This is a genomic window from Mesorhizobium sp. CAU 1732, assembly GCF_039888675.1.
Lineage (GTDB): Bacteria > Pseudomonadota > Alphaproteobacteria > Rhizobiales > Rhizobiaceae > Aerobium.
Map to the genome: position 1 here is coordinate 546,125 of NZ_JBDQQR010000002.1, position 113,183 is coordinate 659,307.

Here is a 113,183-nt window from a genome sequence, read left to right on the forward strand (position 1 = left end):
ATCATCGCGCAGGCCATCGCCATCTCGGGCATCGGCCTCGTCTACGCCCAGTTGTTCGGGATGACGCTGGCCGACTACCTGCCCTATCTGGCAACCGGACTCATCACCTGGGGCTTCATGATCGCGCTGATCAATGAAGCGCCGGACGTATTCGTCGCCTCGAAAGGCTATCTCACACAGACGCGCTTCCCCCTGAGCGTCTGCGTATTTCGGTACGTGACCCGGAACGTGTTCATGTTCCTGTACAAGGCGTTGATCATCCTCGTTGTCCTCGTCATCTTTCAGGTGCCGCTCGGCTGGAGCACGTTGATCGCGATTCCGGGTGTCGCTTTGATCGCGCTCGCCGGCTTCTTCACGGCCGTGATCCTTGGACTTCTCAACGCCCGATACCGCGACATCGGGCAATTGGTCTCGTCGCTGACGGTGTTCCTGTTCTTCATGACCCCCGTCTTCTGGCGTGCCGATCGGCTCGGGGAATACGGTTGGGTCGTGCAGTACAATCCGCTCTACAACTTCCTGACTCTGGTCCGCTCGCCGCTGATCGGGGAACCGATCACCTACTGGCCGTTCCTCATGACGGGCGGTTCGATCGCCGTACTCGCCGTGCTGGCCACGATCGTCTACCGAATACACGGCCGCGAGGTCATCTATTGGCTATGAACGATCAGCTTTCGCAGGGATCCGAGATTTCGCTCTCCGATGTTTCGGTGTCGTTTCCGCTCGTCCGCTACCAGGCGCGTCAGTCCTGGGTGAAGAACGAGAAGGGCAAGACCGGCGGCGAGATCATGCGGCCGGAGCGCGGCATCGCCCGCATCCGTGCGCTGGAACACATCGATCTGACCGTAAAGCCGGGCGACAGGCTGGGCATCCTTGGTCACAACGGCGCGGGAAAATCGACGCTGCTGCGTGTGGTCATCGGAGTCTATCCGCCGACCGAAGGGTCGGTGCGCGTGCGTGGCCGCATCGCCTCGATGATCGACATCCATACCGGCTTCGACAATGTGGCGTCGGGCCTCGACAACATCCGCATGCGCGCGATGTTCATGAAGATACCGCCCGCCGTGGTCGAACAACGCCTGCCCGACGTGGCGGATTTCACCGAACTCGGCGATTATCTCAATTTGCCGCTCGCGACCTATTCGTCCGGCATGCGTGCGCGCCTCGCTTTCGCGATCGCGACCGGCTTCGACCCTGAGATCATCATCATGGACGAATGGCTCTCGGCCGGCGACCGGTCCTTCCGGGAGAAGGCGGAATCGCGCATGAGTGCATTCGTGGATCAGGCCGATATTCTGGTGATGGCGTCGCATTCGGATCCGCTGCTGAAAAAGGTCTGCAACCGTGCCATCATTCTCGATGCCGGTCATATCGTCTTCGACGGGCCTGTGGACGAAGCGATCGAGCTGCGGCAGGGCCGCGCGAAAGCCGCACAAAAGCCCGCGTGACCAGAGATATCCCTGCCTGTCGATCGCTGGCGAACGCCACTCAAGTCATGATATCTTGTTTGCAACCCGTCGGATCGATAAGCGTTTACCTGCCTCCGCTACGAAATGGTCCCACCATATGAGTTTGAAGCTTCGCGCTGAGCCGGAACGAGGAGCCGGAAGCCTGATCGAGGGAGCGGCTGGCGTGAACCTCGCGCTGACGGGTCGCCTGCTCTATCCGAGCGACGACCGCGTCCTCCGTTTCCTCCGGGAAGGATGGTTCGAATATCGCGAACTGGCCATGATGAGCCGGCTCGTCAGGCCGGGCGACTGCTTTGTCGACATCGGCGCGCATTGCGGCCTCTATTCCCGCCTCGTTTCCCGCCGCCTCGGGGGTAACGGCACGATCATCGCCGTCGAGCCCAACCCGGCCCTTCATCCGTTCCTGCAAGCCAATCTGGGCGTCCAGGATGTGCTCTCGACGCAAGGCCTGACAGCCGGTTCGGTCCATCTGGTGGGCGCGGCGGTCGCAGCCGAAAGCGGCGAGGCGCTGCTCCACACCGGCGAAGCGGGCTGGACGGCCTATTCGTCGCTGCAACCGACCGCCGGCATGCAATTCACCCATGCCGTGTCGGTGGCGACCCGGCCGCTCGAAAGCCTTGTCGTCGCCACGCAGCCGGGCGGGCAGATTATCGTCAAGCTCGATACCGAGGGCCTCGAATACGAAATCCTTCGCCAGGCCGTCCCCTTCCTGGAAAGCCGCAACGACATCCATCTGATGATCGAGTTCGATGAGAACAACCAGGCGCTGGGCGGACACACGACAGCCGATCTGCGCGAACTGCTGCTCGATGCCGGCTTCGACTTGGCAATGTTCGACCCGGAATCGGGAATGCTGGTCGAACACCATTCCGAAAACGCGCTGTGGGGAGCGAACCTCGTTGCGACGAAGGCGATAGACCTCCTGAACGAGCGGCTTGGCAGCGTCCCCGGGGATGTCGCGCAGGAGACCGACGATTTCCTGCAGTGCGGCGCCGTCGCGCGAGCGATCTACAAGCGCAGCGAACAGCTCTACCCCGCTTTGCGGGCGATCGCGGATGCGACGGGCACGATGGCCGGCATCGCCGCGGCGCTTGAGGGCCGAAACACGCCGCAGGCGCTGCCGGACGAAAGCGACGTATCGGCAGAGATGCAGGCAAGCCTCGTTGCGAATATGCAGGACCAACTGGCCCGTCTCGACGGCTCCGTGGATTCGGTGACGCAGCAGCTCGACGCAGCCCGCGAGACGACGGCTACCTTGAACTATGGATTGGCGCAAATCGCCGACCGGCTGGCCGACCATGCCCATGTCACGGCGGCGGCTCGGGCCGAGTTGAACGGGGAGGACGGGCAGGCGCTGCCGGCAGTCGGTAGCGGCAGTGACACCGCCGACGTGAAAGCCGTGCTCGGAATCTCCGATCGTCTGGGCTCTGAAATCGGCAAGCTGGCCAGCACAGCCCGATGGCTCGCGCGAGACAGCAGTGCCTCCCATCGGGATCATGACGAAATCGATGCCGCCATCGCGCGCGCAGTAGCACTTCTTTCTGAAGATGCTGTGGCAATGGCTCACACGGTCGCAAGCCTCACCGGAAACACGGACCGCGTTGCGGATGTCGAGAAGGCTGTGACGACAGTCAAGGCACTGCCCTCTGCGGAACAACTGAAGGCAGTCGCCGATCTTGCAGTCGACCAGGGCGGCGTTCTAACCGGCGTCGCACAGTGGCTTTCCACGCATGAAAAGACATCGGACGTCATGAACCCCGAGATAGAGGCCGCCATCGCTCGCAGTACGGCGCTTCTCTCCGAACTCACATTGGCGGTCGCGAGGGTTGCTTCCAACCTGTCTGCCTCCCCGGAACTGCTCGGAAAGACTGAACAGGCCATCGCCGACGCCAGGGCGCTGCCACATGTCGATCAGTTGACGACTCTCGTCGATCTGGCCTCCGATGAAACCGGAAAGCTCACAACTGCAGCCGTCTGGCTGCACGAGCACGCGACAAACCTGCGCACGGACATAGATCGACATCAGAGCGCAATCGATGCGTTCGGACAATTACACGCGGAGACGATCAAGGCCGAAAAGGCTCTGCGAACCGCTCGTCTCGATCTAGCGGCGCTGATTGCCAGGGAAGCCGACCGGACTGCCGCGCAACGGAAGCTCACCGCACCGGACCCTTTTGCGCTCGAACATAGCATCAAGACCGCGCTCACCAGCGCCGCCGCCCATCTGTCGTATGGACGCAGATTGCTTGGCACGACCGCTCCTGTCGCGATACCGGGCGGCAGCGACGACCTTTCGTCCGAACTGGGCAGGCTCGGCACCGTCAACCGCGAGCTTCTCGCCGAAATCCACAGGATCGGGCTCATCGCGGACAAGGCGAAACGCTCGCAATGGCTCAGGCTGGGCAACCGCCTGGGTGCCGACGTCACGCGCCAGGTCGACGCGATCGTGACGCTGATCGCGGACATCGAAAGGCGTGCTGCTTCGTCCAGCGAGCAACCCGAGGCGCAGGCATGACGGATGCGCAGCGCGCCGTCGGCTCGTTCCAGGCGCAATGGCGGCGCTGACCTCCTCTGTCGACGCAGTCACGCTGAGCGTGGTGATCGCCGCGCATGCGCCGGACCCCGACAGGTTTCGCCGCGTGCTGTCCGCCCTACGCGTTGCCGTCACGAACGCGGGCGACGTCGAAACGATCGTCGTTCGCAACGGCGGCCCCGCGATCCCCGACGACGTGCTGGCGGCCGGGCGGGGGATCAGGCTGGTCGATGAAGATCGCTTGGGCATCGCCTGGGCTCGGGCGACAGGCATCGGCGCAGCACGCGGCGCGTACATCGTGTTCGTGGACGACGACACCGTGCTGGACGAGGATTATCTGGTTGAAGCGCGCCGCTTTGCGGTCGCAAACCCGTCCATGGGCGTCTTCGGCGGCAGGATCGTCGGCGAATTCGCCACGCCGCCCGCTCCGGCGATCAGCGCCGCCCTGCCGTTCCTTGCCCTGAGGGATTTTGGGCCGCAGGAAAAACGCGTGGCGGCGCAGGCGGAGCCCGGTTTCGACGTGCCGGGCGCGGGCATGGTGCTGCGGCGCGACATCGCCCTCGCCTTCGCCAGAATGGTCGAAGACGGCACGCTGGCGGGCATCGGGCGCACGGGCAACAGCCTCGCCTCGGGCGACGACACGGCCTGCTGCCTCATTGCGCGACGCATGGGTCTTCCACTGGCCTATGTGCCGGCGCTGCGGCTCACCCACATCATTCCGAAGGGGCGGTTGGAAGCCGACTATCTGCGCAGGCTGGTGCACGGCATAGGAGGTTCCGCGGCCAGGCTGGACGCCCTGTTCGGCGGCATCGAAGCCCTGCGCATCCTGTCCCGGCCACAATTGCTGGCGCGCCGCGCCGTCCACATCGCCCGCCACGGCATGACCGGCGGCCTGATCACGTCAGCCTGGCATGCCGGCTATCGCGAACAGGCTTTGCGGGAGATGGCTGAGCGGAATAAAGCAAAGTAAATGGTTCAATTTCGAAACTTGGCTGATATAGAAAAAGACGTTTTCATTCGCTTGCATTACAACGCTCCGGCATGAGTTCCTCTTCTTGAGGAGGTTGCGCGAGCAGCATCGGTGTGGTTCTTGGAGTGCTTTCTACGGGGAATAATGCCGATGCAAAACGAATGGCCACCACGTGGTTCGACTGGCTTCGACAAATACAGTTTCTTCGACTGCGGTGCCTTTGGCTTGTTCACATTGTCGGATGAACGCTTTCAGCCAAAAGCCTATGGAAAGCGCGCCTATTCACCGTCGACATTCTTCATCGAACGAGAAAAACGCGCCATTGACCCGAATAAAGTCCATCTATGGAATGAGCTCGGGCCGGCACTAAGGACGCTGGGAGACGCTACGACCGTCCTTGATGTCGGGGGATACATCGGGACGTTCTGCATACCACTTGCGCTATCAGCCCAGGCATCGGGCCTTGACCTCACATTCCACTCGTTCGAGCCTGGACCGACCCGCGAACTGCTCGCCATAAACGTTCAGGCCAATGGCTTGGCCAGCCGCGTAACGGTCCATGACGCTGCCATGTCCAGCTTTGACGGGCACACCATCTATCGCTTCAAGACCGGCGGCTCGATTGGTGGAGCAGTATTCGGTAACGGTTCATCTGACGATATCGAGCGCGTCGCTCCCTGCTTCACCATCGACCGATTCTGCAAAGACGTTGTGGGGAGAATGTTTATCAAGCTGGACACGCAGGGTCACGAACCAGACATAATGAATTCTGCGCGGCTCACCATTTCCCAAAAGCGCGCGATCTGGCAGATCGAATTCATAGCGTGGGCGGCACGTAAGGATATCGGAGGACAGTCATTTGCCGATTTCCTGCTGCAGGAGTTCTATCTGTTCGAAGGACATCGGGAAATAAACGCCCTGACGATGCCCGATTTTCTGAACGAGATCGACGCACGTGCCTCCCGCATGGCTGACATGACTCTCATTCCGCGCGGCGCACCATTTGTCGAGAACCTGTTGGCCCAAGTCAGGCAGGGATAGACACAATTTCCGGCCGCTTTCGCTGACGGAAGAATAACATCATCGCTAACGGAACTCACGAACCAGATGAAGGGCCGTATATCTGGTGGTCACGTTCGCAGGTTTTAAGTGTGGTCCAGATTGCTCGTAGGAGGGCTGAAAAGTTGAACAAGCCATTGGACGAAAACGCACGGCTCCGTGCAGGCAACGAACGTTGGAAGAACGAGGCTGAGCCCGCATTTATCCATCGCTTAGAGAGCAATCTCATGAGCGTCGGCAACATGAACGGCCAGTTCTACCCCGAGCCCCGCATCGCGGGCGGATACGTCGTCTACCAAGCCAGCCAGGACGAACTATCGAAACCACTTGCGGAGCGCGTACCGCCGACGGCTCTACGCCACTACTACGGATTCAAAGATGGCAAATGGCACGACGACCTCTACCTGAGCACTGGCCTCAACGATACGAAGCAGATGCGGAAAATCCTGGCTGACGATGGCTTTTCGCTGGAAGGCCAGAGGATCATGGAGTTCGGGTGCTCTTCGGGCCGACTACTCAGGCATTTTGAAGCAGAGGCTCACAGCAGCGAGGCTTGGGGCATTGATCTCCATTCGCCTGGCATCCATTGGGCGCAGTCGCATCTATCGCCACCATTCCATTTCATGACCAACAACACCAACCCGCATCTGCCGTTTGAAGACCGTCATTTTGGACTCATCTTCGCCGGCTCCGTCTGGACGCATATTGGAGAGTTGGACGATGCGTGGCTTTTGGAGATGCGCCGCATCATGAACCCGGGCGGTCGCATTTACATAACAATATCCGATGAGAACACTTTGGCGGAGGTGAAGCGAATCAACCCCGGGCACGAGAGCAACAAACACGTCGCAGAGCTGGACGAGGTCACCGGAATGCTGTCAAAGGACTACGTGCAGTTCGTCACCCGCTCCACCCCCTGGCTACAACGTTCGGTCTACAATCGCGAAGCATGGCTCAAGAAGATTGGCCGCTGGTTCGATGTGAAGATGGCAAAGGCCAACGCGTACGGCTGGCAAACCGGCGTACTTTTGGAGAAACGATAGAGATTGCGTGGACGTTGAGATACTTGGTCTTGCCAGTATCCCATATTTCATCGGGATTATCAGTGCCTTTGCTTGAAATTATGGCTTGCAATCCGGCCCGCTGATCGGCAATGAATCATTGCTGACGGTGGGCCAACCGTTTGCATCGCAACGAGTTTCGGTGGCGTCATGCGCACGTGATGACGCAGTTTGCCGGGGTAATGACGCATGATTGGCGTCGGCAGCGTCGTTTGGTGCATAACGTATTCGAAACGCGATCTGATTTGCGCGATGGGCAGCATGCTGCCCGCGGAGAGGCCAGGCAGTGAAAAAGCAGAAGCTCAGCGTAATCCTGTGCACCTACAGCCCGAAAGAGCACATGCTGCGCCGATGCCTGGGCTCGCTGGCAGTGCAGGAGATCGCAACCTCCGACTATGAACTCATCGTCGTCGACAATTGCTCGAAACCGCCGCTGGAGAAGGCTTCGCTCGAAGCGATGGCGGGGCGTGAGGTCCAGCTCGTCCGCGAAATGCGGCCCGGCCTTGTTCATGCCCGCGTGGCGGGGTTCCAGGCCGCGAAGCATTCGGTATTGGTGTTCATCGACGACGACAACGAATTCGCGCCCGATTATCTGTCGCAGACGCAGCGCATCGCACAGGCGGAGCCGAAGCTCGGCGTCTTTGGCGGCCGGTGCATCGGCGCCTATGAACGCCCGCCCGCGCGCATCAAGGAGTTTTTCCTGCCATTCCTGGGCGTGCGTGACCAGGGCGACGAAGCCTTGACCGATGAGGGCAAGGAGTGGGGGCCGCACGAGCCCATCGGCGCCGGCATCGTCGTGCGCAGGCCGATCGGTGAACTCTACGCGAATTTCGTCGATGGCGGTACGGCGGGAGGCGGTCTGGGCCGCACCGGCAACCAGCTTCTCGCGGGCGAGGACTCGCTTTTGTCACGCTTCGCGCATGAGGCGGGTTATCTCTGCGGCTACCGGCCGGAACTGAGCCTCAACCACCATATCGAGCCGCGCCGTCTCGAATGGGGCTACCTCACGCGGCTGATGAAGGGCCACGGCATGAGCTATGTGCGCCTCGCGCGCATCAACGGGCAGCAGTTCGAGCCCGTGGAGACGTGGACCGCGCGGAAGATGATGCTGAAGAACCTGATCTATCGGCTGCCCCGCGAAGGCGTCATGGCCGCCTTCGCCCACATCTTCTGGGATCTCGGCTTCTACGAGGCGGTCAATGAAGGCCCGCCCTCGCAAGCGCAGGTTGCCGCCTCTCCGGCACGTTCGGCCTCGGTCAACTGAGCCGCGATCAGCCGTCCAGCATCCACGCGTGGGGCGTGCCGTCCAGAACGTCTGCGACCGCATCGAAGTTCATGATGATTTGGGAGAGCGGCCGGGCGTTGATCCGCGCGTAACGGGGCGTGACGCCGGCAGCCTGGACGCCGAGATACGCGCAGGCTTTTCGATACCCGATCGAAGGATTTGTCTCGATGTCGTCTTCATAGACAAGGTCCAGCCACGCGATGCCGGATTCCCGGAACGCGCCCTCGAGCCGTCCGAACTCCTGCTCCACGAGGGAGATCGCATCGAGGAGCGTGTAGAAACCGGGGCCGAATGCAATCCGGTCCACGTCCAGATCGACCCGAGGCAGATGCGGCACCTCCCCAGGCTTCCAGTGATATCTGCCGCTTTCCGTTGCAAGCCTGTTCGATACGAACCGCCGCAACAGGTTCTTTCGCCGAAGCATGATGGCATGCTGCATTCCGAGAGACCGGAGGTAGCCAACATATCCTTCGATGCCGAAGGGAAAGAGTCGCATGTCGACTGAATTTGGGAACTTGCACTCGAAGAGATAGGTGCCACCACCGCGCAGGAGGCGGCGGCGCGAGACGATCTTCGTCTCCGTGTATTCGCTGGCATTTGCAAATCTCTGCCTGAGTGCATCCCTGTCCCGATAGTCGGTATAGATTTCGCTATCCGAAATGACGTCCGGCAATTGATCCAGCATGTCGGCAAGAACAGTGCTGCCCGAACGGCCCACATGAAACATGACACAGACATTCGAGCGATCCGGCGCGCGACCGACGATCGGCGTGGCGAAGGTCCGTGCAACCGAGGACAGTTCCAGACGCAGGCGCCTACCAAGCCGGCGGTAAATCTGGCTCTCACGCATCGTCGTCCTGAAATCGTCCAGCTTGATCACGAACGGCCGTAGCGATCCTCGAAGCGCACGATGTCGTCCTCGCCCAGATAGGAGCCTGACTGCACCTCGATCAGTTCGAGCGGGATCTTGCCGGGATTTTCCAGCGCGTGGATTTCGCCGAGCGGGATGTAGGTCGACTGGTTCTCGGTCAGCAGGATCACCTCGTCGCCCTTGTAGACCTTCGCCGTGCCGCGCACGACGATCCAGTGCTCGGCTCTATGATGGTGCATCTGCACCGACAGCTTCGCCCCCGGTTTCACGGTGATGCGCTTGACCTGGTCGCGCTCGCCGAAATCGATGGAGTCGTAGTGCCCCCAGGGGCGGTAGACCTCGCGGTGGTTCATGTGCTCGTGGCGGCCATGCTTCCTGATCAGGTCGACGATACCCTTGACGTTCTGGACCTTGTCCTTGTGCGCGATCAGCACGGCATCCTTGGTTTCCACCACAACGAGGTCCTCGACGCCCACCAGCGCGACGAGGCGCGCTTCGCCGCGCACGAGATTGTTGCGGCTGTCGAGCGCAAGCACGTCGCCATGCAGCGCGTTGCCGTCGCTGTCGCGCTCTTGCACCTCCCACAGCGCCGACCACGACCCGATGTCGTTCCAACGCGCGTCGAGCGGCACAACGGCCGCGTCGGACGTCTTTTCCATTACCGCGTAGTCGATCGATTCCGACGGGCAGGCGGTGAACGCCTTCGCATCGACGCGAACGAACTGCATGTCGGGCTCGGTCGTGCCGATTGCGCTCACGCAGGCGTCGAGGATGTCGGGACGGTAGCGCTTCAACTCGTCGAGATAGCGGCTTGCCTTGAACAGGAAGATGCCGCCATTCCAGTAATATCCGCCGTCCGCGATGTAGCGCTCGGCCGTATCGGCATCGGGCTTTTCGGCAAAGCTGGCGACCGCGTAGCCATGATCGCCAAGCGTCTCGCCGCGCCTGATGTAGCCATAACCGGTTTCCGCGCGCACCGGCACGATGCCGAAGGTGACGAGCTTGCCCCGCTCGGCGAGCGGAACGGCAGCCTCGATCGCCGCGTGGAACTTCGGGACGTCACGGATGAAATGGTCGGCCGCCAGCACGAGAAGCAGCGGGTCCTCGCCGTTTCGTGTCGCGTAGAGTGCGGCAAGCGCGATGGCCGGCGCGGTGTTTTTGGCGACGGGCTCGAGCAGGATCGTCGTCTCTTCGCGGCCGATCTGCCGAAGCTGCTCGGCGACGAGAAAACGATGCTCCTCGTTACAGATCAGAAGCGGGCTCTCGGCGGAGATGCCGTCGAGGCGGGTGATCGTTTCCTGCAGCAGCGTCTGCTCGCCCGTGAGGGCGTGGAATTGCTTCGGGTAGAGCTGGCGCGACAGCGGCCAGAGCCTCGTGCCGGAGCCCCCGGCCATGATCACGGGCAAGAACATGATGCCAATTCTCCTCGCCGCGTCCGGCCTGCCGGCTGCGGGATGCTTCGCGTTCCGGCTGGGTGCACGATCGCGATCCCTGAGCTGTCGCCTGGCATCGATCTCAGCTCCCAACCTCTCCGGTCACCTATATTCAAGCCACCCGCCATGGCCAATCGAATTTTGTGACAGCGTATAGCACGGCACTACCGCGCAAGGCGTATCACCAGCCCGAACCGAGGCTGCGGAAGGCCCGGTGCAGTGCAAGCGCGCGCCGCCAGTGACCGGGGTCCGGTCGCGCGATGAGGGCTGCAGCGCAAACGCGCGCGGCCTCCAGCACGTCGCCCTTCAGAAGGCCGGCCCGCGCGGAGGCGAGCCGCGAAACGCTCGAAAACGCGTCGAGCAGTGCGTCATCGACCCCTGCGGCCGGGTCGGCGGCGATCGCCTCGGCCATCGCGAGATGCGCGGCGTGGACACTGCGATAGCTCGTCCACGACCCGCCCATGGTGCGCGACCCCGCATGCGACCGGTAGCGATAGACGGGTTCGGAGACCATTTCGCGTTTCGGATCGAGGCGCAGCAGCCGCAACAGCATGTGCCTGTCCGCCCCGAGCCCGATATCGGTCCGAAAGGGACCCGCACGGACGAGAAGCGCGCGCGAAAAGACGCGGGCGTTGATCGTTGGCACGGCAAAGAGAAGCGATTCGGGGCTCATCCGCCGCGCATGATGATCGCTGCGCCAGGTCACTGTCTCACCCGTTGCGATCTCTGCTTCCCCGGTGACGATATCCCCGCCTTCGCCTTTGGCCCGATCCACAAGGCCCTGCACCGCCGGCAGGACGACATCGTCGGCGTTGAGCCACACGATGTGTGATCCGTTCGCGTTCGCGATCGCCCTGTTGAGGCCGTGATAAAGCGATCCGTCCGGCCCTTCGAGCAGGGTCACGCCGGCTCCGCGCAGATATTCGATCGATCCGTCGGTCGATCCACCATCGGCGACGACGATTTCGAACGACGCAGCCGGCAGCGACGCGTGCACGGATGCGATCGCATCGGGCAGATGCGGCATGCCATCGAGACACGGCATGACGATGCTGAGAACCGGATGGGGCATGAAACGTCCGGGCTGGATGTGCGTCTGATTGTGCCGTCTTACGCTGCCGATCGCATCGGGCGCAACACGAAGCCCGTCGCTCGAACAATGCAGGTTGCGCCGTAGCGACATCCTTTCTAACACAGGCGCCAGTGCCGCATGCTGGTTTCGCGGCGAAAAACGAGGACAGCGATGGCATCTCCGTTCAAGGCCTATGACGTGCGCGGCGAGATCCCCGGCCAGATCAACGTGCCTTTCGCCTACCGCATGGGCCAGGCCGTGGCCGCCCTCAACAAACCGGAAAGCGTCGTCGTCGGCCACGACATGCGCCAGGACAGCCCCGCCCTTGCGGACGCGCTCGCCCAGGGCCTGCTCGACAGCGGCGTGACCGTGCTTCCCGTCGGGCAATGCGGAACGGAAGAAGTGTATTTCCACACCGCTCATTCCGGCGCGGGTGCAGGGTTGATGGTTACGGCAAGCCACAATCCGGAAAGCTACAACGGCTTCAAGATGGTGCTGAAGGGCGCGACCGCGGCCACACGCGAAAACGCCTTCGACGCGATCGAGGCGTTGGTGATGTCCGACAAGGTCATCGGACGCGTTGGCGACTACAAGGCGCGCGGACACCTGGCGCCGATCCTCGACCGGGATCCCTATATCGAGCGTATCCTGCAGCAGGTCGCGGGCCAGGATTTGAAGCCGATGAAGATCGTCTGCCACGCAGGCAATGGCTGCGCCGGCCCGATCATCGACCTGCTCGAAGCCCATCTTCCGTTCGAGTTCATCAAGATCGACCACGAGCCCGATCCATCGCTGCCCAACGGCATTCCCAACCCGCTTCTGCCGGAGAAACGCTCGCGCGCTAGCGAGGCGGTCGTCGCGCACGGCGCCGATCTCGGCATCGCCTGGGACGGCGATTTCGACCGCTGCTTTCTCTACGACCACAATGGCCGCTTCATCGAAGGCTACTATCTCGTCGGGCTCATCGCGCAGACGATGCTCCGCACCGCGCCGGGCGCGACGGTGCTCTACGATCCGCGCCTGACCTGGAACACGCAGGATCTGGTCGCGCGCGCCGGCGGTGTCGCGAAGCTGTGCCCTACCGGGCACGCCTTCTTCAAGCACCGCATGCGCGAGGAAAATGCCGTCTATGGCGGCGAGATGAGCGCCCACCACTATTTCCGCGATTTCAGCTACTGCGATTCGGGCATGCTCGCCTGGTTGGCGGTGGTGGCCGAGCTGTCCGCAAGCGGCACATCGCTCGCGGAGCGCGTGGAAGAACGCATCGCGGCGTTTCCATGCTCGGGCGAGATCAATTTTACGGTCAAGGATGCCCGCGCCGCGCAGGAGAAGGTCGCCGACAGATATGCCGACGAGAACCCGGAAATCGAGACTTTGGACGGGCTCGGCATGGATTTTGCGGACTGGCGCTTCAATCTGCGGGCGTCCAACACCGAACCGCTTCTGCGCCTCAATGTGGAGACACGCGCAGACCCGGCGCTGCTCGAGAAGCGCGTGAAAGAGATTTCGGAGCTTATCCGCAGCGCGTGAACACGAACGGCTCAGGCGACGTTGAGGCGCGCCTGACCCGTCTCGACGTGTTCGCGGAACCACGCATAGGCGTCTTCCAGGCCGCTGCGAAGATCGTGCTTCGGACGCCAGCCTGTCTCGAACAGGCGCGTCACGTCCATCAGCTTGCGCGGCGTGCCGTCCGGCTTGGTCTCGTCGCGGAGGATTTCGCCGTCGAAGCCAACCACCGACGCCACCATATGCGCCAGATCGAGGATCGAGATGTCCTCGCCGGAGCCGACATTGACGTGGCCGTCGCCCGAATAGGACTTCAACAGATAGACCATCGCGTCGGCAGCATCGTCGACATGCAGGAATTCGCGCTTCGGCGTGCCTGATCCCCAGATCGTCATCTCGCGCTCACCGGCGAACTTCGCCTCATGCGCCTTGCGCAGCATCGCGGGAATGACATGGCTCTTTTCGAGATCGTAATTGTCGCCCGGACCATAGAGGTTTGTGGGCATGGCGGAGATGTAGTCGACGCCGTGCTGGCGGCGATAGGCCTGGCAAAGCTTGAGCCCGGCGATCTTGGCGATCGCGTACCACTCGTTGGTCGGCTCGAGCGGGCCGGTGAGGAGCGCGTCCTCGGGAATCGGCTGCGGCGCGAACTTCGGATAGATGCAGGACGAGCCGAGGAAGATCAGCTTCTCGACCTCGTTGCGAAACGACGATTCGATCACGTTCGTCTCGATAACGAGGTTTTCGTAGAGAAAATCGGCCGGATAGGTGTCGTTAGCGAGAATGCCACCCACCTTCGCCGCCGCCAGAACGACGGCATCAGGCTTGCGGTCTGCGATCCACCGCCGCACGGCGGACTGGTCGCGCAGGTCGAGTTCCTTGCGCGATGCGGTCAGCACCTCGCAATTCTCGCCTTCCAGCCGGCGGACGATCGCCGAGCCGACCATGCCGCGATGGCCGGCTACGAAGACCCGACGGTCCTTCAGCGAATAGATGCTCTTCATGCTCGAACTCCGGTCAGGCGGAACGGTCGTTGCGCCAGGCTTCCCGCTCTGCAAGATCGATATCGGCCTTCACCATCTCGGATACAAGTTCGCGGAAGCTTGTCGTGTGCTGCCATCCGAGCTTTGCCTTTGCCTTCGAGGGATCGCCGATCAGCAAATCGACCTCGGTGGGGCGGAAATAGCGCGGATCGATCCGTATCAAGGCCTGACCCGTCGACGAATCGCGCCCGACCTCGTCCACGTCCTTGCCTTCCCAGACGATGGTACGACCCACCTCGGCAAAAGCAAGCTCCACGAACTCACGAACGGCATGCGTTTCGCCGGTGGCGAGCACGAAATCATCCGGCTCGTCGTGCTGCAGGATGCGCCACATGCCCTCGACATAGTCGCGCGCATGGCCCCAGTCGCGCTTGGCGTCCAGATTGCCGAGATAGAGCGTGTCCTGAAGGCCGCGCTGGATGCCGGCGACGGCGCGGGTGATCTTGCGCGTCACGAAGGTCTCGCCGCGCGTCGGCCCCTCATGATTGAAGAGAATGCCGTTGGAGGCGTAGATGCCATAGGCCTCGCGATAGTTGACCGCGATCCAGTAGGCATAGAGCTTGGCGGCAGCATAGGGCGAGCGCGGATAGAACGGCGTCGTCTCCGACTGCGGAACTTCCTGCACCTTGCCGTAGAGTTCGGACGTCGAGGCCTGATAGAACCGGACCGTCTTCTCCATGCCGAGGATGCGGATCGCCTCGAGGAGGCGCAGCGTGCCGATGCCGTCCGCATTGCCGGTATATTCCGGCGTCTCGAAGCTCACCGCGACATGGCTCTGGGCCGCGAGATTGTAGATTTCGTCAGGCTGCGTTTCCTGCACGAGGCGAATCAGGTTGGTCGAATCCGTCAGGTCGCCATAGTGGAGAAAGAAGCGCGTGTTCTTCTCGTGAGGATCGACATAGATCCCGTCGATGCGTTCTGTGTTGAACGAAGAGGAACGCCGCTTGAGGCCGTGAACCACGTAGCCTTTTTCCAGCAGCAGTCGCGCCAGATAGGCTCCGTCTTGTCCTGTTACGCCGGTGATAAGCGCCGTCTTCTCTGTCATCTGCGAAACCCGGTTGCTGTTTTCCAACGTGCAGGACTTAGCCGAATGCCGGCCAAATGCAACCATGGCGTCCCCGGAACGGCGGCGTTTGCGGGCGCTCACCGGTCAAGAATATTGACCCGCCGAACTTTATCGTGCACTTGGCTGCCGCTCGCACACCCTCTCGTCTTGGGAAAAAACGGCAAATCCTTCATGACAAACGATCAAAAGACCGCGTTTCTGGGAACGCCCGGTTTTGTGCAGGATCCCGGCAGGTTCGGCAATGCAGACCTCCTGAAGGCTGTCGGCGCGAATTCGGGCAACCTCCTTTTTCAGTATGCCGCGACCAGGCTGATCGGCGGCACGCTCGAGCATGTCGGCTTCTCGGGCAAGGGTTACGGCGACGCGACCGTCTTCAGGGGGCTCGATTTCTTCGTCTTCCCCGCCGCCAACCATCTGAAGGCCGATGGCGAATGGGATCTGCTGACCAAATTCCTGAAGTCGATCAGGGTGCCGCTGATCATTCTGGGTCTCGGTGCGCAAGCCGATCGTGGTGCCGATCCGAAGGCGACTGCGGCATCGATCCGGGAGAACCAGTCCGTCATGGACTTCGTCCAGATGCTCAAGGACAAGGCGCAGTTGATCACGGTACGCGGCCCCTTCACGGAAGCCGTGTGTCATGAACTCGGCCTGTCGGCCGTGCTGCGGCTCGGCTGCCAGTCGCAATTCCTCAATGCGGACCGCGATCTGGGCGCGGCGACGGCAACCCGGCTGTCCGAACTTGCCAACAGCGACGCTCCCGCCCGGCTGGCCCGGCTGGCATTGACCGCCTCCGCTCCGAACGAACTGCATGGCTGGCGCGCCGAACTCGAGGAGAAGCTCTTCGGCTGGACCGCAGAGAGTGACGGGATCTACCTGCAGCAATCCTGCGAGGAGTGGTTCTTCGACGGCGCGGAGGGGCATCTTGCGGACCTCTCGTCGTCCAATCTCGCCTATGCGCACCGCCACATCGCGCCTCACATGGAGCGCAAGGCGTTCGCCGAGAAGCTCAAGGCCACCTTCCGCATCTATTTCGACGCCCGCCGCTGGATCGATGATCTGGCGCCCGTCGATCTTGCGATCGGAACGCGCATCCATGGCAACATGGCAGCGCTTGCCGCGTCCAGGCCGGGTGTCCTCGTGGTGCACGACGCACGCGTGACGGAACTGGCAGAAGAGATGCATGTGCCGCGTGTCGACGGCCAGTCGGTGATCGACGCAACGGACCATCGGCAGGTGCTGAAGAGCGTCGAGTTCGACGGCGCGGCCTTCGACGCGACCCGCAGGCGCAAGGCTGGCATGCTCGCCGATGCCTTTTCGAAGCTCGGTGTTCCCCCGTCCGACCATTTGCGCCATCTGGCTGCCTGAGCCGCGCGGCTTGAAGCGGCCCCCCGCGTCGGACTATGAGGACTGTGTTGCGCGTCGAAAGACGGCGCGCAGACCACCGATGCCATGCAAATCCTTGATGCCGCGACAGCGGCGCAAGATGACGGAGATGCACCGATGACAATTGCAGACGCGGCCTATCCGCGAATTTCCCTCATCATTCCATGTTTCAAGGCGGCCGGAACGATCGCGCGCACCTTCGATTCGATCCTTGCCCAGAATTACCCGGATTTGCAGGTAATCGTCATGGATGGCGGATCGACCGACGGGACCGTCGAGATCATCAAGGCCTATGAGGAACATCTCGACCATTGGGTCAGCGAAAAGGACAAGGGTCAGGTCGACGCGCTCACCAAGGGTTTCCTGAAAGCGGACGGCGAGCTCTTCGGCTGGATCTGCGCCGATGACGAGTTCCTTCCGGGCGCCTTGCGCAGGCTTGCCGAGGAGTTTCTGGCGCATCCGGAGGCGGATGTCGTCACCGGCGGCTGCCGCCGCAACTTCAACGACGAATACACCGTCGACACATCGCCCGACCCGTCGTTCCTCGACGATCTCGATTTCAAGAACACGATCGAGCAGCCTTCGACGCTGTGGCGCCAGCACACCCATCATGCCGCCGGCCCTCTCGACGGCACCTACAAGTTCGCCTTCGACTGGGAATATTGGTGCCGCATGAAGCGGACGGGCGCGGTGTTCCGGGCGATTCCCGAGCCGCTGTCGCTCTACCATTTCTCCAGCGAGAACCTGACCTCGACCGGCGGCCGCAAGATCGCCGACGAGATGTACCGTATCGTCAAGGAATACGGCCCCTACAACGGCCGCATCGCCGACGTGTACCGCATGCTGTACCGGGTATTCGATCTGCGCGGCTACTATGACAAGGAAACAGCCGAAGCGATGCCGAAATGGAAACGCGCGGCCTTCTTCTTCGCGCTGCGCCTTCTCTATCGCCGCTACGACGCGCACGTGATCAATTCCTACAACTGGAATTTCGTCTCGCGGCAGGAGCGCGGGCTGGGGTGGTAGGAGCCATGATCAACGAGGTCGAAGCCGATATCGGCACCTACGTCGTATCCTATGGCGGATCGGGCTCGAAGCTGGTGACCCGACTTCTTCATGAGGGGAAGAACCCGGAATTTCTGGAGCGCGCGCATGTCCACTGGCGCTATCCGCCCTCGGCACCGGCAAGCGGAACCAGATTCATCTACGTCTTCGGAGATCCGAGAAACACCGTCATCTCGTTCTTTCAGCGACGCGAAAGCCGGCATGCCAATCACGGCTTTGCGGCACCTGCGAATGCTGCTGTTCCCATGCCGCGCTTCGTGCAGTGGGCGTTGAAGAATCTGCAGTGCTCCACCACGGATGTGCCGGAGCACCTCGATCTCCAATCCTATCTGGCCAGTGCTACGCATGACGTCTTCGAACTGGAAGATCATGTCCGTCGGTGGCTTGATCGCAGCGGCGATCTCGACATCGCGTTCGTCAGATATGATGCGCTGTGGGAGAACCCGGACGCCGTCGAAAAACTGATCGGCCTCAAGGCCGCCGATATCCCGCCGCGTGTTTCGCGCAGAGCGGATTGGACGGCACTTCCAGCCGACCAGCGGACCCAGATGAATGGGATCTACGGGGAGGCGGTCACGTTCATCGACAGCCTCCCGGATGTCTTCATGGGCAGGGACTTGCTGTCGAAGACAGCTTAGCGCGCCGAGTTGCGCCGCGACAGCGACTTCTCCCAGGCCAGCGCATCGCCCACGATCCGGTCGAGGTCGTCGTGCTGCGGCACCCAGCCGAGTTCCGCGCGCGCCACGCTCGAATCCGCCACAACGGCGGCTGCATCGCCCGGCCTGCGCGGCCCCATCTGGACGTTGATGTCTCCCCCGAAGACGCGTTTCACGGCGTCAATCACCTCAAGCACCGAATAACCGTGATTGTAGCCGCAATTGGCCACGAGGTTTCCGCCACCCGCCCGCAGGCGCTTCAGCGCCAGCAGATGCGCCGCCGCGAGATCGGAGACGTGGATGTAGTCGCGAACGCAGGTCCCGTCCGGCGTCGGATAGTCCTCGCCGAAGACCGTCAGCGACTGACGCTTGCCCAGCGCGGTTTCGCTGGCGACCTTGATCAGGTGGGTGGCGCCCGGCGTCGACTGACCGGTGCGTCCCTTCGGATCGGCGCCCGCGACATTGAAGTAGCGCAGGGCGGTGTAGGTGAAGCCGTGCGCGGCGGCGGCATCGCGCAGCATCAATTCCGTCATCAGCTTGGACGTGCCGTAGGGCGATTCCGGCGCGAGCGAGGCGGTTTCCTTCACCGGCTCCAGGCCGGCGGCACCGTAGACGGCAGCGGTCGACGAGAAGATGACGTGCTTGACGCCGCCCTTCACCGCCGCCGCCAGAAGCGCGCGTGTCTTGCAGGTGTTGTTCTCGTAATAGCCGAGCGGATCCGACACCGATTCCGGCACCACGATCGAACCGGCGAAGTGGATGATCGAATCGACCGAATGCTCCTCGATCAGCGAACCGACGAGGTCGGCATCCGCTATGTCGCCGACCACCAGTTTTGCTTCGGGGGCAACGGCCCATTCGAAGCCGGTGGACAGCCGATCGAGGACCACGACGTCCTCGCCTGCGTCCAGCAGGGCCCAGACCATGTGGCTGCCGATGTATCCCGCGCCACCCGTTACCAGTACCGCCATCGTATGTTCCTTGATGCTGAGAGCCCTTATTCACCCGCATGAGCCATAGCAATATGGCCATGATTGGCAACTGGCGGATTAACGGCCGCCAATATCCACAAGCGCGTTCGCCGCGACCCTCTCGATGGTCCATCCGGGCGATAGCTGGAGCGACAGGCGGGGCACCCTCGCCAACGAGCGCGCGAGAAAGAAGGCGGCGCGGATACGGTTGCCTGCAAAGTGGTGAGCCGCCGCGCATTCGACGTCGAGATAGGCCGACAGCCGTCGGAGCATCGCGCGATCCGCGATAAGCGCTCGCCATTTGCGCCGGATCGTCCCGGCCACGGCTTCGACCTTGGCGGGCGTTTGCGTGCGCGCCCGCTCGATCGCCACGGCGACGATATCCTGGATCGCCAGCCGAAAGCCCTTGAGCCCGAGGGCAAGAAACCAGTCGAAATCCTCGAAACGGCGCAACGCCTCGTCCTGAAGCACATCCGCCTCGCGGATGGCCTTGGCGTTCATGATCACGCACGAACCGGGTGAGAACCAGCACCCGGATGCGAAGTCGCGGCTGTTGGTGCCTTGGCGCGGCATGCGCGAGACAAGCGGCCGTCCGTCCTGGTCGACGTCGATCCAGCCGCACGCATAGACGGCGAGCGGGTCGGGCCTGCTTGCCTGATCCTCGGTCACCATGCGCCAGCGGGTACCCAGCGTGTCGGCCAGCAGCCAGTCGTCACTGTCGAGAAACGATATCCATTCCGTTTGCGCGGCCATGATCCCCGCATTGCGCGCGGCGGCTGGCCCGCGATTCTCCGGCTGGCGAATGATGCGGACGGTGAGCCTGCCGATCGTCTCGGGGTCGATCGATACGGGCGGTGCGGAGCAATCGTCGACGACGATGACCTCGACCGGCGGGTCCGGCTGGGCCGCGATGCTCGAAAGCGCCCGCGCAAGCCGCTCCGGCCTGCCGAACACCGGCATGATGATCGTCAGCGGAAGCAATGGCACATTCGTCATGACGGGTCGATCGCGCTGCGGCCTTGTAGCATCACCTGCCTCTGTCCTATGCAGATGCGCGGACGGACTGTCCTGCGTCCAGTCTCGAGAGCGGAACCGACATTGACGTGAACCACAGCCGAACCACCTTCATCTGCAATGACGGCGAATATTTCCTTCGCCATCGCAGGCAGATCGCGGACACCCTCGCCGCAAACGGGCACGACGTCACCGTCCTGATGGGTGGCCCGCAGCTTGCGCCCAGTCGTATCGGCCGGTGGCGATATGTCAATGTGCCGATCGAGCGCTTCCGCTTCCATCTCCTCTCCGACATCGTCCTCTTTCTCGCAAGCCTGCGCGAACTCGTCGTCAACCGGCCGCGCCAGGTGCAATTGATCACGCTCAAGCCGGCCATCTTCGCGGGCCTCGCAGCAATCGCCGCGCGCATGATCGGGCGCGGGCCGGAGCGGATCGTCATCACGATTCCGGGCCTCGGGCGCCTGATGGCGCCGGCCTCCGCGATCGACGGGCGTTCCGCACGGCTGATGCGGGGCCTCGTGGGTTTCGTGATCCGCTTCCTGTCGCGGAGGCGAAATGTCTGGTTCACCTTCGAGACGCCGGACGACCGCCAGCACTGGCTGTCTCTCAGATACATCAGGGAGGACACCTCGCTCGTCGTCAGCGGCGCCGGCGTCGATCCCGCAAAATTCCACCCCGGCGACGATCGAACCAGCGCGCCGGTCATGCGCGTTCTGTTTGCCTCGCGCCTCCTGCGCGCCAAGGGCCTCGACGCCTTCGTGGAGGCGGCGAGGCGGCTGACGACGCGGAACGATATCGAGTTCGTGGTGGCCGGCATGGTCGAACCGCACGACCCCGACGGCTACCCGCCAGAGGATCTCGCGGCAGAGCGGTCGATCACCTTCCTCGGCGAATCCGCCGCCATGCCCGACCTGCTGCGCGAGGTCGATGTCGTCTGCCTTCCGACACGTTACGGCGAGGGCATACCGCGCATTCTCATCGAGGCGGCCGCAACCGGCCTGCCCTGCATCGCCAGCGATGCCGACGGCTGCACCTATATCGTCAAGCATGGTGTCAGCGGCACGATCATCCCGGTCGGGCCCGTGCCCGAGATGGTGGAACAGCTCATTGCGGCGGTCGAGCGCTACAGGGCCGAGCCGGACCTGCGCCGCCGCGAAGGTGAAGCCTCGCTGGCGATCTTCACCGGCGGTGACTTCGCCGAAAGCGCGGTTACCGGCCGCATCGTCGCCTTGTTGACCGGCGATGAGGCTGCAACGGACGACAAGCACACCGAGGCTGCCGCCCAGCCGACGCATCCGAACATCTGACCGCCACAAGCGTGGTGCATTTCCACGGGATTCGTGGCATGTGACGCGCGGTTCGAGCGCGCGCGGTGCGGCGATTGCTCAGTCGGATTTGGAGAAACGATGTCATTTCTGGACGCCCTGCAGCGGCACAACGAACTTTTCCGGCAGGTGGATGCGCTCGAAACCGTCGCGAACGCGATGGCGGACGACATCGAGACCGCCATCCGCAAAGGCGGCAAGGTGGTGTTTTTCGGCAATGGCGGCAGCGCCGCCGACAGCCAGCATCTCGCGGCCGAATTCGTCGTGCGCTACCGCATGCCGCGCCAACCGCTGCCTGCGCTGGCATTGACCGTCGACACCTCGATCCTGACCGCACAGGCGAACGACTACGAATTCGCATCCGTCTTCTCGCGTCAGGTGCTCGCCTTGTGCAGCGAGCGCGACGTGATCATCGGCATCTCGACATCCGGCAACAGCGCCAACGTGATCGAGGGCATCGCCGCCGGCTGCGAGATCGGCGCGGCGTGCTGGGGCTGGACCGGCGAAAAGTCCGGCAAGATCGGCGAACTGACGCCCAAGCTGCTGCAGGTTCCCGCAACGGAAACAGCCCGCATCCAGGAAGTTCATCTCTTCGTCGGCCACTGGATCTGCGAGGAGATGGACCGGCGCTTCGCCACCTCATGAAGCTGGTGATCCTCGACCGCGACGGCGTGATCAATCGGGACTCCGACGCGTTCATCAAGAGCGTCGCCGAGTTCGAGCCACTGCCGGGCAGCATCGAGGCGATCGCGGATCTGACCCGCGCGGGCTTCACCATCGCGGTCGCGACGAACCAGTCGGGCATCGCGCGCGGGCTTTTCGATCAAGCCGAACTCGAACGCATCCACGGCAAGCTTAAGGCGGACGTGGCTGCCGCTGGCGGGCGCATCGCGCACATCGCATTTTGCCCGCACGGCCCCGACGATGCCTGCGCCTGCCGCAAGCCCCTGCCCGGCATGATCGACGAGATCATCGAGACGTTGAACGTGCCGGCCGACGCTGAGCGATGGATGGTCGGGGACAGCCTTCGCGACCTTCAGGCCGGTATCGCGCGTGCGTATCGGCCAGTTCTTGTAAGGACGGGCAAGGGCGAGAAGACGCTGCGGGACGGCGGGCTTCCGCCAGAAACGATCGTGGTCGATAATCTCGCGCAGTTCGCCTCGTTCGTCATGAAGAGGGTCAATAGTGGCAACTGAGCCTTCCCTCGGCCTGCGCGATGTTCCGCTCGATCTCGTCATCGTCGGCGGGGGCATAGCGGGCCTGTGGACGCTGCACCGGGCGCGCGCGGCGGGCTACAGCGCGATCCTGCTCGAAAAGGCGGAACTCGGTTCCGGCCAGAGCATGCGTGCGCAAGGCATCATCCACGGCGGCACCAAATACACGCTCGGCGGCACGCTGACTGACGCGGCCAACGCGATTGCGGCCATGCCGGGGCGTTGGCGCGCCTGCCTCGACGGCAGCGGCGAGATCGATCTGACCGCCGCAAAGCGTCTTTCGGACGCGACCTATCTCTGGTCGCAAGGCTCCTTCGGCGCGAAAATGACGACGCTGTTTGCGTCCCGCGCCATGCGCTCGCGTGTCGACAAGGTCGCTAGCGAAAGACCCGGCGCATTTGCCGACCCACGTTTCTCGGGCGCGCTCTACCGCCTGGACGAGTTCGTGCTGCATCTCCCGTCCGTCTTCACGGCGTTGGCCGCCCAGGCCGGGGATGCGATCTTTCGCGTCGATGCATCGACGCTGGCCTTCGAGCAGGGTGGAGACGGCATCCGCATTCCGCTTGGCGAGCATGGCATCGCCCTGCGGCCATCGCGCATCGTGCTGACGTCGGGCGAGGGTTTCGACCAGCTCGCAGTGCCGCTCGGGCTCACCCGGCCGAAACTGCAGCGCCGGCCGCTGCACATGGTCACGCTCAAGCATGAGCGCGACCTGCCGGTCTTCGGCCATTGCATCGGCACGCAATCGACGCCGCTCGTCACCATCACGACGCATCCGTCGGGCGACGGCAGGCAGGTGTGGTATCTCGGCGGCGGCATTGCCGAAACCGGCGTCGAACGCGGCGAGGCCGCGCAGATCGACGCCGCACGCAAACTCCTGGCTGATGTCCTGCCATGGCTGGCGCCGATCGACGGCGAATGGTCCACCTTCCGCATCGACCGCGCCGAGCCGTTGCAGACCGGCCTCGTGCGCCCCGATCACGCCTTTGCCGAACAGGTCGGTGCCTGCATTGTCGCCTGGCCGACCAAGCTGGCGCTCTCGCCCGACCTTGCAGACCGGGTTCTGGCCTTGCTGCCGCCGCCCGGCACTACGCCGTTCGACCCCAGCGCTCTCGATTTCTGGCCGAAACCGGCAATCGCAAAACTGCCATGGGACACCGCCGCATGAAGACGCGCCCGTTCGGCACCACCGGCATGACTGTCAGCGCGCTCGGGCTCGGCACCGTCAAATTCGGCCGCAATCAGGGGCTCAAGCATCCGACCCCGTTCTCACTGCCCGATGATCGGGAGGCAGCGGAATTGCTGGCGCTGGCGGCGGATCTCGGCATCAATCTCATCGACACGGCCCCGGCCTATGGCACCAGCGAGGAACGCCTGGGCTCTTTGCTTGCCGGCCAGCAGAATCGTTGGATCGTCTGCACCAAGGTCGGCGAGGAGTTCGATGCGGCAACAGTAACCAGCAGCTTCGACTTTTCGCCCGAGCATGTGCGTTTGAGCATCGAGCGCAGCCTGCGCCGGTTGAGACGCGACGTGCTCGACATCGTGCTCGTCCATTCCGACGGCAACGATCTCGATATCATCGAACGCCACGGCACGATGCAGGCGCTGCGCGATCTGAGGACCGAGGGGAAGCTGCGCGCATTCGGGCTGTCGTCGAAAACGGTCGAGGGCGGCATCGCCTCGCTCGACCACGGCGACTGCGCGATGGTGACCTACAATCCGGATCACTTGGGCGAAGTTCCGGTCCTCGACCATGCAGCCGCGACGGGCAAGGCAATCCTGGTCAAGAAGCCGCTGGCGTCGGGGCATATCGACAAAGCCGACGGCGTCGATCCGGTCGAGGCGAGTTTCCGCTTCATCTTCGCCCATCCGGGCGTGACGAGCGCCGTGATGGGCACGATCAACCCGGCGCACCTGCGCGGCAATGTCAGCGCATGTGAACGGGCGCTGGACGCGCTCAGTCGGAGCCGGCCTGCTCCTTGATGCGATCGACGATCGCCGTCGTGGAGACGTTGTCCAGATGTGACAGCACCTTCACCTCGCCGCCATAGGCCTTGACGATATCGCCGCCCACGACCTGATCGAGCGTGTAGTCGCCGCCCTTCACCAGCACCTCCGGCCTGATCTTCTCGATCAGCGGGATCGGCGTATCGTCGTCGAAGGAAACGACCCAGTCGACGGCCTCAAGCGCCGCCATCACCGTCATGCGGCGCTCGACCGGATTGATCGGCCGGCCCTCGCCCTTCAGACGCCGCACTGATGCGTCGCCATTGAGCGCCAGAACGAGGCGGTCGCCCTGCTGGCGTGCCTGCTCCAGATAGCCGACATGGCCGGCATGGAGGATGTCGAAACAGCCATTGGTGAAGACGATCTTCTCGCCCGCCGCACGCGCATCGGCAAGTGCGGCCAGCAATTGCTCTTCGGTCACGACCCCGCGCTCATAGCCCTTTTCGCGATCGACCGCGCGGCGCAGCTCCGGCCCGCTGATCGCAGCCGTGCCGAGCTTCGCCACGGCAAGCCCCGCCGCGAGGTTGGCCAGCGCCACGGCATCGACGAGCCTTTCGCCGGCGGCGAGCGCGGCCGCGATCGTCGAGATGACCGTGTCGCCCGCCCCGGTGACGTCGTAGACCTCCTTGGCGCGCGCCGGGAGATGCGTCGCATGTCCGGACTTTTCGATCAGCGTCATGCCGTGCCGGCCGCGCGTGACGAGCAGCGCGTCAAGACCCAGCGTCTCGATCAGTTCGGCACCCTTGCGCGTGAGGATCTCGTCGGTGGCGCAGGCACCGACGATGGTTTCGAACTCGGACAGGTTCGGGGTCAGAAGCGTCGCGCCGCGATAGCGCGCGAAGTCGCTACCCTTGGGATCGACCAGCACGGGCTTGCCATGCTTGCGAGCGGTCTCGATGAGCCCTTGAGTGTCGGACAATGTGCCCTTGCCGTAGTCGGAAAGCACCACCACCGAAGCACGGGAAAACAGCGCCTCGGCCTCTTCCGCCACACGCGGCGAATAGGCGTCGGCGAAGCGCTCCTCGCGGTCGAGGCGAATAAGTTGCTGGTTGCGGCTCATGACGCGCAGCTTGACGATGGTCGGTTCGCGCCCAGCCTGCACCATCGCGCAGTGAATCCCCGCGCTTGTAAGCTGGGCGTGCAGGACGTCGGCAGCCTCGTCGGTCCCCACGAGCCCCACAAGCGACGCACCAGCGCCGAGTGCCGCGATGTTGAGCGCGACGTTGGCGGCTCCGCCGGGCCGGTCCTCGTGCTGCTCGACGCGCACGACCGGCACCGGCGCTTCGGGCGAAATGCGCGACGTATCGCCATGCCAATAGCGATCGAGCATGACGTCGCCGATGACGAGGATATGGGCCGTGTCGAAGCGTGGCGCCTTGAATTGCATGTATGGCCTCGAATGAATCTGACTTTGGGGGAAGCGATTACGAGCCTTTGGGCCGCTCCACAATGGCCCGCAAATGGCTCCATACGATGTCCGGCGTCAATGGTGCGAACACCGCAGGGTCGGTTCCCCGCTCGACAGAAGGGAAATGCGCGGCCTTGAGGCAAATCTGGCGCTCGCCATACCCCCCGACGAGGCCGGGTTCGGTCGGGCCGAACAGAACGACATTGGGCCGGCCAAGCGCCGCCGCCAGATGCGACAGGCCGGTATCGACCGACACGACGCCCGCCGCATCCGCGAGCACCTGCGCGACCTCCCCGAGCCGAAGTCTGGGCAGGACCTCCACCGATGGAGAGGACATCGCCAGCCGCTCGGCGCGCGCGCGCTCGGCCTCGTTGCCCCATGGCATTTTGATCTGCCAGCCTTCAGAGATCGCAGTCACAATCAACTCCTGCCAGTAATCCTCCGGCCAATGTTTCTCGTGGCGTGTCGTGCCGTGCAGGAAGACGAGGCTGGGCGTGACCTCGGGCTTGGCGGCGAAGTGTCCGGCGATGCCATAGCTCCCCATACCCTCCGGCACATCGTAGCCCAGCGCCTGGGCGAAGAGTTGCCGCACGCGCTCGACGGCGTGCTGGCCCTTGGCGACGGCAAGCGGGCGATCGTAGAAGCGCGCCGCGAGCGGCTCACGCGCCGAAGCGCGATCGAGCCCGAATTTGGGACCCCGCGCAGTGCGCGTGACGAGCACGGCGCTCTTCAGCAAGCCCTGCGCGTCGATAACCGCGTCATACTCTGTCGCCCGCAGCACATCGCGGAACCGCTTCCATTCGCCGCTGCGGATCGTCTGCAAGGGTGACTTTCGCCAACGCCTCAGCGCGACGGAGATCACCCGGTCCACCGCCGGATGCCACGCCGGCACCTCGGCAAACCCTTCCTCCACCACCCAATCGCACCGGATGCCCGGAACCGCCCGTGTCGCGTCGGTCAGCGCGGGCAGCGTGTGGATCACGTCACCCATCGACGACGTCTTGACGACAAGCACCTTCATCGCGCGGGCACCATCTCGTCCAGTGCTTCGTGGACCATGCTCGCGGGAAGCGCCCGCATGCAGTTGTGATGCCCCAGCGGACACTCGCGCTTGAAGCACGGGCTGCAGTCGAGGCCGAGGCGGACGATGCGGCTGGCATCGCTCAAGGGCGGCGTGAAATCGGGCGAGGTCGAGCCGTAGACCGCCACAAGCGGGCGTCCGAGCGCGGCGGCGACATGCATGAGGCCGGAATCGTTGGTGACCACCCCATCCGCCATGGAAAGCAGATCGACCGCTTCGGCGAGCGACGTCTTGCCTGCAAGGTTGTGACAGCGCCGCCGGACTTCCGGCTCGAGATGCGCAAGGATTTCATCGCAGGTCGCGGTGTCGTTTGCGGAGCCGAAGAGCCAGATCTGCTTTCCCGTACCGGCCATGTCGACGATCTCGGCGTACTTCTCGGGCGGCCAGCGCTTCGACACACCGAACTCGGCCCCGGGACACAGCGCCAGCACCGGCACATCCGCTACCAAGCCGAATTTCGCGATCGCCGCGTCGCGATTGCCCTTGTCGGCGACGAGCGACGGATTTGGGTGCGGCTGGGGAAAATCATCCGCGCTGCGCATCGTATCTGCATCGAAGGCGAGCGCGTTGAACCGGTCGACCATCATGGGGAAACGCTGCTTGTCGAGCCGGCGCAGATCGTCGAGCAGGCCGTAGCGCATCTCGCCGCGCCAGCCCGTGCGGCGTGGAATGCCGGCGAACCACGGCACCAGCGCCGATTTGAGCGAGTTTGGCAGCACGATTGCCTGGGAATATCCCTCCCCGCGAAGCGAACGCCCGAAGGCGCGGCGCTGGCCGAGCGCGAGTTCACCACGGTCGAACGGTGTCGCCGTCGCCTTGCGCACCTGCGGCATGCGGGCGAGAAGCGGCAGGCTCCATCCGGGAGCCACGACGTCGATCGTCACGCCCGGGCGCTCGCGCTTCAGCGTCATGAACAGGCTCTGCGCCATCATCATGTCGCCGATCCAGGTCGGTCCGATTATGAGGATCGTGTCGGTCACGAGATCAGGTCCAGCGGGCGTCCGCCTGGGCGCCATTGAAGTCTTTACCCCGGGCAAACGGGTCGGGCGATCGCCACGACGCCCATCTGGCCCTTCTGCGACAGGTTTTCAACCGGTTCCACAATCTCCCGCAGGCCACCGCCATTTCTTTACGAGATTGCGGCGAGGAAACGATCATGTCAGAAGCGTAATAGTTCCGCCGATATTCGAGAGACGATGAGCGAGGATAGTCGATACGCGCTGCCCGCTCGCAGCGGTGAGAAACATCCGTCACCTCTGCGGATAGCGTTTGGCATTTATAGTCTTGCCGTGCGGGGCGGTCTTGAAGACCAGTGCATTCGACTTGCGCGAGAACTGGGTGAACGCGGCCACCAAGTTACCCTGTTTTGCGTCCGGGCTACTGACCCCTTGCCGTCCACGGTGGTCCAGTTGTCGCCGCGCTGGAGACCTCTTTCGAACCATGCCCGAATGCAGCGTTTTGCATATGATTTCGTCAATGCCACAGCCAAAGGCTTCGACAGGACCGTAACCTTCCAGCCCGTACCCCACGCAGACATCCTTTTCTGTGCCGATATGCCCCGAACCAGGGCGACCATACCGGTCTACAAGCGGCTGTCGCGGCGCCACCGGATCATGGCATCGCTGGAGGCGGGCGTATTCGGCATTCAAGCGAAGACACGCATCATTTGCCTGGCTCGCCCGCAAGCGGAAGCCTACATCGCCGCTCACGCGACACCACCGGCCCGCGTCCCGTTGATGCCGCCATCCGTAGACGTAGGCAGACGCCAGCCGGAACGCCGCTCCGCCGGAAATCGTGCCGACCGCCGCGCTGCGCTTGGCCTGTCGAGCACCGATACGGCATGGCTGTGGCTAGGGCTCCAGCCGGAGATAAAGGGGCTTGATCGCGCCGTCGCCGCGCTTGCGCACCATCCTCATGCGCGCCTGCTCGTCGGCGGGTTGTCATCCGGCGATCGTAAAGCGCAGCCCATCCTGCGTCTCGCCGCCGCCGCGGGAGTCAAGCAGCGCATTCAGTGGCTCGGCTACCTCTCCGGCGACCTCTGGCTCGATACGATGGCGGCTGCCGACATGCTTGTTCACCCCGCGCGCGTCGATGTGACGGGGGCCGTCATCCTCGAAGCCCTGATCAACGGACTGCCGGTTGTGACGACGTCCAATTGCGGCTTTGCCGAACATGTCACGCGCAGCGGTGCTGGCCTCGTCGTCGATCAGCCATTTTCGAGCGATGCCCTTGCCGCAGCCATCGGGACCGTCGCGATGAAGGCGGCATCCCTGTCCGAACTGGGTATCGCCTACGGCAGGGAAAACGATCTTTACACCGGCCTGAAGATCGCCGCCGACCTCATCGAAGCCCCGATCTGGCAAACGGCAATGCCAGGCAGCGAAGACACTATTTCGCGCTGAAACGCTCCGCGCGACTTTGTCTCACGCGACAGGGTCCAATTGCGCGCGACCCCTTGGCCAGAAGTCTTGCTTAAAAGCCAGTGGGACGCGTTGACGGCGCATCGCGCGCCCGGTAGTTTCCCGACTGGAACAGGTTCCGCCGCAAGGTGGATGAAAATGGGAACGCGGTACGAACTCCCCAGGGAGATCAAAGCCGCGGCTGCCCCCGCAACTGTAACCGTTGAGCCATCTTCCAGACGCCACTGACCGCAATGGTCGGGAAGGCGGAAGAAAAAGGCGATGACACGGGAGCCAGGAGACCTGCCAGTTCCGGTCACCCATGCTTGGATACGGGGTGTGTCCAGGCGCGGTCGTCCGTCGCGGTGACATTCGAAAAGTGTTGCCGCAGTCCGGAGACGACCGGGGTTCAAGCGCGTCCGCGCGAAACAACCCGCATCGGTTTCAGCCTGTGGTCCCTGACAAATCGGGGGCGGCCGGGGGCTGTCCTCAAGGAACATATGAGGCAGCAATGAAACGGCTTACATTGACGGTGAGCGCACTGGCCATCGGGCTTGGCGGAAGCGCATTCGCGCAGGAAGCGGAGCAGAGCCCGAGCGAGGCGATCGAACTCGAGCGTCTGGTGGTCACGACACCCCTGCGCCGGGAATCGTCGCTGGAGCGCAGCACCTCATCGGTCACGGTCATTCCGGCGGAGCAGATCGAACGGTCGCCTGCTGCCGATCTCCCATCGCTCCTGCGGACCTTTGCCGGTATTACGGTGACATCCAATGGCGGCCTCGGATCGTCCGGTGGCATTTCGCTGCGTGGCGCGAAGCCCGCACAAACCCTGATCCTCATCAATGGCGTCAATACGCGCTCGGCGACATCGGGATCGACGACGCTCTTCACCGTGCCACTTCAGTCGATCGAGCGGATCGAGATCGCCCGCGGTGCCCATTCATCGCAATACGGCTCCGACGCCATAGGCGGCGTCATCAACATCATCACCAAGAGCGGCTCTCCCTGCGTGAACGGCAACAATGTCTGCACGACGGTGACGGCCGGCGTTTCACATCCGTGGGGCGGACATGTCGGAGCCGACGTTCAGGGGCAGACCGAAGACGGATTGAACTTCGTATTCGGCGGTCTCGTGCGGGGCACGAGGGGCTACGACTTTACCACCTGGCCGGTCGAGCTCGACGATGACGGCTTCCTGCAAGGCAGCGGTCATTTCTCGCTCTCGAAGGCCTTCGATTGGGGCGACCTTTACGCGAACGGCGTCTTCTCCCGCGCCCGCACCCAATATGACAGCAGGAACTTTCTCGGCGTCCCATCAGGGGCCAACGAGTCCGATTCCACGGTCTTCGCCGGCAAGGTCGGCACGCGTCTGATCCATACCGACGATTGGGAATCGACCATCGAATTTATTTCGGGCATCGACCATTCGAAGGCGTTCGGCCGGGGCGAGGAATCCCGTTTCGACACCAATCGCTACGGTTTCTTCGCTGCCACCGAAAAATCCTTCGCGACCGGAAATCTGCAGCATGTCCTCAACGGCGGCGTCGAGGTTTATCGCGAGAATGTCGGTCCGAAGGACAGCTACGAGGTCAACGGACGCACGCTGGCCGCAGTCTTCGCGCAGCACCAGCTTGCCTTCGATGCGCTGACCGTGGATCTCGGCATAAGGCATGATCACAACGACCAGTTCGGTGGGGCGACCACTTATAATGTCGGCGCCAGCTACGAGTTCGTACCGGGGCTCGTCGGCCGCGCTTCCTACGCAACCGGCTTTCGCGCACCGACCTTCAACGACCTCTACTGGCCGTTCGATGGGAACCCCGACCTGAAGCCAGAGACATCACGCTCCTACGAAGTCGGTTTGCGGTGGCAGGCTACCGAAGCAACTGTCTTCGATGTCGCCTTCTATCAGCGCTGGGTCCGCGACCAGATCGCCTGGGCGCCGATCGATCCGACCGATCCATTCAGCTTCTGGCAGCCGGCCAATTTCGAGCGCGTCAAGGTCACCGGTTTCGAAGCGTCGATCGACCATCGCTTCAACGAGCGTTGGTTTGCCCGGGGAACGATCGACATTCGCGATCCGCGTGATTCGATAAGCGGCAATTACCTGCCCGGACAGGATCGCTTCAAGGCGTCGGCCGAGGTGACGTTCAGCGCGACCGACAAGTTGGACCTCGGTGCGCGGGTTTCGTTCGCCGCGTCACGCTTCAGCGATGCCGCGAACCTCGTGAAACTGCCCGACTACACGATACTCGATCTGTCGGCGAACTACGCATTCGATGAAGCGTCAGCGCTGAAGGTGTCGATCGAAAACGTCTTTGACGAGGACTACGCCACCGTCAACAACTACCGGGCGCCGGGCCGTACCGTGAACGTCAGCTTCTCGCGGACGTTCTGACCTCATGACGACGCGGCGTCACTCTTTCATGGCTGTTCTCGCCGCCGCCCTGCTCGCCTCGGCGCAGCAGGGCGGCGCGCAGGAACCGCCGCGCCGCGTCGTCTCCATCAACGTCTGCACGGACCAGCTCGCTATGCTGATCGCGGGAGAGGGCCAGATCCACTCGGTGTCCCGTCTCGCGGCCAATCCCGACACATCGACGATGGTCGAGGAAGCCAAAGCCTATCCGGCCAATCACGGGCTGGCCGAGGAGGTCTTCCTGATGAAGCCCGACCTCGTTCTCGCCGGAACCTTTACCGCCCGCACGACCGTCGAGCTTCTTCGGCGGCTCGGCTTCCGCGTCGAGCAATTCGCGCCGGCGAACAATTTCGAGGACATTCGCACCGCGATCACCCGCGTCGGCGACCTGCTCGGCAGGCAGGACCGCGCGGCTGAACTTCTGCGCGCGTTCGACGACGGCGTTGCCGAACTGGCAGCATTGCCACGGTCGGACACGGTCGCGGTGGCCTACTCCTCCAACAGCTACACGACAGGCGCCGGCACGCTGACCAACGCCGTCATGAACGCCGCGGGCCTGACGAACATGGCAGCCGAACAGGGCGTCATGGGCGGGACGCGCATGCCGCTCGAAGCGTTGCTTGCGGGTCACCCCGACCTCGTCGTGACGGGCACCACCAGCTACGACCGGCCAGCTCTGGCGCAGGAGAATTTCGTCCATCCAGCCTTTCGCGCATTCTACGATGCCGGCAAGGTGGTGACGGTGCCGGACAGCCTCTGGATTTGCGGCGCGCCATTCACGTTGGATGCCGTGCGCTTGCTTCGTGATGCAGCGCAGGGCACCAAGGCGCAATGAGAAACCCACCCCGTTTCACTTTGCTGATGGCGCTGCTGGGCGCGCTCACTGCCGGCCTGTTCATGCTGTCGCTGACGGTCGGGCCGGCGGCGATCGGCTTCGGCGACAGCATGCGCGCCCTGTTTTCAGGCGATGCTGGCGAAATCACGCTGATCATGCGGGAAATCCGCCTGCCGCGCGCGATACTGGGGCTGATGATCGGCGCGACGCTCGGCCTGTCGGGCGCGGTTCTGCAGGGCTTCCTGCGCAATCCGCTGGCCGAACCCGGACTTTTGGGTATCAGCGCATCCGCATCGCTTGGCGCGGTGCTCGCGATCTACACCGGCTTCTCTGCGGCCTTCCCGCTTGGCCTCCCGATCGCAGCGCTCGGCGGGGCGGTGGTCGCCGTGCTTCTGGTCCGCGCCATGGCGGGTATCGGCGGCGGAACGCTGACGATCATCCTCGCGGGCGTCGCGATCTCGGCCTTCGCGGGCGCGATGACATCGCTGGCGCTCAATCTCTCGCCCAACCCGTTCGCCGCATTGGAGATCGTCTTCTGGATGCTGGGATCGCTGACTGACCGTTCGATGACCCATGTCTGGCTGGCGGCCCCGTTCATTCTGATCGGCTGGGCGATGCTGGGGGCGCTTGCCCGTCCGCTCGACGCGCTGACGCTTGGCCCCGACGCGGCGTCGAGCATGGGCATCGACATGCGCCGCGTGCAGTTCCTCGCGATCTTCGGTACGGCGGCGTCGGTTGGCGCGGCGACTGCGGTGGCGGGCGCGATCGGCTTCGTCGGCCTCGTCGTGCCGCACATTCTGCGCCCGCTCGTCGGATCGATCCCGTCGCGCCTCCTGCCCGCCAGCGCGCTCGGTGGCGCGTCGGTGCTGCTGGCGGCAGACGTTCTCGTGCGCGTCATCGCTCCTGACCGCGACCTCAAGCTGGGCGTTCTGACGGCGATCGTCGGCGCGCCGTTCTTCCTGTGGCTCGTCTGGCGCACGCGGAGGACCATGCTGTGACCTTGCTGGCGATCTCGGACCTGCGGGCAAGACTCGGCAACACCGATGTACTCGACGGCGTGTCGCTCGAAATCCAGTCGGGCGAGTTCGTCGGGCTGATCGGGCCGAACGGCGCGGGCAAGTCGACGCTCCTGCGGGCCATTCTCGGCCTCACCCCGTCACAGGGCGGCATCGAACTCGCCGGTCGATCGGCGAGCGGGATAGCATCGCGGGACCGCGCGCGGCTCGTCTCCTATCTGCCGCAGGAGCGCGAGATCGCATGGCCGGTGACGGTGCACCGCCTGGTGTCGCTCGGCCGCGCACCCCATCTGCGGGCTTTCGCTTCACAGAGCGTCCACGACCAGCAGGCAATCGTCGAGGCGATGCGCCGGATGGATGTGGCGGCCTTCGCGGAACGGCCCGCAACCGACCTCTCAGGCGGCGAGAAGGCGCGGGTGCTGATCGCGCGCGCACTTGTGCAGGAAGCCCCGCTGATGCTGGCAGACGAGCCGACGGCGGGTCTGGACGCCTCGCATCAGATTGCGCTGATGCGGCTGTTTGCGGAACTCGCCGGTGAAGGCAAGGGCGTGCTGGTGTCGCTGCACGACCTGGGGCTCGCGGCGCGGTGGTGCACGCGGCTGATCCTGATCGACGGCGGCAAGATAGTCGCGCAGGGCACACCTGCCGACGTGCTGTCGCCCGACCGGCTTCGCGATGTCTACGGAATACGCGCCTATGTCGCCGACAGCGACGGGCGCCTCATCGTCCATCCGCTCGATCTCGCCGAGCCCCGGTAGGACGAACGCCTGTCAGGCCCTGACCAGCTTGAGCGGCTTGTCGAACACCGACAGAACGCGGGGAAGCTCGTGGCCCCGCTTCAGGATAAGGCCGTTGGCGGCCACCACCGAAAACGCGCCCTGTTTTCGCGCCAGGGCCGGGGTCTTCACGATCTGGTAGAGCGGCACCTCGCTGGTGCGGCGGAATGCCGAGAACACGGCGCGGTCCCGAAGGTGGTCGATCGCGTAGTCGCGCCATTCTCCGGCGGCGACCATCTCGCCATATATCCTGAGGATCATGTCCAGCTCGCGCCGGTGAAACGTGACCGGCAATGCGTCGCGTTCTCGACGGGCCTCATGGAGGGGGATCAATATCGCGGAATCGTCCCTACCCTCCGCGCCCGTGCCGTGATCGGTCATGCAGCAGCCTTTCGTGACAGTTCGACGACACATGAAAGGTCGCGCGTCACCGGGCCAATTGCAAGCCACTTGTGGCATCCACCGCTCTCGCTGTTCGCGCCCTTGTAACGCTTCGTTACAGCCAGATCACGAACACGCACCACCTGTCTCCATTGGTGATGTTCTGCCACATTCTCGCCTTCTTTTATCCCAGCTACCGCCTCAAAGTCTGGCGAACATCCCCTCGTTGCCTGAGACGGTTCGGTCCGGCATGGCCCTGTAACCCCAAGCCCCCCGCCCACGGGGTCAAGGTCGGATCGAACCAACTCCGGGTCTCAAGACCCCAGATATCGGCAGCAGAACGATCCCAAAGCAAGACAAGAGCCGGCGCCCGGAGAAATTCGGCGTCGGTTTTGTTTTGTCTGCTGCCGCGTCAGCTTTGCGGAACGGTGATGATCGCCGCGCCGAGGATGGGCCCGGGAAGGCCGCCTTTTTTCATCTCCTGGACGAGCACGGCGCAGCCGCCGGATGCCTTCTTGACGATCTCGCTCATCGGCAGTTCGAAGCGCGTCTTCCTGCCGTGCCACATTCCGGCGGTGTGGAAACTTGATACCGAGTTCAGATAGACGAAGGAGCGGCCCTTGTTATCGCCGCGTTTGATCTCGACTTCCGTGGCGGGATCGAAATAGACCAGCACGATCTGCGCCTCGCTGATCTTCCGATCCGAGGCGCCCGTCTCGATAATCACGCTGTCGCCGGAATAGGTCACGTCGACATCGACGGTCATGCCCTCGACGGTGCCCTCCATGCGTTCGATCGCGGCATCGAGCTTCCTGCGCTTGGCGCCGTTCAACTGATGGCGGCCGTTGACGACGGCCTGGGGCGTGTAGACGGATCGATTGCCGAAGGTGCGGCTGTATTCCTGCTGGCGAGCCGTGTTGTCGGGCGTCGCAAGCGTATCGCGCCAGCCGAGATAGTCCCAGTAATCGACATGGTAGGACAGGGCGACGACGTCACCGGACCGGGCGAGTGCGCTGAGGTGTTCGTCCGCGGGCGGGCACGAATTGCACCCCTGGCTTGTAAACAGCTCGACCACGGCACGCGGGCGCTTGACATGATCCCCTGCAGCCGCGCCATAGGGCAGTGCAAAGAGGAAAACGGCCGTCACCAGCCTGAGGTTTCTAAAGCCCACGGAATTTCCCGGTAGTCGTTTCGGATTCAGGCTGGAAGCCCGTCGAAGTCTGCGTACAGATTAGGCAGCACAGGCTTCAACGGAAAGTCACGTTGCGGTGAAACGCTTATACCAAGCCGGCACTATCACGAGAACCGATCATGTTCGATGAACTTCACACCCATCTCGATCTTTATTGCGAGCGGACAGGTCCCGAATTCTGGTCGGAACCGGTCAACGCGCTTACAAACCTGGCCTTCGTCCTCGCCGGGCTCTGGGGCGTCTATGAGGTTCGCAGGCGCGGTACCGGCGCCTTCGCCGAGGCGCTGGCGTGGTGGGCGGTGGCGATCGGCATAGGCTCGTTCCTGTTCCATACCTTCGCCAACCGGCTGACGATGTGGGCCGATATCCTGCCGATTGCGGGCTTTACGCTTGCCTATACATGGTTGAACCTGCGCCGCTTCGTCGGCATGGCATGGCCCAGAGCGCTCGCCGTCTTCATCGGCTTCTACATCACCGCCGCGATCATCACGCTGATGGTCCCCGACTGGCTGCGGGAGGCGACGAATGGCTCGACAGGCTATCTTCCGCCGTTCCTGGCGCTGATCTTCTTCGGCATGGTGGTGATCCGCGCGGGCAACCCGGCCGGCTGGTACAACATCGTCGCGGCGTTGATGTTCTGCGCGTCCGTCACATTCCGGGCTATCGATCCGGTTGTCTGCGAAGCGATGCCGCTGGGCACGCACTTCCTGTGGCACACGATCAACGGATTGATGCTGGGCGTTCTGCTGGCGGCAACGGCGCGATATGGGGCGCCGCGGCGGTAAGCAAATGAGAGGCAGAGAGCCAACCTTCGAAGGATCGCTCTGCCCCTCATCCGGCCTTTCAGGCCACCTTCTCCCCGTAGACGGGGAGAAGGAAAAGCCGCTGCTTACGCTGCGAGGTCGCGCAGAACGTATTGCAGGATGCCGCCGTTCTTGAAGTAGTCGAGCTCGTCCAGCGTATCGATGCGGCAGAGAAGCGGGACTTCCTTCACCGTGCCGTCCGAATACTCGACCTTGGCCACCATCTTCTGGCGCGGCTTGATCGTGTCGATGCCGTCGATCGTCACGACCTCGTCGCCCTTCAGGTTGAGCGAAGCCCAGCTCGTTCCGTCTTCGAAGGTATAGGGCACGATGCCCATGCCGACGAGGTTGGAGCGGTGGATGCGCTCGAAGGACTGCGCGATGACCGCGCGCACGCCGAGAAGATTGGTGCCCTTCGCGGCCCAGTCGCGGGACGAGCCGTTGCCGTATTCGACGCCGGCGAAAACGACCAGCGGCACCTTTTCCTCGCGGTAGCGCATGGCGGCGTCGTAGATCGACATCTCTTCCTTCGACGGATAGTGGATCGTGTATCCACCTTCCTTGCCGTTCTCGCCCAGCATGTGGTTGCGGATGCGGATGTTGGCGAAGGTGCCGCGCATCATCACCTCATGGTTGCCGCGACGCGTGCCGTACTGGTTGAAGTCGGCGACGCCCACGCCATTGTCCATCAGGTACTTGCCCGCCGGCGAAGCGGCCTTGATCGAGCCGGCCGGAGAGATGTGGTCGGTGGTGATCTTGTCGCCGAAGAGGCCGAGCACGCGCGCGCCCTTGATCGGCGCGGTCGTTTCCGCCTTGCTGCCCATGCCCACGAAGTAGGGCGGGTTCTGGACGTAGGTCGACGCATCGTCCCAGGTGTAGGTCTGGCCGGTCGGTGCCTGCACCTTCTGCCAGTTCTCGTCGCCCTTGAAGACGTCGGCGTACTTGTTGGCGAAGATTTCGCGGGTGACGTACTTCTCGATGAACTCCTGGATTTCGAGCGTCGTCGGCCAGATGTCCTTGAGATAGACCGGCTTGCCGTCGGCGCCCTCGCCCAGGGGCTCGGTCGTCAGGTCGATAGTGACGCTGCCGGCAAGCGCGTAAGCGACGACCAGCGGCGGCGATGCGAGGTAGTTCGCCTGCACGTCCGGCGAGACGCGGCCCTCGAAGTTGCGGTTGCCCGAAAGCACCGCCGCACCGATGAGGCCCTTGTCGTTGATGGTCTTGGAGATCGGAGCCGGCAGCGGGCCGGAGTTTCCGATGCAGGTCGTGCAGCCAAAGCCGACCAGGTTGAAGCCGATCTGGTCGAGCTCGGTCTGCAGACCGGACTTCGCCAGATACTCCGCGACCACCTGCGATCCCGGCGCGAGCGACGTCTTGACCCAGGGCTTCTGCTTGAGACCCAGCTTGTTGGCGTTGCGGGCGAGAAGCCCCGCGCCGATCAGCACCGAGGGGTTCGACGTGTTGGTGCACGACGTGATCGCGGCGATCACCACGTCGCCATGGCCGAGGTCGAAATCCTCGCCCTCGACGGCATAGCGCTTGGCCGTGTCGACGGTCTTCTTGTACTCGGCACCCAATGCCTCTGCGAACTTCGCGGCGATGTCCGGCAGCGGCACGCGGCCCTCGGGACGCTTCGGACCGGCCATCGACGGGACGACCGTATCCATGTCGAGTTCCAGCGTATCCGTGAAGACGGGGTCCGTGACGCCCTCGTCGTGCCACATGCCCTGAGCCTTGGAATAGGCTTCGACCAGCGCGATGCGGTCATCGGCACGGCTCGACGTGGTGAGGTAGCGGATCGTCTCCTTGTCGACCGGGAAGAAGCCGCAGGTCGCGCCGTATTCCGGTGCCATGTTGCCGATCGTGGCGCGGTCGGCGAGCGACATCGACGCGAGGCCCGAGCCGAAGAACTCGACGAACTTGCCGACGACGCCCTTCTTGCGCAGCATCTGCGTGACGGTCAGCACGAGGTCGGTTGCGGTGACGCCTTCCTTGAGCTTGCCGGTGAGGCGGAAGCCGATGACCTCGGGCAGCAGCATGGAGACGGGCTGGCCGAGCATGGCGGCTTCAGCCTCGATGCCGCCGACGCCCCAGCCCAGAACGCCGAGGCCGTTGATCATCGTGGTGTGGCTGTCGGTGCCGACGCAGGTGTCGGGGTAGGCGACGGTTTCGCCGTCCTCGTCCTTCGTCCAGACGACCTGGCCGAGATATTCCAGGTTCACCTGATGGCAGATGCCGGTGCCGGGCGGCACGACGCGGAAATTGTTGAACGCCTGCTGGCCCCATTTCAGGAACTTGTAGCGCTCTTCATTGCGCTCGTATTCGAGCTCGACATTGCGGCCGAACGCGCGTGGCGTGCCGAACTCATCGACGATGACCGAATGGTCGATGACGAGATCGACCGGCACGAGCGGGTTGATCTTCTGCGGATCGCCACCGAGTGCGGCGATGCCGTCACGCATGGCGGCCAGGTCGACGACGGCTGGAACGCCGGTGAAATCCTGCATCAGCACGCGGGCCGGACGGTAGGCGATCTCGACGCCTGCGCTGCCCTTGTCGGCGAGCCAGCCGGCGACAGCGGTGATGCTCTCCTTGGTGACCGAACGGCCATCTTCGTTGCGCAGCAGGTTCTCGAGCAGAACCTTCATCGAGAAGGGCAGCTTGCCCACGCCCGCAAGACCGTTTTTCTCGGCCTCCACGAGGTTGAAATAGACGTAATCGTTCCCGCCCACGGAAAGTGTTCTGCGGCAATTGAAACTGTCGAGTGAATTGGTCACGTGCGATCCCTAACGTTCGGTTGCCGATTGGGTAACGGACGCCAGTGGCATGCTAACACGCGCAAAGGTGCGGGTACGGTCATTTCCGCTGTCCGTTCCCATGCGACCCGGCCGTTCAAGGCGGCGCGCGCGCTGGTCGGCGCAATATGGTTTCCGTGCCGACCGCTGGCACGGTTGCCCCGCATATAGTGAATTTCCTAAAATAGTTCTAGACGGGGTTGGGCGAAATCGCTGCATTGCACGGGGTAATCCGGCGGCAGCCGGAGAACGGGACCGAGATGCGGCTGATTGCCGACGATCTGAGCGGAGAACGCGGCGGAGAGCCTGTCTTTGACGGCGTGGGCTTTGCGCTCGGTGACGGCGAAGCGCTCGTCGTCACCGGACCCAACGGCTCGGGCAAATCGACGCTGTTGCGGATCGTCGCCGGACTGCTTGCCCCAGCCGGCGGCGTGATTCGGCTGGAGGACGCGCCACCCGAGTTCGAGACCGTCGCCTCGGCCGCGCACTATCTCGGCCACGCGAACGCGATGAAGACGGCGCTGAGCGTCGAGGAGAACCTCTCCTTCTGGCAGGATTTCTGCGGCGAGCCGCATCTGTCGGTGCCCGAAGCACTCGACATGATCGGGCTGCCCACCGTCGCGTCCCTGCCCTATGGCTATCTCTCGACCGGCCAGAAACGGCGCGTGTCGATCGCCAAGCTCCTCGTCAGCTACCGGCCGATCTGGCTGCTCGACGAACCGACCGCCGGCCTCGACAAGGCGTCGGAGCGACAGTTCGCGGACCTGATGCGGGCGCATCTGGACGATGGCGGCATCATCCTCGCCGCCACGCATCTGCCGCTGGGGCTGGCGGGGGTGGGGGAGTTGGCGATGGGCGGCAGCCGGATATGAAGGCGCTTCGTCACGCCCCCCTCTGGCCTTCCGGCCATCTCCCCCACATGGGGGGAGATCAGCAGCTTCGCTGTTTCCGCGCGTTCTGCAACGATGACGATTGGCGAACGTCGCGGCGCAAGCTGATCTCCCCCCTCGTGGGGGAGATGTCCGGCAGGACAGAGGGGGGCAACGTAGGGCGCGAAATTTCCGTTGAAGGCATGACCGCATGCTAGCCCTCTTCCGCCGCGACCTGCGTTTGGGCCTGCGTGCCGGCGGCGGGGCGCTGGTGGGCGTTTTGTTCTTTCTGGCCGTGGTGGCCGTGATTCCCTTCGGCGTCGGGCCCGACCTGAACCTGCTGGCCCGCATCGGCCCGGCCATCCTCTGGATCGGGGCGCTTCTCGCCAGCCTGCTCGGCCTCGACCGCCTGTTTCAGGCCGACCGCGAGGACGGTTCGCTCGATCTCCTGATCATGGCCGACGACCGCCACATGCTGGCACTGACGGTGCTGGTGAAATGCCTCGCGCACTGGACCGCGAGCGTTTTGCCCCTGGTGATCGCCTCGCCGCTGCTCGGCATCTTCATGAACATGGAGCCGATCGCGATCGCGGCGACGAGCGCGACGCTTTTGATCGGCACGCCCGCGATCGCCTTTATCGGCGCGGTCGGGGCGGCCGTCGCGGTGTCGCTGCCGCGCGGCGGGCTTCTGGTCTCGGTGCTGATCCTGCCACTGGCGATCCCGATCCTGATCTTCGGCGTCTCCGCCTCCTACGGCGCCGTCAACGAGCCGGAACCCTTCACGCCGCCCTTCCTGATCCTGTGCGCGCTGACGCTGCTCTTCGCCGTCATCGGCCCCTTCGCCGCCGCGCTGGCCCTGAAGGGCGCTTCGGACTGACGCGCGCGTCCTCGTTACCACGCCCCGTTTCCGGTCTGGTCCTTGTGAAAGGGCGGGAAGCGGGGCGCGAGGCCGTGTCTTCCGAATGATAATTACGTGGTGCGAACCTCGCGCCCCGCCGGTGCTGTCACCAACGGCGAAGCTGGGCCGGACTTGGCATTTGCGCCTCCGACTCCGACCTCCACCGAAGCCCGGATTCAAGGCCAGACGTCTCACTCGTCAGACCACGCTACCCGGACACCGTCACCCTCCCCTGATCCCCGGTGCGCACCAGAGTTCCCGTGAGGGCGATGGGGCGAATATGGCGGCGGCGGTGGGGGCGTGGATGAAAGAGGGCGGATATTTTTGAGAAGTGGTTGATCGGGTTGGGGGAAAGTTTTGGGAGTGGGGAATCTTCTCCACCTGCGGTTTGTGACCGGGGCGCAGGGTTCTGGACCATCCAGTGGTGGGACCGGCGAGGCATGGATCCCCGGGTCTGCGCATCGAGCTTCGCTCGACGCTCCGCCCGAGGATGACGAAGTGGATGGGGATGCCTTGAGGTGGCGAGGGTAGGTGAAGCTCATCGAAAACCGTCACCGCCTCCGAACCCGACTCAGCCGAAAACCACCCCACCTTCGTCATTCTCGGGCGACCGAGCGAAGTGGAGGAAGACCCGGGAATCCATGCCTCGTCAGTTGGTGACAAGCGGGGTGGTCCCGATGTTCGTCAATTTCGGATGTGCGGTGAGTGCCCGGTTCTGCGCCACCCTGCGGCGGGGCCGGCGAGGCATGGATCCCCGGGTCTGCGCATCGAGCTTCGCTCGACGCTCCGCCCGAGGATGACGAAGTGGATGGGGTAGGCTCACCGGAAACCGTCACCGCCTCCGAACCTGACTCAGCCGGAAACCACCCCACATTCGTCATTCTCGGGCGAGCGGAGCGAAGCGGAGGGAGACCCGGGAATCCATGCCTCGTGGGTCGATCGCGGGCTCGACGGGGGACAGTTCGCGAACCCAATAGACCGCACGATTGCGGCTCACATCCGGGCCGCCGCCCATCCTCGTCACGCCGGGCGCGACGACTTCACTCACGCGGGTTTGATCGGCGTCGATTGCGCGCCGCAATCGTGCGGTCTATTTGGATGCCATGAGCGACACCGCAGCACCGGCCGGACGCTGGATCGACATCGCAAATCCGACGCGCTTCATCGCGCTGGCGGATCGCATCGTGCCGTGGCTGGGCGGACTTGCCGCGATCGCGCTTGGCGCCGGGCTGTGGATGGCCTTCGCCGCACCGGAAGACTACCAGCAGGGCATCACCGTCCGCATCATGTACATCCACGTGCCGTTCGCGTGGCTCGCCATGATGTGCTACTCGGTCATGGCGATTTCGGCGCTCGGCACACTGGTCTGGCGTCATCCGCTGGCCGACGTCGCGCTCAAGGCCGCGGCCCCGATCGGCGCCGCCTTCACGCTGCTCGCACTCGCCACCGGCTCCATCTGGGGCAAGCCTATGTGGGGCACGTGGTGGGTCTGGGATGCCCGCCTCACCTCCGTTTTCGTGCTGTTCCTGATGTATCTCGGCATCATCGCGCTGACCCGCGCGCTCGACGATCCGTCGCGAAGCGCGCGCGCCGCCGCGATCGTGACGCTGGTCGGCTTCATCAACATCCCGATCATCAAGTTCTCCGTCGACTGGTGGAACACGCTGCACCAGCCGGCCTCCGTCATCCGACTGGACGGCCCGACGATCCACCCGTCGCTGCTCTGGCCGCTGCTGGTGTGCGCGCTGGGGTTCACGCTCCTGTTCTTCACGCTTCATTTGATGGCGATGCGGACGGAAATCTGGAGCCGCCGCGTCTCGGCGATGCGCCGCATGGCTGCGCGCGGCGCGGATGCGGCAGGGCAGCGCCCATGAGTGCGCATGCGCTTTATGTGGCGGCGGCCTACGGCATTTCGGCGCTGGTGATCGCCGGGCTCGTCGGCTGGATCCTGCTCGACCAGAAGGCCCGCAAGCGCGAGCTGGCGGCACTCGAGGCTGCCGGCATCCGGCGACGCTCCGACCAGAAGCCGGTCGCCCAATGAGCACGCAGCCACAGACCGAGACGCCCGCACCGCCGCGCCGCCGCTGGCTGGCTCTGCTTCCGCTGGCCCTGTTCATGGCGCTCGCGGGCGTGTTCCTCGTGCAGCTTTTGTCGGGACGCGATATCTCGGTCGTGCCCTCGGCGCTGATCGGCGCGGAGGCGCCGAAGACGACGCTGCCGCCGCTGGACGGCACCGGCCTGCCGGGCTTCGACACCGCAACGTTCGACGGCAAGGTGACGCTGGTGAATGTCTGGGCGTCGTGGTGCGCGCCGTGCCGGGTCGAGCACCCGCTCCTGATGCAGCTTGCGCAGGACGACCGGTTCCAGATCGCCGGCCTCAACTACAAGGACAGGCCTGAAAACGCCCGCCGCTTCCTCGGCGAACTGGGCAATCCCTACGCGGTGATCGGGCAGGACGACACAGGACGCTCGGCGATCGACTGGGGCGTCTACGGCGTTCCCGAAACCTTCCTCGTCGGCACGGATGGCCGCATCCTCTACAAGCATGTCGGCCCGTTCTCTCCCGAAAGCATCGTCGGAGACCTGCTGCCGCAGATCGAGAAGGCGCTGGCAGCGAAATAGGTAACGCGGCCTCTCACGAAGGCTTGTTTTTCGGCTGATTTGAAACAATCGGGCGCGGTGCTACGTATCTTCGGCAACCCCGGAGGAATAGCCATGATCGGCAAGCTTTCTGCAGCTCTCGTCTTCGGCCTGGCGCTCGGCGGTGCCACGGCGCAGGCAGCCGAGCCCGAAGTGGCGATCTTCGCCGGCGGCTGCTTCTGGTGCGTGGAGTCCGACTTCGACCACGTCAATGGCGTGATCTCGACCGTCTCGGGCTATATCGGCGGCACGAACGACAACCCGACCTATCAGGACCACACCGCCGCCAATCATCGCGAGGCGGTGCGCATCGAGTACGATCCCGCAAAGGTGAGCTACGAGCAGCTCCTGACGGCGTTTTTCCGCTCGGTCGATCCGACCGACGATGGCGGCCAGTTCTGCGATCGCGGGCACAGCTACACGACGGCGGTCTACGCGGTGGGTGATACGCAGCTCGCCGAGGCGAAGAAGGCCAAGGCCGAGGCCCAGGCAGCACTCGGCACGACCGTGGTGACCGAGGTGGTCGCCGCGCCGACCTTCTGGCCGGCGGAGGACTACCACCAGGATTATTACGAGAAGAACCCGCTGCGCTACAAATACTACCGCAGCGCCTGTGGTCGTGACGACCGCATCAGGGACGTCTGGGGCGCTGCCGCGATGCAGGGCATCAAGGGTAGCTGAACCGACGCGGTTTCACGCAAAGCCCTCTCATACCGCCCGGGCGCGGGCGATCCGCTCTTCGGCGATTGCCTGCGCGATGTCGTTCGTCGGCCGCGCCTCGTCCTGCGCGCGCCTGAAGATGCCGGCCAGCGTCTGCGGGATATGCGCCACCTTGTCCATCACGGCGGCGCGGTCGTAGCCGTCCGGGTCGAGTTCGGCCGCGACGTTGACCAGCCCGCCCGCATTGATCACGTAATCCGGCGCGTAAAGCACGCCACGGCGCATCAGATGCGCGGCGTCTTCGTGGCGCGCGAGCTGGTTGTTTGCCGCACCCGCGACGATCTTCGCCTTGAGATGCGGAATGGTGTCGGCGGACAGGACGCCGCCCAGCGCGCACGGCGCGAAGACGTCGACCGAGGCGGCGACGATCGTCTTGGTCTCGACCACATCGGCGTCGAAGACGGTGTGCGCGCGCGTCGTCCGCGCCTCATCGAGATCGGCGACGACCAGAAGCGCGCCCTCGGCATGCAACTGCTCGCACAACGACCAGCCGACCGAGCCGAGCCCCTGGACCGCAACCCGCACGCCATCGAGCGTATCGCTGCCGCGGACGTGGGCAAGTGCTGCTTTCAGGCCGAGGAACACGCCTTTGGCCGTGACCGGCGACGGGTTTCCGCTGCCGCCGATGGTCGTTCCGGAAACGTTCGGCGTGCGCGAGCGCAGGAAATCAGCATCGGCCAGCGTCAGGCCGACATCCTCGCCGGTGTAGTACTGGCCGTTGAGGGCGGCGAGCATATCGGCATAGGCCTCGAGCATCGCCGGCGTCTTTTCCGTCCTGGGATCGGCCTTGATGACAGCCTTGCCGCCGCCGAAGGGGACGTCGGCGATCGCCGCCTTGAACGTCATGCCGCGCGACAGGCGCAACGCGTCGGTGAGCGCCGCCTCGAAGGTCGGATGCGGCCAGACGCGCGTTCCGCCCAGCGCAGGCCCGAGCGCGGTGTTGTGGATCGCAACGATGGCCGTGAGCCCCCGCGCATCGTCCTCGCCGAGCCAGATATGCTCATGGCCCTCGAAGGCGTCGAGGCGCGACGCCCTGGCGGTGATATCGGTGAGCTTGAGGGTCGTGGTGGTTCGCGGCGTGCGCAGCACGCGCGCTTCCTGGTCCTGCAGCATGCATTCCTCCCGAATGGTCAACTGCTTGGCGAGACTAAGCCTTATTCGCGGTTTTTGGTTTCGAAGTGAAACGGCCGCGCGACGTTCCGTTGCGCGGCCGACCTCGTCTTGATTGCGAAAATGTCGCCGGGCGGAATCAGCCGAGCTTAGCGTCGAGCGTCACGTTGATCGCGCCGAGCGCCTTGGAGACGGGGCAGCCTTCCTTGGCCTTGTTGGCGAGTTCCTTGAACTTCGCCTCGTCGATGCCCGGAACGGTGCCGACGAGCGTCAGCGCGCTTCCGGTGATGCCGGTGCCCGGCGTCAGGCTGACGACCGCCTTGGCGTCGAGCTTTTCTGCCGGCGTGCCGTTCTCGGCCAGGAAATGCGATAGCTGCATCGCGAAGCAGCCGGCATGGGCGGCGGCGATCAGTTCCTCGGGATTGGTGCCCGACTTGCCGCTCTCGTCCTCGAAGCGCGTCTTGAACGAATAGGGCTGCGCGGAAAATGCGCCGCTCTGCAGGTCGATCGTTCCCGTCCCCTCTTTCAGGTTGCCCTTCCAGACTGCTGTTGCGTGGCGATCCATGGTCGTCTCCCTTTCGATTGAAACCGGCGCGGGCCGCATCACGCGACCCGACAAGCCCTAGATAGGGTCGCATCCCGCAACCTTCGAGGGGTGCGAGGGACCTATTGGCAGACGTCGACCCATTGCGCGCCGGTGATCTGCGCCAGACGGTCGGGCGAAATCCGCACCGCCGAATTGGTGGAGCCTGCCGCTGGCACCACCTCGTCGAACGCTTTCAGCGACACGTCGCAATAGATCGGAAGCGGCGAGGGAAGCCCGAACGGGCAGACGCCGCCGACCGGGTGGCTGGTCAGCTCCACGACCTCGTCCCCGCCGAGCATGCGCGGCTTGCCGCGAAACGCGTCCTTGAATTTCCGGTTGTCGAGCCGGGCCGTGCCCTTGGCGACGACGAGCATCACCGTTTCGCCGACGCGAAGGCAGATCGTCTTGGCGATCTGCGCCGGTTCCACGCCATGCGCCTGCGCGGCGAGTTCGACCGTCGCCGAACTCTCGGCGGTTTCGATGATCGCGACGTCGGGGGCGTGTTCGGCGAGGAAGGCGCGTACGGATTCGAGGCTCATGGCGATGTCCTAGCGAAACCCGCGCGACGAGACAATGCACGCCGATGCGCGAAAGACAGCCGCGCACAAAAAGTGTCCAGACCGCGACAAGCGCCGCCATGATTGGTGATGACGCTCGCAAAAGTTGCGTGTATTCCTCGCCGAATAGAGCAATCCGGAACGACAACAATGCATATCGTGGTGATGGTGCTGGGCGTGGTGGCAGGCCTCGGCTTCTGGTGGTACCGCATGCGTGCGGCAGGCGATGCGGCGAGCGAGATCATCGATGCGGCAGGCCGGATGCGCGGGTCGATGCGGAGGAAACGCATCCGCAGTCAGGCCGAGCTTTCGCCGCTGACGGCGATCAACGACCCCATCGTCGCGGCCGCCACCTTGCTTGCCAGCATCGCATCCGACGATGTCGCTCTTTCGCCTCAACGCGAAGCCGCGATCCGCGAGGAACTGTCAGGGCTGACGGAAGCCGACCGGGCTGACGAAGCGCTGGTCTACGGCCAGTGGGCGTCCGGCCAGATCGATGAAGCAGGCACCGTCATCGACAAGCTGGGACCGTTTCTTGCGACCCGCCTCAATGAGGCGGAAAAGCACGGCCTCGTCGACATCGCGCGAACCGTGGTCGCCGCCGACGGCCCGCCGCTTCTCACCGCCAGCCACCGACTTCGTCGCCTGACGCAGAAGATCGGGCTGGAAGTGCACTAGATCGCCCTGCATCCTTACGGACGGGCGACCTCAAATCGGCTCGCCCTGAAGCAGCTTCGGTGCCTGCGGCGACAGGCCCGACGCCTGGCGGATGAAGAACTCCTTCATGCGCGGCATGCGCTGAACGAGCCCAAGGCCGAGATCGCGCACCGCGCGCAGCGGCCCGAAATCGTTCGAGAACAAGCGGTTCAGCACGTCGGTGGTGACGCCCATCTGCACCGTGTCGAAGCGGCGCCACTGCTGGTAGCGCTCCAGTACGTCGATCGCGCCGATGTCCTGCCCGAGACGGTCTGCCTCGACGATGACTTCCGCAAGGGCTGCCGCATCCTTGAAGCCCAGATTGAGCCCTTGGCCCGCGATCGGATGAATGCCGTGCGCGGCATCGCCCGCAAGGGCGAAGCGCGGCTTGACGAAATCCCGCGCCAGCGTCAGCCCGAGCGGCCATGCGCGCGGCTTGTCCACCACGCGGATCTCCCCGAGCTTGAGCCCGAAACGCTGCTCCAGTTCCGCCTCGAAGACCAGCGTTTCCTCCGCGACCAGCCGCTCGGCATCCTCGGTGCGCTCGGTCCAGACGATCGAGGAGCGGTTGCCGCCCTCGTCGCTTGATTTGAGCGGCAGGGTGGCGAACGGCCCGGCGGGAAGGAAATGCTCCTCCGCCCGGCCCATATGCGGCCGCTCGTGCTCGACCGTGCAGACGATGCCGGACTGGCCGTAATCCCAGTGCACGGTCTTGATGCCGGCCATGTCGCGTAGACGCGACTTCACGCCGTCCGCGGCGACCAGAAGGCGCGTTCGCAAGGTCACACCGTCAGCGAGGTGAACCAGCGTCTCCTGCGAGCCCGTATCGAAGCCGGTCACGCCGACGCCCTCGATCAGGTCGATGCCGAGTTCGCCCGCCCGCCGGCGCAGCGCGGCGTTCAGATCCCGGTTGGCGACCATATGGGCGAAGGCCTCGCCGGGGCCGACCTCGCCGTCGAACGTCAGGAACACCGGGCGTACGGGATCGGACGTGCGCGAATCCGTGACGATCATCTCGGTCATCGCCTGCGCCTTCGGCGCGATCTCGTCCCAGCAGCCGAGTTGGCCGAGCATGCGCGTCGCGGCGGCCGCGATCGCCGAGGCGCGTCCATCCTTGCGCCAGACGCCTTCAGGCGCAGCATCGACGATGGCGACCGACAGGTTCGGCCGTGCCGCGACGATCGACACCGCCGTCGCCAGGCCGACATACCCCGCGCCAGCCACGATCACGTCGAAACGGGTTCGTTCGGCTCCCGCCTGACCATTTGCCATGATGTCATCCATCCTGTGTTTCGTACGCCTCGGGATCGCACGGTCAATTCGCGCAGTCTTGACTTGTTCCGTCTATCCTGTTGCAAACCCGGCGTCAGATCGACCGCCTGAGGGGAAAAGCGGATGTCGCAGGCCATGCAGGAACTTCTCGCCATACTCGACCTCGAGCGGCTCGAACACAACCTGTATCGTGGTCGCAGCCCCCAGGTGGGCTGGCAGCGCGTCTTCGGCGGACAGGTCATCAGCCAGGCGCTCGTGGCGGCCCAGCGCACCGTCGATGGAGAGCGCTTCGTTCACTCGCTGCACTGCTATTTCATGCGGCCCGGCGACCCATCCACCCCGATCATCTACGAGGTCGACAGGCTGCGCGACGGCGGCTCCTTCACCACGCGGCGCGTCACCGCCATCCAGCATGGGCACGCGATCTTCTCGCTCGAAAGCTCATTCCAGGTCGAGGAGACCGGAATGGAGCATCAAATGCCTATGCCGCTCGACGTGCCGGCGCCCGAAACGCTGCGCACACAGTTCGAGCTGCTGGAAGAGACCGGACACGTCGTGCCGGACTCGGTGCGCAAATTCTGGGCGCGCGAACGACCGCTGGAAATCAAGCCGGTGAACGTCGAGCACTACACGAGCCGCGACAAGCTGCCGCCGCGCCAGAACGTCTGGGTTCGCATGATGGGCGCCGCGCCCGACGACCGCAATCTGCAATCGGCGTTGCTCGCTTATCTCTCCGACATGACATTGCTCGACACGTCCACCTTCGCGCATGGCCGGATCGGTTTCGATCCGGAAATCCAGATGGCGAGCCTCGACCATGCGATGTGGTTCCATCGCCCGCACAGCCTGGACGACTGGCTGCTCTATACGCAGGACAGCCCCAACGCGATCGGTTCGCGTGGCTTCTCGCGCGGCATGCTCTACTCCCGCGACGGCACCCTGATCGCCTCGACGGCCCAGGAAGGCCTCGTCCGGCTTCGGGACCGCAGGTAGAGCTGCCACGGGCTGCCGTCTCTGCGCCGTCCTGCGACGGAGCCGGCGAGGCATGGGTTCTCGGGTCAGTGCCCGAGAACGACGAAGCGGAGGTGGGGAACTCCCGCATAACCGTCAACGTCTCAGAACTTGGCTCAGGCGAAACCACCCCCTTCGTCATTCTCGGGCGACCGGGGCGAAGCGCAGGGAGACCCTGGAATCCATGCCTCGCCCGTCTGTGAGAGGTGGGATGCCGAAAGCGCCGCCTTCCGCCCGGCTGACGGGCGGAATCAAGGCATTTGCCCAAACTTTAGTCACATGCATTGCTGCACCTGCGAAGTTCGCTTGGGCCATAAGCGATATTCCGAAGTCTTTACAGCCAGTTACCATCATGCCCAACCAACTGGCACGCGATTTGAATCACCTCTTGCACTCCCGGCTGTCATCCAGTCCGGCGGTGTGACTGCAACGCGGGGGACCGCAAAGCAAAGGGTGAAACCTTATGAAAATCGTGATGGCAATCATCAAGCCGTTCAAGCTCGACGAGGTGCGTGAAGCGCTCACCGCCGTCGGGATACAGGGGCTGACCGTCACCGAAGTCAAAGGCTACGGGCGGCAGAAGGGGCACACGGAAATCTATCGCGGCGCGGAATACGCCGTGAGCTTTCTCCCCAAGATCAAGATCGAAGTCGCAGTCGGAACCGACCTCGTCGAGAAGGCCGTCGAGGCGATCTCGGCCGCGGCCAAGACCGGCCAGATCGGCGACGGCAAGATCTTCGTCTACGGCATCGACCAGGCGGTGCGCATCCGCACCGGCGAGACCGACACCGACGCGCTCTAGGCGCCTCGACCAAGGAGAATGGGGTTAATGACAGTTTCAAATCTTTCCAGATTCGCGCGCCCGGCACTCGGTGCGCTCACCTTCACCGCGCTGATGGCGCTGCCGGCTTTCGGCCAGGACGCGCCGGCTCCCGACGCGGCAGAGACCGCCGTCGCCGGTGCCGTCTCCCAGGAGACGCAGTACATCCTCAACAGCTTCCTGATGCTCGTCGGCGGCTTCCTCGTCTTCTGGATGGCGGCTGGCTTCACGATGCTCGAAGCGGGCTTCGTCCGCTCCAAGAACGTCTCCATGCAGCTTCTGAAGAACATCACGATGTATTCGGTCGCCTGCATCGCCTACTACCTCATCGGCTATCTGATCATGTATCCGGGCGACGCCTGGATGGTGAACGGCATCCTCGGCGCCGTCGGCATCGCGGTGCTCGAGCCTGTCGGTCTCACGGCCGATGCGGCTGACCTGACCTATGCCACGGTCAGCTCCGACTTCTTCTTCCAGGTGATGTTCTGCGCCACCGCTGCCTCGATCGTCTCCGGCACGGTAGCCGAGCGCATCAAGCTGTGGCCGTTCCTGCTCTTCGTGCTGGTTCTCACCGCGCTGATCTACCCGATCCAGGCTTCCTGGAAGTGGGGCGGCGGCTTCCTCGACCAGATGGGCTTCCTCGACTTCGCAGGCTCGACCGTCGTTCACTCGGTGGGCGGCTGGGCGGCACTGGCAGGCGCCATCGTCATCGGCGCACGCAAGGGCAAGTACAACGCGGATGGCTCGGTCAACGCGCTGCCGGGTTCCAACATGGCACTCGCGACGCTCGGCATGTTCATCCTCTGGTTCGGCTGGTACGGCTTCAACGGCGCGTCGCAGCTTGCCATGGGCACGGTGGGCGACATCGCCGATGTGGGCCGCGTGATGGCCAACACCAATGCCGGCGCGGTCGGTGGTGCACTCGCGGCAGCCGCCCTGACGCACTTCATCTACAAGAAGGTCGACCTGACCTTCGTGATCAACGGTGCGCTGGCGGGTCTCGTCTCGGTCACGGCCGAGCCGCTGACGCCGGGCCTCGGCACGGCAAGCCTGATCGGTGCAGTCGGCGGCGTCATCGTCGTCCTGACCGTGCCGCTCCTCGACAAGTTCAAGATCGACGACGTGGTCGGCGCAATCCCGGTTCACCTATTCGCAGGCATCTGGGGAACGATCGCCGTGGTCATCACGAACCCGGACGCAAGCCTCTCGGTGCAGCTTATCTCGATCGTCACCGTCGGCGTGTTCACCTTCGTCGCGAGCTTCCTGGTCTGGATCGTCGTCAAGGCGGTCATGGGCCTGCGCCCGACCGAGGAAGACGAATTGCTCGGTCTCGACAAGGCAGAGGTGGGCGTCGAAGCCTACCCGGAATTTGCCGGTGCAAGCGTCCGCTAAAACGCGCACCACCCGGAACCGCGCGACGGCCGCAAGGCCGTCGCGCAAACGCGGCCCGGTTTTCGCCGGGCCGTCCCGTGTCCGCCAACCCGTCGCGGACAGGGACATGACATTCAAGCCCGACACGGGTGCCGTGACGATCAGCGGACACGGTGAGCACATTTCTGCAGGGGAACAACCAAAGTGCCCGACATGGGGGAGAACGACGTCACGGCTGGACGAGCCGCGTTTTAGACCTTCGCCTGAAGCATGAATGATGCCGGCAGCGCCGGATACGCACACACCAACGCGCCCGAAGCGACGCGATCGTTTCACGGAGATTGCAATGAGAGTTCCTTCTTTTCTCGCGCCCATGGCGCGGGCAAGCCTGCTGGCCCCATTTGCTCTGGGGTCGCTCGGCACCGCCGCGGCTTACGCACAGGAGGCCGCCACAGAGGCCGCAACCACGATGGACAAGGGCGACACCGCCTGGATGATGGTTTCGACCATCCTCGTCCTGTTCATGATCCTGCCCGGCCTCGCGCTGTTCTATGGCGGCCTCGTGCGCGCCAAGAACATGCTCTCGGTCCTGATGCAGTGCACGATGATCACCGCCGTCGTGATCGTCATCTGGGTCGTCTACGGCTATTCCTTCGCCTTCGGCGGCGGCACCGGCCCGTTCTGGGGCGGCCTCGGCAAGCTCTTCCTCGCCGGCGTCACGCCTGACAGCGAGGCGGCGACGTTCACGGATGGTGTCGTCATCCCCGAATTCGTCTTCATCTGCTTCCAGATGACATTTGCCTGCATCACGCCGGCCCTCATCGTCGGCGCCTTTGCCGAACGCGTGAAGTTCCGCGCCGTGATCCTGTTCGTCGCACTCTGGGTCACCTTCGTCTACTTCCCGATCGCCCACATGGTCTGGGACGCCAACGGCCTGCTCTACGGCTGGGGCGCGCTCGACTTCGCGGGCGGCACGGTCGTGCACATCAATGCCGGCATCGCGGCGCTCGTCGGCGCGATCATGGTCGGCAAGCGCACCGGTTACGGCAAGGACAACATGGCGCCGCATTCGATGACGCTGACGCTGGTCGGCGCGGCGATCCTCTGGGTGGGCTGGTTCGGCTTCAACGCCGGCTCCAACCTCGAAGCCAATGGCGGCGCGGCGCTCGCGATGATCAACACCTTCACCGCAACCGCGGGCGCGATCATCGCCTGGGTGGTCATCGAAGGCCTGGCGCGCCGCAAGGCATCGATGCTGGGCGCGGCGTCGGGCGTCATCGCGGGCCTCGTCGCGGTGACTCCGGCTGCGGGCCTCGTCGGCCCGATGGGTGCGATCGCCCTCGGCGCGATCGCCAGCGCGGTCTGCTACTGGTTCGTCGCCGTGGTCAAGATCAAGGCCGGCTATGACGATTCGCTCGACGTGTTCGGCATCCACGGCATCGGCGGCATCGTCGGCGCCATCGGCACCGGCATCTTCGCCTCATCGTCGCTGGGTGGCGTCGGCTATGCGGACGGCGTGACGATGGGCGGCCAGGTCTGGACGCAGATCCTCGCGGTTCTCGTGACGATCGTATGGTGCGGCATCGGCTCGGCGATCCTCTACAAGATCGTCGATGTGCTGATCGGCCTGCGCCCGACCGTGGAAGCCGAGCAGCAGGGCCTCGACCTCACCTCGCACGGCGAAGTGGCCTACCACTCCTGACAGCAAAGGCGGGCAACCGCCCGCCTCTCCAAAATCCCGTCGTGACGTCCACCCGGCCGTCACACCTTCGAGGCCCGGCTGACGCCGGGCCTCTTTTTTTGGGGAAACCGGCCGGTATCAGCGGGCGATGACGATGGTGGCCGCGACCGACATCAACACGGCGACCGCGACGAGAATTCCGTAGAGATACCCTCGATCGAACAACAGCGCATGGCCGGCAACCCACGCCGCCGTAGCGGCCCCGAGGGCGAAAAGGAAACCATTGCGCTCACCAAAGCTGATCGAAACAGCCATCAGGCCGCCGATGATGAGTGCTCCGAAGACGATGATGATGGCGACGGAATATCTCTCGAAATCATTGTCCATTCTCATTCCTCATGCCGGGACAGGAGCCGCGTTGCGTCCGGCTCATTCTCCCTGTTCGACGTGACAAATGAAACACCATGCGGACGTGACGAGGTCAAGACTGGTGTTGGAGGAGCGCCGCACGGAGGCGGCGGGGCGCGCCCGCAGCGAGCCCTCCCCTGCACGGCCCCCTATCCTTGCCAGCGATGCGGACAGGCTCGTGCTATTCGGACGGCTGTACGTTTGGCTGGGCCTGCGGCTCCGTTGCCGCCGGTGGTTGAGCCGGCGCGTCGTCCGACACGGGCGGTTGAGACGGCGCTTCTCCGGATGCCGGTGGCTGAGCGGTCGTATCGTTTGTGGCGGGAGGTTGACCGGCTTCGTCATCCTCGTTCAAGATTTGATCCGTCTGCGTCTTGATTTCATCGCCGGTTTCCTGGCTGATGAACCCATAGGACACAGCAATCCCGATGATGGCGGCAATGGCGGCGGCAACGAGGCCGGCTTTCAACTTCTTCGTCATGCTCTGACAACTCTGTTTGGCCCGGCCCAATCCGATCTTAGACCAACAGATCTTGCAATGTCACCAAAGGGATCGATGTGGGCGGCCTTGAAACCGCCGCGGAAATCGCTCGCATCATCCTGACGGGGCCATGCAGTTGCCAGAAGCGTTATCTAACGCACTGATTCGCCCGTCTTCGGATCGATCTTGATCTCGGCCTTGGCGCCATTCGTCATGAAATACTCGATCTCATAGTAACCGCGATCGTTCCAATCGACCTCGTCGATATACTCGACATCCGGATTTTGCTCCAGTTCGGCGATGATCGCGGACAATTTTGCACCTTCGGGAGGAGCGGCGTGCGCACCGAACGGAGCCAGAATCAGGGCTATTGAGACGATCATGAAACGCATGCTGGAAATCCTCGCATTGGAATGGAGCGACGGCGGACGGACCCTCTGAGTTCACTGCCCGCAGAAAATCACACATCGCCCGGACCGACAACCACAGCGCGAAAAACCGGCGTTGGGGGCAGCGTTCGAGCCGCATCACAGAGGGGGCCCACAAAATCTCCATGGTTAATGCAGCCTTAACCTCGCTTGCCTAGTCTCATCGTCGAATTCGCACGTGATACGGCGTGCGGCAGCGATGTTTGACGGGGACGGCTCATGCGTTCGAGTGCCACCGCACAGATGGCGATCAGCGATTCTGGATATGGCTTGCGGGGTTTCCTGCAGCGACAGGTGACCCGGGCAATCGGCCTCGGCGCCCTGGCGGCGGTGGCGTTCTGCCTTGCCAGCCTGGGGACGTGGAACGTCGCGGACCCGAGCTTCAGCCACGCGACCGACAATCCCGTCACCAATGCGATGGGTTATCCGGGCGCGGTCGTCTCCGATCTGCTGATGCAGTTCTACGGGCTTTCGGCCATCGTCGTGCTCGTACCCGGTCTTGCCTGGGCGCTGTGGCTGATCGGCGCGCGCAATGTCGACCGCATCCCGCGTCGCATCGCTGCCTGGCTGGGTGGCTCGGCACTGGCCGCGGGCATCGTCGGCTGCATCACGGCGCCTCCGACATGGCCGCTGCCGACCGGTCTCGGCGGCGTCGTCGGCGATCTCGCCTTGACGATCCCGTCCTGGCTGTCCGGCGGATATCCGACCGGGCTCGCCGCGATCATCACCGGTGCGATCTTCATCGCGCCGGCTTTGTGGTTGCTGGCCTTTGCCTGCGCGGCGTTCGGTCGCCTGCCGGACGAGGAACCCGTCGCCAGGATGACGCGCCGCAACCGCAATGCCGAACCGGAAGACGACGACATCGAAGACGAGGATGATTCGGAAAGCACCGGCATCCTGGCGCTGGGCGCGATCACCCATTGGTGGTTCACCGTGAAATCCTTCGCACGCCGTCATACCGGTGGCATGGATCGCTTCCGCTCGACACCAGACGAGGACGACGACGACATGGTCTATGCCCGCACGGCGCCGGCGCGCGGCGGACGTGTCGAGCCCGATTTCTCGCCGGTGCCGAGCATCGACTCCGACGAGCCGCCCTTCGATATGGATGACGGCCCGATCGCCGGTTACGACGACGATTTCGACGATGACGTCATCATTCGTCCGACGCCCGAGCGCGGTCCGGCGGCTCAGGTCCACGTGGCCCAGTCGCCCCAGCCTGCCCGCGTCGAGGCACCGGCACCGCGCCCGCAGCAGGGCGCCCGCGTCCAGCGCGAGGCGCAGACCTCGCTTTTGGGCAGCGGCACGTTCGAAATGCCGTCGCTGCACTTCCTCTCGGAGCCCAAGGCGCTCGGCCGCGATCCGTCGCTTTCCAAGGATGCGCTCGAGCAGAACGCGCGTCTTCTGGAAGGCGTGCTGGAAGATTTCGGCGTCAAGGGCGAGATCATCCATGTCCGGCCCGGCCCCGTCGTCACGCTCTACGAACTGGAACCGGCCCCCGGCATCAAGTCGTCGCGCGTCATCGGGCTTGCCGACGACATCGCCCGCTCAATGAGTGCGATCGCCTGCCGCGTCGCGGTCGTTCCGGGCCGCAACGCCATCGGCATCGAACTGCCGAACGCACGGCGCGAGACGGTCTATCTGCGCGAGTTGCTGGCCTCGAAGGACTTCGAGCAGTCGAAGGCCAAGCTCTCGCTGGCGCTCGGCAAGACGATCAATGGCGAGCCCGTGATCGCTGACATCGCCAAGTTCCCGCACGTTCTGGTGGCCGGCACGACCGGTTCGGGCAAGTCGGTGGCGATCAACACCTTCATCCTGTCGATCCTCTACCGCATGACGCCGCAGGATTGCCGGCTCATCATGATCGACCCGAAGATGCTGGAACTGTCCGTCTATGACGGCATCCCGCATTTGCTTACGCCTGTGGTCACCGATCCGAAGAAGGCCGTCGTCGCGCTCAAATGGACCGTGCGCGAGATGGAGGACCGCTACCGCAAGATGTCGAAGGTCGGCGTCCGCAACATCGACGGTTTCAACGCACGTGTCGCGCAGGCGGAAAAGAAGGGCGAACAGATCAGCCGCACCGTCCAGACCGGCTTCGACCGCCAGACCGGCGAGGCGATCTACGAGACCGAGCATCTCGATCTCCAGGCGATGCCCTACATCGTCGTCATCATCGACGAGATGGCCGACCTGATGATGGTCGCCGGCAAGGATATCGAAGGTGCGGTGCAGCGTCTGGCGCAGATGGCGCGCGCGGCCGGCATCCACGTCATCATGGCTACGCAGCGCCCGTCGGTGGACGTCATCACCGGCACGATCAAGGCGAACTTCCCGACGCGTATCTCCTTCCAGGTGACATCGAAGATCGACAGCCGCACCATCCTCGGCGAGATGGGCGCCGAACAGCTCCTCGGCATGGGCGACATGCTCTACATGGCCGGCGGCGGCCGCATCCAGCGCGTCCACGGGCCATTCGTCTCGGACGACGAGGTCGAGAAGGTCGTCGCGCATCTCAAGCTTCAGGGCGTGCCGGAATATCTCGACGCGATCACCGAGGATGACGGCGAGGACGACGACGATGGCGGCTCCAAGGGCGGCGGATCGTCCGGCGGCGGCAATTTCGACGATTCCGACGATCCGTACGATCAGGCGGTCGCCGTGGTCTTGCGCGACGGCAAGGCATCCACCAGCTATATCCAGCGCCGTCTCGGCATCGGCTACAACCGCGCCGCCTCGATCATCGAGAAGATGGAGCAGGAAGGCATCGTCGGACCGGCCAACCATGCCGGCAAGCGAGAGATTCTCGTGCCGACCGAAGACGACAAGTTCTAGGACGAACTGTCGGGAGGGCCTGACAACGCGGCGGCACGCGGCAACCAAATGACGCCGCAGCCGTTTTCTGCTCCGGAACCCGACAAAATTCAGCCCTTATGGGCGGATATCACGGGAAGACCAGACTGAGGACCACGACCATGACGACAGACGCCAAGACCACTTTCCCCGCGAGCGGCAACGCCATGTCGCGCCGTGCGTTCCTGGGAACCGCTGCCGCCGGCGTAGGGCTCGTGGTTCTGGGCCAGATCGTCGGTCCGTTCGGCTCTGTGGCGCATGCGCAGGGTGGGGCTGCCGCACAGCGCATCGCCGACCATTTCGCCAGCGTTCGCACCATGATGGGCGAGTTCGTTCAGTTCGGGCCGCGCGGCGAGCAGACGGGCGGCAAATTCTACATCGAACGTCCGGGCAAGGTACGCTTCAACTACGAGCCGCCGGCGAATTTCAAGGTCACCTCGGACGGCACGACGGTCGTTCTCGAAAACACCAAGCTGCAGACGGCGGACATCTATCCGCTGTCGCGCACGCCGCTCAAGCTGCTTTTGGACAACCGCATCGACCTGTCCGGCAACAAGGTTCGCAGCGTCAAGGAAGAGAACGACCTGACAACGATCCAGCTTGCCGACAAATCCGCGTTCGGCAATTCCGTGATCACCATGATGTTCGATCCGACCTCCTTCGACCTGCGCCAGTGGACGATCACCGACGCACAGGGCAAGGACACGACCGTCATGATCTTCAACGTCCAGCAGGGCGTGACCTTCGATCCGTCGGTCTTCGCGATCGACAACCGCAAGGTCCAGGAAATGCAGAAGCGCAATCACAACAGGAACTGATCGACGCCGCTTTCTGTGGACTAACCGTTTCGAAGGCGCGTGCTCCGGCACGCGCCTTGTCTTTATCCGGCATGGCTGGCAGGTTCCGGCGCTTCTCCCTGCCATTTCGGAAATGCCTGCCCATGCCATTCTCGATCGCCACCTGGAACATCAACTCCGTGCGCCTCCGCATGCCCCTAGTCGAGCGGTTCCTGGCCGAACACCAGCCGGATGTCCTGTGCCTGCAGGAGACGAAGTGCCCGGACGATCTGTTCCCGCTCAAGGCGTTCCGGAACGCCGGCTACGAGCATATCGAGATCAGCGGCCAGAAGGGGTATCACGGCGTCGCCACCGTCGCGCGCCGGCCGATCGCATCGTTCGAGCGTCGCCGCTTCTGCGACAATGGCGACTGCCGGCATCTGTCGGTGCATGTCGAGGCCGGCAATCGCCGCATCCTGGTGCACAATTTCTACGTGCCGGCCGGCGGCGATGAGCCCAACCCGGACATCAACCCGAAATTCCGCCACAAGCTCGACTTCGTCGCCGAAATGCACGGCATCCCCGCGATGCAGGACGACGCCCTGTCATCGGTGCTCGTCGGCGACCTGAACATCGCGCCGCTCGAAGCCGACGTCTGGTCGCACAAGCAGTTGCTCAACGTCGTCAGCCACACGCCGGTGGAGACGGAGAGCTTCGAGGCGATGCGGCGGGCCGGCAACTGGGTCGACCTGATGCGCCAGGTAATTCCGCCGGAAGAAAAGCTCTACACCTGGTGGAGCTATCGCGCGGCGGACTGGGAAGCGTCGAATCGCGGCCGGCGCCTCGACCACATCTGGTCGTCGCCGAATCTCTCGCCGCATCTGACCGGCATCGAGGTGCTGCGCGACGCGCGTGGCTGGGAACGGCCATCCGACCACGTGCCGGTGATCGCGCGTTTCGATCTGGATTAGATCGCCTCATCTTTGGTGGAGACCCCTCCATTCATGGCGAGGTGACGGGGCGGCAAACAATGCGGAACTGGATGATCGCCCGTTCTGGACCACCCTGCGACGGAACCGGCGAGGCATGGATTCTCGGGTCTGCGCAGTCACTTCATTCCTGCTCCGCCCGAGAATGACGAATCGGGGCGAGTGACTTCGCTCTTAGTAACTTCGATGCGCTGGGAGTGCTCGGGCGATCCAAGTCCCCCACTTCGTCATTCTCGGGCGACCGGAGGGAGACCCGGGAATCCATGCCTCATCGGTCGATCAGAGACTGGATGGTCGCGATGTTCCGTCATCTCGCATCCCTCATCATCTCCCCCTCGAGAACAATCCTCAGCCCATCCGGCCACCCTATGTGTCGAATCAGTCCTTGTCGCTGAAGCGGGTCGAGATGCTTTCGATGCTGCGCAGGAAGGATTGGAGGTCGTTCATCATTTTCCGATGAAGATCGGCAGCCGCTTCGGGGTATTCTTCGAGAATCCGCCGGAACAGCGTCCGGTTGAGCCGGATCAGTTCGACGTCCGTCTCGGCAGCCGCATAGGTAAGACGCTTCGTTTCGGCGATCAGCGCCAGTTCGCCGATGATCGCGCCCTCGCCCAATCGAGTGACGGCCACCGCGACGCCTTCATTGTCGCGATAGAGGACGACGCGACCGCCCACGATCACGTAAGCGCAGTCGGCGGGGGCATTTTCGCGATAGATTTCGCGCCCTGCGGGAAAGCGCACGGATTCCGCGCCGAAGGCGAGCAGACGGAGCTGCTCGGCAGTCAGTTCAGAAAACAGGCCGACTCCGGACAGAATTCGGATGTCGTCGTCAAGCGCCAAGTCGCGATCCCCGGTTGCGCCCCCATCCGGTTCTTCGTCCGGGCGGGGTAAACAGTCAAGGGACCAGCTTGTAGCCGCCGCTTTCCGTCACAAGAATCTCGGCATTCGACGGATCCCGCTCGATTTTCTGCCGAAGTCGGTAGACATGGGTCTCGAGCGTATGCGTCGTCACGCCCGAATTGTAGCCCCAGACCTCCTCGAGCAGGACATCGCGAGTCACGACCTTCTGGTCGGCGCGATAGAGATACTTGATGATCGAGGCCTCCTTCTCCGTCAGCCGGACCTTTCCGCCCTTCGCATCGGTCAGGAGCTTCTGGCTCGGCTTGAAGACGTAGGGCCCGACGGAGAACGTCGCGTCCTCGCTCTGCTCATGCTGGCGAAGCTGGGCGCGGATGCGCGCCAGAAGCACCGCGAAGCGAAACGGCTTCGTGACATAGTCGTTGGCGCCGGCTTCGAGCCCGAGGATCGTGTCGGAATCCGTATCATGCCCGGTGAGCATGATGATCGGGGCCTTGAAGCCGCCCTTGCGCAGGAGTTTTACCGCCTCGCGGCCATCCATGTCGGGAAGACCGACATCCATGATGAGCAGGTCGACGATGCCTGCGCGCGCGGACTGGACGCCCTTGCCTGCGGACGCTTCCTGGAGAACATCGAATTCCTCGTAGAGCGACAATTGCTCCACAAGCGTTTCGCGGAGGTCGGTGTCGTCGTCGACGATGAGAATGGTACGTGACGTCATGTTCAATCCGTTGCTGGAAGCGGTTGACCGCGCTTCGGTTTATGCGGAACGATATGCTTGAAAAAGAGCATCACGGCGAATTGTTCCCACGTGGCATCATACTCCAAAATTCGTGAGCGCAAGCAGGCACTTTCCGCCGATCCGCGCAAACCCTCCCCGATCGTCGTTCGCGCCAGGCCCGGACATCCGACGCAGGGCATTCTGACATGGAACAACCACGTCTTTCCATGCGCTCTCGGGCGTGGCGGCATCGGTATGCTCAAGCGGGAGGGCGATGGCGCGACGCCGCTGGGAACCATGCGGTTGATCTCCGGCTATCATCGCCACGGCAGGCTGGCACAGCTCACATCCCGCCTGCCCCTCACCCGTATCAAACCTGACGACGGATGGTGCGACGCGCCGGGCGACCGCAACTACAACCGCCCTGTCAGGCTGCCCTATCCCGCCAGCAGCGAGCGCATGGAACGCGCCGACCACCTCTACGATTGCTGCATCGTGCTCGACTACAACATCAGCCCGCGGCAGCGGAACCGGGGAAGCGCGATCTTCTTCCACATCGCCAAGCCCGGCTACCTGCCGACCGAGGGCTGCATCGCGGTTTCACCCCGAACGATGGCGCGCCTGCTGCCGGATCTGTCTGACAGGACGGTGATCGTCGTAAGACGCTAGCGGAACCGCTCTGTACGAACGCCCCCTCCACCGCCTTTGGAGGGGATGTTGCCGTGAATAAGCGACGTGCTCAATCGAAGCGCCAGACGGTCGTGCGCTTGACTTCGGCATCTTCCAGAACGCGCGTCACCGGTACTTCGTAGGTGGCGAGCGCGGTCAATCCGGTTTTCGGCAGATAGGCCCGTCCGGGATCGCCGACCAGAACCTCCGCACCAGCCGCGCGCAGCGCGCGAAACCATGGCAGCAGCCTGTCGGCGAAGGCGCGGTCATAAAATACGTCGCCGGCGAGCACGACGTCCCACCCGCTTTGGCTGTCGACCAGATCGTCCGCCGTGAACGCCACGTTCACACCGTTGGCTGCGGCGTTCAGCCGGACCGCATCGGCGCAGAAGGGATCGATGTCGGCTGCAAGGACAGCCGTCGCGCCGGCTTGTGCCGCCGCGATGGCCACCAGTCCCGATCCGCTGGCGAAATCGAGCACCGCGCGGCCCGATACGAGGTGCGGATTGTCGAGAACATGGCGCGCAAGCCCCTGCCCGCCCGCCCACGCGAACGCCCAGAACGGCGGCGGCAGGCCGATCGCCTCCAGTTCCTCCTCGGTTCGCTGCCAGAGATCATGCGCTTCGTCAGCCAGATGAAGCACGATCTCCGGCACATGCGGCGGAGCCATCAGCGCCGTGTTGGCGCGGATGAAGGCCTCGATCTGCCCCGGCCGCAACATCGCGGCTTCTAGGACTTCACGCCGCCCATGCGGCAGATTTCGGCCCATTCCGCCGCCGTCACCGGCTGAACCGACAGGCGCATGGACGTCACGAGCGACATCTCGGCCAGCTTGGGATTGGCTTTCACGTCCTTGAGCGTGACGGGCTTGGGCACCTCCCGCACCGCGCGCACATCGACGCACTCCCAACGGGCATCCTCGGTGGTCGTGTCCTGATGGATCGGCGAGCAGACCTCGACGATCCCGACGACTTCGAGCCCGACATTGGAGTGATAGAAGAAGCCCTTGTCGCCGATTTCCATGGCGCGCATGTTGTTGCGCGCCTGATAGTTGCGGACGCCGTCCCACTGCGTGCCCTTGTCGCCCTTCTTCTTCAGATCCTCGAAGGAAAAGACGTCCGGCTCCGATTTGAAGAGCCAGTAGGCCATTACTTCGCCTCCGGCGCGTTGAACGTCCAGTTCCAGGGCAGCACCTCGACGGACGCGAACAGGTCGGCCTTGGCATAGGGATCGCCCGCGCCGATCGCCTTCGCGGCGTCCAGCGTTTCGGCCTCGACCGCCACGAGGCTGCCGATCGGCTTGCCGTCATCACCAAGAAATGGCCCGGCGAATTTCAGCGTGCCGGCGGCATTGAGTGCGGTCAGGTATTCGAGATGCGCCGGGCGATTCGCCATGCGAACCTCGAGGTTGCCGGGCTTGTCCTTGCAAATGATGGTGAAGAGCATGCGGCTGTCTCCTGTCTGTCGGTTAGTTGATTTCGCTCTTGAGGGGCCGTGAAAGAAGCGCTGCGACCGCCTCGGCAACGGTCATTTCGCGCCTGAGAATGCGATCGACCGCCTGGATGATGGGCGCGTCCACGCCACGATCATGCGCGAGTTGCGCGGCGATGCCGGCGGTCGAAACCCCTTCGGCGAGAGGCCTGCCCTCGAGGCTGTCGCCGCGCCCCAGCGCGATCCCGTAGGCGAAATTGCGCGACTGCGCGGAGCCGCAGGTCAGGATCAGGTCGCCGAGGCCGGACAGGCCCATGACGGTTTCCGGTTCCGCGCCGAAGGCAGCGGCGACGCGGCGCAATTCGACGAAACCGCGCGTCACGATCGCGGCCTGTGCGCTCGCGCCGAGCCCTGCGCCGGCCACGGCACCCGCGGCGATCGCGAGAACGTTCTTCAACGCCCCGCCCACTTCCACACCGATCAGGTCACTCGACGAATAGCACCGCAATGCCGGCCCCGACAGCAGGGTCGCAAGCCGCGAGGCGGTGCCGTCGTCTTCGGCCGCGATCGTGACCGCAGTCGGCAGGCCGCGCGCCACGTCGGTGGCGAAGCTCGGCCCGGACAGGGCCGCGATCGGCGTATCGGGCAGGATGTCGGCCGCGATCTGCGACAGGAGCTTGCCGGTCCCGCGCTCGATGCCCTTGGCGCAGAGCACGAGCGGCGCTGCTTTCGGCATGGCGGGGGCGATTTCGCCCAGCAGGCCACGCATCGCCTGCGCGGGCACCACCGCGAGCACGCAGTCCGACCCCGCCAGCGCCGCCGGGACATCGCCGGTCGCGCGCAGATTCTCGGTAAACCGGATGCCCGGCAGGTAGCGCGGGTTCTCCCGGCGCGTGTTGATGGCCTCGACCGTCTCCGCGTCTCGCGCCCACAGGCTCACATCGTGACCGGCGCGCAGCATGGACAGAGCCAGCGCAGTGCCCCACGCGCCACCGCCCAGAACCGTGATCCGGTGCTTGCCGCTCATGCCTTCGCTCCCCGCTTGCCCGATCCTATGATCGGCGACGCCGCCTCGTCCAGCGGCCAGCGCGAGCGTGGTACGAAGTCCATTCCGTCGTCATTGCCGAGGCCGGCGCGCATCCGCTCGAGCCCCACCCATGCGATCATCGCCGCATTGTCGGTGCAGAGCGCCAGCGGCGGCGCGACGAGGCGCATGTCGTGGCGCGCGCACAGCGTCTCCAATGTGGCGCGGATCGCCGTGTTGGCCGCGACCCCGCCGGCGACCACCAGCGCCGGTGCGGCAAGATCCGGATAGTCCTCGCGAAAACGCGACAGGCTCCGCCCCACCCGCTCCGCAAGTGTGTCTGTGACCGCCAACTGGAATGCGGCGCAGATGTCGGCCACGTCCTGCTCGCCCACGGGCGCGATCGCGTTCGCCGCCTGGCGTACGGCCGTCTTGAGGCCGGAGAAGGAAAAATCGAGCCGCGTTTCGCCGCGCAGGGGCCGGGGAAACGCAAACCGCGTCGCATCGCCGCGTTCGGCACAAAGCTCTACGCTCGGGCCGCCCGGATAGGGCAGGCCAAGAAGCTTCGCCGTCTTGTCGAAGGCCTCGCCGAGAGCGTCGTCGATCGTCGATGCCCAGCGCTCGTAATCGCCCACGCCGCGCACCAAAACCACCTGCGTGTGGCCGCCGGAGACTAGCAGCATGAGATAGGGGAAGTCGACGCCGTCGGTGAGGCGCGCCGTCAGCGCATGGCCTTCCAGATGGTTGACCGCCAGCAACGGCTTGCCGGACGCCACGGCGAGCGCCTTGCCGGTCATCAGCCCGACGATCAGCCCGCCAATCAGGCCCGGGCCGGCCGTGGCGGCGATTCCGTCGAGTTCCGCGAGGGACACGCCCGCATCGGAAAGTGCGGCCTCGATGATTCCGTCCAACGCCTCGACATGCGCGCGCGCCGCGATCTCGGGAACGACTCCGCCGAACGCGGCGTGGTCCTCGATCTGGCTGAGCACGATGTTGGACAGGATTTGCGGCGCGCCGTCGTCGTCCAGCGCCACCACGGAGGCCGCGGTTTCGTCGCAACTGGTTTCGATCCCGAGCATGCGGATCATGCGGCGCGTCAATCCATTCGGTTGCCCGGCCGCGCTTTCGCGGCTAGGAGATCAGTCATCACTGACTTGTTCCCGGCCGCAACTATCACGGACGACGTGCCATGCAAACGGATGTCTTGAGGATCGGAACCCGCGGCAGCGCGCTTGCGCTGGCACAGGCATCCGAGACCCGCGCGCTCCTGATGGCCGCCCACGACCTGCCGCAGGAGGCCTTCGAGATCGTGGTGATTTCGACCAGCGGCGACAGGATCCAGGATCGTCCGCTCTCCGAGGCGGGCGGCAAGGGTCTCTTCACAAAGGAAATCGAGGAGGCCATGCTCGATGGCCGCATCGATATCGCCGTGCACTCCTCCAAGGACATGCCGACGAAGCTGCCGGACGGCCTCGAACTGTCGGCATTCCTGAAGCGCGAGGACGTGCGCGATGCGTTCATCGGCCGCGCCAGCCCGCATCTCGAAGATTTGCCGCATGGCGCGATCGTCGGCTCGTCATCGCTGCGGCGTCAGGCGCTGATCCGCCGCATGCGGCCCGATATCGACGTTGTGATGTTCCGCGGCAACGTGCAGACGCGCCTGCGCAAGCTCGACGAGGGCCAGGTTCACGGCACGCTGCTCGCCAATGCCGGCCTGCGCAGGCTCGGGCTGGCAGATGTCATCACGCAGCTTCTGCCGGCGGATACGTTTCCGCCCGCACCCGGCCAGGGCGCGATCTGCATCGAAAGCCGCATCGGCGACGCGCGCGCCAATGCGATGCTGATGCCGATCCGCCACGGCGAGACGGAGCGGGCGCTTGCCTGCGAACGCGCATTCCTCGCGGCACTTGACGGATCGTGCCGGACCCCGATAGCCGGACTGGCGCGGCTCGAGGGCGACCGGCTCTCGTTTCGCGGCATGATCATCACCCCGGACGGGAAACAGGCACACGAGATCGAGGCTGACGGCCGCGCCGAAGACGCCGCGATGATCGGCGCCAAGGCCGGCGATCGCATCCGCGACAAGGCCGGCCCGGCATTCTTCGACGGATGGACGTGAAGAAGACCGTTCTCGTCACGCGGCCGGAACCCGGCGCGAGCGCGAGCGCCGGGCGGCTGATCGCGATGGGGTTTGCGCCGATCGTCCTGCCGCTGACCAGGATCGTCACGGTGACGCCGCCTGAGCCGATCATTCCGCACCTTTATCAAGCCGTCGTGGTGACCAGCGCCAATGCGGTGCATCATACGGCGCGCGAGACCATCGAAGACCTGCTGGACAAACCGCTTTTTGCCGTAGGCGCGAGCACCGCCGAGGCGGCCCGCAGCGCAGGATTCACGGATGTGCGCGTAGGGGCGGGCACGGCGCGCGACCTTGCCACCCTGATCACGCTGACGACGGAACCCTCGGTCCACATTCTCCATCTTGCCGGCACCGATCGAACGCCCGGCTTCGAAAACGCCATCACCGCCTCCGGGCGGCACCTGACGATCGTCGAAACATACACTGCGGACAAAATAAGTTACCTGACTGACTTTATTTTTAAGAGGCTAAAAGGCGCACCGCTCGACCATGCGCTGGTATTCTCGACGCGGGCAGGCCAGCTTCTGGCGGAGCTTGTCACGCGCGCAGACCTGCGCGAATGCTTTGAAAGGACCACATTTCTCTGCATTTCGGAGCACGCGGCGCGCCCGCTCGCAGAACATGCGGGCGATCGCATAGCGGTGAGCAACCAACCAACGGAGAACGGCGTTATGCTCCTGCTTTCGGCTGATGGCCGGGCTTAGTCGCGAACTCGCCCTTTTCAGCGCCGCACGATCTCTTTAAGTCAAATGATGTCCCCAGGTAGCACAGGCATCGAATGCCCGTGACGTCGTTCCGAAGGAAGCTCCGCATGGTCAAGACACCCCGCACCCGCCACTCGAAGACCGAGAAGGAACCGGTGACGATCGATCTCCAGCCCGGCGAGGTTTCGCGGGTGAAGGCGGAAGCGGAAAAGGCATCCGCCAAAACCGCCGAGACATCGGCGACGGCATCGCCGGACTCGAGCAAGCCATCGGTGCCGCCAACCAGCAGCGCGCCATCCACATCGACCTCCGCGGCATCCATGTCTGCCGGAACGAGCACGTCAGCCAATGCCAGGCCTTCCGGGTCGAGCCCAACCGGTTCGATTGACCCTATCAAACCGGCAACGTCGCCTGACACAGCCGCAAAGCCCACGGGACCGACCTCGACTGCCGAGCCACTTAAGGCCACTGCCGATTCGCCAAAACCTTCAAGCACGGCGTCGTCGAGCAGTTCGCAATTCGGTCGCCAAGAGCCGCCGCGCACAAGCGCCGCTCCGTCGTCCCCACCAAAACAGCCGGCACCGCAACCGGCAGCGCAAAAATCGTCACTTAGTGGCGCGCTGGCGGCAGGCGTGGCCGGCGGCGTGATCGCCCTTGTCCTGGGCGCAGGCTTGCAGATGGCCGGACTGCTGCCGGGCGCCGGAAGCACCACGCAGGAGCGTGACCCCACGATCTCGTCGCTCGAGGCCGAGATGGTGCAGTTGAGGGACCAGATTTCTGCGCTCGGTGCAGGCGCCAGCGGCGAAGCGGCGATCGGCGAGCGTGTCACGCAGGCCGAGGAACGCCTGACCGCCCTCGCCTCCGAAGTGGAGACACTGCGCGGCGCGACGCCCCAGCCGAACGACGGTCAGCCGTCCGATCTCGCTCCACTGGAAGAGCGCATTTCAGCGATCGAGACCGCGATTGCGGGTCTGCGCAACGCGGCCACACCGGAAGCGAACCTTGCCGCCATCGACGACCAGATCACGACGCTGCGCGAGGACATCACCACCGCGCGCGAGGGCCAGTCGGCCGTCGTCACGCGCCTCGACACACTGGAACAGTCCGTCGAGGGACTGACCGGACGCGTCGACGAGCAGGCGGAAACGCCGGGTACGGCCGTGATCATCGCGGCCTCGGCGCTGAAGGCTGCGATCGACCGCGGGACACCCTTCATGACCGAACTGGAAACCTTCGCGACCCTCGCGCCGGATGCCACGGAGACCGCCGAACTGCGTGACCTCGCCGCCAGTGGCGTGCCCACCAGCGCCGATATTGCGGGCGACGCCGCCGCCGCCGCCAATGCGATGATCGCGGCCTCGCGGCCGGTCGACCCGCAGGCGAGCGTCGTGGATCGCCTGTGGGGCAGTGCGATGGGCCTGGTCCAGGTGCGCCCTGTCGGCATGGTCGAGGGCGAAGGCGTGCCGGAAACGGTCGCGCGCATCGACGCCGCCATCGGCGCGAACGACTATGCGCGCGCCATCACCGAGTTCGATACGCTGCCCGACGCCGCAAAGGCCGCGGGCGAGCCGTTCATGGCGAAGGTGCGGGCCCGCGAGGCCGCCGACCGTCTCATCGACCAGGCGCTCGCCACCGCGCTGAAGGCTTGAGGATAGTTCCCGATGCTGCGTATCCTGTTCTTTTTCGTTCTCGTCTTCGCCATCGGCCTTGGTTTTGCATGGCTCGCGGACCGTCCGGGCGACCTCGTCGTCACCTTCAACGGCTATCAGTATCAGGTGACGCTGATGGTCGCAGCGGTGGCCGTCGTGGCGATCGTCGCCGCCGTGATGATCGTCTGGTGGCTGCTCAAGGCGATCTGGTACAGCCCCTACACGATCTCGCGATATTTCCGCGTACGCCGCCGCGACCGTGGCTATCAGGCGCTGTCGACCGGAATGATCGCCGCCGGTGCCGGGGATGCCGGGCTTGCGCGCAAGAAGAAGAAGGAGGCGATGAAGCTGATCAGTGCCGATCAGGAACCGCTCATCTATCTTCTCGACGCCCAGGCCTCGCTGCTCGAAGGCGATCACGACGCGGCCCGTGGTAAGTTCGAAGCCATGCTGTCGGACCCCGAGACGCGGCTGCTCGGCCTTCGCGGGCTCTACCTGGAAGCGCAGCGCCTCGGCGACCGGACGGCATCGCGGCACTACGCCTCGCAGGCAGCCGACGTCGCCCCGCAACTGGGCTGGGCCGCCGAGGCTACGCTCGAGGAAAAGACCGAGGCCGGCCAGTGGGACGAGGCCCTGCGTCTCGTCGAGACGCAGAAGTCCACCAAGCAGATCGCGCGCGATTCGGCGCACCGGCGTAAGGCCGTCCTGCTGACGGCCAAGGCGATGGCGGCGCTCGATGCCGATCCGACGACCGCGCGCAACGCCGCACTCGAGGCGAACCGCCTCGCACCGGATCTCGTGCCTGCCGCGACAACGGCGGCGCGGGCGCTGTTCCGCCTCACCGACATCAAAAAGGGCGCGAAGATCCTCGAAGCATCGTGGAAGCTTCAGCCGCATCCCGAAGTCGCGGAGGTGTATGTCGCCGCCCGTGCCGGCGATTCCACGCATGACCGCCTGACGCGTGCGAAGAAGCTGCAATCGATGAGGCAAAATCATGCCGAATCGTCGATCATCGTGGCACGCGCAGCGCTGGACGCAGGCGAGTTTGCGCTCGCACGCAAGGAAGCGGAAGCCGCCACCCGCCTTGCCCCGCGCGAGGGTGCGTTCCTGCTTCTCGCCGATATCGAAGAAGCCGAGACCGGCGATCAGGGCAAGATACGGCAATGGCTGGGCAAGGCCGTTCGCGCGCCGCGCGATCCCGCCTGGGTGGCAGACGGCTATGTCGCCGAACGCTGGGCGCCCGTGTCCCCCCTGACCGGACGCCTCGACGCGTTCGAATGGCGCGCGCCGGCGGAACGGCTTGGCCAGTTGATCGAATCGACCGACGACGCACCTGTCGCCAAGGCTCCCGCGAAAACGCAGGTCGCATTGCCGGCGAGCCCCGAACCTGTAAAGCGCCCCGAGACGATCGAGGACGCAGTCGTGGAAACGCAGCCAGTCGTGCCTCCGGCAGCAGTGGTGCCACCCGCGCCAGCAGCACCCCCGGTGACGACGGTCATCACGGAGCCGAAATCAGAACCCGCGACGATCTCGCCTGCGCCAAAGACTGCGCCGGCAGCCGCGACGACGCCAAAGCCAGCCGAAACCCCCGTGCCGAAGCCGGCAACGGCCGCAGGTCCGGCCATGGTCGCACCCGCGCCGGTCCTGGATGCGCCGCCCGTCAGGAAGGCGAACGAGACGCAGGCCATCCGGCTGCCGGATGATCCCGGCGTCGAACCGGACACGGAGACGGACGAGCCGCGTCGCTTCCGGTTGTTCTAGCCGGCGCATTCGCGTTAGAACTGACGGACGGATCTTCCCACGACCTTACCCTCGGCAACACACGGAATCACATGCTCGACAGACTGAAGTCGTTCTTCGGCACCTTGACCGAGAAACCCCGCGAGGATGCGCTCGGCGTGGACGATCCGCGCGTTGCCGCCGCAGCCTTGATGGTGCACATCATCGACGCCGATGGCGTGCGCGACGAGGTCGAGCGCAAACGCCTGCGCGACCTGCTCGCGGACGCCTATGGGCTGTCCGGAAACGAGCTCGATCAGGTGGTTTCGGCTGGCGAGGAAGCCGAGCGTGAGGCGGTCGATCTCTTCGCGTTCACGAGCGTGCTCAACCGCAGCCTCGACGAGGCCAAGAAGGTCGACCTGATCGCGCTCCTGTGGGAGATCGTCTATGCCGATGGCGAGATGCACGAGCTCGAGGACAACATCGTGTGGCGCGTCTCCGAACTGATCGGCGTCTCGCCGCGCGATCGTATGCTGATGCGCCAGCGCGTGCGCGACGAACTCGGTTTGAGCGGGCTTGAGACGGGCGACTGACTGAATGCCACAGACCGACAAGGGCAAAATCCTTATCGTCCTTCACCAGGAGACGTCGAGCCCCGGCCGGGTCGGGCAGCTCCTCGTTGCAGCCGGCTACCATCTCGATATCCGCCGCCCGCCTCTGGGTGATCCGCTTCCCTCGACCCTTGAGCATCACCGCGGCGCGGTCGTCTTCGGCGGCCCGATGAGCGCCAACGACCCGGACGATTTCGTCAAGGCCGAAACCGACTGGCTCTCGGTGCCCCTGAAGGAAGACAAGCCGTTCCTCGGCATATGCCTCGGCGCGCAGATGCTGGTGAACCATCTCGGCGGACGTGTCGCGGGCCACGACGACGGCCGCGTCGAGATCGGCTGGTACCCGATCGAGGCGACCGACGAAGGCCGCAGCCTGCTCGACTGGCCAGGCATGGTCTACCAGTTCCATCGCGAAGGCTTTTCGCTTCCGTCAGGCGCGACGCTGCTGGCCGGGGCGCAGGACTATCCCAATCAGGCCTTTCGCTACGGCCGCAATGCATGGGGCATCCAGTTCCACGCCGAGCTGACCCGCGTGATGATGCATCGCTGGGTGGTGCACGGCGCGCACCGCTTCGTGCTTCCGGGCGCGCAGCTCGGCCACGACCATCTGAACGGACGGATGCTCTGGGACATGAGGCTGAAGCGCTGGCTGGAACAGTTTCTCGAGCTGATCTTCGAGGGCAATGCTCCCCATCGCCCCACCGCGACCGCGCATGCGCTGTCGCCGATGGCTACACCCGACCGTCGAGACGCCGAGCCTTCCTGAGTTCGGGAAAGAGCACGGCCCACAGAACCGCCACGCCGATCGCGCCGACGCCGCCGAACACGACCGCCGGTACCGTTCCGATCAGCGCGGCCATCGTGCCGGCGCGGAACTCGCCAAGCTCGTTCGATGCGCCCACGAACACCATGTTGACCGCATTGACCCGGCCGCGAACGCGATCGGGCGTCCAGAGCTGGATCAGGGTCTCGCGGATGTAGACGCTGATCATGTCGGCCGCGCCGAGCAACGCGAGAACCGTGATCGACAGCCACGGGATCGTCGAGACGCCGAAGATCGCGGTGAACAGGCCGAAAAGCCCGACGAACACGAACATGATTCGCCCGGCATGGTCCCGGATGGGATGACCGGCGAGCCAGACGGCGACCACCAGTGCACCAACACCGGGCGCCGCGCGCAGCAGGCCGAGCCCCCAGGGTCCGAGTTCGAGGATATCGCGTGCATAGACCGGCAGCAGCGCGACCGCGCCGCTGAGGAGCACCGCGAACAGGTCGAGCGAGATGGCGCCGAGCACGATCTTTTCGCTGCGGATATAGGTGAAGCCGGCGAAGAGCGTTGCCAGCGAACGCGGCTCGCTTTCCGTGTGCTGCTTCGGCTTGGGGATCGAGAAGATGAGCACGGCGGCCGCGACCATCATCGTGCAGGCCGTGCCATAGGCCGCTTCCGGCGCGAGGCCGTAGAGCAGGCCGCCCGCGACGGGACCGACGATGGTCGCGGTCTGCCACGCGGATGAGTTCCACGCGACGGCGTTGGCGAAATCCTTGGTCGGCACCAGATTGGCGACAAGCGAGGCCGAGGCGGGTGCGAAAAAGGCGCGCGCCACCCCGAACACGGCGAGGAGGATGAAGACGTCAGTGACCGCGGTCAGTCCGCGCAGCGTCAGCAACAGCAGGGCCAGCGCGCACAGCGCCTCCAGCATCGTGGCGAGGCCCATGATCAGGCGCCGCCCGAACCGGTCGGACGCAGCACCCGTCACGAGAAACAGCAGAAGCGACGGCGCGAACTGGATCAGGCCGACGAGGCCGAGGTCGAACGGGTTGCGCGTCAGGTCGTATACCTGCCAGCCCACCGCGACAGAGACGATCTGGGTCGCGAAGGTGACGAAAAACCGGGACGCCCAGAACCGGGCATAAGCGGAATGACGGAAGGCTGCAAAGCGGTCGTCGGACGTTGAGGCAGTCGACATCGGAACAGGAAATCCGGAATGCGTAAGGGCGCCCCGGCCGCACGGACCGGGCGACACCCTTTAGACCAGGATAAGCGATCGCGCGCCGGCTTCCGTGTTCTGGACCAATGGATTGGCTGGAAACCGCGCGCCTCAGGCGACCTTTCTCGCCAATGCGCATTGCGACCAGAGGTCGGACAGCGCGCGGGCGAGGTGGTCGATGTCGGCGTCGGTGTGCAGCGGCGTCGGCGTGATACGCAACCGCTCGGTCTTGGTCGGCACGGTGGGGTAATTGATCGGCTGGACGTAGATGCCGTAGCTGTCGAGCAACAGGTCCGACAGCCACTTGCACTTGGCCGCGTCGCCCACCATCACCGGCACGATGTGGCTCTCATTGGGCATGACCGGAATGCCGATCGCATCGAGGCGGGAACGCACGCGCGCCACGCGGTCGCGCTGGGCGAGCCGCTCCGTCGAACTCTGCTTTAGATGGCGGATCGAGGCGCAGGCGCCGGCCGCGACATGCGGCGGCAGCGCGGTGGTGAAGATGAAGCCGGAGGCAAACGAGCGCACGAAATCGATCAATTTCGCCGAGCCGGTGATGTAACCGCCGACGACGCCGAACGCCTTGCCAAGCGTGCCCTCGATCACATCGATGCGGTCCATCAGCCCCTCGCGCTCGGCGATGCCGCCGCCGCGCGGACCATACATGCCGACCGCATGCACCTCGTCGAGATAGGTCAGCGCGCCGTGCTTCTCGGCAACCGCGAGGATTTCCGCCATCGGCGCGATGTCGCCATCCATCGAATAGACGCTCTCGAAGGCGACGATCTTGGGTACGTCGCGCGGGAATTCGGAGAGCTGGCGGTCGAGGTCCTTCCAGTCATTGTGCTTGAAGATGCGCCGTTCGGCCTTCGAGTGGCGGATACCCTCGATCATCGAGGCGTGGTTGCCGGCGTCCGAGAAAATGACGCAGCCGGGGATCTGCGAGCCGAGCGTCGACAGCGTCGCCCAGTTCGAGACATAGCCCGAGGTGAACAGGAGCGCCGCTTCCTTGCCATGCAGATCGGCGAGCTCGCGCTCGAGCAGGACGTGGTAGTGGTTGGTGCCGGAGATGTTGCGGGTGCCGCCCGCGCCGGCGCCGCAGGCGTCGAGCGCCTCGTGCATGGCGGCGATCACGCCCGCATTCTGGCCCATGCCGAGATAATCGTTGGAGCACCAGACGGTGACGTCGCCCATCGGCTTTGTTCCGCCGTCGCCGGCATAGCGCGCGGCCGTCGGGAACGATCCCGCACGACGCTCCAGTTCCGCGAACACGCGATATCGGCCCTCATCACGCAGGCCGTCCAACTTCGTGGCAAAATAGGCTTCGAAGTGCATCTATCCGTTCTCGTCTCGTACCGAGCCTGGAAACTGCCTTTCCTATGGTCGAGTTTCCGGCGGATGGCAAGACTTGAGAGGCCAATGCATCCCGCGCGCTGTTGCTTTTCGGGTGCGCGCACGGGAAGGTGCCGGGGGCGATGACACGAGGTGGCAAGGAGGGCGCGCGTTGAGCGAAACGGAAGCCGGAACGGCTGCACCGCGCGATTTCGACGCGCTCAAGAGCCACATCATGACGCGCCACGCCGAACTGCCGAGGCGGCTCGCACAGGTCGCGGCCTACGCGCTCGACCATCCCGACGAGATCGCCTTCGGCACCGCCGCGAGCATCGCCGTATCGGCCGGGGTGCAGCCGTCGACGCTGGTCCGCCTCGCCCAGCATCTTGGCTATGAAGGCTTCAGCGATTTGCAGACCGTGTTTCGCGAACGCCTGCGCGGGCGCAACCATTCCTATGAGGATCGCCTGGCCGCGATCCGCGCCGGCGCGACCGGAAATGGGGACGAAAACCGCATCCTGAACGGCTTTCTTGGCGCGGCGGGACAGTCCATCGAGCAATTGTCCGCGTCGATCGACCCCGCGCGCTTCGACCGGGCGACGAAGCTGCTCGCCAAGGCCGACACGATCTACCTCGTCGCGCGCAGGCGCGCCTATCCCGTGGCGAGTTCGCTTGCCTACGCGTTCGGCACGCTCGGCATCCGCTACGTGCTGACGGGCTCCGCGGCCGGCCTCGACCCGGAAATGCTGGAACAGGCGACAACGCGTGACGCGGCGATCGCGATCAGCTTCGCGCCCTACGCGCCAGCAACCGTCGATCATGCCCGCCTGCTGTCGCAGCGTGGCGTGGCGATGGTTTCGATAACCGACGGGGCGTTCTCGCCGCTCGCGTCCTGCGCAAGCGAATGGCTCGAAGTCGTGGAGGCCGATTTTTCCGGCTTTCGCTCGCTCTCAGCCACGATGGCACTCGCGATGGCGCTGTCCGTTGCCGTCGCCGAAAGGCGCCGTGTTGGCTAGAGCCTGACCGGCCTGCCCGAAAAGCACGCCTCGGTCGCCGCATCCGCCAGTTCCTGCGCCTTCAGCCCGTCGAAACCCGACGGCGACGGCGCGGTGCCGGTTTCGACGGCATCGATGAAAGCCTCGACCTCGGCGCGATAGGCGGCGGCGTAGCGCTCCAGAAAGAAATTCTGCACCGGGTCGGCGGTGACCCCGGAAATGCCTGCAAACCGCACCGTGGTCTCATGAACGTTGCCGGCCGACAGCATACCCTTCGAGCCATGCACCTCGATGCGCTGGTCGTAGCCGTAAGTCGCACGACGCGAATTCGAGATCTGGCAGATTTTGCCGGATGCCGTCTTCAGCGTGACGACCGCGGTGTCCACGTCTCCCGCGGCCCCGATCGCCGGATCGACCAGCGCCGACCCCATCGCCTGCAGCTCGACGATCTCCTCGCCCAGCAGAAAACGCGCCATGTCGAAATCGTGGATCATCATGTCGCGGAACAGCCCGCCCGAGCGCTCGATATAGGAGACCGGCGGCGGGGCGGGATCGCGCGACAGGATGGTGACGAGTTCGACGTCACCCACGACGCCCTCCCCGATGCGCCTGCGCAGCACGGCGAAATTGGGATCGAAGCGCCGGTTGAAGCCGACCATCAGCGGCACGGCGGCCTTCGCCACGCGCTCCAGCGTTGCGGCGATGCGCGCGGCGCTCATGTCGACCGGTTTCTCGCACAGGATCGCCTTGCCCTGCGATGCCGCGCGGTCGATGTAATCGGCATGCGTGTCCGTCGGCGTTGCGATCAGAACGGCGTCGATGGCCGGGTCGGCAAACACCGCGTCGGCATCCATGACCGGTGCACCCGTTTCATGCGACAGCGAGCGGGCATTGTCGGCGAACGGATCGGCAATCGCGGCCAGCCGCGCACGCGGCGATAACGCGATGGCGCGGCCGTGAATCTGGCCGATACGGCCGGCACCGAGAAGCGCGATGGAGAGCATCGTGATAAGGGTTCCCTGACCTGACTTTCATGGAACGTACGTTCCATATTGACCGAAATATGGAACCGATGTTTCATGTTGTCTTCAGATACTATGCGGCGGCGATGCCGTCCAGCGTGACCGCCATCGCGAGGAGAGGACCGGACCATGACGACATCACCTGAGCGAAAGGCTCTCGATGTCATCACGATGGGCCGCGCTTCGGTCGACCTGTACTGCCAGCAGATCGGCACAAGGCTCGAGGACGCCGCGAGCTTCGCCAAATCGGTCGGCGGCTGCCCCGCGAACATCGCGATCGGCTCGGCACGCCTCGGTCTGCGCTCCGCGCTTCTGTCGCGCGTCGGCGACGAGCAGTTCGGCCGTTTCATCCGCGAGCAGATGCGCCGCGAGGGCGTGTCGGAGAGCGGGATCGTGACCGACCCGAAACGCCTCACCGCGCTCGCCATCCTGTCGGTCGAGAACGAAGCGAGCTTCCCGCTCCTCTTCTACCGCGAGGACTGCGCCGACATGGCGCTGTGCGACGACGATATCGACGAAACTTTCATCGCCTCGGCACGCGCGCTGGTGGTGACGGGCACGCATTTTTCCCGCGACAACACCGAGGCTGCTCAACGCAAGGCGATGCGGCTGATGAAGGCCGGCGGCGGCCGGATCGTCTTCGACATCGACTACCGCCCCAATCTGTGGGGTCTTGCCGGTCACGCGGCAGGCGACAACCGCTATATCGCCTCGTCGCATGTGTCGGAAAAGCTCGGAACGGTTCTTGGCGACTGCGACCTGATCGTTGGCACAGAGGAAGAAGTGCTGATCGCTTCGGGCAAGGATAGCCTGCCCGAAGCCCTACGTGCCATACGCGCCGCATCTGCGGCGACGATCGTGCTCAAGCGCGGGCCGATGGGCTGCATCGTCTATGACGGCCCAATCCCCGACGATCTGGAACATGGCATCGTCGGCAAGGGGTTTCCGATCGAGGTCTACAATGTGCTGGGCGCGGGTGACGCCTTCATGTCGGGCTTCCTGCGCGGCTGGCTGGGCGGCGAGGATTTGGCCACGGCCGCGACCTGGGCCAATGCCTGCGGCGCTTTCGCGGTATCGCGGCTGCTCTGCGCGCCCGAAATCCCGACCTTCGCGGAACTCCAGCATTTCCTGCGTCACGGCAGCCCGCACCGCGCGCTGCGCAAGGATGACGCGTTGAACCACATCCATTGGGCGACGACGCGCCGCGCCGACATCCCCTCGCTGATGGCCTTCGCGATCGACCACCGCGCGCAGCTTGAGAGTCTCGCCGAAAAATCCGGCGCGCCGGCCGGGCGCATTGCCGAATTCAAGGTTCTGGCGGTCAAAGCGGCGGCCCGGGTTGCCGCCGGGCGGCCGGGTTACGGCATGCTCCTCGACGGCAGGCATGGTCGCACGGCGATGGCCGAATTCGCCCGACATTCCTTTTCCTGGCTCGGACGGCCCATCGAGGAGCCCGGCTCCCGGCCGCTTCGGTTCGAGACCTCGCAGGATGTCGGCTCGCAGCTTGTCGAATGGCCGGTCGACCACTGCGTCAAATGCCTCGCCTTCTATCACCCGGACGACCCCGAGCCGCTCAAGGCCGACCAGCAGAAACGGCTGCTTCAGGCGTACCGGGCGGCGCGGGCGATCGGCCGCGAAATCCTGATCGAGATCGTCGCGGGCAAGCATGGCGATCTCGATGACGACACGATCGCCCGCGCGCTTGGCGAACTCTACGCGCTCGGCATCAGGCCCGACTGGTGGAAGCTGGAGCCGCAGACGTCGACGCGGGCCTGGACCGCGATCGAGACGGTCATCGCGGAACACGATCCGTGGTGCCGGGGCGTGGTGATGCTTGGTCTCGAAGCCCCGACGGCAGAGCTGGATGCGGCGTTCAGGAGCACTGCCGGCACCAGCATCGTCAAGGGCTTCGCGGTCGGCCGCACGGTGTTCGCGGACGCCGCCGAGGCATGGTTTGCCGGCCGCATGGACGACGCGCAAGCGATCGACGACATGGCGCGGCGCTTCGAGGCGTTGTGCGCAAGCTGGCTTGCCGCGCGCGGCATCGAGGCGGCATAGTCGCCGCCGGAGGAAACTTGAATGTCCAGGACCGTCCGGCTGACCATGGCCCAGGCGCTGACGCGCTACCTCGCCGCGCAGCGCACCGAGATCGACGGCGAGACGCTGCCGCTCTTCGCGGGCGTGTGGGCCATTTTCGGCCACGGCAACGTCGCCGGCATGGGCGAGGCGCTGCACCGGCATCGCGACGCACTGCCGACCTTCCGCGCGCACAACGAACAGGCGATGGCGCATGCCGCGATCGCCTTCGCCAAGGCAAATTTCCGGCGCCGCATGATGGCCGCGACGACCTCGATCGGCCCAGGCGCGACCAATCTCGTGACAGCGGCCGCTCTCGCCCACGTCAACCGCCTGCCCGTGCTCCTCCTGCCGGGCGACGTCTTCGCGAGCCGGATTCCCGATCCGGTCCTTCAGCAGGTCGAAAGCTTCGGTGACGGTACGGTCTCGGCGAATGATTGCTTCCGCCCGGTGTCGCGCTATTTCGACCGCATCACGCGCCCGGAGCAGATCATTCCGGCACTCGCGCGCGCCATGCAGGTGCTGACGGACCCGGCAGACTGCGGCCCGGTCACGCTCTCACTCTGCCAGGACGTGCAGGCTGAGGCCTGCGACTACCCGGAGAGTTTTTTCGATGAACGTGTCTGGACGCCGCGCTGCGTCCGACCCGATCGCGAAGAATTGCGCCGCGCCGCCGACGCGCTCAGGGCGGCTGAAAAGCCGCTGATCGTCGCAGGCGGCGGCGTGCTTTATTCCGGCGCCAGCGAGGCGCTTCGGGCGTTCGCCGAGGCGACGGGCATACCCGTCTGCGAAACGCAGAGCGGCAAGTCGGCGCTGCCGGACGACCATCCGCTCAACATGGGCGCGGTCGGCGTCACGGGCACATCGGCCGCCAACCGGCTGGCCGAGGACGCCGATCTCGTGCTCGCGATCGGCACCCGGTTGCAGGATTTCACCACCGGTTCATGGGCGCTGTTCAAGAACGACGCCATGCGCATGATCGGCCTCAACGTCCAGGCCTTCGACGCCGGAAAGCACCGCGCGCTGCCTCTCGTCGCGGACGCGCGGGAAGGCCTCGCCGAACTGGCGGACACCGTTGCCGGTTGGCAGGCTCCGACTGCGTGGACGGGGCATTCCACCGAGGGCAAGGCGGCGTGGCGCAAGGACGCCGACGCGGTTCTTGCCGCGACGAATGCTGCCCTCCCTTCGGACGCGCAGGTGATCGGCGCGGTGCAGCGCGCGCTCGGATCGGACATCACGGTGGTGCATGCGGCCGGCGGCCTTCCCGGCGAATTGCACAAGCTCTGGCGGGCGGGCAGACCCGGCTCCTACCACGCGGAATACGGCTATTCGGCCATGGGCTACGAGATCGCCGGAGGCCTCGGCGTCAAGATGGCCAAGCCTGACGAAGAAGTCGTCGTCATGGTCGGCGACGGTTCCTACCTCATGCTCAATTCGGAGATCGCCACCTCCGTGATGCTGGGGCTGAAGCTCACGATCGTGCTTCTCGACAATCACGGCTTCGGCTGCATAAACCGCCTGCAGATGTCCACCGGAGCCGAGAGCTTCAACAACCTCCTGAAGGACGCCCGGCACGAGACGCTGCCGCAGATCGACTTCGTCGCGCACGCGGCGAGCCTCGGTGCGATCGCGGCGAAGGCAGCCTCGATCGCGGAGCTCGAAACCGCCCTGACGCAGGCGAAGGCCAACGACCGGACCACGGTGATCGTGGTCGACACCGACCCGCTTGTTTCGACGGAGGCGGGCGGGCACTGGTGGGACGTCGTGGTGCCTGAGGTCAGCGAGCGCGCCACCGTTACCGAGAAGCGCAAGGTGTATGAGAGCGCCGTCAAGCAGCAGAGAATGGGGACCTGAATGATCCGCATCGGCGCCAACCCGATCGGCTGGTCGAACGACGACATGGTCGAGATCGGCGGCAACATCACGCTCGAACAATGCCTGTCGGAAGCGAAAACGGCCGGCTTCGACGGCATGGAACTCGGCAACAAGTTTCCGCGCCGGGCGGCCGATCTGCGGCCGATCCTCGACGGTCACGGCCTGTCGCTGGTCGGCGGCTGGTATTCGACGGAACTGCTTCGGCACGACGCGAAGACCGAGCTGGACGCCGCGCGCGCCCATGCAGAACTGCTGCGCGATATGGGCTGCACCGTGTTCATCGCCGCGGAAACCTCCAACGCGATCCACTCGGACCGGTCGATCCCGCTCTCGGCCCGCCCTGTGCTCTCCAGATCCGACTGGACGGAATTCGCACGGCGTTACACCGATTTCGCCCGAGCCATCCTCGACGGTTACGGCTTACGTCTGGTCTACCACCACCACATGGGAACCTGCGTCCAGACGGAAGCCGACATCGACCGTTTCATGGAGACGACCGGCGATGCGGTGCATCTCCTGCTCGATACCGGCCACGCGACATGGGGCGGCGCCGATCCCGCGCGCCTCGCCCGCCACTATCGCGCACGCATCAGCCACGTTCACTGCAAGGATATCCGCGAGGACGTGATGTGGCGCTCCAACCGCGAGGATTGGCCGTTCCTGGAATCCGTGCTCGAAGGCGTCTACACCGTGCCGGGAGACGGCATGATCGACTTCGTCCGCGTGCTGCGCGAACTGCCGAACTATTCCGGCTGGGTCGTGGTGGAAGCGGAGCAGGACCCTGACAAGGCGCACCCCGCGACCTATGCAACGATGGGCCGCGCGAACCTGACGCGGTTCCTGACAGAGGCAGGACTGGCATGAACGGCAACGACTTCTTCCGCCCGCTCTGGCTGCGCGTCGCGATCGTCGCGGCATGCGCCGGCTGGGCGATCCTTGAATGGGTCAATGGCGAGAGCGGCTGGGCGATGATGGCCGCCGCCGTCACCGGCTATGGCATCTGGAGCTTCATCATCAATTTCGAGCCATCGAAGCCGGAACCGCCAGAGAGCGGCAACGACGAGGGGTAGCGCCATGTCGACGCTCAAGGTGAAACCGCTGGGCAAGTCCGGACGCGTCATCGCCGTCACGCCGGAAAACGCCGGCTGGACCTATGTCGGCTTCGAGCTCTACCGCCTGTCGCCGGGCGAAAGCGCCGAAGCGGCGACCGGCGGGCGCGAGACCTGCCTGGTGTTCGTCACCGGCAAGGGACGCGTGTCTGTCGATGGCGACGATTTCGGCGTCCTAGGCGAGCGCATGTCGCCCTTCGACGGCAAGCCGTGGTCGGTCTACCTGCCACAGGGATCACGCTGGAAGGTAATGGCGCAAACGGAGCTGGAACTGGCCGTGTGCTCCGCGCCTGGTCTTGGCGGGGGCCTGCCCGCCCGGGTGATCGCACCGGACACGCTGGGCCAGGAAACCCGCGGCAAGGGCACCAACACCCGCCACGTGACCAACATCCTGCCGGAAGGCGAGCCGGCGGATTCGCTGCTCGTGGTCGAGGTCATCACGCCGGGCGGGCATACGTCGAGCTATCCGCCGCACAAGCACGACCGCGACGACCTGCCGAACGAATCCCTGCTCGAGGAAACCTATTATCACCGCCTCGACCCGCCGCAGGGTTTCGCCTTTCAGCGCGTCTACACCGATCCGGACGAGAGCGGCGTGCGCGAGATCGACGAGGCGATGGCGGTCGAGGATGGCGACGTGGTGCTGGTACCCAGAGGCTACCATCCATGCGCGGCCTGCCATGGCTACGATCTCTATTATCTGAACGTCATGGCCGGGCCGAAGCGCGTATGGAAGTTCCACAACGCGCCCGAGCACGAGTGGCTCCTGAAATAGCCCCGCAGGCGCCCTCACCTTGACTCCCAAAGGCCTCTTGTGTATCGACGCCCAAATCCGGCGTGGAGTCTCTCCGCGCCGGTCGTTCTTTGTGCCGGAAACGGCCGGGACGTTCACCCTGAACCGACTGATAAAAAGACGGCTGGATCGCTCGCGCGATCATAAGGCCGGACCGAACAGCGAAAGGCAAAAACATGTTCGCAGTCATCAAGACCGGCGGTAAGCAGTACCGCGTCGCCGCCGACGACGTATTGAAAATCGAGAAGGTTGCCGGCGAAGTCGGCGACATCGTGCAGATCGGCAACGTGCTTGCCTTCGGCGAAGGCGACAACGTCACCATCGGCGCGCCCTTCGTGGATGGCGCTTCGGTTGCCGCCGAAGTCGTCCAGCAGGTGAAGTCGAAGACGGTCATCGCGTTCAAGAAGCGCCGCCGCCAGAACTCGCGCCGCACGCGCGGCCATCGCCAGCTTCTCACCACCGTCCGCATCTCCGAGATCCTGACGGACGGCGCGAAGCCTTCGAAGAAGGCCGCTGCGAAGCCGGCCGCCAAGAAGGACGAAGCACCGAAGTCCGCAGCCGCGACGGAAGAGACGGCAACCGCCGCTCCGCTGTTCAAGGCTCCCAAGGGCAAGAGCGACGACCTCACCGAGATCAAGGGCATCGGCCCGGTCGCTGCCGGACAGCTCAACGAGCAGGGCATCACCACCTTCAAGCAGATCGCCGGCCTGTCCGACAAGGACATCGCCAAGATCGACGAAGCGATGCCGTTCAGCGCCGACCAGATCGGCGACTGGCGCGAGCAGGCCAAGGAACTGGCGAAGTAATTTCGCCGGACGATTGAAATTTCCCGCAAATGCGGGCATTGAGACATTGAGGCGTCCGGTTGGGCGCAAAGGAGTAGCATCATGGCACACAAGAAAGCTGGCGGTTCGTCGCGTAACGGTCGCGATTCGGAATCCAAGCGCCTTGGCGTGAAGAAGTTCGGCGGAGAGAAGGTCATCTCCGGAAACATCCTCATCCGTCAACGCGGAACCAAGTGGCATCCCGGCACCAATGTCGGCATGGGCAAGGATCATACGCTTTTCGCCGTGGCGGAAGGTGCGGTGTCGTTTGCGCGCAAAGCAAATGGCCGAACCTACGTATCGGTGAACCCGATTCAGGAAGCAGCGGAGTAGCCGGTTCCGCACCAAGACACCGGCGCCCCATCTCGGGACCGGTGTCTGGATAGTCCAGAATTAGGATCAGGGGAGATGGGTCGCCATCTCCCCTTTTTCTTTGCTGGAGGACTGCCCAATGGTTGCCGAGAAGGAAGACGTCGAGGACGAAAGTCTGGTCATCGACTGCCCCGTGCTCGTGACGGAGCGCCTCGTCCTGCGCCCGCCGCATGACGACGATATCCCCGAGCTGGCGGAACTCGCCAACAACCGCAAGCTGGCCGAGATGCTCGGCCGCATGCCGCACCCCTATGGCGAGCGCGAGGCGCGGTCCTTCATCGCCGGAACGCGCAATGGCTCGATCTCCGGTTGCAGCTTCGCTGTGGCGCTTGGCGACAACGGCGCCTTCATCGGTTGCGCCGGGCTCCATCCGCGCGCTGCCGGACTGGAGCTTGGCTACTGGATCGGCGAGCCCTATTGGGGCCGCGGCTATGCCACGGAGGCGGCGCATGCGCTGGTCGATCTGGCGTTCCGCGCGACCACTGTCGATCTGCTGCACGTCTCGTGCCGGGTCATCAACTCGGCATCGCGCCGCGTGATCCACAAATGCGGCTTCCAGTATTCCGGGCAGGGCATGCTGGAATCGATTTCGGCAGGCCGCGTGCCCGTGGAGCGTTACTCGCTCGACCGCAGGACATGGGTCAGCCTCAGAAGCTGGGGCCAGGTCTAGACCGGGATGAAGCTGCAACCCGGCCGCCAAGGCGGCCGGGCGATGCGTTGTTGCCAACAATTTCGTCTTGGCTGGAAAATATTGCCTTCTACCTGAAGGCTCAATCCTGCTATCCGTTCGGCATCAGGCTAGGGGATGAGCAGTGGCAGTCAAATCCGCCAAGGTGCGGGCACACAGCGCAAGCGCGGCCTTGTGCACCGTCACCAATGATCGCGACCAGATCATCGAAGCGGTCTTCTCGCCGAAGGCCGCCGGCTTCACGCCGCTCGAGATTCAGGGCGCAGCACTTGCCGCGTGCATCGCCGCCAGCGTCCGCATCGCTGCCCGCGCCATGGATTTGGGCCAGTTGGGCGACATCGACGTCGAGGTGGAGGCCATCAAGGCCGAGGACGAACCCAGCCGTCTCGGCCGTTTCGAGGTCGTCGTGCATTTCTCCGATGAACTCGACGGCGACGTCCAGGACCGCCTCATCGAGGCTGCCGAAGATATCTGCACCATCAGCAACACGCTTCGCGCCGGCGACACGCTCGTCGTCGGCCGCCGCGCGTCATGACAAGCACAATCAGGAAGGTGAAATCCATGCGTCGTCTGCTTTTGACCCTCGCAATCGCATTCGCGGCGGCGCCCGCCAACGCATTCACCGTGGAGGACTGGCTTGCCCACAAGGCGCCGGAGGCCGAGCCGGAAATCGCCTATGAGGGCGATGCCGTTTCCCTGAAGTTCTCCTCGCCCAACCCTGCCGCCTCGCTGGTGCCGGAAGTCTGGACGAAGGGGTTCACCTGGCTGAAGGAAGCCACGGACGGCAAGCTGACCATCGAGGAGTTTCACGGCGGAACGTTGCATGCCGCGGCTGACGGCTGGCGTGCGGTACGCAACGGAGTGACCGACTACGCCGCCTGCTACACCTCCTACGAAGGCAGCGGCTTCCCGCTGCACAAAGCGTTCGAGCTGCCCTTCGTCACGCCGTCGAACCCTGTCGTGGCAACCCGCATCATCCAGGATCTGGCCCCGAAATACTTCGTGCCCGAGTGGGAAGGTCGCGGCGTTCTCTATGGCTACACCGCGATTGCCGGCGTGTCCGACATCATGAGCAACAAGCCGATCCGCACGCCGGAAGACCTCAAGGGTCTGCGCGTTATCGCGCAGGGGTTCCCGCCGGAGGCTGCCGAAGCGCTGGGCATCACGACGCTCAACATTCCCTTCCCGGAAATCTACACCGCATTCCAGCAGGGCATCGCGGACGCAGTGATCTGGGTCGATCCCGGCTTCGTACCGTTCAAGATCTACGAGCTCGCCAAGTATCACACGAGCCTCGGGCTCACCGCCCAGCACATCGACACCTGCATCAATCGCGATGCCTATGCCGGCCTGCCGGACGAGCTCAAGCCGGTGTTCGGGCAGTTCCAACAGAACATCGCCCATGCCGTCAGCCAGCGCCTCGGCGTCGAGTTCCGCGAACAGGCGCTCCAGACCTATCGCGACAACAATGTCGAACTGATCGAACTCGACGACACGCAGAAGCAGGCATGGCGCGACGCCCTGCAGCCGGTGCTCGACGCATGGATCGAGGCGCGCGAAGCGGACGGTCTTCCCGCGCGCGCGCTCATCGAGGACGTTCGCCGTCTCGAAGCCGAGTATGGCGATGCGAGCGCGGAAGAGATGTTCGAGGTGACGGTCAAGTCGCCTGTGTCCGGGCTTCTGCCGGCGGCGCAGTAGCGTATCATGCAGCGCATCGTCGATTTCTTCGAAGGCTGGATCACCTACATCGTCCTGCCGGGCCTTGCGCTGCTGGTCGCCGGCGACGTGGTGTTCCGCTACGTCCTGAACCTGCCGCTGCGCTGGGGAAACGACGTCAAGGAGCTGTTGCTTCTACTCGTCGTCATCGCCGGCCTGCCGGGCGTCAGCCTTGCCAACCAGCACATCCGCGTCGGTCTTCTCGACGGATTGTTCAAGGGGCGGCGGGTGGAGCGTATCTGGACCAGCCTGCGCCATATCCTGACCGGGTTCGTCGCTCTGGCGATCGCCTATGCGGTGGCGTTGCTTGCGCTTGACATGGCACGCTACAGCGACCGCGCCGAGATGATCAACATCCCGTTCTGGCCCTTCGCGGCGTTCATCGCCTTCTCGGCCGGGCTGTCTGCGCTGGCTGAATTCATCCGGGCGTTCAGGACCGACGAAAAGGCGCAGGGCTGATGGATCCGCTCACTCTCGGCATCGTGGTGATGGCCGCCATGCTGGTCGTCGTCGTCCTTGGAATGCCGGTGGCCTATGCCCTGCTGGGCGCCGGCGCGATCGGCTACGCGATCCTTTCCGGCCCCTCGCAGGCGCTGACGCAGATATCGATCGTGCTGTGGGACAATGGCACGAACTTCCTGTTCATCGCCGTCCCGCTGTTCATCCTCATGGGCCAGCTCATCTTCCACGCCGGGCTCGCCGAGGACATTTTCTCGCTGGCCCAGCGCGCGACACGGCGCCTGCCGGGCGGGCTTGGGGTCTCGACCGTTCTGGCATCCGCCGGGTTCGGCGCCGTTACGGGTTCCAGCGTCGCCGCCGTCGCCACCATGGGCAACATCGCCGTGCCGCAGATGATCAAGCGCGGCTATACCGAGCGGCTGGCGACGGGAACGGTCGCCAGTGCCGCAACCCTCGCGATTATCATTCCGCCCAGCGTGCCGCTGGTCATCTACGGCGTGTGGAGCGAAACCTCCATCGGCGCGCTGTTCATCGCCGGCATCATTCCCGGCATCATGCTGACGCTTCTCTATGCCGCGACGGTGATGGTGCAGCGCCGCCAATATCCGTCGGTCGCCACCGTGCAGGCCACGTACGAGGAGGACCGACGTCCGCTCTCCCAACTGGCGGTCGGCCTGATCTCCGTGATCCTGATTTTCGTTCTCGTCATCGGCGGCATCTATGCCGGGATTTTCACACCGACCGAGGCGTCCGGCGTGGGCGTGCTTGGCGTTTTCATCATCGCATTCGCCAGCCGGCGCCTGACATTCGCCGCGACGCGTGACGCCCTGAAGGAAACGATCCGCACCTCGGCCGCCATCTTCCTGATCCTGGCGGGTGGCGTGGTCCTGTCGCGCTTCCTCGTCCAGACGCGCCTCACTGACGCGGTGGTCGGGTTGGTGTCAGACCTCGATGCGTCGCCGCAGGTCGTTATGCTGGCGCTGGCGCTGATCTACCTGCTGCTCGGCGCGATCATGGACACGTTCGGCATGTTGATCCTGACGCTCCCCCTGGTCCTGCCGATCACGCTCGCCATCGGCTACGATCCGATCTGGACCGGCATCTACCTGGTGGTGGTGATGGAAATCGCCATGCTGACCCCGCCGATCGGCCTCAACGTATTCGTGCTGGAGCGCGTGACGGGGGTGCCCGCCAGTCGCATCTTCGGCGGCGTCTGGCCCTTCGTGGCCGCGTCGATGCTGATGGTCGTCCTGCTGATCTACGTCCCGGAACTCGCCACGTGGCTGCCCGACACGATGCGCTGAGTATCAGCCCAGTTCGACCCACACCGGCTTGTGATCCGAACCGATGGCCTGCTGGTCCACGCGAAACGCCTTGATACGCGACGCGATGGATGCGTGGACGAAGCAATAGTCGATACGCTTGTGGCGTGAGGTGTCTGCGGGATCCTCGAGATTGACGCAGGTCGTCCCGGGCTCTGCGTCCACGCGAAGCGCTGCATCCACGGCGAAGCGCGACACGGTCGGCGTCCCGAACTCATGATCGACCTGACCCGCGACCGCGACATATTCCGGTGATCCGGGCAGCATGTTGAAATCGCCCATCAGCACGAAAGCTTCCGGGTGCGGGGGATCGGTAAAGCCCATTTCGGCAACGCCGGTCAGCGATCCGCCCTCCATGGGATAGCCAAGCACACGATCCATCAGGAAGCGTATCTGCATCAGCCGCTCGTCGGCGCCGCGATGGTCGAGATGGGTCGAGTAGAAGCGCACCGGCCCGAACGGCGTGTCGATCAGCGCTTCGAGCGCACCACGCTGGAGATTGAGCTTGTCGTAGCTGCGCGTGCGCGGAAGCAGAAGGTTGCGCGACGACAGGATCGGCGTCCTCGACAGGATCATGTTGCCGAATTGCAGCCGCACATCGATCGCCTTGCCGTCCTTCAGGTGCGACCCCATCTCAGCTTCGAAATTGGGGCCATAGACGGCGAAGTAGTCGGGCAGCATGGCGCGGATATCCGCCACCATGTCGCGCCCCTGGTTCATCGGGCTGTTGCGCGTCACCTCTTGCAGCGCGATCACGTCGGCGCCCCGTACGGCCTCGACGACGCGGTCGAGATCGTATTGGGCGTCGATGCCGAAACCGAACTGGATGTTGTAGCTGACGCATTTCATGGCCATTTGCCTCCCATTTCGCCCGAACCAGCGCGATTCCGCCCTCGCTCTTGTCGACACCATGCGCTAGAGCATCGGACACACCCAAGACCAGACAGAACCGCAGATTGTTAATCCGATGAAGTTTCTCGATCAAGCCAAGGTCTATATCCGCTCCGGCGACGGCGGGGCGGGCTCCGTGTCGTTCCGGCGCGAGAAGTTCATCGAGTTCGGCGGACCGGACGGCGGCGATGGCGGCCGTGGCGGCGATGTCTGGGCCGAGACGGTCGATGGCCTCAACACGCTGATCGACTATCGCTACCAACAGCATTTCAAGGCCAAGACCGGCACGCATGGCATGGGCCGCAACCGCAGCGGTGCCAAGGGTCCCGACGTGGTGTTGAAGGTGCCGGCCGGCACGCAGATATTCGAGGAAGACAACGAAACGCTGATCTGCGACCTCACCGAGATCGGCCAGCGCTATCTGCTCGCCAAGGGCGGCAATGGCGGCTTCGGCAACCAGCATTTCAAGACGTCGACCAATCAGGCGCCGCGCCGCGCCAATCCCGGCCTCGAAGGCGAGGAGCGCACGGTCTGGCTGCGCCTCAAGCTGATCGCGGATGCGGGTCTCGTCGGCCTGCCCAATGCCGGCAAGTCGACCTTCCTGGCGGCGGTCACGGCCGCGAAGCCGAAGATCGCGGACTATCCGTTCACGACGCTGCATCCGGGCCTCGGCGTGGCGCGCATCGACGCGCGCGAATTCGTCATTGCCGACATTCCGGGCCTCATCGAGGGCGCGCATGAAGGCATCGGCATCGGCGACCGCTTCCTCGGCCACGTCGAGCGCACGCGCGTGCTGCTGCACCTCGTCTCGGCGCAGGAAGAACATCCCGGCAAGGCCTACAAGACCGTGCGCGGCGAACTCGAAGCCTATGGCAACGGCCTCGCCGACAAGCTGGAGATCGTCGCGCTCAGCCAGGCCGACACGCTCGACGCCGATGAGCGCAAGAAGAAGCTCGCCGCCCTCAAGCGCGCCGCCGGCCGCGCCCCGATCGTGCTCTCGGCGGTGACCGGCGAGGGCGTCGAGCCCACGTTGCGCGCCTTGATGTCGGTCGTCGAGGACGCCCGGGCCGAAGAAGCCCCGGTCGAAGACGATCGCTGGGTGAAGTAAAACGAGGCCGTCGCGGATATGTCTTCGTTCTACGGTGCCCCCCTCTGTCCTGCCGGACATCTCCCCCACACGGGGGGAGATCATGCGCTTCGACCTTTGCGACAAGCTGATCTCCCCCCTCGTAGGGGAGATGTCCGGCAGGACAGAGGGGGGCGCGAAGGACCGCAGCTTATCAGGTCGAGTTCATGAACACGCTCTCCTCCTTCAACCGCATCACCGTAAAAATCGGCTCGGCGCTGCTCGTCGACCGCAAGGCCGGTCTCAAGCGTGAGTGGCTGGCCTCGCTGGTCGCGGACGTCGCGGACCTTTCGTCGAAAGGCGCGGATGTGCTCGTCGTCTCGTCGGGCGCGATCGCGCTTGGCCGGACCATCCTCGGCCTCCAGTCCCGCGCGCTACGGCTCGAGGAAAGCCAGGCAGCAGCAGCCGTGGGCCAGATCGCGCTTGCCGGGGCATGGTCGGAAGAACTCTCGCGCCAGGGTCTGAAGTCGGGCCAGGTGCTCGTCACGCTCGGCGACACAGAGGAGCGCCGCCGCTATCTCAACGCGCGCGCGACGATCTCGACGCTTTTGAAGCTCAAGGCCGTGCCGGTCATCAACGAGAACGACACGGTCGCCACCTCCGAAATCCGCTACGGCGACAATGATCGTCTGGCGGCGCGCGTCGCGACCATGATGGGATCGGACCTGCTGGTCCTGCTTTCCGACATCGACGGGCTCTACGATGCGCCGCCGGCCCACAATCCCGACGCGAGATTCATCCCGCTGGTCGAACGCATCACGCCCGAGATCGAGGCGATGGCGGGTGCGGCGGCGTCCGAATTCTCGCGCGGCGGCATGCGCACCAAGCTCGACGCCGGCAAGATCGCGACGACGGCCGGCACGACGATGGTCATCACCGCAGGCGACCGTCTCAACCCGCTGGCCGCGATCGACGCCGGCGAGCGCGCCACATGGTTCAAGGCGAGCGCGACGCCGGTACGGGGCTTCAAGACCTGGATCGCCGGCAATCTGGAGCCCGCCGGCCGCATCACGGTCGACGCCGGCGCGGTACGCGCGCTTTTGTCCGGCAAGTCGCTTCTGCCCGCCGGCGTGACGCTCGTCTCCGGCCAGTTTTCGCGTGGCGACACCGTCGCCATTCTCGATGCTGCCGGCGGCGAGATCGCGCGCGGCCTTGTTGCCTATGACGCAGCGGATGCCGTAAGGATCGCTGGACTGAAGACTGCGGAGATCGAAACCGTGCTCGGCTACGAAGCCCGCTCGGCCATGGTTCATCGCGACGATATGGTGATGTCGCGGTCGCTCGATAACGCGCTCGACGCGGAGGAATGAGCAATGCTCAAGACGCATGACAATGCGAATGAGGACATCGTCGCCGTCATGGCTGGCATCGGCCGCAATGCGCGCGCCGCCGCCCGCCCGCTCGCCATGGCAAGTGCCGAGCGCAAGCACGCGGCACTCGTCGCGATGGCCGACGCGATCATGCGCAACGAGCAGGCGATCCTCGACGCCAACGCCATCGACCTCGCCAATGGCGAGGAGGCGGGGTTGTCTGCCTCCTTCATGGACCGGCTCAAGCTGACGCCCGACCGCGTGCGCGCGATGGCGGACGGCATTCGGGCGATCGCCGAGCTGAAGGATCCGGTCGGCGACGTGATGGCCGAGTGGGATCGTCCCAACGGGCTCCACATCGAGCGCGTGCGCACGCCCTTGGGTGTCATCGGCGTCATCTATGAAAGCCGCCCGAACGTGACCGCGGATGCCGGCGCGCTGTGCCTCAAGGCGGGCAACGCCGTGATCCTGCGCGGCGGCTCGGATTCGGTCAATTCCTCGACGGCGATCCACGCCTGCCTGGTCGAGGGCCTGAAGGCCGCGAAGCTCCCCGAGGCAGCGATCCAGCTCGTGCCGACCACCGACCGCAAGGCCGTCGGCGAGATGCTGAAAGGGCTCTCCGGCAATCTCGACGTGATCGTGCCGCGCGGCGGCAAGAGCCTCGTCGAGCGCGTGCAGACCGAGGCCCGCGTGCCGGTCTTCGCGCATCTGGAGGGCATCTGCCATCTCTACATCGACAAATCTGCGAAGCTCGACATGGCGGTGTCGATCGCGGTGAACGCCAAGATGCGCCGCACCGGTATCTGCGGATCGGCCGAGACGCTTCTGGTCGATCGTGCCGTGGCGTCCACCCATCTCGTGCCCATCCTCGATGCGCTGAAGGCGGCCGGCTGCGAAATCCGCGCCAGCGACGAGGTTCGCGCCGCCTATGCCGACGCGAACGCGGCAACGGACGCGGACTGGTCGACCGAATATCTCGACGCGATCATTTCGGTAAAGCTGGTCGATGGCGTCGGAGAGGCGATCGATCACATCGAGCACTGGTCGTCGCACCACACCGAAGCGGTGGTCGCCGAAGACACAGGCGTGGTGGAACGCTTCTTCGCCGAGATCGATTCCGCGATCCTGCTGCACAACGCCTCGACCCAGTTCGCCGATGGCGGCGAGTTCGGCATGGGCGCCGAAATCGGCATCGCGACAGGCAAGATGCACGCGCGGGGGCCGGTCGGCGTCGAGCAGCTCACCTCGTTCAAATATCGCGTGCGCGGCACCGGGCAGGTGCGGCCGTGACATACTTGGCCGGCCTTGGCGCTGCCCCTCATCTGCCCTGCGGGCATCTTCTCCCCGTGAACGGGGAGAAGGAAGCGGCGACGTCGCGGCCAATCCCCTTCTCCCCGTTCACGGGGAGAAGGTCCCGGCAGGGGGATGAGGGGCAGCGCGTCGATCTCAAGCAAAGTCTCCGACCCTGATGCCATCTGGCGTCTCCGCCCAATATCTGCGCATGCCGCACGTCGAAAAGCGCATGCAGGTCGGGCTGTTCGGGGGGTCGTTCAACCCGCCTCATGCCGGGCACGCGCTGGTGGCCGAGATTGCGTTGCGCGCGCTTCGTCTCGATCAGCTCTGGTGGATCGTGACGCCGGGAAACCCGCTCAAATCGGGGCGGGAACTGGCCCCGCTCACCGAGCGCATCGCGAAATCCGAGGCCATCGCGGAAGATCCGCGCATCAAGGTGACCGCCTTCGAGGCAGCCTTCAACGTCCGCTACACAGCCGACACTCTGGCGCTGATCCATGCCCGCAATCCGGGCGTCGATTTCGTCTGGATCATGGGTGCCGACAACCTTGCCCAGTTTCATCGCTGGCAGCGCTGGCGCGAGATCGCGACGACGTTCCCGATCGCCGTGATAGACCGGCCGGGATCGACGCTCTCGCTGATCTCGTCGGTCATGGCCAAGACGTTCGACTATGCCCGCGTCGATGAAAAAGACGCGCCACGCCTTGCCCGCATGCGTGCGCCGGCGTGGACTTTCATCCACGGCCCACGCTCGTCGCTGTCCTCGACGGCGCTGCGGGAAGCGGCCCGGGACTGATCGGCGATTGATCCAGCACGGCCTATGTCTCGGGCCACGCATTTGATGTCGCAATTGCCGCCACGCGTTTGCTTTTCTCAGCGCAATTTCCGGCGATGAGCGATGTGTCCATACAGCCCGCACGAAATGTGGCGTCCACGCCTGTCCCGGAGGGTGCCGCGAGCCCGCTGGCGGTCGCGAGCGTGATCATATCGCTTGCGCTGGTGGCGGTCGGCAACGGGCTGATGTTCGCCTATATCCCGGTTCGCCTGGGCATGGCCGGTTTCGATCCGACCTGGGCCGGCGGCATCCTGACCGGGCTGTCGGCAGGCGGCATCGCGGGCTGCCTCCTGACCGGATGGCTCGTGCGCCGGGTCGGCCACGCCCGCGCCTTCATGATCTTCTCGGCGCTGATCGTGCTGTCGAACGCGGCGGTCGGCGCCGGCGTGATGCCGGTCGTCTGGGTCGCCGCGCGCGCGCTCTACGGCTTCGCCATCTGCGGCATGTTCATCGTAGCGCAGAGCTGGCTGAACGACGCCGTCGAGAACCGCATACGCGGCCGGGTGATGGCGATCTTCTACGTCTGCTACATCGTCGGCCTCGGCATCGGCTCCTACATCATGGGCTGGCTCGACATCTCGGGCACGACCGCGCCGCTCGTCGGCATCGTCTTCACGGCCCTGTCCATCCTGCCGATCGGCTTGACGCGCCTGCCGCCGCCACCGCCGCCGGAAAGCGCCTCGGTGGCGTTCTCGCGGGCATGGTCGATCTCGCCGGTGGGCGTCGCGGGCATGATGGCGGTCGGCGGCCTGTCGATGATGATCGCCGGTTTCGCACCGATCCATGCCACGGCAAGCGGCTACAATCAGGCGCAGGTGGCCACTCTCATGTTCGCGATGCCGCTCGGCACGCTGCTGTTCCAATTGCCGTTCGGCTGGATTTCCGACCGGACGGACCGCAGATACGTGCTTGTCGCAGCGGCGCTGCTCGTCGTGATCGCCGGCATCGCGGCCGGCATTTTCGACGGGCGTTCCCTGCTGGTCATGATCCCGATCTACATCGTCTGGAGCGGCGCGTCGGAATCGATCTATTCGCTCTCCTCCGCGCATGCCAACGACCGCGCCGGCAAGGACGACCTCGTCGCATTGTCGAGCACGATGCTGTTCGCGTGGTCGGTATCCGGGTTCTTCGTGCCCGGCATCGGCACCGTGCTGACGGCGGTCTACGGCACGCAGGCCTTCATGTGGGTCGCGATCGCGATTGCTTCTATCTTCTGCGGCTTCGTGATGCTACGGATCGCCCGCAACTCCCCGGTTCCGGCAGACGAGACAGGAACATTTGCGCCTATGACCGCGCAAGTGCCTCTCCCGGTTGAACTGGGCTTTGGAAACGAGACCGGCCCGTCATCGGCGCCTGCCCGGCAGTGAGCTGTCAGCATGCGCCATTCGGGCGTCTTGAAACTGTGGCACGACTCTGCCTATCTATATCCTGTCGGACATAAACACGTGTCTGACCGGCTTGTTCTTGTTGGAAAGGAAAAACACTGAGAACAGCATTGCGGAAGAAGGCGGAAATCCAGCCCTCCCCGGCCGAGATCGGCGGCATGGCCGACGCGTCTCGCGCCCTCGACATCGTTCTTGCCAGTCTCGACGACTCCAAGGCCGAAAACATCATCTCGATCAACATCCAGAAGAAATCCAGCCTCGGTGACTACATGGTCGTCGCGTCGGGACGGTCCAACCGTCACGTATCGGCAGCCGCGGATCACCTGATCAAGGCTCTGAAGGATGCCGGCCTGGGCATGCCCAAGGTCGAAGGTCTCAACAGCGCCGACTGGGTTCTGATCGACGCGGGCGACATCATCGTCCACGTGTTCCGTCCGGAAGTCCGGGAATTCTACAACATCGAGAAGATGTGGCAGACGCCCGACCTGGACGAGGAAACCGTCCACTAGAAGCCTTTCCCGAAAGGGAAGGCTTTGGGGAAAGGCTGCATGCGTATCGGAGTCCACGCCGTGGGCCGGATGAAGGCCGGCCCCGAAAGAGAGCTCGCCGACCGGTATTTCGACCGCTTTTCCAAGAGCGGTCCATCGATCGGTCTTGAATTCTCGGGCGTAACCGAGATCGTGGAAAGCCGTGCGCGCCAGGCGGCGGATCGCTGCCGCGAGGAAGCCGTATCCCTCGATGCGATGCGCCGCGACTCCGTCCTGTTCCTGCTCGACGAACGCGGAAAGAACCCCTCTTCCGAAGATCTGAGCGGCCGCATCGCCAATTTGCGCGACGGCGGCCGCAAACAGCTCATTTTCGCCATCGGCGGCCCGGACGGGCACGCGCCAACATCGCGCGATGCAGCCGACCTCGTGATTTCGTTCGGCGCCCAGACATGGCCGCACCAGCTCGTGCGCGTCATGCTTGCAGAACAGCTCTATCGCGTCGCGACGATCCTCTCCGGCCATCCCTATCATCGCAGTTGAGCCGCGTCGGTATCCCGCCTTTCCACAGTGCGCGGTTTGACGCGGGGTTTGCGAGCCGCCACGATACCATGGTTGATGGTTCGTTAACGAAGCCGCTCTAGCGTCTGTCCGCAACGAAGCAGACGATGTCCAGGACGACAATGCGCCCAGCCTTCAAACGGGCCGCAGCGATGGCGCTGGCGGCAGCGTTTCTCTTCCCCTCCATCGGGAGCGCGCAGGAAGCACCCGAGCTCGCGACCAGGCACGCCGCGAGCACGCTGGAACTCGAGCGCATCACGCAGGCGCTGACGCTTTCCGAAGAGCGCCGCGTGGCCATCGCCTCCGAAATCGAGTCCATTCGCAAGGACAACGCCTCCATCTCGGCAGCGCTCGTGCAGGCGGCAAAGACCGAGCGCAAACTCAGCCAGGACGCATCCGACATCGCGGCGCGGCTGGAAGGCCTGCGCTTTCAGGAGAGCGGATTGCGCGAGTCGCTTTCCGAGCGACGCGGTGTTCTCGCCGAAGTGCTCGGCGCGCTCCAGCGCATCGGTCTCAATCCGCCACCGGCGATTCTCGTCCGCCCGGAGGATGCGCTGTCGTCGGTGCGCAGCTCGATCCTGCTTGCCGCCGTCGTGCCCGAACTGCGCGGCGAGACGGAAATCCTGATGGGCGATCTGAAGGAGTTGTCGCGCATCGTCGCCACCATCGAGAGCGAGCGCGCACGGCTCATGGCAACCGTCGAGGAACAAGCGTCTGAGCAGCAGCGACTATCACTTCTTCTTGATGAAAAGGCGCGCCTTCAGGCGAAATCCGAAGAGATGCTGGTGACAGAGGAAAGCCGCGCCGCCGAACTGGCGAGCGAGGCTACCACGCTGCGTGAACTCATCGACGCGCTCGAAGGCGAGATCGAGATCGCCACCAAGAAGGCGGAGGAACAGGCGCGAATGGCCTCGCTGGGCGAGGAAGATGGCGCAACGCCGCCCGCCCAGACGCTGCAACAGCCATTGCTTGGCAATTCCATGCCGTTCTCCGCCATGCGCGGGCAGGTCGGGCTGCCGGTGTCGGGCCAGATCGCGAGGCGCTTCGGCGCCGAGGACGAGAGCGGCGGAACGCTGCAAGGCGACATGCTTGCGACACATTCTACCGCAATCGTAACCGCACCGGTGGACGGCTCGATCCTTTACGCAGGACCGTTCCGCTCCTACGGCCAACTCTTGATCCTCAATGCGGGCGATGGTTATCATATTGTTCTGGCGGGGATGGGTCGAATCAGCGTTTCGCCTGGCCAGTCGGTCATCGCCGGAGAGCCCGTTGGCTTGATGGGCGAAGCGAGAGTGGCGAGCGCTGTGGCCTTCGGTGATGGAAGCGCCGGTCCGGAACTCTACGTCGAGTTCCGCAAGGAAGGAAAACCCGTCGATCCGGCTCCATGGTGGGCGGACCGCATTTCTGGAAGGACAGGAAATGATACGTAAGTTGTCGCTTCTGTTTGCCGGCGCCCTGATGGGCGCATCCGCGATGAGCCTCGTCTATGGTTCCGCGGGATCGCCGGCAATCGCGGCGGGTTCGGAAACCTATCGCCAACTGGCGATCTTCGGCGACATCTTCGAGCGCGTGCGGGCACAATATGTGACACCGCCGGAAGAGAAGAAGCTGGTTGAGAGCGCCATCAACGGCATGCTCACCTCGCTCGATCCGCACTCCTCCTATCTCAACCCGGATGCCGCCAAGGACATGCGTGTCCAGACGCGTGGTGAATTCGGCGGCCTCGGCATCGAAGTCTCGATGGAAAACGAGCTGGTGAAGGTCATCGCGCCGATCGAAGGCACGCCGGCCGAGCGCGCCGGTGTTCTGTCGGGCGACCTGATCGCCGAAATCGACGGCGAGGAAATCCGCGGCATGACGTTGTCCGACGCGGTCGACAAGATGCGCGGCGCGGTCAACACACCGATCGAGCTGACCATCCTGCGCGAAGGCGCGACACAGCCGATCAAGCTGACGATCGTTCGCGACGTCATCAAGGTGAAGGCCGTGCGCCATCGCGTCGAAGAGGATATCGGCTACCTCAAGATCAATTCCTTCACGGAAAAGACGCTCGACGACCTCGAGGCGGCGATCGCCGACATCAAGAAGAACATCCCGGACGACAAGCTCAAGGGCTACGTTCTCGACCTTCGCCTCAACCCCGGCGGTCTGCTGGACCAGGCGGTGAGCGTGTCCGACGCGTTCCTCGACCGTGGCGAGATCGTCTCGACCCGTGGGCGCGATCCGAAGAACATCACGCGCTTCGACTCGCGTCCCGGCGATACGATCGACGGCAAGCCGGTTATTGTCCTGATCAATGGCGGGTCCGCCAGTGCGTCCGAGATCGTGGCCGGTGCGCTTCAGGATCATCGTCGTGCGACGGTTCTGGGCACGCAGTCCTTCGGCAAGGGATCGGTGCAGACTATTATCCCGCTCGCCGAGAACGGCGCGCTTCGCCTGACGACCGCGCTCTACTACACGCCGGCCGGCACATCGATCCAGGGCAAGGGCATCACGCCCGACATCAAGGTCGATCAGCCGCTTCCGGAAGACCTGCTCGGCCAGGATGTCTCGCGCGGCGAGTCCGACCTGCGCGGCCACATCAAGGGCAACCAGGAAGATGAGGCCGGCTCGGGTTCGGTCGCCTACGTTCCGCCGGATCCCAAGGATGACGTCCAGTTGAACTACGCGTTCGAATTGCTGCGTGGCACGAAGACGGACGCGGCCTTTCCCCCCAACCCCGACCGGGCCGTCCTGAACCAGTAAAGCGTTCGCGTTCCGGCATCGGGGCCGGAACCGTAGTTTACCCGCGTCGGCGTTCTCTCATCGAGCGCCGGCGCGGATTCACGAATCGCCCACCCGACGGCCTGAACGCGGTTGCCGCTCGTGAGCAAGAACCCCCTCGACAAGGACATCGATCGCCCGCTGGGGCTCGGCGCGCGAAAGCCGGATCGGCAGGGCCCGCATTTGCCGCGCCGGGGCCAGGTGGTGCTGGCGATGGCGGGGCTCTGCATCGTTGCGGTCGCCGGTTTCGTGGCCTTCGACAAGCAACCGCTGCGCACGCCGCCGCAAGTGGTCGTCTCGACGCCTGACGCAGCATCCGCGCCGACCGAAAGCGCTCTGCCGCCGGCACGCACAAGCACATCGGCCTATCCCGAGCGGACGGACAACACCGGTCCCTCGATCATCAAGGTCGAACAGGGCGACGCGCCCGCGAGCAGCGTCATCATCGTGCGCGATCCGTCGTCCCTCGGCCAGGATCTGCGCGTCGCGCACCTGCCGGACCGCGCGCTGATCGAAGACAGCGAGGGTGGACCGCTTCCGGTCCGCGCCGCCGACGGACGCCGTCCTTTCGACGTCTATGCAAGGCCGTGGTCGGGCACGCGCGGCGCGCGCGTCGCGATCGTCATCGGCGGCCTCGGCGTCTCTCAGACAGGCACACAGACCGCGATTTCGCGGTTGCCGCCGGAGGTGACGCTCGCTTTCGCCTCCGGAGGCAACAGCCTCGACCGCTGGATGCAATCGGCGCGGCAGGCCGGCCACGAGATCGTCATGCAGGTGCCGCTCGAACCGTTCGACTATCCGCAGGTCGATCCGGGCCGCAACACGCTGACGGTCGACGCGCAACCGGCGGAAAACCGCGACCGGCTCTATTGGGCCTTGTCGCGCATCACCAACTATACCGGCGTCATGAACTACATGGGCGCGCGTTTCGTCACCGACGACGCGGCGATGCAGCCCTTCTTCACGGAGCTCGCCAAGCGCGGCCTGATGTACCTCGACGACGGCTCGTCCGCGCGCAGCATCGCGCCGGACATGGCGGCGAAGACCGGCCTTCCCTATGCGGCCGCTGACATGGCGATCGATACGGAGCGCGAGCGCGGCGCGATCCTGAAGAAGCTGGACGATCTGGAGCGCACCGCACGCGCCAAGGGGTTCGCGGTCGGAACCGGCTCCGCCTTCGACGTCACCGTCGATGCGGTCGCGACATGGATCCAGGAAGCCAAGCGCCGCGGCATCGAGATCGTGCCGATCTCCGCCATTGCAACCGACCCCGAGAAAGGCTGATCCATGGCGAAGACCAACAAGCCGGTCGATCCCGAGACGCTGCCCTATCGCCCCTGCGTGGGCGTGATGATCCTCAACGCCGACGGTCTCGTCTGGGTCGGGCGCCGCACGCCCGACGACAAGAGCGAGATGGCCGACGAAACCTATCTCTGGCAAATGCCGCAGGGTGGCATCGACAAGGGCGAGGAGCCGCTTGAGGCTGCCAGACGCGAGCTCTTCGAGGAGACCGGCATCGAGAGCGCCGCGTTGCTTGCCGAGACGCCCGGTTGGGTGAATTACGACCTGCCCGCCGAAAGGGTCGGCACAGCCTGGAAGGGCAGATATCGCGGCCAGACGCAAAAGTGGTTCGCCTTCCGCTTCCATGGCGACGAGAGCGAGATCCGCATCAACCCGCCGCCCGGCGGCCACGAGGCCGAGTTCGAGGCGTGGGCATGGCGTCGCATGGAGGACCTGCCGGGCCTGATCGTTCCCTTCAAGCGCAAGGTCTATGAAGAAGTCGTCGCCGCCTTCCGCCATCTGGTGGAGTAGGCGGCGAGCCTCACTTAGTCGTCATCAGCGGGCTCGATGACCTGCCCCTGTTGCGGCTCGCCGCGCTCCACGGCCTCGCCATCGGCGACGTAGCGATTGAAGAAGGCCGGCAACCCCTCGCCCTTGGTGAGATCCGGCGTATTCTGCATGTGAACGTGCAGATGGGGCTCAGAGGTGTTGCCGCTGTTTCCGCAGGTGCCGATCTGCTGGCCGCTTTCCACCGTATCCCCGACCTTTACCTCGACGCTTCCCTGCTTGAGGTGCGCGAGGAACAGATACTCGTCATTGCCGAGATCGAGCACGACGTGGTTGCCGGCAGGCTTTTCGGGGTCCATCTCGCCGATCGGCTGGTCGGGAAGCGCATTTTCCGCAGCGACCACCGCGCCTCTGGCTGGCGCCAAGATCGGCCGGTCCCAGCAATGATAATCCTCCAGAACCAGCCCCTCGCCCTTGTGGGTGGAGCCATCCAACTGGATCAGGAAGTCGGAGGCGAAACGCTGCTCGCTCACGACCGCGTGGTAGTTCAGATTCGGCGTGCGACCGCCCCAGACGACCGTCCAGCGGCCCTCGAACGGGAGGCGCAGATCGGCCTTCGTCTCATAGTCGAGGAAACGCGATTCGGCTGCGTCCTGCGCCGGGCGTACGAAGAAGCCGTAGATGCGGTCTTCCTCGTCGAGCGCGAATTGCGTGATAACCGGGGTCTCGGTGTTCTCGTGCTGCGCTGTGCGCAGGTAGATGCGCAACCCGCCCTGCTCGTCCGAGGTTTCGGACAGAACGCTCGTCTCTTCGCCGACCTGCGCCGCCAGCGTTTCATGAACATCGGCCAGCGATTGCGGCGACTGCAGCGCCGTCTTCATCTCGTCGGACATGCGCTCCCACAGTTCGTCGAAACTGCCCTTTTGAAACTGCTCGGTATAGCCACGGCCCGCTTCGAGCGTCGCATCGTCGGCATAAGCTGCGGTGGTGAGCCAGATCGCGGATGCCGCTGCCAGGACTCCTCGCCGCGTAGCCGCTCTCAAACCAGTCATGTCCATCTCCATGTTCGCGCGCCCCTGTCCCGAACGGGCACGCTACGCGATGGTTTCAGGGAAAATGTGGCTGTACGCCAATCGCCGATCGGCTTTTGCGCGTTCGGGAGCCCAAACGCGAAAGGCCGGCTTGCGCCGGCCTTCATCAAAACGTGCGGGTCCGAAAAGGGCTCTCAGACGGCGTCCTGCAGGGTCGCAAGCTGAGCCAGGAACTGCTCGGCCTTGGTGCGGGTCGCGTCGTCCTGCGCGTCGTTCACGTCCTCCTTGGCGTCCTGGATACGGCGCGAAAGCTCGTCGCGGTCGATGTCCTTCACGCGGGTCGCGGATTCCGCCAGAAGCGTGCAGCCCGACGGCAGGATGTCGGCAAAGCCGCCGAACACCACATAGCGCTCCTCGGAGCCCGACGCGGCCTTCACCGTCACGACACCCGGCTTGATGGTGGTCATCACCGGCGCATGGTTTGCCATGACCGTCATCTCGCCTTCCGTAGCCGGAATGATCACGGACTCGACCTCTTCCGAGACCAGAAGCCGCTCAGGCGAAACGAGATCGAATTTGAAACTGGCCATCAGTGACCGACCTTCCCAGCTATCTTACCGGCGTCCTGCAACTGCGTTCCGCAGAACGGGCAGAACAGGACCGCGTGGTCCATGAAAGCGAAGCCTTCATCCGTCTCGATCGTCCCGACGGTGAGCATCAGCACACCGTCGTCGTTCACGAAAAGCGAAGGCGACGCTTCCTCCGGCAAGCCCGCCGTCACGTCCTCAAAGTCCGCGCAGCAGAAGTCCTCGCCGGAGTCTTCATCCATCGTCAGGCTGCTTCCGCTGCCAGCTTCTGGGCCTTCTCGACGGCTTCGTCGATCGAACCGACCATGTAGAACGCCACCTCCGGGAGGTGATCGTACTCACCGGCCACCAGGCCCTTGAAGCCCTTGATGGTGTCCGCGAGGTCGACCAGCTTGCCCGGCGCGCCGGTGAAGACTTCAGCCACGAAGAAGGGCTGCGACAGGAAGCGCTCGATCTTGCGGGCGCGGGCCACGGTCAGCTTGTCCTCTTCGGACAGCTCGTCCATGCCCAGGATCGCGATGATGTCCTGAAGCGACTTGTAGCGCTGCAGCGTCTGCTGGACGTCACGGGCCACCGCATAGTGCTCTTCGCCGACGATCTGCGGGTCGAGCATGCGCGACGTGGAGTCGAGCGGATCGACGGCCGGGTAGATGCCCTTTTCGGCGATCGAGCGGTTCAGCGTCGTCGTTGCGTCCAGATGGGCGAACGAGGTTGCCGGCGCCGGATCGGTCAAGTCGTCGGCGGGCACGTAGATGGCCTGCACGGACGTGATCGAGCCCTTGGTCGTCGTGGTGATGCGCTCCTGCAGGGCGCCCATGTCGGTCGCCAGCGTCGGCTGATAGCCCACGGCCGAAGGAATACGGCCGAGAAGCGCGGACACTTCCGAACCCGCCTGCGTGAAGCGGAAGATGTTGTCGACGAAGAACAGAACGTCCTGGCCTTGGTCGCGGAAATATTCGGCGACGGTCAGACCGGTCAGACCGACGCGCGCGCGCGCACCGGGCGGCTCGTTCATCTGGCCGTAGACGAGTGCGGCCTTGGAGCCTTCGCCGCCGCCCTTCTTGTTGACGCCCGATTCGATGAACTCGTGATAGAGATCGTTGCCTTCGCGGGTGCGCTCGCCAACGCCGGCGAACACCGAGTAGCCGCCATGGGCCTTCGCGATGTTGTTGATCAGTTCCTGGATCAGAACGGTCTTGCCGACGCCCGCGCCGCCGAACAGGCCGATCTTGCCGCCCTTGGCGTAAGGAGCCAGAAGATCGATGACCTTGATACCGGTGACGAGGATAGCCGAGTCCGTCGACTGCTCGACATATTCGGGAGCCGGTGCGTGGATCGGACGCATCTCGACGCCGTGGACCGGGCCTTCCTCGTCGATCGGCTCGCCGATGACGTTGATGATGCGGCCCAGCATTTCGGGTCCGACCGGCACCGTGATGGGTGCGCCGGTATCGGTGACCTTCTGGCCGCGAACGAGACCTTCGGTCGAGTCCATCGCGATGCAGCGAACGGTGTTCTCACCGAGATGCTGCGCCACTTCGAGAACGAGGCGGACGCCCTGATTGTCGGTTTCGACCGCGTTCAGGATCGCCGGCAACTGGCCTTCATCGAACGACACGTCGACGACGGCGCCGATGACCTGGCGAAGCTGGCCGACTGCGCCGGTCGCGGCTGCGCGCGCGGCAGGTGCCTTGGCCGCTGCGGCCTTGGGAGCCGCTGCCTTGGCGGGAGCGGCCTTCTTGACTGCCGGTGCCTGTGCAGCCGCTGCCTTGGGGGCAGCCGCCTTGGGCTCTGCTGCGGCCTTGGCGGCTGCCGCCGGGGCCTTCTTGGGGGTAGCTGCTTTAGCCATCGTGAATACCCTCTTCAGTGTTCCTGTTACGCGTCGGGGAAACGATCAGGGTCTGCGCCCTGCCGCCTCCCGACGACTAGAGCGCCTCGGCGCCCGAAATGATCTCGATCAGTTCCTTGGTAATCTGCGCCTGGCGCTGACGGTTGTAGGTGATCGAGAGCTTGTTGATCATGTCGCCGGCATTGCGCGTGGCGTTGTCCATCGCGGTCATCTTCGCGCCCATCTCGCCGGCAGCGTTTTCGAGCAACGCCCGGAAAATCTGCACCGAAATGTTGCGCGGAATCAGGTCGGCGAGGATTTCGCCCGCATCCGGCTCGTATTCGTAGACCGCACCCGCACCGCTGGTCTCCTCGACCGCCGCAGGGGCTGCCGCCGGAATGATCTGCTGCGCGGTCGGGATCTGCGAGATCACCGACTTGAACTGCGAGAAGAACAGCGTCGCGACGTCGAACTCGCCCTGATTGAAGAGCGAGATCACCTTGCGCGAAACGGCGTCGGCATGAACGAAGCCGACCTGCTTGGCATCACGAAGCTCGACGCGATCGATGATCTTGTCGGCGAAGTCACGGCGAAGGATGTCGTAGCCCTTCTTGCCGACCGTGATGATCTTCACCGTCTTGCCCTGCGACAGAAGGCGACGCGTATGCTCGCGGGCCAGACGTGCGATCTGGCTGTTGAAGCCGCCGCACAGGCCGCGCTCGGCGGTGGCGACGATCAGCAGGTGCACGTCGTCCTTGCCCGTGCCGGCCATCAGCGCGGGCGCGTCCGCGCCTTCGACTGCCTGGCCGATATTGGCGAGCACCGCTGCCATGCGCTCCGAATAGGGGCGCGCGGCTTCGGCTGCTTCCTGCGCGCGACGCAGCTTCGCCGCGGCGACCATCTGCATCGCCTTGGTGATCTTCTGCGTCGCCTTCACGGAGGCGATGCGATTGCGAAGGTCTTTCAGTGAAGCCATGCGGCTACCCTAACTCCAGTATCCGGCACGCCTCAGACGAAGTTCTTGGCGAACGTGTCGATTTCGGCCTTGAGCTTGCCGCGAAGATCGTCGGAGAGAGCCTTCTCCTGACGGATCGCGTCGAGCACGGCCTTGCCGTCCGAACGCATGTGAGCCAGCAGACCCTGTTCGAACTTGCCGACCTGATTGACCGGCAGCTTGTCGAGGTAGCCCTGCGTGCCCGCAAAGATCACGGCGACCTGCTCTTCCGTCTTCAGCGGCGAGAACTGCGGCTGCTTCAGGAGTTCAGTCAGGCGTGCGCCGCGGTTGAGCAGGCGCTGCGTCGAGGCGTCGAGGTCGGAGCCGAACTGCGCGAACGCGGCCATCTCGCGATACTGCGCGAGTTCGCCCTTGATCGAGCCGGCAACCTGCTTCATCGCCTTGATCTGCGCGGCGGAGCCGACGCGCGAAACCGAGAGGCCGACGTTCACCGCAGGACGGATGCCCTGGAAGAACAGGTTGGTCTCGAGGAAGATCTGGCCATCGGTGATCGAGATCACGTTGGTCGGGATGTAGGCCGACACGTCGTTCGCCTGCGTCTCGATGATCGGCAGCGCGGTCAGCGAACCGCCGCCCATGTCGTCATTGAGCTTCGCGGCGCGCTCGAGCAGACGCGAATGCAGGTAGAAGACGTCGCCGGGATAGGCTTCGCGGCCGGGCGGACGACGCAGCAGGAGCGACATCTGGCGATAGGCGACAGCCTGCTTCGACAGATCGTCATAAGCGATCAGCGCGTGCTGGCCGTTGTCGCGGAAATATTCGGCCATGGCGCAGCCGGCCATCGGAGCCAGATACTGCATCGGAGCCGGGTCGGACGCGGTTGCCGCGACGATGATCGAATATTCGAGCGCGCCGCGCTCTTCGAGCACCTTCACGAACTGCGCGACGGTCGAACGCTTCTGGCCGATGGCGACATAGACGCAGTAGAGCTTCTCGCTGTCCAGACCGGAGACATGAACGGCCTTCTGGTTCAGGATCGTGTCGAGAATGATCGCGGTCTTGCCGGTCTGACGGTCACCGATGACCAGCTCGCGCTGGCCGCGGCCGACCGGGATGAGCGCGTCGATGGCCTTGAGGCCGGTCGACATCGGCTCGTTCACCGACTTGCGGGGAATGATGCCGGGCGCCTTGATGTCGACGCGCGAGCGCTTGGCGGCCTTGATCGGGCCTTTGCCGTCGATCGGGTTGCCGAGCGCGTCGACGACGCGGCCGAGCAGCTCGGGGCCGACGGGCACGTCCACGATCGCGCCGGTGCGCTTGACGGTGTCGCCTTCCTTGATGTCGCGGTCGGCGCCGAAGATGACGACGCCGACATTGTCGGCTTCGAGGTTGAGGGCCATGCCGCGGATGCCGCCCGGGAACTCGACCATTTCGCCGGCCTGGACATTGTCGAGGCCGTAGACGCGGGCGATACCGTCACCGACGGAAAGCACCTGGCCGACTTCGGAGACCTGAGCCTCCTTGCCGAAATTCTTGATCTGGTCCTTGAGAATTGCGGAAATTTCCGCGGCGCGGATATCCATCAGCCGACCTCTTTCAGTGCGAGCTTAAGCGAAGCGAGTTTGGTTTTGAGCGACGTGTCGATCTGGCGCGAGCCCATCTTGACCACGAGACCGCCGAGAATGGAGGGATCCACCGTCAGGTTGATGGTGACATCCTTGCCGGCAACGCCCTTGAGCGCCGCCTTGAGTTCGGTCTGCTGAGCAGACGTCAGCGCATGCGCCGAAACGACGTCGGCAGCGACTTCGCCGCGACCGTCAGCCGCGATCTTGCGGAAGGCGCGGATCATGCCGGGCACCACGAACAGGCGACGGTTGCGAGCGACGACGCGCAGGAAGTTTCCGGTCAGGCCGGTGATCTTGGCCTTGTCGACGATGGCCGAGATCGCCTTGAGCTGGTCGTCCGCGGAAAAGACGGGACTCCACACGAGGCGCTGCAGGTCCTCGCTGCCATCCAGAAGCTTTTCGAAGCGGTCGAGATCGCTCTCGACCTTGGCAACTACCTTGGCTTCCGCAGCGAGTTCGTAGAGCGAACCCGCATATCGTTCTGCCACTCCGGAGATCATCGAGCCAGACTGTGCCACGGACCGTCTTTTCTCTCTGCCTGACAGGCCGCAAGATTTACCGCTGGAGCGTCAAACTCTGGCTAAATCTTTGACCTTGTTGAAGTTTACCAACCGGAAGATGGGCAAGCCATATCGTTCCGGCCTAAAGTCGATTGCCGTCTAGCACAGGCTTTCCTGCCTCGCAACACGCGGTGAGGCAAGGATTCGCGGCAGTTTTGTCGCAGCCGGGCAATGCCCGCGCCGCCTGCCCCCGGAATCAGGCCACCAGACCGAGCGCGTAGCCGAGCGCCAGCCCCGCCAGGACGATTTCCAGGATCAGCGAGAGCCAGTTGTAGATGCCGTTTCCATTATCGGAGAGCATCGAAATGATCCGGCCGAAGGCGGTCAGCCCCCAGCACAGCCCGAGTGCCAGATAGAGCAGCGGCTGCGCCAGCAGGATACAGGCGAGACCGGTGCCGAGGTAGAACCCGGCCATCGTCGCCCGCGCCTCGGACACGGCCTCCGGATGATCCGCCGTCGTCTGCAGCCGCATCACCCGCAACGCGATCCTGGGTGCGAACAGCATCATCAGGCCGAAGATGATGGTGATGACGGCGGACGACCAGGCCAGCCATTCTCCCTGGCTCATCGGCCACGGAAACGCGAATTCCATGCTAATCCCCTCGAAGATCGATCTGCTTCGCGTCCATCTTAGATCATCACGCCGAACTGTGGGAGCGGGATTTCAAGTCCGCGCGCACCTTGTCAGGCAAGTGCGGCCTCGAAGGCTGCCTCGGCATGGATGCGGGTCGTGTCGAAGGCCGGCAGGTCGATGTCCTCCTGCCCGATCAGCATGGTGATTTCAGTGCATCCCATGATCACGCCGTCGATCCCGTCATCACGGCGCATGCGCTCGATCTCCGCCAGATAGGCCGCCTTGGATGGCGCGCTGACGATGCCTTGGCAAAGCTCGTCATAAATGACGCGGTGGACCATGGCGCGGCCTGCCGCGTCAGGCACCACCGCATCCAAGCCGTGACGCGCTGACAGCCGGCCCTTGTAGAAATCTTCTTCCATGGTGAATCGCGTCGCAAGGAGAGCCGGCCTTCGCGAGCCCGCACGCGTCACCGCTGCAGCGGTCGCGTCCGCTATGTGGATCAGGGGTATCGAGATCGCCGCCTGCACTTGATCGGCAACCAGATGCATCGTGTTCGTGGCGATCACCATGACGCCAGCGCCCGCATCTTCAAGCCTTCGCGCCGCCTCCGTGAGGATCGCGCCGGCTCCGTCCCAGTCGCCCGCGTGCTGCCGGTCCGCGATTTCGGCGAAATCGAAGGACCGGATCAGCAGGCTCGCCGAATGCAGGCCGCCCAGCCGCTCGCGCGCCATCTCGTTGAGATGGCGATAGTAGATCGCGGTCGATTCCCAGCTCATGCCGCCGAGCAGCCCGATCGTCTTCATGGTCGTCCTTCCGCTGGCGCGCCCTGTACAGCCGGGAAATCGCCCCGTAGCCGGGTCTCGTCCGGCGTGAGATGCTCCACGATCTCCACGGCATCGTCGAGCGTTATCGCCGGATAATGCTCGCGCATGCCGTCGAGCATCACGCCGTCGGGCCAGTCCCTTTCGCGGCCGAGATAGGCGGCCGCATCCCTCAGCGGCATCGTCGTCACCGCAATCACCCACACCAGCGCCGTCCGCTCGGGCGCGCCATCGCAGACATAGAGCATGTAGCCGGGCTCGATCGGCTCTTCGCGCCAGCGGATGGTCGATTGCTTCTCGCCATTCACGATCTCAGGAAACAGGCGCGGTACGACGCCGAGCGACTGCATCATCTGCGTCACAGAAAACTCTGCGGATCGATATCGACCTGCACGCGCACGGAGCCGCGCGGCTTCGGACCTTCGACCAGCATCGCGCGCAGAAAACCCTGCAGTTCCGCACGCCGCTCGCCATGCACGAGCAGACGAAAACGGTGCCGCCCCGCAATCATCGACAGCGGCGCTTCGGCAGGCCCCAAAACGTCGATCTCCTTGGTTCGGGGCGCCGCACGGCGCAGCCCCCGCGCATGGCCTTCCGCTTCGGCGCGGGTCGCGGCACTCACGATGATGCCCGCCAGCCTGCCATAGGGCGGCAGTCCGGCCCGCTCGCGCTCGGCGATCTCGCGCTCGTAAAACGCCTCCGCGTCGCCCGAGACGATCGCCTGCATGACCGGGTGTGCCGGTTGGTAGGTCTGGAGCAGCCCGACGCTCTTCTTGCCGGTGCGGCCGGCGCGCCCCGTCACCTGGCTGAGAAGCTGGAACGTGCGCTCGGCGGCGCGCGGATCGCCGTTTGCGAGCCCAAGATCGGCATCGACGACACCCACCAGCGTCATGTTCGGAAAATTGTGCCCCTTGGCGACCAGTTGCGTGCCGATGACGATATCGGCCTCGCCCTTCGCGATCGCGTCGAGTTCGAGCCGCAGCCGCTTCACGCCGCCCAGCATGTCGGACGAGAGAACGATCGTGCGCGCGTCGGGAAAATGGCTGACCACCTCCTCCGCGATGCGCTCGACGCCGGGGCCGCAGGCGACCAGATGATCAAGCGTCCCGCATTCCGGGCACGCCTCGGGGCGCTTTTCCGTGTGGCCGCATTGGTGGCAGATGAGCTGGCCGCGAAACCGGTGCTCGACCAGCCAACTCGAACAGTCCGGGCATTGGAACCGGTGGCCGCAGACCCGGCACAAGGTCAGCGGCGCATAGCCGCGCCGGTTGAGAAACAGCAGCGCCTGTTCGCCGCGCTCGACCGTGCGGCCCATCTGCTCGATCAGCACCGGAGACAGGAAACCGCCCCGCGCAGGCGCGGAGCGACGCATGTCGATCGCCCGCAGGTCCGGCATCGCCGCCTCGGCAAAGCGCGCCGGCAGCACCACGCGGGCGTAGCGGCCCTGCGCGGCGTTGACGCGCGATTCGATCGACGGCGTGGCCGACGCCAGAACGACCGGGAAGCTGCCGATATGCGCGCGCACGACGGCCATGTCGCGCGCATTGTAGAAGACGCGGTCTTCCTGCTTGTAGGCAGGGTCGTGCTCCTCATCGACGACGATCAGCCCCAAATCCTTGAACGGCAGGAAGAGAGCGGATCGCGCACCGGCGACAACCTGGACGCGGCCCTCGGCGATCTGCCGCCAGACACGCTCCCGCGTGCGCGGCGCGAGGTCCGAGTGCCACTCCGCCGGCTTGGCTCCGAATCGGTCATGGAAGCGTTCGAGAAACGCGGCCGTGAGCGCGATTTCCGGCACCAGCACAAGAACCTGTCGCCCCGCCGCCACGGCAGCCGCGATCGCCTCGAAATAGACCTCGGTCTTGCCCGATCCCGTTACGCCATCGAGCAGGGATACGGAGAACCCGCCTGTCGCCTTCTCGCGCAGTTCGGCGGCGGCGGCCTCCTGATCCGGCGAGAGCGTCGGCGCGGCATAGGATGGATCCGGCAGGGCGACCACAGGCGGCGGCGGGATCTTCACCGCGTCGAACAGCCCTTGCGCTTTCAGCCCGTCGATGACGGTGAGCGACGTGCCCGCCGCATGCGAGAGCCCGGAGCGCGTCCACGCCATGCCGTCACGGGCAAGCTCCAGAACGCGCGCCCGCGCCTCGGTCATCCGATCCGGCTCGGTCCCGCTCCAGACCAGCCCGTCCAGCGGCACTTCGGGGTCGAACGCCGCCGGCGCGCGCAGGAGCATGCGCGCAACCAGGCCGGGCGGCGTCAGCGTATAGGCCGACACCCAATCGACGAATCGCCGCGCATCGGCATCGATCGGCGGGCAGTCGAAGACCTGCGAGATCGGCCGCAGCTTCTTCGGGTCGATCTGGTCGGTCGGCACGTCCCAGACGACCCCGGCAACCTCGCGCGGTCCCAGCGGGACGCGCACGATCGAGCCCGCAACGACGCTCATTTCGTCGGGTACGGAATAGGAGTACGGTCGTTCGGCCGGCATGGGCACCAGCACGGGGACGACGCGCCTGTTGCGCGAATCTTGATTCATCGGACGTGACCTTGCCCGCTTCTTGCATTAGAGCAAAGGCCGAAGCGAGAGGGTCGTCCCAAGCGGCCACGAAACGCGCCCACCTGCCAGGAACCATCGAGGAGCAGAGCCATGAAGTTTTTCGTCGATACCGCCGATGTGAAGGAAATCCGCGAGCTGAACGATCTCGGCCTGCTCGACGGCGTCACCACCAACCCATCGCTGATTCTCAAGTCGGGCGGATCGATCGCCGAAGTGACCAAGCAGATATGCGACATCGTCGATGGCCCGGTTTCCGCTGAGGTCGTGGCGACCGAATACGCCGAAATGATGCGCGAGGCCAAGGTGCTGGCGAAGATCGCCGACAATGTCTGCATCAAGGTGCCGCTGACGCTCGACGGACTGAAGGCCTGCAAGACCATCCGCACCGAGATGAACCGCCAGGTCAACGTGACGCTCTGCTTCTCGGCCAATCAGGCGCTTCTCGCCGCCAAGGCGGGCGCATCGTTCATCTCGCCGTTCGTCGGACGCATCGACGACACGGGCGCGGACGGAATGGACCTGATCGCCGAGATCAAGCAGATCTACGACAATTACGATTTCGACACCGAAATCCTGACGGCCTCGGTGCGCACCGTGAACCACATCAAGCAGGCTGCGCTGATCGGCGCGCATGTCGTGACGGCCCCGCCGGCCACGCTGCGCGCGCTGGTCAAGCATCCGCTCACCGACAAGGGACTGGAGCAGTTCCTCGCCGACTGGGCGAAGACAGGCCAGAAGATCGGCTGATTCGGCAACCGGCAGCCTGACGATGTTCCGCTATCTCGTGTCGATGGCGCTCGCCGCCATCGCATTTGCCTGCGCTAACCCCGCGCAGGCGAAGACGCTCTGCACCGTCATCGCCGATGCGGGAAGCGGGCAGGTTCTCCTGCAACAGGGCGATTGCGAAAGCCGCGTGACGCCGGCTTCCACCTTCAAGATCCCGCTTGCGGTGATGGGTTTCGACGCGGGTTTTCTCGCCGACGAACGCTCGCCGAGCCTGCCGTTTCGCGAGGGTTATCCCGATTGGATCGAAGCCTGGAAGCGGGATACCGACCCGTCGGCCTGGATGAAGAACTCCGTCCTCTGGTATTCGCAGGAAATAACCCGCTCGCTCGGCGTTTCGCGACTCGAAAGCTACGCATCCGCTTTCAACTACGGCAATGCGGACTTCGCAGGCGATCCCGGCAAGGACAACGCGCTCGAGCGCGCCTGGGTCAGCTCATCCCTGAAAATCTCGCCGGTCGAGCAGATCGCGTTCCTGCGCCGGCTCTACAACCGCGATCTTCCCGTCAGCGACCACGCGATCACGATGACCCACCGTATCGTCGAAACGAGCCTGGTTGGCGGTGGATGGAGCGTCCACGGCAAGACGGGGTCCGCCTATCCGAGGCAGGCCGACGGGTCGTTCGATAGGGCGCGGGGATGGGGCTGGTTCGTCGGATGGGCGACCAAAGGCGAACGCACGGTCGTCTTCGCGCGGCTCGACCAGGATGAAACGCGAACCCAAGGTCCCCGAGGCATCCGCGCACGCAACGCGTTCCTGAAGGAATTTCCGTCGCTGGTCGACTAAGTCCTAGCGGCGGAACTCGGTATCCGGGTTGGCTGCAAGGCCTTCCACGGTGTGCTGCTGCAGCAGGGTAGCCACGTCGGCTGCCTCGCCATCCAGCAGGTCTGGCATGATCGCTCGTCCCACCGTGATGCGGAAGTCGTCGCCCTTCTTGTTCAGAAGCTCGTGGAACACGGTCATGTCACGCAGCTCGGTCGAATAGCGCGACATGAGATAGAACAGGCCGGAATTGCGGGCCGTGATGTTGGCCGGGATGATCGGCATCTGAT

General features: G+C 64.6%; 113 protein-coding genes and 1 riboswitch (2 of these 114 running past the window's edge). Of the genes, 70 read left to right on the forward strand and 43 right to left on the reverse strand.

The genetic code is table 11. The features are described 5' to 3' along the window. The 7 genes from AAFN55_RS20290 to AAFN55_RS20320 form a co-directional block, all read left to right on the forward strand. Window positions 1–660, forward strand: partial view of an ABC transporter permease gene (locus tag AAFN55_RS20290; RefSeq protein ID WP_347800788.1) — the 3' portion only. Its footprint begins 165 nt before the window's first position; 660 of the gene's 825 nt are visible here — the last part of the coding sequence; the start codon falls outside the window, past its left edge; it ends in the stop codon at window positions 658–660. Then, complete coding sequence (locus tag AAFN55_RS20295) at window positions 657–1,445, forward strand: ABC transporter ATP-binding protein (protein WP_347800789.1); 789 nt, start codon at window positions 657–659, stop codon at window positions 1,443–1,445. Before AAFN55_RS20290 ends, AAFN55_RS20295 begins: the two co-directional genes overlap by 4 nt. 118 nt (window positions 1,446–1,563) lie before the next feature. Next, the gene (locus tag AAFN55_RS20300; RefSeq protein WP_347800790.1) at window positions 1,564–3,981 is read left to right on the forward strand and encodes an FkbM family methyltransferase; all 2,418 of its coding nucleotides are present in this window, start codon (window positions 1,564–1,566) and stop codon (window positions 3,979–3,981) included. Between the two features lie 37 nt (window positions 3,982–4,018). Next, the gene (locus AAFN55_RS20305; protein ID WP_347800791.1) at window positions 4,019–4,969 is read left to right on the forward strand and encodes a glycosyltransferase; all 951 of its coding nucleotides are present in this window, start codon (window positions 4,019–4,021) and stop codon (window positions 4,967–4,969) included. A gap of 150 nt (window positions 4,970–5,119) precedes the next feature. Further along, the gene (locus tag AAFN55_RS20310) at window positions 5,120–6,010 is read left to right on the forward strand and encodes an FkbM family methyltransferase (RefSeq protein ID WP_347800792.1); all 891 of its coding nucleotides are present in this window, start codon (window positions 5,120–5,122) and stop codon (window positions 6,008–6,010) included. 143 nt (window positions 6,011–6,153) lie between these two features. Continuing rightward, window positions 6,154–7,071 (forward strand): class I SAM-dependent methyltransferase, encoded by a 918-nt coding sequence (locus AAFN55_RS20315; RefSeq protein ID WP_347800793.1) that lies wholly within the window; start codon window positions 6,154–6,156, stop codon window positions 7,069–7,071. A 304-nt stretch (window positions 7,072–7,375) separates the two neighbouring features. Further along, window positions 7,376–8,353: a glycosyltransferase gene (locus AAFN55_RS20320; protein WP_347800794.1), complete on the forward strand. Its 978-nt coding sequence runs from the start codon at window positions 7,376–7,378 to the stop codon at window positions 8,351–8,353. A gap of 7 nt (window positions 8,354–8,360) precedes the next feature. On the opposite strand, the gene AAFN55_RS20325 is transcribed toward AAFN55_RS20320, so the two are convergent. The 3 genes from AAFN55_RS20325 to AAFN55_RS20335 form a co-directional block, all read right to left on the reverse strand. Beyond that, window positions 8,361–9,254 carry a hypothetical protein gene (locus AAFN55_RS20325; protein WP_347800795.1) on the reverse strand — a complete coding sequence of 298 codons (894 nt, stop codon included), beginning with the start codon at window positions 9,252–9,254 and terminating at the stop codon, window positions 8,361–8,363. After that, complete coding sequence (locus AAFN55_RS20330) at window positions 9,251–10,657, reverse strand: mannose-1-phosphate guanylyltransferase/mannose-6-phosphate isomerase (RefSeq protein WP_347800796.1); 1,407 nt, start codon at window positions 10,655–10,657, stop codon at window positions 9,251–9,253. The genes AAFN55_RS20325 and AAFN55_RS20330 overlap by 4 nt, the downstream gene beginning before the upstream one ends. 202 nt (window positions 10,658–10,859) lie before the next feature. Then, window positions 10,860–11,750, reverse strand: a complete 891-nt coding sequence (locus tag AAFN55_RS20335) for a glycosyltransferase (protein WP_347800797.1) — start codon at window positions 11,748–11,750, stop codon at window positions 10,860–10,862. 171 nt (window positions 11,751–11,921) lie between these two features. Here AAFN55_RS20335 and AAFN55_RS20340 point away from each other — a divergent pair, with 171 nt between their 5' ends. Next, entirely contained in the window at window positions 11,922–13,280 is a 1,359-nt protein-coding gene (locus AAFN55_RS20340) for a phosphomannomutase (protein ID WP_347800798.1), read from the forward strand. Window positions 13,281–13,291: 11 nt separating this feature from the next. Here AAFN55_RS20340 and AAFN55_RS20345 read toward each other — a convergent pair whose 3' ends face one another. Next, on the reverse strand, window positions 13,292–14,251 hold the full coding sequence (locus AAFN55_RS20345) for a GDP-L-fucose synthase (protein WP_347801053.1): 960 nt from the start codon (window positions 14,249–14,251) through the stop codon (window positions 13,292–13,294). 22 nt (window positions 14,252–14,273) lie between these two features. Beyond that, complete coding sequence (gene gmd / locus AAFN55_RS20350; RefSeq protein WP_347800799.1) at window positions 14,274–15,344, reverse strand: GDP-mannose 4,6-dehydratase; 1,071 nt, start codon at window positions 15,342–15,344, stop codon at window positions 14,274–14,276. Window positions 15,345–15,536: 192 nt separating this feature from the next. Here gmd and AAFN55_RS20355 point away from each other — a divergent pair, with 192 nt between their 5' ends. The 3 genes from AAFN55_RS20355 (at window position 15,537) to AAFN55_RS20365 (ending at window position 18,451) form a co-directional block, all read left to right on the forward strand. After that, complete coding sequence (locus AAFN55_RS20355; protein ID WP_347800800.1) at window positions 15,537–16,730, forward strand: polysaccharide pyruvyl transferase family protein; 1,194 nt, start codon at window positions 15,537–15,539, stop codon at window positions 16,728–16,730. 135 nt (window positions 16,731–16,865) lie between these two features. Continuing rightward, on the forward strand, window positions 16,866–17,774 hold the full coding sequence (locus AAFN55_RS20360) for a glycosyltransferase family 2 protein (protein WP_347800801.1): 909 nt from the start codon (window positions 16,866–16,868) through the stop codon (window positions 17,772–17,774). A gap of 5 nt (window positions 17,775–17,779) precedes the next feature. Further along, window positions 17,780–18,451, forward strand: coding sequence for a sulfotransferase domain-containing protein (locus AAFN55_RS20365; protein WP_347800802.1), 672 nt, complete (start codon window positions 17,780–17,782; stop codon window positions 18,449–18,451). On the opposite strand, the gene galE is transcribed toward AAFN55_RS20365, so the two are convergent. Together galE and AAFN55_RS20375 are read right to left on the reverse strand one after the other, a co-directional pair. Then, window positions 18,448–19,440, reverse strand: coding sequence for a UDP-glucose 4-epimerase GalE (gene galE, locus AAFN55_RS20370; protein WP_347800803.1), 993 nt, complete (start codon window positions 19,438–19,440; stop codon window positions 18,448–18,450). The genes AAFN55_RS20365 and galE overlap by 4 nt on opposite strands. A 78-nt stretch (window positions 19,441–19,518) precedes the next feature. Further along, window positions 19,519–20,436 (reverse strand): glycosyltransferase family 2 protein, encoded by a 918-nt coding sequence (locus tag AAFN55_RS20375; RefSeq protein ID WP_347800804.1) that lies wholly within the window; start codon window positions 20,434–20,436, stop codon window positions 19,519–19,521. Window positions 20,437–20,543: 107 nt separating this feature from the next. Here AAFN55_RS20375 and AAFN55_RS20380 point away from each other — a divergent pair, with 107 nt between their 5' ends. From AAFN55_RS20380 to AAFN55_RS20400, 5 genes are all read left to right on the forward strand, one after another. Beyond that, window positions 20,544–21,761 (forward strand): glycosyltransferase, encoded by a 1,218-nt coding sequence (locus tag AAFN55_RS20380; protein WP_347800805.1) that lies wholly within the window; start codon window positions 20,544–20,546, stop codon window positions 21,759–21,761. A 99-nt stretch (window positions 21,762–21,860) separates the two neighbouring features. Beyond that, complete coding sequence (locus AAFN55_RS20385) at window positions 21,861–22,424, forward strand: SIS domain-containing protein (protein WP_347800806.1); 564 nt, start codon at window positions 21,861–21,863, stop codon at window positions 22,422–22,424. Then, window positions 22,421–22,975: a D-glycero-beta-D-manno-heptose 1,7-bisphosphate 7-phosphatase gene (gmhB, locus tag AAFN55_RS20390; RefSeq protein WP_347800807.1), complete on the forward strand. Its 555-nt coding sequence runs from the start codon at window positions 22,421–22,423 to the stop codon at window positions 22,973–22,975. The genes AAFN55_RS20385 and gmhB overlap by 4 nt, the downstream gene beginning before the upstream one ends. Continuing rightward, window positions 22,965–24,161 (forward strand): FAD-dependent oxidoreductase, encoded by a 1,197-nt coding sequence (locus AAFN55_RS20395; RefSeq protein ID WP_347800808.1) that lies wholly within the window; start codon window positions 22,965–22,967, stop codon window positions 24,159–24,161. The genes gmhB and AAFN55_RS20395 overlap by 11 nt, the downstream gene beginning before the upstream one ends. Further along, window positions 24,158–24,976 carry an aldo/keto reductase gene (locus tag AAFN55_RS20400; protein WP_347800809.1) on the forward strand — a complete coding sequence of 273 codons (819 nt, stop codon included), beginning with the start codon at window positions 24,158–24,160 and terminating at the stop codon, window positions 24,974–24,976. Before AAFN55_RS20395 ends, AAFN55_RS20400 begins: the two co-directional genes overlap by 4 nt. Here AAFN55_RS20400 and hldE read toward each other — a convergent pair. From hldE to waaF, 3 genes are read right to left on the reverse strand one after another with little or no spacing between them, the layout of a single operon-like run. Beyond that, window positions 24,951–26,387 (reverse strand): bifunctional D-glycero-beta-D-manno-heptose-7-phosphate kinase/D-glycero-beta-D-manno-heptose 1-phosphate adenylyltransferase HldE, encoded by a 1,437-nt coding sequence (gene hldE / locus AAFN55_RS20405; protein WP_347800810.1) that lies wholly within the window; start codon window positions 26,385–26,387, stop codon window positions 24,951–24,953. The genes AAFN55_RS20400 and hldE overlap by 26 nt on opposite strands. A gap of 37 nt (window positions 26,388–26,424) precedes the next feature. Next, window positions 26,425–27,429, reverse strand: a complete 1,005-nt coding sequence (gene rfaC / locus AAFN55_RS20410) for a lipopolysaccharide heptosyltransferase RfaC (protein WP_347800811.1) — start codon at window positions 27,427–27,429, stop codon at window positions 26,425–26,427. Beyond that, window positions 27,426–28,469 carry a lipopolysaccharide heptosyltransferase II gene (gene waaF / locus AAFN55_RS20415; protein ID WP_347800812.1) on the reverse strand — a complete coding sequence of 348 codons (1,044 nt, stop codon included), beginning with the start codon at window positions 28,467–28,469 and terminating at the stop codon, window positions 27,426–27,428. The genes rfaC and waaF overlap by 4 nt, the downstream gene beginning before the upstream one ends. Before the next feature lie 216 nt (window positions 28,470–28,685). Here waaF and AAFN55_RS20420 point away from each other — a divergent pair, with 216 nt between their 5' ends. The 5 genes from AAFN55_RS20420 (at window position 28,686) to AAFN55_RS20440 (ending at window position 34,913) form a co-directional block, all read left to right on the forward strand. Continuing rightward, window positions 28,686–29,891, forward strand: a complete 1,206-nt coding sequence (locus AAFN55_RS20420; RefSeq protein WP_347800813.1) for a glycosyltransferase family 4 protein — start codon at window positions 28,686–28,688, stop codon at window positions 29,889–29,891. Between the two features lie 114 nt (window positions 29,892–30,005). Beyond that, window positions 30,006–30,214, forward strand: a riboswitch (cobalamin riboswitch). A gap of 185 nt (window positions 30,215–30,399) precedes the next feature. Next, complete coding sequence (locus AAFN55_RS20425) at window positions 30,400–32,286, forward strand: TonB-dependent receptor (protein WP_347800814.1); 1,887 nt, start codon at window positions 30,400–30,402, stop codon at window positions 32,284–32,286. Window positions 32,287–32,314: 28 nt separating this feature from the next. After that, on the forward strand, window positions 32,315–33,139 hold the full coding sequence (locus AAFN55_RS20430; RefSeq protein ID WP_347800815.1) for an ABC transporter substrate-binding protein: 825 nt from the start codon (window positions 32,315–32,317) through the stop codon (window positions 33,137–33,139). Further along, window positions 33,136–34,137, forward strand: coding sequence for an iron ABC transporter permease (locus tag AAFN55_RS20435; protein WP_347800816.1), 1,002 nt, complete (start codon window positions 33,136–33,138; stop codon window positions 34,135–34,137). The genes AAFN55_RS20430 and AAFN55_RS20435 overlap by 4 nt, the downstream gene beginning before the upstream one ends. After that, on the forward strand, window positions 34,134–34,913 hold the full coding sequence (locus AAFN55_RS20440; protein ID WP_347800817.1) for an ABC transporter ATP-binding protein: 780 nt from the start codon (window positions 34,134–34,136) through the stop codon (window positions 34,911–34,913). Before AAFN55_RS20435 ends, AAFN55_RS20440 begins: the two co-directional genes overlap by 4 nt. Before the next feature lie 12 nt (window positions 34,914–34,925). Here the strand turns inward: AAFN55_RS20440 and AAFN55_RS20445 are convergent, their stop codons facing one another. Then, on the reverse strand, window positions 34,926–35,312 hold the full coding sequence (locus AAFN55_RS20445; RefSeq protein ID WP_347800818.1) for a DUF2794 domain-containing protein: 387 nt from the start codon (window positions 35,310–35,312) through the stop codon (window positions 34,926–34,928). A 412-nt stretch (window positions 35,313–35,724) separates the two neighbouring features. Then, entirely contained in the window at window positions 35,725–36,483 is a 759-nt protein-coding gene (locus tag AAFN55_RS20450; protein WP_347800819.1) for a DUF1223 domain-containing protein, read from the reverse strand. 140 nt (window positions 36,484–36,623) lie between these two features. Between AAFN55_RS20450 and AAFN55_RS20455 the strand changes: the two genes are divergently transcribed. Continuing rightward, window positions 36,624–37,289: a ceramidase domain-containing protein gene (locus AAFN55_RS20455; RefSeq protein ID WP_347800820.1), complete on the forward strand. Its 666-nt coding sequence runs from the start codon at window positions 36,624–36,626 to the stop codon at window positions 37,287–37,289. A 104-nt stretch (window positions 37,290–37,393) separates the two neighbouring features. On the opposite strand, the gene acnA is transcribed toward AAFN55_RS20455, so the two are convergent. Then, window positions 37,394–40,084 carry an aconitate hydratase AcnA gene (acnA, locus tag AAFN55_RS20460; RefSeq protein WP_347800821.1) on the reverse strand — a complete coding sequence of 897 codons (2,691 nt, stop codon included), beginning with the start codon at window positions 40,082–40,084 and terminating at the stop codon, window positions 37,394–37,396. Between the two features lie 278 nt (window positions 40,085–40,362). On the opposite strand from acnA, the gene ccmA reads away from it, so the two are divergent. The 6 genes from ccmA (at window position 40,363) to msrA (ending at window position 45,190) form a co-directional block, all read left to right on the forward strand. Further along, window positions 40,363–40,974 (forward strand): heme ABC exporter ATP-binding protein CcmA, encoded by a 612-nt coding sequence (gene ccmA, locus AAFN55_RS20465; RefSeq protein ID WP_347800822.1) that lies wholly within the window; start codon window positions 40,363–40,365, stop codon window positions 40,972–40,974. Between the two features lie 208 nt (window positions 40,975–41,182). Then, on the forward strand, window positions 41,183–41,848 hold the full coding sequence (gene ccmB / locus AAFN55_RS20470) for a heme exporter protein CcmB (protein WP_347800823.1): 666 nt from the start codon (window positions 41,183–41,185) through the stop codon (window positions 41,846–41,848). Between the two features lie 1,124 nt (window positions 41,849–42,972). Then, the gene (locus tag AAFN55_RS20475; RefSeq protein WP_347800824.1) at window positions 42,973–43,743 is read left to right on the forward strand and encodes a heme ABC transporter permease; all 771 of its coding nucleotides are present in this window, start codon (window positions 42,973–42,975) and stop codon (window positions 43,741–43,743) included. Continuing rightward, window positions 43,740–43,910: a heme exporter protein CcmD gene (ccmD, locus tag AAFN55_RS20480; RefSeq protein WP_347800825.1), complete on the forward strand. Its 171-nt coding sequence runs from the start codon at window positions 43,740–43,742 to the stop codon at window positions 43,908–43,910. Before AAFN55_RS20475 ends, ccmD begins: the two co-directional genes overlap by 4 nt. Beyond that, window positions 43,907–44,491: a DsbE family thiol:disulfide interchange protein gene (locus AAFN55_RS20485; RefSeq protein WP_347800826.1), complete on the forward strand. Its 585-nt coding sequence runs from the start codon at window positions 43,907–43,909 to the stop codon at window positions 44,489–44,491. The genes ccmD and AAFN55_RS20485 overlap by 4 nt, the downstream gene beginning before the upstream one ends. A 93-nt stretch (window positions 44,492–44,584) precedes the next feature. Beyond that, the gene (msrA, locus tag AAFN55_RS20490; RefSeq protein WP_347800827.1) at window positions 44,585–45,190 is read left to right on the forward strand and encodes a peptide-methionine (S)-S-oxide reductase MsrA; all 606 of its coding nucleotides are present in this window, start codon (window positions 44,585–44,587) and stop codon (window positions 45,188–45,190) included. A 27-nt stretch (window positions 45,191–45,217) separates the two neighbouring features. Here msrA and AAFN55_RS20495 read toward each other — a convergent pair whose 3' ends face one another. The 3 genes from AAFN55_RS20495 to AAFN55_RS20505 all read right to left on the reverse strand — a co-directional run bounded on the left by AAFN55_RS20495 (window position 45,218) and on the right by AAFN55_RS20505 (window position 47,464). Further along, window positions 45,218–46,342 carry a Glu/Leu/Phe/Val dehydrogenase dimerization domain-containing protein gene (locus tag AAFN55_RS20495; protein ID WP_347800828.1) on the reverse strand — a complete coding sequence of 375 codons (1,125 nt, stop codon included), beginning with the start codon at window positions 46,340–46,342 and terminating at the stop codon, window positions 45,218–45,220. Window positions 46,343–46,478: 136 nt separating this feature from the next. Next, window positions 46,479–46,904: an OsmC family protein gene (locus AAFN55_RS20500; RefSeq protein ID WP_347800829.1), complete on the reverse strand. Its 426-nt coding sequence runs from the start codon at window positions 46,902–46,904 to the stop codon at window positions 46,479–46,481. Between the two features lie 101 nt (window positions 46,905–47,005). After that, window positions 47,006–47,464, reverse strand: a complete 459-nt coding sequence (locus tag AAFN55_RS20505; RefSeq protein WP_347800830.1) for a YbaK/EbsC family protein — start codon at window positions 47,462–47,464, stop codon at window positions 47,006–47,008. A gap of 168 nt (window positions 47,465–47,632) precedes the next feature. Between AAFN55_RS20505 and AAFN55_RS20510 the strand changes: the two genes are divergently transcribed. Further along, complete coding sequence (locus tag AAFN55_RS20510; protein ID WP_347800831.1) at window positions 47,633–48,160, forward strand: hypothetical protein; 528 nt, start codon at window positions 47,633–47,635, stop codon at window positions 48,158–48,160. Between the two features lie 30 nt (window positions 48,161–48,190). Here the strand turns inward: AAFN55_RS20510 and AAFN55_RS20515 are convergent, their stop codons facing one another. Continuing rightward, window positions 48,191–49,450 carry a ubiquinone biosynthesis hydroxylase gene (locus AAFN55_RS20515; protein ID WP_347800832.1) on the reverse strand — a complete coding sequence of 420 codons (1,260 nt, stop codon included), beginning with the start codon at window positions 49,448–49,450 and terminating at the stop codon, window positions 48,191–48,193. A gap of 123 nt (window positions 49,451–49,573) precedes the next feature. Here AAFN55_RS20515 and tesB point away from each other — a divergent pair, with 123 nt between their 5' ends. From tesB to AAFN55_RS20535, 4 genes are all read left to right on the forward strand, one after another. Continuing rightward, window positions 49,574–50,443, forward strand: coding sequence for an acyl-CoA thioesterase II (gene tesB / locus AAFN55_RS20520; protein ID WP_347800833.1), 870 nt, complete (start codon window positions 49,574–49,576; stop codon window positions 50,441–50,443). A 481-nt stretch (window positions 50,444–50,924) separates the two neighbouring features. Further along, window positions 50,925–51,263: a P-II family nitrogen regulator gene (locus AAFN55_RS20525; protein WP_347800834.1), complete on the forward strand. Its 339-nt coding sequence runs from the start codon at window positions 50,925–50,927 to the stop codon at window positions 51,261–51,263. A gap of 27 nt (window positions 51,264–51,290) precedes the next feature. Further along, window positions 51,291–52,673, forward strand: coding sequence for an ammonium transporter (locus AAFN55_RS20530; protein ID WP_347800835.1), 1,383 nt, complete (start codon window positions 51,291–51,293; stop codon window positions 52,671–52,673). Between the two features lie 352 nt (window positions 52,674–53,025). Beyond that, window positions 53,026–54,354 carry an ammonium transporter gene (locus AAFN55_RS20535; protein ID WP_347801054.1) on the forward strand — a complete coding sequence of 443 codons (1,329 nt, stop codon included), beginning with the start codon at window positions 53,026–53,028 and terminating at the stop codon, window positions 54,352–54,354. Between the two features lie 117 nt (window positions 54,355–54,471). Here AAFN55_RS20535 and AAFN55_RS20540 read toward each other — a convergent pair whose 3' ends face one another. Then, entirely contained in the window at window positions 54,472–54,720 is a 249-nt protein-coding gene (locus AAFN55_RS20540) for a hypothetical protein (RefSeq protein WP_347800836.1), read from the reverse strand. Between the two features lie 346 nt (window positions 54,721–55,066). Between AAFN55_RS20540 and AAFN55_RS20545 the strand changes: the two genes are divergently transcribed. Continuing rightward, complete coding sequence (locus AAFN55_RS20545; RefSeq protein ID WP_347800837.1) at window positions 55,067–55,342, forward strand: hypothetical protein; 276 nt, start codon at window positions 55,067–55,069, stop codon at window positions 55,340–55,342. 29 nt (window positions 55,343–55,371) lie between these two features. Here AAFN55_RS20545 and AAFN55_RS20550 read toward each other — a convergent pair whose 3' ends face one another. Continuing rightward, window positions 55,372–55,611 carry a PepSY domain-containing protein gene (locus tag AAFN55_RS20550; protein ID WP_347800838.1) on the reverse strand — a complete coding sequence of 80 codons (240 nt, stop codon included), beginning with the start codon at window positions 55,609–55,611 and terminating at the stop codon, window positions 55,372–55,374. Between the two features lie 255 nt (window positions 55,612–55,866). On the opposite strand from AAFN55_RS20550, the gene AAFN55_RS20555 reads away from it, so the two are divergent. The 3 genes from AAFN55_RS20555 to AAFN55_RS20565 all read left to right on the forward strand — a co-directional run bounded on the left by AAFN55_RS20555 (window position 55,867) and on the right by AAFN55_RS20565 (window position 60,247). After that, window positions 55,867–58,482 (forward strand): DNA translocase FtsK, encoded by a 2,616-nt coding sequence (locus AAFN55_RS20555; RefSeq protein WP_347800839.1) that lies wholly within the window; start codon window positions 55,867–55,869, stop codon window positions 58,480–58,482. 140 nt (window positions 58,483–58,622) lie between these two features. After that, entirely contained in the window at window positions 58,623–59,318 is a 696-nt protein-coding gene (locus AAFN55_RS20560; protein ID WP_347800840.1) for an outer membrane lipoprotein carrier protein LolA, read from the forward strand. Window positions 59,319–59,440: 122 nt separating this feature from the next. Then, window positions 59,441–60,247, forward strand: coding sequence for an exodeoxyribonuclease III (locus AAFN55_RS20565; protein ID WP_347800841.1), 807 nt, complete (start codon window positions 59,441–59,443; stop codon window positions 60,245–60,247). 396 nt (window positions 60,248–60,643) lie between these two features. On the opposite strand, the gene AAFN55_RS20570 is transcribed toward AAFN55_RS20565, so the two are convergent. Both AAFN55_RS20570 and AAFN55_RS20575 read right to left on the reverse strand, forming a co-directional pair. Further along, on the reverse strand, window positions 60,644–61,105 hold the full coding sequence (locus AAFN55_RS20570; RefSeq protein WP_347800842.1) for a cyclic nucleotide-binding domain-containing protein: 462 nt from the start codon (window positions 61,103–61,105) through the stop codon (window positions 60,644–60,646). 55 nt (window positions 61,106–61,160) lie between these two features. Then, window positions 61,161–61,844, reverse strand: a complete 684-nt coding sequence (locus tag AAFN55_RS20575; protein ID WP_347800843.1) for a response regulator transcription factor — start codon at window positions 61,842–61,844, stop codon at window positions 61,161–61,163. Between the two features lie 159 nt (window positions 61,845–62,003). Here AAFN55_RS20575 and AAFN55_RS20580 point away from each other — a divergent pair, with 159 nt between their 5' ends. Next, a complete protein-coding gene (locus AAFN55_RS20580; RefSeq protein ID WP_347801055.1) occupies window positions 62,004–62,513 on the forward strand; it encodes a L,D-transpeptidase family protein in 510 nt (169 codons plus the stop codon). A gap of 70 nt (window positions 62,514–62,583) precedes the next feature. Here AAFN55_RS20580 and AAFN55_RS20585 read toward each other — a convergent pair whose 3' ends face one another. Genes AAFN55_RS20585 through tsaD form a run of 5 tightly spaced genes read right to left on the reverse strand, consistent with a single transcriptional unit; the run spans window position 62,584 to window position 66,055 of the window. Then, complete coding sequence (locus AAFN55_RS20585; RefSeq protein ID WP_347800844.1) at window positions 62,584–63,234, reverse strand: methyltransferase; 651 nt, start codon at window positions 63,232–63,234, stop codon at window positions 62,584–62,586. 8 nt (window positions 63,235–63,242) lie between these two features. Further along, window positions 63,243–63,662, reverse strand: a complete 420-nt coding sequence (locus tag AAFN55_RS20590) for an EVE domain-containing protein (protein WP_347800845.1) — start codon at window positions 63,660–63,662, stop codon at window positions 63,243–63,245. Next, window positions 63,662–63,958: a YciI-like protein gene (locus tag AAFN55_RS20595; protein ID WP_347800846.1), complete on the reverse strand. Its 297-nt coding sequence runs from the start codon at window positions 63,956–63,958 to the stop codon at window positions 63,662–63,664. Before AAFN55_RS20595 ends, AAFN55_RS20590 begins: the two co-directional genes overlap by 1 nt. A 22-nt stretch (window positions 63,959–63,980) precedes the next feature. Beyond that, window positions 63,981–64,970, reverse strand: coding sequence for an NAD(P)H-dependent glycerol-3-phosphate dehydrogenase (locus AAFN55_RS20600; RefSeq protein WP_347800847.1), 990 nt, complete (start codon window positions 64,968–64,970; stop codon window positions 63,981–63,983). After that, on the reverse strand, window positions 64,967–66,055 hold the full coding sequence (gene tsaD / locus AAFN55_RS20605) for a tRNA (adenosine(37)-N6)-threonylcarbamoyltransferase complex transferase subunit TsaD (protein WP_347800848.1): 1,089 nt from the start codon (window positions 66,053–66,055) through the stop codon (window positions 64,967–64,969). The genes AAFN55_RS20600 and tsaD overlap by 4 nt, the downstream gene beginning before the upstream one ends. Window positions 66,056–66,156: 101 nt before the next feature. On the opposite strand from tsaD, the gene hemC reads away from it, so the two are divergent. Together hemC and AAFN55_RS20615 are read left to right on the forward strand one after the other, a co-directional pair. After that, window positions 66,157–67,086 (forward strand): hydroxymethylbilane synthase, encoded by a 930-nt coding sequence (hemC, locus tag AAFN55_RS20610; RefSeq protein WP_347800849.1) that lies wholly within the window; start codon window positions 66,157–66,159, stop codon window positions 67,084–67,086. Next, the gene (locus AAFN55_RS20615) at window positions 67,083–67,811 is read left to right on the forward strand and encodes a uroporphyrinogen-III synthase (protein WP_347800850.1); all 729 of its coding nucleotides are present in this window, start codon (window positions 67,083–67,085) and stop codon (window positions 67,809–67,811) included. The genes hemC and AAFN55_RS20615 overlap by 4 nt, the downstream gene beginning before the upstream one ends. Here AAFN55_RS20615 and AAFN55_RS20620 read toward each other — a convergent pair. Then, window positions 67,777–68,355: a hypothetical protein gene (locus tag AAFN55_RS20620; protein ID WP_347800851.1), complete on the reverse strand. Its 579-nt coding sequence runs from the start codon at window positions 68,353–68,355 to the stop codon at window positions 67,777–67,779. The genes AAFN55_RS20615 and AAFN55_RS20620 overlap by 35 nt on opposite strands. Window positions 68,356–68,455: 100 nt before the next feature. Between AAFN55_RS20620 and AAFN55_RS20625 the strand changes: the two genes are divergently transcribed. From AAFN55_RS20625 to AAFN55_RS20640, 4 genes are all read left to right on the forward strand, one after another. Further along, on the forward strand, window positions 68,456–69,460 hold the full coding sequence (locus tag AAFN55_RS20625) for a hypothetical protein (RefSeq protein ID WP_347800852.1): 1,005 nt from the start codon (window positions 68,456–68,458) through the stop codon (window positions 69,458–69,460). Between the two features lie 12 nt (window positions 69,461–69,472). After that, complete coding sequence (locus AAFN55_RS20630; protein ID WP_347800853.1) at window positions 69,473–71,221, forward strand: heme biosynthesis protein HemY; 1,749 nt, start codon at window positions 69,473–69,475, stop codon at window positions 71,219–71,221. A 71-nt stretch (window positions 71,222–71,292) separates the two neighbouring features. After that, entirely contained in the window at window positions 71,293–71,772 is a 480-nt protein-coding gene (locus AAFN55_RS20635; protein WP_347800854.1) for a TerB family tellurite resistance protein, read from the forward strand. 4 nt (window positions 71,773–71,776) lie between these two features. Further along, window positions 71,777–72,556: a glutamine amidotransferase gene (locus tag AAFN55_RS20640; RefSeq protein WP_347800855.1), complete on the forward strand. Its 780-nt coding sequence runs from the start codon at window positions 71,777–71,779 to the stop codon at window positions 72,554–72,556. Here AAFN55_RS20640 and AAFN55_RS20645 read toward each other — a convergent pair. Both AAFN55_RS20645 and hemA read right to left on the reverse strand, forming a co-directional pair. Further along, window positions 72,522–73,757, reverse strand: a complete 1,236-nt coding sequence (locus AAFN55_RS20645; protein ID WP_347800856.1) for an MFS transporter — start codon at window positions 73,755–73,757, stop codon at window positions 72,522–72,524. The two genes, AAFN55_RS20640 and AAFN55_RS20645, sit on opposite strands and share 35 nt — an antisense overlap. A 132-nt stretch (window positions 73,758–73,889) precedes the next feature. Continuing rightward, on the reverse strand, window positions 73,890–75,116 hold the full coding sequence (gene hemA, locus AAFN55_RS20650; protein ID WP_347800857.1) for a 5-aminolevulinate synthase: 1,227 nt from the start codon (window positions 75,114–75,116) through the stop codon (window positions 73,890–73,892). 232 nt (window positions 75,117–75,348) lie between these two features. Here hemA and AAFN55_RS20655 point away from each other — a divergent pair, with 232 nt between their 5' ends. Then, window positions 75,349–76,128, forward strand: coding sequence for a MurR/RpiR family transcriptional regulator (locus tag AAFN55_RS20655; RefSeq protein WP_347801056.1), 780 nt, complete (start codon window positions 75,349–75,351; stop codon window positions 76,126–76,128). On the opposite strand, the gene iolG is transcribed toward AAFN55_RS20655, so the two are convergent. Then, entirely contained in the window at window positions 76,125–77,111 is a 987-nt protein-coding gene (gene iolG / locus AAFN55_RS20660; protein WP_347800858.1) for an inositol 2-dehydrogenase, read from the reverse strand. The two genes, AAFN55_RS20655 and iolG, sit on opposite strands and share 4 nt — an antisense overlap. A gap of 147 nt (window positions 77,112–77,258) precedes the next feature. Between iolG and iolC the strand changes: the two genes are divergently transcribed. The 12 genes from iolC to AAFN55_RS20720 all read left to right on the forward strand — a co-directional run bounded on the left by iolC (window position 77,259) and on the right by AAFN55_RS20720 (window position 88,345). Further along, entirely contained in the window at window positions 77,259–79,187 is a 1,929-nt protein-coding gene (iolC, locus tag AAFN55_RS20665; protein WP_347800859.1) for a 5-dehydro-2-deoxygluconokinase, read from the forward strand. Window positions 79,188–79,208: 21 nt separating this feature from the next. Then, the gene (iolD, locus tag AAFN55_RS20670) at window positions 79,209–81,059 is read left to right on the forward strand and encodes a 3D-(3,5/4)-trihydroxycyclohexane-1,2-dione acylhydrolase (decyclizing) (RefSeq protein ID WP_347800860.1); all 1,851 of its coding nucleotides are present in this window, start codon (window positions 79,209–79,211) and stop codon (window positions 81,057–81,059) included. Beyond that, window positions 81,060–81,944: a myo-inosose-2 dehydratase gene (iolE, locus tag AAFN55_RS20675; RefSeq protein ID WP_347800861.1), complete on the forward strand. Its 885-nt coding sequence runs from the start codon at window positions 81,060–81,062 to the stop codon at window positions 81,942–81,944. It begins immediately after the preceding gene. Next, a complete protein-coding gene (locus AAFN55_RS20680) occupies window positions 81,941–82,150 on the forward strand; it encodes a DUF3329 domain-containing protein (RefSeq protein WP_347800862.1) in 210 nt (69 codons plus the stop codon). The genes iolE and AAFN55_RS20680 overlap by 4 nt, the downstream gene beginning before the upstream one ends. A gap of 4 nt (window positions 82,151–82,154) precedes the next feature. Then, entirely contained in the window at window positions 82,155–82,964 is an 810-nt protein-coding gene (gene iolB, locus AAFN55_RS20685) for a 5-deoxy-glucuronate isomerase (protein WP_347800863.1), read from the forward strand. A gap of 194 nt (window positions 82,965–83,158) precedes the next feature. Next, a complete protein-coding gene (locus AAFN55_RS20690; protein ID WP_347800864.1) occupies window positions 83,159–83,788 on the forward strand; it encodes a 50S ribosomal protein L21 in 630 nt (209 codons plus the stop codon). Window positions 83,789–83,869: 81 nt separating this feature from the next. Beyond that, window positions 83,870–84,139 carry a 50S ribosomal protein L27 gene (gene rpmA, locus AAFN55_RS20695; RefSeq protein ID WP_347800865.1) on the forward strand — a complete coding sequence of 90 codons (270 nt, stop codon included), beginning with the start codon at window positions 83,870–83,872 and terminating at the stop codon, window positions 84,137–84,139. Window positions 84,140–84,257: 118 nt separating this feature from the next. Further along, entirely contained in the window at window positions 84,258–84,848 is a 591-nt protein-coding gene (locus AAFN55_RS20700; protein ID WP_347800866.1) for a GNAT family N-acetyltransferase, read from the forward strand. Between the two features lie 142 nt (window positions 84,849–84,990). Further along, on the forward strand, window positions 84,991–85,401 hold the full coding sequence (locus tag AAFN55_RS20705; RefSeq protein WP_347800867.1) for an OsmC family protein: 411 nt from the start codon (window positions 84,991–84,993) through the stop codon (window positions 85,399–85,401). Between the two features lie 26 nt (window positions 85,402–85,427). Further along, window positions 85,428–86,564 (forward strand): TRAP transporter substrate-binding protein DctP, encoded by a 1,137-nt coding sequence (gene dctP, locus AAFN55_RS20710; protein ID WP_347800868.1) that lies wholly within the window; start codon window positions 85,428–85,430, stop codon window positions 86,562–86,564. A 6-nt stretch (window positions 86,565–86,570) separates the two neighbouring features. Then, entirely contained in the window at window positions 86,571–87,041 is a 471-nt protein-coding gene (locus AAFN55_RS20715; protein WP_347800869.1) for a TRAP transporter small permease, read from the forward strand. After that, window positions 87,041–88,345, forward strand: coding sequence for a TRAP transporter large permease (locus tag AAFN55_RS20720; protein ID WP_347800870.1), 1,305 nt, complete (start codon window positions 87,041–87,043; stop codon window positions 88,343–88,345). The genes AAFN55_RS20715 and AAFN55_RS20720 overlap by 1 nt, the downstream gene beginning before the upstream one ends. A gap of 3 nt (window positions 88,346–88,348) precedes the next feature. On the opposite strand, the gene AAFN55_RS20725 is transcribed toward AAFN55_RS20720, so the two are convergent. Next, on the reverse strand, window positions 88,349–89,212 hold the full coding sequence (locus AAFN55_RS20725; protein WP_347801057.1) for an endonuclease/exonuclease/phosphatase family protein: 864 nt from the start codon (window positions 89,210–89,212) through the stop codon (window positions 88,349–88,351). 118 nt (window positions 89,213–89,330) lie between these two features. On the opposite strand from AAFN55_RS20725, the gene obgE reads away from it, so the two are divergent. The 11 genes from obgE to AAFN55_RS20780 all read left to right on the forward strand — a co-directional run bounded on the left by obgE (window position 89,331) and on the right by AAFN55_RS20780 (window position 100,827). Further along, on the forward strand, window positions 89,331–90,362 hold the full coding sequence (gene obgE, locus AAFN55_RS20730) for a GTPase ObgE (protein ID WP_347800871.1): 1,032 nt from the start codon (window positions 89,331–89,333) through the stop codon (window positions 90,360–90,362). 185 nt (window positions 90,363–90,547) lie between these two features. Beyond that, a complete protein-coding gene (gene proB, locus AAFN55_RS20735; protein WP_347800872.1) occupies window positions 90,548–91,690 on the forward strand; it encodes a glutamate 5-kinase in 1,143 nt (380 codons plus the stop codon). 3 nt (window positions 91,691–91,693) lie between these two features. Then, on the forward strand, window positions 91,694–92,980 hold the full coding sequence (locus tag AAFN55_RS20740; RefSeq protein ID WP_347800873.1) for a glutamate-5-semialdehyde dehydrogenase: 1,287 nt from the start codon (window positions 91,694–91,696) through the stop codon (window positions 92,978–92,980). 211 nt (window positions 92,981–93,191) lie between these two features. After that, window positions 93,192–93,779, forward strand: coding sequence for a nicotinate-nucleotide adenylyltransferase (locus tag AAFN55_RS20745; protein ID WP_347801058.1), 588 nt, complete (start codon window positions 93,192–93,194; stop codon window positions 93,777–93,779). A gap of 95 nt (window positions 93,780–93,874) precedes the next feature. Further along, complete coding sequence (locus tag AAFN55_RS20750; RefSeq protein WP_347800874.1) at window positions 93,875–95,185, forward strand: MFS transporter; 1,311 nt, start codon at window positions 93,875–93,877, stop codon at window positions 95,183–95,185. Between the two features lie 176 nt (window positions 95,186–95,361). Continuing rightward, window positions 95,362–95,712, forward strand: a complete 351-nt coding sequence (gene rsfS / locus AAFN55_RS20755) for a ribosome silencing factor (RefSeq protein ID WP_347801059.1) — start codon at window positions 95,362–95,364, stop codon at window positions 95,710–95,712. 39 nt (window positions 95,713–95,751) lie between these two features. Next, entirely contained in the window at window positions 95,752–96,231 is a 480-nt protein-coding gene (gene rlmH / locus AAFN55_RS20760) for a 23S rRNA (pseudouridine(1915)-N(3))-methyltransferase RlmH (RefSeq protein WP_347800875.1), read from the forward strand. Between the two features lie 125 nt (window positions 96,232–96,356). Then, on the forward strand, window positions 96,357–97,682 hold the full coding sequence (locus AAFN55_RS20765; protein WP_347800876.1) for a murein hydrolase activator EnvC: 1,326 nt from the start codon (window positions 96,357–96,359) through the stop codon (window positions 97,680–97,682). Continuing rightward, window positions 97,672–98,997 carry a S41 family peptidase gene (locus AAFN55_RS20770; RefSeq protein ID WP_347800877.1) on the forward strand — a complete coding sequence of 442 codons (1,326 nt, stop codon included), beginning with the start codon at window positions 97,672–97,674 and terminating at the stop codon, window positions 98,995–98,997. The genes AAFN55_RS20765 and AAFN55_RS20770 overlap by 11 nt, the downstream gene beginning before the upstream one ends. Window positions 98,998–99,117: 120 nt before the next feature. Continuing rightward, window positions 99,118–100,299, forward strand: coding sequence for a divergent polysaccharide deacetylase family protein (locus AAFN55_RS20775; protein ID WP_347800878.1), 1,182 nt, complete (start codon window positions 99,118–99,120; stop codon window positions 100,297–100,299). A 3-nt stretch (window positions 100,300–100,302) separates the two neighbouring features. Next, window positions 100,303–100,827 (forward strand): RNA pyrophosphohydrolase, encoded by a 525-nt coding sequence (locus tag AAFN55_RS20780; protein ID WP_347800879.1) that lies wholly within the window; start codon window positions 100,303–100,305, stop codon window positions 100,825–100,827. Between the two features lie 14 nt (window positions 100,828–100,841). Here AAFN55_RS20780 and AAFN55_RS20785 read toward each other — a convergent pair whose 3' ends face one another. The 11 genes from AAFN55_RS20785 to AAFN55_RS20835 form a co-directional block, all read right to left on the reverse strand. After that, the gene (locus AAFN55_RS20785; RefSeq protein ID WP_347800880.1) at window positions 100,842–101,855 is read right to left on the reverse strand and encodes a peptidoglycan DD-metalloendopeptidase family protein; all 1,014 of its coding nucleotides are present in this window, start codon (window positions 101,853–101,855) and stop codon (window positions 100,842–100,844) included. A 173-nt stretch (window positions 101,856–102,028) separates the two neighbouring features. Next, window positions 102,029–102,427, reverse strand: a complete 399-nt coding sequence (locus AAFN55_RS20790; protein WP_347801060.1) for a F0F1 ATP synthase subunit epsilon — start codon at window positions 102,425–102,427, stop codon at window positions 102,029–102,031. Continuing rightward, the gene (locus AAFN55_RS20795) at window positions 102,424–102,663 is read right to left on the reverse strand and encodes a hypothetical protein (protein ID WP_347800881.1); all 240 of its coding nucleotides are present in this window, start codon (window positions 102,661–102,663) and stop codon (window positions 102,424–102,426) included. Before AAFN55_RS20795 ends, AAFN55_RS20790 begins: the two co-directional genes overlap by 4 nt. Window positions 102,664–102,665: 2 nt before the next feature. Next, entirely contained in the window at window positions 102,666–104,270 is a 1,605-nt protein-coding gene (gene atpD / locus AAFN55_RS20800) for a F0F1 ATP synthase subunit beta (protein ID WP_347800882.1), read from the reverse strand. Window positions 104,271–104,346: 76 nt separating this feature from the next. Continuing rightward, window positions 104,347–105,225 (reverse strand): F0F1 ATP synthase subunit gamma, encoded by an 879-nt coding sequence (locus AAFN55_RS20805; RefSeq protein ID WP_347800883.1) that lies wholly within the window; start codon window positions 105,223–105,225, stop codon window positions 104,347–104,349. Between the two features lie 32 nt (window positions 105,226–105,257). Next, complete coding sequence (gene atpA, locus AAFN55_RS20810) at window positions 105,258–106,787, reverse strand: F0F1 ATP synthase subunit alpha (protein ID WP_347800884.1); 1,530 nt, start codon at window positions 106,785–106,787, stop codon at window positions 105,258–105,260. Continuing rightward, a complete protein-coding gene (locus tag AAFN55_RS20815) occupies window positions 106,787–107,347 on the reverse strand; it encodes a F0F1 ATP synthase subunit delta (RefSeq protein WP_347800885.1) in 561 nt (186 codons plus the stop codon). Before AAFN55_RS20815 ends, atpA begins: the two co-directional genes overlap by 1 nt. 238 nt (window positions 107,348–107,585) lie before the next feature. Next, the gene (locus tag AAFN55_RS20820) at window positions 107,586–107,981 is read right to left on the reverse strand and encodes a DUF4345 family protein (RefSeq protein WP_347800886.1); all 396 of its coding nucleotides are present in this window, start codon (window positions 107,979–107,981) and stop codon (window positions 107,586–107,588) included. A gap of 92 nt (window positions 107,982–108,073) precedes the next feature. Next, complete coding sequence (locus tag AAFN55_RS20825; protein ID WP_347800887.1) at window positions 108,074–108,769, reverse strand: aspartate/glutamate racemase family protein; 696 nt, start codon at window positions 108,767–108,769, stop codon at window positions 108,074–108,076. Then, window positions 108,766–109,140 carry an ASCH domain-containing protein gene (locus AAFN55_RS20830; protein WP_347801061.1) on the reverse strand — a complete coding sequence of 125 codons (375 nt, stop codon included), beginning with the start codon at window positions 109,138–109,140 and terminating at the stop codon, window positions 108,766–108,768. The genes AAFN55_RS20825 and AAFN55_RS20830 overlap by 4 nt, the downstream gene beginning before the upstream one ends. 5 nt (window positions 109,141–109,145) lie before the next feature. Further along, window positions 109,146–111,326 (reverse strand): primosomal protein N', encoded by a 2,181-nt coding sequence (locus AAFN55_RS20835; RefSeq protein ID WP_347800888.1) that lies wholly within the window; start codon window positions 111,324–111,326, stop codon window positions 109,146–109,148. A 111-nt stretch (window positions 111,327–111,437) separates the two neighbouring features. Here AAFN55_RS20835 and fsa point away from each other — a divergent pair, with 111 nt between their 5' ends. After that, complete coding sequence (gene fsa, locus AAFN55_RS20840) at window positions 111,438–112,094, forward strand: fructose-6-phosphate aldolase (RefSeq protein ID WP_347800889.1); 657 nt, start codon at window positions 111,438–111,440, stop codon at window positions 112,092–112,094. A gap of 22 nt (window positions 112,095–112,116) precedes the next feature. Further along, a complete protein-coding gene (gene blaOXA / locus AAFN55_RS20845) occupies window positions 112,117–112,917 on the forward strand; it encodes a class D beta-lactamase (protein ID WP_347800890.1) in 801 nt (266 codons plus the stop codon). A 3-nt stretch (window positions 112,918–112,920) separates the two neighbouring features. Here the strand turns inward: blaOXA and AAFN55_RS20850 are convergent, their stop codons facing one another. Continuing rightward, on the reverse strand, window positions 112,921–113,183 hold the end of the coding sequence (locus tag AAFN55_RS20850; protein WP_347800891.1) for a 1-acyl-sn-glycerol-3-phosphate acyltransferase. 631 nt of this gene lie beyond the right edge of the window; 263 of the gene's 894 nt are visible here — the last part of the coding sequence; its start codon lies beyond the right edge, outside the window; the stop codon is at window positions 112,921–112,923.

Coding starts and splice junctions, on each gene's coding strand:
- AAFN55_RS20295 (WP_347800789.1), top strand. CDS start 657: ATGAACGATCAGCTTTCGCAGGGATCCGAGATTTCGCTCTCCGATGTT.
- AAFN55_RS20300 (WP_347800790.1), top strand. CDS start 1,564: ATGAGTTTGAAGCTTCGCGCTGAGCCGGAACGAGGAGCCGGAAGCCTG.
- AAFN55_RS20305 (WP_347800791.1), top strand. CDS start 4,019: ATGGCGGCGCTGACCTCCTCTGTCGACGCAGTCACGCTGAGCGTGGTG.
- AAFN55_RS20310 (WP_347800792.1), top strand. CDS start 5,120: ATGCAAAACGAATGGCCACCACGTGGTTCGACTGGCTTCGACAAATAC.
- AAFN55_RS20330 (WP_347800796.1), bottom strand. CDS start 10,657: ATGTTCTTGCCCGTGATCATGGCCGGGGGCTCCGGCACGAGGCTCTGG.
- AAFN55_RS20335 (WP_347800797.1), bottom strand. CDS start 11,750: ATGCCCCATCCGGTTCTCAGCATCGTCATGCCGTGTCTCGATGGCATG.
- AAFN55_RS20340 (WP_347800798.1), top strand. CDS start 11,922: ATGGCATCTCCGTTCAAGGCCTATGACGTGCGCGGCGAGATCCCCGGC.
- gmd (WP_347800799.1), bottom strand. CDS start 15,344: ATGACAGAGAAGACGGCGCTTATCACCGGCGTAACAGGACAAGACGGA.
- AAFN55_RS20355 (WP_347800800.1), top strand. CDS start 15,537: ATGACAAACGATCAAAAGACCGCGTTTCTGGGAACGCCCGGTTTTGTG.
- AAFN55_RS20360 (WP_347800801.1), top strand. CDS start 16,866: ATGACAATTGCAGACGCGGCCTATCCGCGAATTTCCCTCATCATTCCA.
- AAFN55_RS20365 (WP_347800802.1), top strand. CDS start 17,780: ATGATCAACGAGGTCGAAGCCGATATCGGCACCTACGTCGTATCCTAT.
- galE (WP_347800803.1), bottom strand. CDS start 19,440: ATGGCGGTACTGGTAACGGGTGGCGCGGGATACATCGGCAGCCACATG.
- AAFN55_RS20375 (WP_347800804.1), bottom strand. CDS start 20,436: ATGACGAATGTGCCATTGCTTCCGCTGACGATCATCATGCCGGTGTTC.
- AAFN55_RS20385 (WP_347800806.1), top strand. CDS start 21,861: ATGTCATTTCTGGACGCCCTGCAGCGGCACAACGAACTTTTCCGGCAG.
- gmhB (WP_347800807.1), top strand. CDS start 22,421: ATGAAGCTGGTGATCCTCGACCGCGACGGCGTGATCAATCGGGACTCC.
- AAFN55_RS20400 (WP_347800809.1), top strand. CDS start 24,158: ATGAAGACGCGCCCGTTCGGCACCACCGGCATGACTGTCAGCGCGCTC.
- hldE (WP_347800810.1), bottom strand. CDS start 26,387: ATGCAATTCAAGGCGCCACGCTTCGACACGGCCCATATCCTCGTCATC.
- rfaC (WP_347800811.1), bottom strand. CDS start 27,429: ATGAAGGTGCTTGTCGTCAAGACGTCGTCGATGGGTGACGTGATCCAC.
- AAFN55_RS20420 (WP_347800813.1), top strand. CDS start 28,686: ATGAGCGAGGATAGTCGATACGCGCTGCCCGCTCGCAGCGGTGAGAAA.
- AAFN55_RS20425 (WP_347800814.1), top strand. CDS start 30,400: ATGAAACGGCTTACATTGACGGTGAGCGCACTGGCCATCGGGCTTGGC.
- AAFN55_RS20430 (WP_347800815.1), top strand. CDS start 32,315: ATGGCTGTTCTCGCCGCCGCCCTGCTCGCCTCGGCGCAGCAGGGCGGC.
- AAFN55_RS20435 (WP_347800816.1), top strand. CDS start 33,136: ATGAGAAACCCACCCCGTTTCACTTTGCTGATGGCGCTGCTGGGCGCG.
- AAFN55_RS20445 (WP_347800818.1), bottom strand. CDS start 35,312: ATGACCGATCACGGCACGGGCGCGGAGGGTAGGGACGATTCCGCGATA.
- AAFN55_RS20455 (WP_347800820.1), top strand. CDS start 36,624: ATGTTCGATGAACTTCACACCCATCTCGATCTTTATTGCGAGCGGACA.
- ccmA (WP_347800822.1), top strand. CDS start 40,363: ATGCGGCTGATTGCCGACGATCTGAGCGGAGAACGCGGCGGAGAGCCT.
- ccmB (WP_347800823.1), top strand. CDS start 41,183: ATGCTAGCCCTCTTCCGCCGCGACCTGCGTTTGGGCCTGCGTGCCGGC.
- AAFN55_RS20475 (WP_347800824.1), top strand. CDS start 42,973: ATGAGCGACACCGCAGCACCGGCCGGACGCTGGATCGACATCGCAAAT.
- ccmD (WP_347800825.1), top strand. CDS start 43,740: ATGAGTGCGCATGCGCTTTATGTGGCGGCGGCCTACGGCATTTCGGCG.
- AAFN55_RS20485 (WP_347800826.1), top strand. CDS start 43,907: ATGAGCACGCAGCCACAGACCGAGACGCCCGCACCGCCGCGCCGCCGC.
- msrA (WP_347800827.1), top strand. CDS start 44,585: ATGATCGGCAAGCTTTCTGCAGCTCTCGTCTTCGGCCTGGCGCTCGGC.
- AAFN55_RS20495 (WP_347800828.1), bottom strand. CDS start 46,342: ATGCTGCAGGACCAGGAAGCGCGCGTGCTGCGCACGCCGCGAACCACC.
- AAFN55_RS20500 (WP_347800829.1), bottom strand. CDS start 46,904: ATGGATCGCCACGCAACAGCAGTCTGGAAGGGCAACCTGAAAGAGGGG.
- AAFN55_RS20505 (WP_347800830.1), bottom strand. CDS start 47,464: ATGAGCCTCGAATCCGTACGCGCCTTCCTCGCCGAACACGCCCCCGAC.
- AAFN55_RS20510 (WP_347800831.1), top strand. CDS start 47,633: ATGCATATCGTGGTGATGGTGCTGGGCGTGGTGGCAGGCCTCGGCTTC.
- AAFN55_RS20515 (WP_347800832.1), bottom strand. CDS start 49,450: ATGGCAAATGGTCAGGCGGGAGCCGAACGAACCCGTTTCGACGTGATC.
- tesB (WP_347800833.1), top strand. CDS start 49,574: ATGTCGCAGGCCATGCAGGAACTTCTCGCCATACTCGACCTCGAGCGG.
- AAFN55_RS20525 (WP_347800834.1), top strand. CDS start 50,925: ATGAAAATCGTGATGGCAATCATCAAGCCGTTCAAGCTCGACGAGGTG.
- AAFN55_RS20530 (WP_347800835.1), top strand. CDS start 51,291: ATGACAGTTTCAAATCTTTCCAGATTCGCGCGCCCGGCACTCGGTGCG.
- AAFN55_RS20535 (WP_347801054.1), top strand. CDS start 53,026: ATGGCGCGGGCAAGCCTGCTGGCCCCATTTGCTCTGGGGTCGCTCGGC.
- AAFN55_RS20540 (WP_347800836.1), bottom strand. CDS start 54,720: ATGGACAATGATTTCGAGAGATATTCCGTCGCCATCATCATCGTCTTC.
- AAFN55_RS20550 (WP_347800838.1), bottom strand. CDS start 55,611: ATGCGTTTCATGATCGTCTCAATAGCCCTGATTCTGGCTCCGTTCGGT.
- AAFN55_RS20555 (WP_347800839.1), top strand. CDS start 55,867: ATGCGTTCGAGTGCCACCGCACAGATGGCGATCAGCGATTCTGGATAT.
- AAFN55_RS20560 (WP_347800840.1), top strand. CDS start 58,623: ATGACGACAGACGCCAAGACCACTTTCCCCGCGAGCGGCAACGCCATG.
- AAFN55_RS20565 (WP_347800841.1), top strand. CDS start 59,441: ATGCCATTCTCGATCGCCACCTGGAACATCAACTCCGTGCGCCTCCGC.
- AAFN55_RS20575 (WP_347800843.1), bottom strand. CDS start 61,844: ATGACGTCACGTACCATTCTCATCGTCGACGACGACACCGACCTCCGC.
- AAFN55_RS20585 (WP_347800844.1), bottom strand. CDS start 63,234: ATGTTGCGGCCGGGGCAGATCGAGGCCTTCATCCGCGCCAACACGGCG.
- AAFN55_RS20590 (WP_347800845.1), bottom strand. CDS start 63,662: ATGGCCTACTGGCTCTTCAAATCGGAGCCGGACGTCTTTTCCTTCGAG.
- AAFN55_RS20595 (WP_347800846.1), bottom strand. CDS start 63,958: ATGCTCTTCACCATCATTTGCAAGGACAAGCCCGGCAACCTCGAGGTT.
- AAFN55_RS20600 (WP_347800847.1), bottom strand. CDS start 64,970: ATGAGCGGCAAGCACCGGATCACGGTTCTGGGCGGTGGCGCGTGGGGC.
- tsaD (WP_347800848.1), bottom strand. CDS start 66,055: ATGATCCGCATGCTCGGGATCGAAACCAGTTGCGACGAAACCGCGGCC.
- hemC (WP_347800849.1), top strand. CDS start 66,157: ATGCAAACGGATGTCTTGAGGATCGGAACCCGCGGCAGCGCGCTTGCG.
- AAFN55_RS20630 (WP_347800853.1), top strand. CDS start 69,473: ATGCTGCGTATCCTGTTCTTTTTCGTTCTCGTCTTCGCCATCGGCCTT.
- AAFN55_RS20635 (WP_347800854.1), top strand. CDS start 71,293: ATGCTCGACAGACTGAAGTCGTTCTTCGGCACCTTGACCGAGAAACCC.
- AAFN55_RS20640 (WP_347800855.1), top strand. CDS start 71,777: ATGCCACAGACCGACAAGGGCAAAATCCTTATCGTCCTTCACCAGGAG.
- AAFN55_RS20645 (WP_347800856.1), bottom strand. CDS start 73,757: ATGTCGACTGCCTCAACGTCCGACGACCGCTTTGCAGCCTTCCGTCAT.
- hemA (WP_347800857.1), bottom strand. CDS start 75,116: ATGCACTTCGAAGCCTATTTTGCCACGAAGTTGGACGGCCTGCGTGAT.
- AAFN55_RS20655 (WP_347801056.1), top strand. CDS start 75,349: ATGACGCGCCACGCCGAACTGCCGAGGCGGCTCGCACAGGTCGCGGCC.
- iolG (WP_347800858.1), bottom strand. CDS start 77,111: ATGCTCTCCATCGCGCTTCTCGGTGCCGGCCGTATCGGCCAGATTCAC.
- iolC (WP_347800859.1), top strand. CDS start 77,259: ATGACGACATCACCTGAGCGAAAGGCTCTCGATGTCATCACGATGGGC.
- iolD (WP_347800860.1), top strand. CDS start 79,209: ATGTCCAGGACCGTCCGGCTGACCATGGCCCAGGCGCTGACGCGCTAC.
- iolE (WP_347800861.1), top strand. CDS start 81,060: ATGATCCGCATCGGCGCCAACCCGATCGGCTGGTCGAACGACGACATG.
- AAFN55_RS20680 (WP_347800862.1), top strand. CDS start 81,941: ATGAACGGCAACGACTTCTTCCGCCCGCTCTGGCTGCGCGTCGCGATC.
- iolB (WP_347800863.1), top strand. CDS start 82,155: ATGTCGACGCTCAAGGTGAAACCGCTGGGCAAGTCCGGACGCGTCATC.
- AAFN55_RS20690 (WP_347800864.1), top strand. CDS start 83,159: ATGTTCGCAGTCATCAAGACCGGCGGTAAGCAGTACCGCGTCGCCGCC.
- rpmA (WP_347800865.1), top strand. CDS start 83,870: ATGGCACACAAGAAAGCTGGCGGTTCGTCGCGTAACGGTCGCGATTCG.
- AAFN55_RS20700 (WP_347800866.1), top strand. CDS start 84,258: ATGGTTGCCGAGAAGGAAGACGTCGAGGACGAAAGTCTGGTCATCGAC.
- dctP (WP_347800868.1), top strand. CDS start 85,428: ATGCGTCGTCTGCTTTTGACCCTCGCAATCGCATTCGCGGCGGCGCCC.
- AAFN55_RS20715 (WP_347800869.1), top strand. CDS start 86,571: ATGCAGCGCATCGTCGATTTCTTCGAAGGCTGGATCACCTACATCGTC.
- AAFN55_RS20720 (WP_347800870.1), top strand. CDS start 87,041: ATGGATCCGCTCACTCTCGGCATCGTGGTGATGGCCGCCATGCTGGTC.
- AAFN55_RS20725 (WP_347801057.1), bottom strand. CDS start 89,212: ATGAAATGCGTCAGCTACAACATCCAGTTCGGTTTCGGCATCGACGCC.
- obgE (WP_347800871.1), top strand. CDS start 89,331: ATGAAGTTTCTCGATCAAGCCAAGGTCTATATCCGCTCCGGCGACGGC.
- proB (WP_347800872.1), top strand. CDS start 90,548: ATGAACACGCTCTCCTCCTTCAACCGCATCACCGTAAAAATCGGCTCG.
- AAFN55_RS20740 (WP_347800873.1), top strand. CDS start 91,694: ATGCTCAAGACGCATGACAATGCGAATGAGGACATCGTCGCCGTCATG.
- AAFN55_RS20745 (WP_347801058.1), top strand. CDS start 93,192: ATGCCGCACGTCGAAAAGCGCATGCAGGTCGGGCTGTTCGGGGGGTCG.
- AAFN55_RS20750 (WP_347800874.1), top strand. CDS start 93,875: ATGAGCGATGTGTCCATACAGCCCGCACGAAATGTGGCGTCCACGCCT.
- rsfS (WP_347801059.1), top strand. CDS start 95,362: ATGGCCGACGCGTCTCGCGCCCTCGACATCGTTCTTGCCAGTCTCGAC.
- rlmH (WP_347800875.1), top strand. CDS start 95,752: ATGCGTATCGGAGTCCACGCCGTGGGCCGGATGAAGGCCGGCCCCGAA.
- AAFN55_RS20765 (WP_347800876.1), top strand. CDS start 96,357: ATGTCCAGGACGACAATGCGCCCAGCCTTCAAACGGGCCGCAGCGATG.
- AAFN55_RS20770 (WP_347800877.1), top strand. CDS start 97,672: ATGATACGTAAGTTGTCGCTTCTGTTTGCCGGCGCCCTGATGGGCGCA.
- AAFN55_RS20780 (WP_347800879.1), top strand. CDS start 100,303: ATGGCGAAGACCAACAAGCCGGTCGATCCCGAGACGCTGCCCTATCGC.
- AAFN55_RS20785 (WP_347800880.1), bottom strand. CDS start 101,855: ATGACTGGTTTGAGAGCGGCTACGCGGCGAGGAGTCCTGGCAGCGGCA.
- AAFN55_RS20795 (WP_347800881.1), bottom strand. CDS start 102,663: ATGGATGAAGACTCCGGCGAGGACTTCTGCTGCGCGGACTTTGAGGAC.
- atpD (WP_347800882.1), bottom strand. CDS start 104,270: ATGGCTAAAGCAGCTACCCCCAAGAAGGCCCCGGCGGCAGCCGCCAAG.
- AAFN55_RS20805 (WP_347800883.1), bottom strand. CDS start 105,225: ATGGCTTCACTGAAAGACCTTCGCAATCGCATCGCCTCCGTGAAGGCG.
- atpA (WP_347800884.1), bottom strand. CDS start 106,787: ATGGATATCCGCGCCGCGGAAATTTCCGCAATTCTCAAGGACCAGATC.
- AAFN55_RS20820 (WP_347800886.1), bottom strand. CDS start 107,981: ATGGAATTCGCGTTTCCGTGGCCGATGAGCCAGGGAGAATGGCTGGCC.
- AAFN55_RS20825 (WP_347800887.1), bottom strand. CDS start 108,769: ATGAAGACGATCGGGCTGCTCGGCGGCATGAGCTGGGAATCGACCGCG.
- AAFN55_RS20830 (WP_347801061.1), bottom strand. CDS start 109,140: ATGATGCAGTCGCTCGGCGTCGTACCGCGCCTGTTTCCTGAGATCGTG.
- AAFN55_RS20835 (WP_347800888.1), bottom strand. CDS start 111,326: ATGAATCAAGATTCGCGCAACAGGCGCGTCGTCCCCGTGCTGGTGCCC.
- fsa (WP_347800889.1), top strand. CDS start 111,438: ATGAAGTTTTTCGTCGATACCGCCGATGTGAAGGAAATCCGCGAGCTG.
- blaOXA (WP_347800890.1), top strand. CDS start 112,117: ATGTTCCGCTATCTCGTGTCGATGGCGCTCGCCGCCATCGCATTTGCC.